The sequence below is a fragment of the Streptomyces sp. NPDC058619 genome (assembly GCF_042717785.1).
Classification (GTDB): Bacteria; Actinomycetota; Actinomycetes; order Streptomycetales; family Streptomycetaceae; genus Streptomyces.
In genome coordinates this window covers 1-110,335 of record NZ_JBHXQN010000001.1, presented here as the reverse complement: position 1 = coordinate 110,335, position 110,335 = coordinate 1, and the positions used below count along the sequence as shown (strand labels likewise).

At 73.1% G+C, this 110,335-nt stretch carries 106 protein-coding genes and 3 pseudogenes (1 of these 109 cut by a window edge); 55 read left to right on the top strand and 54 right to left on the bottom strand.

Annotation, left to right across the window (positions count from 1 at the left end; translation table 11 throughout):
- The 3 genes from ACFWTC_RS00545 to ACFWTC_RS00535 all read right to left on the bottom strand — a co-directional run.
- A protein-coding gene (locus ACFWTC_RS00545; protein ID WP_267723224.1) for a succinate dehydrogenase hydrophobic membrane anchor subunit crosses the window boundary here: on the bottom strand, nucleotides 1-93 show its 5' portion. 390 nt of this gene lie to the left of the window's left edge; only the first 93 of its 483 coding nucleotides appear in the window; its start codon is at nucleotides 91-93; the stop codon falls past the left edge of the window.
- Between the two features lie 5 nt (nucleotides 94-98).
- Nucleotides 99-479 carry a succinate dehydrogenase, cytochrome b556 subunit gene (gene sdhC, locus ACFWTC_RS00540; RefSeq protein ID WP_078892868.1) on the bottom strand — a complete coding sequence of 127 codons (381 nt, stop codon included), beginning with the start codon at nucleotides 477-479 and terminating at the stop codon, nucleotides 99-101.
- Nucleotides 480-631: 152 nt separating this feature from the next.
- On the bottom strand, nucleotides 632-1,237 hold the full coding sequence (locus ACFWTC_RS00535) for a 2-oxo-4-hydroxy-4-carboxy-5-ureidoimidazoline decarboxylase (protein ID WP_383929770.1): 606 nt from the start codon (nucleotides 1,235-1,237) through the stop codon (nucleotides 632-634).
- 387 nt (nucleotides 1,238-1,624) lie between these two features.
- Here ACFWTC_RS00535 and ACFWTC_RS00530 point away from each other — a divergent pair, with 387 nt between their 5' ends.
- Entirely contained in the window at nucleotides 1,625-2,389 is a 765-nt protein-coding gene (locus ACFWTC_RS00530) for an RNA polymerase sigma factor (protein WP_384026071.1), read from the top strand.
- On the top strand, nucleotides 2,389-3,486 hold the full coding sequence (locus ACFWTC_RS00525; protein ID WP_384025973.1) for a hypothetical protein: 1,098 nt from the start codon (nucleotides 2,389-2,391) through the stop codon (nucleotides 3,484-3,486). Before ACFWTC_RS00530 ends, ACFWTC_RS00525 begins: the two co-directional genes overlap by 1 nt.
- A gap of 214 nt (nucleotides 3,487-3,700) precedes the next feature.
- On the opposite strand, the gene ACFWTC_RS00520 is transcribed toward ACFWTC_RS00525, so the two are convergent.
- Nucleotides 3,701-4,555 (bottom strand): peptidoglycan-binding protein, encoded by an 855-nt coding sequence (locus ACFWTC_RS00520; RefSeq protein ID WP_383924364.1) that lies wholly within the window; start codon nucleotides 4,553-4,555, stop codon nucleotides 3,701-3,703.
- Between the two features lie 555 nt (nucleotides 4,556-5,110).
- On the opposite strand from ACFWTC_RS00520, the gene leuE reads away from it, so the two are divergent.
- Complete coding sequence (gene leuE / locus ACFWTC_RS00515; protein ID WP_384025976.1) at nucleotides 5,111-5,761, top strand: leucine efflux protein LeuE; 651 nt, start codon at nucleotides 5,111-5,113, stop codon at nucleotides 5,759-5,761.
- On the opposite strand, the gene ACFWTC_RS00510 is transcribed toward leuE, so the two are convergent.
- Both ACFWTC_RS00510 and ACFWTC_RS00505 read right to left on the bottom strand, forming a co-directional pair.
- Nucleotides 5,754-7,205 carry a polysialyltransferase family glycosyltransferase gene (locus ACFWTC_RS00510; RefSeq protein ID WP_384025979.1) on the bottom strand — a complete coding sequence of 484 codons (1,452 nt, stop codon included), beginning with the start codon at nucleotides 7,203-7,205 and terminating at the stop codon, nucleotides 5,754-5,756. The genes leuE and ACFWTC_RS00510 overlap by 8 nt on opposite strands.
- Nucleotides 7,205-8,200: a glycosyltransferase family 2 protein gene (locus ACFWTC_RS00505; RefSeq protein ID WP_384025983.1), complete on the bottom strand. Its 996-nt coding sequence runs from the start codon at nucleotides 8,198-8,200 to the stop codon at nucleotides 7,205-7,207. Before ACFWTC_RS00505 ends, ACFWTC_RS00510 begins: the two co-directional genes overlap by 1 nt.
- Before the next feature lie 176 nt (nucleotides 8,201-8,376).
- On the opposite strand from ACFWTC_RS00505, the gene ACFWTC_RS00500 reads away from it, so the two are divergent.
- The 13 genes and pseudogenes from ACFWTC_RS00500 (at nucleotide 8,377) to ACFWTC_RS00440 (ending at nucleotide 22,614) form a co-directional block, all read left to right on the top strand.
- Nucleotides 8,377-9,729: a DUF6716 putative glycosyltransferase gene (locus ACFWTC_RS00500; protein ID WP_383924352.1), complete on the top strand. Its 1,353-nt coding sequence runs from the start codon at nucleotides 8,377-8,379 to the stop codon at nucleotides 9,727-9,729.
- Nucleotides 9,726-10,127: pseudogene (locus tag ACFWTC_RS00495) on the top strand (cytidylyltransferase domain-containing protein); the annotation flags it as partial. The gene ACFWTC_RS00500 and the pseudogene ACFWTC_RS00495, both read left to right, overlap by 4 nt.
- 453 nt (nucleotides 10,128-10,580) lie before the next feature.
- Nucleotides 10,581-11,495 (top strand): N-acetylneuraminate synthase family protein, encoded by a 915-nt coding sequence (locus ACFWTC_RS00490; protein WP_383924387.1) that lies wholly within the window; start codon nucleotides 10,581-10,583, stop codon nucleotides 11,493-11,495.
- A gap of 70 nt (nucleotides 11,496-11,565) precedes the next feature.
- A complete protein-coding gene (locus ACFWTC_RS00485) occupies nucleotides 11,566-12,771 on the top strand; it encodes a hypothetical protein (RefSeq protein WP_383924384.1) in 1,206 nt (401 codons plus the stop codon).
- Nucleotides 12,772-12,908: 137 nt separating this feature from the next.
- On the top strand, nucleotides 12,909-14,153 hold the full coding sequence (locus ACFWTC_RS00480; protein WP_384026074.1) for an amidohydrolase: 1,245 nt from the start codon (nucleotides 12,909-12,911) through the stop codon (nucleotides 14,151-14,153).
- Nucleotides 14,154-14,382: 229 nt separating this feature from the next.
- Complete coding sequence (locus tag ACFWTC_RS00475) at nucleotides 14,383-15,453, top strand: BMP family protein (protein ID WP_383924349.1); 1,071 nt, start codon at nucleotides 14,383-14,385, stop codon at nucleotides 15,451-15,453.
- 221 nt (nucleotides 15,454-15,674) lie between these two features.
- Nucleotides 15,675-17,378, top strand: a complete 1,704-nt coding sequence (locus tag ACFWTC_RS00470; RefSeq protein WP_383924380.1) for an ABC transporter ATP-binding protein — start codon at nucleotides 15,675-15,677, stop codon at nucleotides 17,376-17,378.
- Nucleotides 17,375-18,490 (top strand): ABC transporter permease, encoded by a 1,116-nt coding sequence (locus ACFWTC_RS00465; protein WP_383924346.1) that lies wholly within the window; start codon nucleotides 17,375-17,377, stop codon nucleotides 18,488-18,490. The genes ACFWTC_RS00470 and ACFWTC_RS00465 overlap by 4 nt, the downstream gene beginning before the upstream one ends.
- Entirely contained in the window at nucleotides 18,487-19,749 is a 1,263-nt protein-coding gene (locus ACFWTC_RS00460; RefSeq protein ID WP_383924344.1) for an ABC transporter permease, read from the top strand. Before ACFWTC_RS00465 ends, ACFWTC_RS00460 begins: the two co-directional genes overlap by 4 nt.
- Nucleotides 19,746-20,153: a cytidine deaminase gene (locus tag ACFWTC_RS00455; protein ID WP_383924342.1), complete on the top strand. Its 408-nt coding sequence runs from the start codon at nucleotides 19,746-19,748 to the stop codon at nucleotides 20,151-20,153. Before ACFWTC_RS00460 ends, ACFWTC_RS00455 begins: the two co-directional genes overlap by 4 nt.
- 103 nt (nucleotides 20,154-20,256) lie before the next feature.
- Complete coding sequence (locus tag ACFWTC_RS00450) at nucleotides 20,257-21,534, top strand: thymidine phosphorylase (RefSeq protein ID WP_383924339.1); 1,278 nt, start codon at nucleotides 20,257-20,259, stop codon at nucleotides 21,532-21,534.
- Nucleotides 21,535-21,632: 98 nt separating this feature from the next.
- Entirely contained in the window at nucleotides 21,633-22,223 is a 591-nt protein-coding gene (locus ACFWTC_RS00445) for a Uma2 family endonuclease (RefSeq protein WP_384025986.1), read from the top strand.
- A gap of 52 nt (nucleotides 22,224-22,275) precedes the next feature.
- Complete coding sequence (locus ACFWTC_RS00440; protein ID WP_383924334.1) at nucleotides 22,276-22,614, top strand: STAS domain-containing protein; 339 nt, start codon at nucleotides 22,276-22,278, stop codon at nucleotides 22,612-22,614.
- On the opposite strand, the gene ACFWTC_RS00435 is transcribed toward ACFWTC_RS00440, so the two are convergent.
- From ACFWTC_RS00435 to ACFWTC_RS00425, 3 genes are all read right to left on the bottom strand, one after another.
- Entirely contained in the window at nucleotides 22,501-23,511 is a 1,011-nt protein-coding gene (locus tag ACFWTC_RS00435; protein WP_383924331.1) for a sigma-70 family RNA polymerase sigma factor, read from the bottom strand. The two genes, ACFWTC_RS00440 and ACFWTC_RS00435, sit on opposite strands and share 114 nt — an antisense overlap.
- Nucleotides 23,512-23,603: 92 nt before the next feature.
- Nucleotides 23,604-24,311: a L,D-transpeptidase family protein gene (locus tag ACFWTC_RS00430; RefSeq protein ID WP_383924329.1), complete on the bottom strand. Its 708-nt coding sequence runs from the start codon at nucleotides 24,309-24,311 to the stop codon at nucleotides 23,604-23,606.
- A gap of 111 nt (nucleotides 24,312-24,422) precedes the next feature.
- Complete coding sequence (locus ACFWTC_RS00425; RefSeq protein ID WP_384025989.1) at nucleotides 24,423-25,763, bottom strand: MFS transporter; 1,341 nt, start codon at nucleotides 25,761-25,763, stop codon at nucleotides 24,423-24,425.
- Nucleotides 25,764-25,861: 98 nt separating this feature from the next.
- On the opposite strand from ACFWTC_RS00425, the gene ACFWTC_RS00420 reads away from it, so the two are divergent.
- A complete protein-coding gene (locus tag ACFWTC_RS00420) occupies nucleotides 25,862-26,800 on the top strand; it encodes a LysR family transcriptional regulator (RefSeq protein ID WP_383924377.1) in 939 nt (312 codons plus the stop codon).
- Here the strand turns inward: ACFWTC_RS00420 and ACFWTC_RS00415 are convergent.
- Complete coding sequence (locus ACFWTC_RS00415; protein WP_383924322.1) at nucleotides 26,739-27,857, bottom strand: LuxR C-terminal-related transcriptional regulator; 1,119 nt, start codon at nucleotides 27,855-27,857, stop codon at nucleotides 26,739-26,741. The genes ACFWTC_RS00420 and ACFWTC_RS00415 overlap by 62 nt on opposite strands.
- A gap of 136 nt (nucleotides 27,858-27,993) precedes the next feature.
- On the opposite strand from ACFWTC_RS00415, the gene ACFWTC_RS00410 reads away from it, so the two are divergent.
- Nucleotides 27,994-29,238 carry an ATP-grasp domain-containing protein gene (locus ACFWTC_RS00410; RefSeq protein WP_384025992.1) on the top strand — a complete coding sequence of 415 codons (1,245 nt, stop codon included), beginning with the start codon at nucleotides 27,994-27,996 and terminating at the stop codon, nucleotides 29,236-29,238.
- On the opposite strand, the gene ACFWTC_RS00405 is transcribed toward ACFWTC_RS00410, so the two are convergent.
- Together ACFWTC_RS00405 and ACFWTC_RS00400 are read right to left on the bottom strand one after the other, a co-directional pair.
- Nucleotides 29,214-29,585, bottom strand: coding sequence for a cupin domain-containing protein (locus ACFWTC_RS00405; RefSeq protein WP_383903762.1), 372 nt, complete (start codon nucleotides 29,583-29,585; stop codon nucleotides 29,214-29,216). The two genes, ACFWTC_RS00410 and ACFWTC_RS00405, sit on opposite strands and share 25 nt — an antisense overlap.
- Nucleotides 29,586-29,728: 143 nt before the next feature.
- Nucleotides 29,729-30,454, bottom strand: coding sequence for an alpha/beta hydrolase (locus tag ACFWTC_RS00400; RefSeq protein WP_384025995.1), 726 nt, complete (start codon nucleotides 30,452-30,454; stop codon nucleotides 29,729-29,731).
- Nucleotides 30,455-30,567: 113 nt separating this feature from the next.
- On the opposite strand from ACFWTC_RS00400, the gene ACFWTC_RS00395 reads away from it, so the two are divergent.
- The 3 genes from ACFWTC_RS00395 to ACFWTC_RS00385 all read left to right on the top strand — a co-directional run bounded on the left by ACFWTC_RS00395 (nucleotide 30,568) and on the right by ACFWTC_RS00385 (nucleotide 33,020).
- Nucleotides 30,568-31,716: an adenosine deaminase gene (locus tag ACFWTC_RS00395; protein WP_383924314.1), complete on the top strand. Its 1,149-nt coding sequence runs from the start codon at nucleotides 30,568-30,570 to the stop codon at nucleotides 31,714-31,716.
- Between the two features lie 139 nt (nucleotides 31,717-31,855).
- A complete protein-coding gene (locus tag ACFWTC_RS00390; RefSeq protein ID WP_383924311.1) occupies nucleotides 31,856-32,122 on the top strand; it encodes a hypothetical protein in 267 nt (88 codons plus the stop codon).
- Nucleotides 32,123-32,255: 133 nt separating this feature from the next.
- Nucleotides 32,256-33,020, top strand: coding sequence for a hypothetical protein (locus ACFWTC_RS00385; protein ID WP_383924309.1), 765 nt, complete (start codon nucleotides 32,256-32,258; stop codon nucleotides 33,018-33,020).
- A 13-nt stretch (nucleotides 33,021-33,033) separates the two neighbouring features.
- Here ACFWTC_RS00385 and ACFWTC_RS00380 read toward each other — a convergent pair whose 3' ends face one another.
- The 3 genes from ACFWTC_RS00380 to ACFWTC_RS00370 all read right to left on the bottom strand — a co-directional run bounded on the left by ACFWTC_RS00380 (nucleotide 33,034) and on the right by ACFWTC_RS00370 (nucleotide 34,566).
- Complete coding sequence (locus ACFWTC_RS00380) at nucleotides 33,034-33,234, bottom strand: PspC domain-containing protein (protein WP_383924306.1); 201 nt, start codon at nucleotides 33,232-33,234, stop codon at nucleotides 33,034-33,036.
- A 38-nt stretch (nucleotides 33,235-33,272) separates the two neighbouring features.
- Nucleotides 33,273-33,845, bottom strand: a complete 573-nt coding sequence (locus ACFWTC_RS00375) for a VanZ family protein (protein ID WP_383924303.1) — start codon at nucleotides 33,843-33,845, stop codon at nucleotides 33,273-33,275.
- 76 nt (nucleotides 33,846-33,921) lie between these two features.
- Nucleotides 33,922-34,566 carry a PH domain-containing protein gene (locus tag ACFWTC_RS00370; protein WP_384025997.1) on the bottom strand — a complete coding sequence of 215 codons (645 nt, stop codon included), beginning with the start codon at nucleotides 34,564-34,566 and terminating at the stop codon, nucleotides 33,922-33,924.
- A 159-nt stretch (nucleotides 34,567-34,725) separates the two neighbouring features.
- Between ACFWTC_RS00370 and deoC the strand changes: the two genes are divergently transcribed.
- The 3 genes from deoC to ACFWTC_RS00355 are packed head-to-tail and all read left to right on the top strand — an operon-like array spanning nucleotide 34,726 to nucleotide 38,037.
- Nucleotides 34,726-35,688, top strand: a complete 963-nt coding sequence (gene deoC / locus ACFWTC_RS00365) for a deoxyribose-phosphate aldolase (protein ID WP_384026077.1) — start codon at nucleotides 34,726-34,728, stop codon at nucleotides 35,686-35,688.
- A 5-nt stretch (nucleotides 35,689-35,693) separates the two neighbouring features.
- The gene (locus ACFWTC_RS00360; RefSeq protein ID WP_383924297.1) at nucleotides 35,694-37,130 is read left to right on the top strand and encodes an aldehyde dehydrogenase family protein; all 1,437 of its coding nucleotides are present in this window, start codon (nucleotides 35,694-35,696) and stop codon (nucleotides 37,128-37,130) included.
- Nucleotides 37,123-38,037: an aldehyde dehydrogenase family protein gene (locus ACFWTC_RS00355; RefSeq protein ID WP_267723254.1), complete on the top strand. Its 915-nt coding sequence runs from the start codon at nucleotides 37,123-37,125 to the stop codon at nucleotides 38,035-38,037. Before ACFWTC_RS00360 ends, ACFWTC_RS00355 begins: the two co-directional genes overlap by 8 nt.
- Before the next feature lie 110 nt (nucleotides 38,038-38,147).
- Here ACFWTC_RS00355 and ACFWTC_RS00350 read toward each other — a convergent pair whose 3' ends face one another.
- Nucleotides 38,148-38,498, bottom strand: coding sequence for a hypothetical protein (locus tag ACFWTC_RS00350; protein ID WP_383924294.1), 351 nt, complete (start codon nucleotides 38,496-38,498; stop codon nucleotides 38,148-38,150).
- Nucleotides 38,499-38,618: 120 nt separating this feature from the next.
- On the opposite strand from ACFWTC_RS00350, the gene ACFWTC_RS00345 reads away from it, so the two are divergent.
- Entirely contained in the window at nucleotides 38,619-39,260 is a 642-nt protein-coding gene (locus tag ACFWTC_RS00345; RefSeq protein ID WP_384026000.1) for a uridine kinase, read from the top strand.
- Between the two features lie 524 nt (nucleotides 39,261-39,784).
- On the opposite strand, the gene ACFWTC_RS00340 is transcribed toward ACFWTC_RS00345, so the two are convergent.
- Complete coding sequence (locus ACFWTC_RS00340) at nucleotides 39,785-40,669, bottom strand: hypothetical protein (protein WP_384026003.1); 885 nt, start codon at nucleotides 40,667-40,669, stop codon at nucleotides 39,785-39,787.
- A gap of 435 nt (nucleotides 40,670-41,104) precedes the next feature.
- Here ACFWTC_RS00340 and ACFWTC_RS00335 point away from each other — a divergent pair, with 435 nt between their 5' ends.
- The 4 genes from ACFWTC_RS00335 to ACFWTC_RS00320 are packed head-to-tail and all read left to right on the top strand — an operon-like array spanning nucleotide 41,105 to nucleotide 46,549.
- Nucleotides 41,105-43,345, top strand: coding sequence for a HAMP domain-containing protein (locus ACFWTC_RS00335; RefSeq protein ID WP_384026080.1), 2,241 nt, complete (start codon nucleotides 41,105-41,107; stop codon nucleotides 43,343-43,345).
- A 6-nt stretch (nucleotides 43,346-43,351) separates the two neighbouring features.
- Nucleotides 43,352-44,953 (top strand): poly-gamma-glutamate synthase PgsB, encoded by a 1,602-nt coding sequence (gene pgsB / locus ACFWTC_RS00330; RefSeq protein ID WP_383924285.1) that lies wholly within the window; start codon nucleotides 43,352-43,354, stop codon nucleotides 44,951-44,953.
- Nucleotides 44,950-45,432 (top strand): poly-gamma-glutamate biosynthesis protein PgsC/CapC, encoded by a 483-nt coding sequence (locus tag ACFWTC_RS00325; protein WP_383924282.1) that lies wholly within the window; start codon nucleotides 44,950-44,952, stop codon nucleotides 45,430-45,432. Before pgsB ends, ACFWTC_RS00325 begins: the two co-directional genes overlap by 4 nt.
- Before the next feature lie 43 nt (nucleotides 45,433-45,475).
- Nucleotides 45,476-46,549: a C40 family peptidase gene (locus tag ACFWTC_RS00320; protein WP_383924279.1), complete on the top strand. Its 1,074-nt coding sequence runs from the start codon at nucleotides 45,476-45,478 to the stop codon at nucleotides 46,547-46,549.
- Nucleotides 46,550-46,685: 136 nt separating this feature from the next.
- On the opposite strand, the gene ACFWTC_RS00315 is transcribed toward ACFWTC_RS00320, so the two are convergent.
- Complete coding sequence (locus ACFWTC_RS00315) at nucleotides 46,686-47,393, bottom strand: SigE family RNA polymerase sigma factor (protein WP_383924276.1); 708 nt, start codon at nucleotides 47,391-47,393, stop codon at nucleotides 46,686-46,688.
- Nucleotides 47,394-47,570: 177 nt separating this feature from the next.
- On the opposite strand from ACFWTC_RS00315, the gene afsQ1 reads away from it, so the two are divergent.
- The 3 genes from afsQ1 to ACFWTC_RS00300 are packed head-to-tail and all read left to right on the top strand — an operon-like array spanning nucleotide 47,571 to nucleotide 50,393.
- On the top strand, nucleotides 47,571-48,248 hold the full coding sequence (gene afsQ1, locus ACFWTC_RS00310) for a two-component system response regulator AfsQ1 (protein WP_267723259.1): 678 nt from the start codon (nucleotides 47,571-47,573) through the stop codon (nucleotides 48,246-48,248).
- 53 nt (nucleotides 48,249-48,301) lie between these two features.
- Nucleotides 48,302-49,729: an ATP-binding protein gene (locus ACFWTC_RS00305; protein ID WP_384026083.1), complete on the top strand. Its 1,428-nt coding sequence runs from the start codon at nucleotides 48,302-48,304 to the stop codon at nucleotides 49,727-49,729.
- Nucleotides 49,730-49,751: 22 nt separating this feature from the next.
- Entirely contained in the window at nucleotides 49,752-50,393 is a 642-nt protein-coding gene (locus tag ACFWTC_RS00300; protein WP_384026009.1) for a hypothetical protein, read from the top strand.
- Nucleotides 50,394-50,639: 246 nt separating this feature from the next.
- On the opposite strand, the gene ACFWTC_RS00295 is transcribed toward ACFWTC_RS00300, so the two are convergent.
- The 3 genes from ACFWTC_RS00295 to ACFWTC_RS00285 all read right to left on the bottom strand — a co-directional run bounded on the left by ACFWTC_RS00295 (nucleotide 50,640) and on the right by ACFWTC_RS00285 (nucleotide 53,828).
- Nucleotides 50,640-52,295: a phospho-sugar mutase gene (locus ACFWTC_RS00295; RefSeq protein WP_384026013.1), complete on the bottom strand. Its 1,656-nt coding sequence runs from the start codon at nucleotides 52,293-52,295 to the stop codon at nucleotides 50,640-50,642.
- 55 nt (nucleotides 52,296-52,350) lie between these two features.
- Nucleotides 52,351-53,157 (bottom strand): purine-nucleoside phosphorylase, encoded by an 807-nt coding sequence (locus ACFWTC_RS00290; RefSeq protein WP_383924267.1) that lies wholly within the window; start codon nucleotides 53,155-53,157, stop codon nucleotides 52,351-52,353.
- Nucleotides 53,158-53,390: 233 nt separating this feature from the next.
- Nucleotides 53,391-53,828, bottom strand: a complete 438-nt coding sequence (locus ACFWTC_RS00285; protein WP_383924264.1) for a gamma-glutamylcyclotransferase — start codon at nucleotides 53,826-53,828, stop codon at nucleotides 53,391-53,393.
- 173 nt (nucleotides 53,829-54,001) lie between these two features.
- On the opposite strand from ACFWTC_RS00285, the gene ACFWTC_RS00280 reads away from it, so the two are divergent.
- Both ACFWTC_RS00280 and ACFWTC_RS00275 read left to right on the top strand, forming a co-directional pair.
- Entirely contained in the window at nucleotides 54,002-55,441 is a 1,440-nt protein-coding gene (locus ACFWTC_RS00280) for an NAD(P)H-quinone dehydrogenase (RefSeq protein ID WP_383924262.1), read from the top strand.
- 211 nt (nucleotides 55,442-55,652) lie between these two features.
- Nucleotides 55,653-56,573 (top strand): DeoR/GlpR family DNA-binding transcription regulator, encoded by a 921-nt coding sequence (locus ACFWTC_RS00275; protein WP_383924367.1) that lies wholly within the window; start codon nucleotides 55,653-55,655, stop codon nucleotides 56,571-56,573.
- A gap of 113 nt (nucleotides 56,574-56,686) precedes the next feature.
- Here the strand turns inward: ACFWTC_RS00275 and ACFWTC_RS00270 are convergent, their stop codons facing one another.
- The gene (locus ACFWTC_RS00270) at nucleotides 56,687-58,450 is read right to left on the bottom strand and encodes an acetyl/propionyl/methylcrotonyl-CoA carboxylase subunit alpha (RefSeq protein ID WP_383924259.1); all 1,764 of its coding nucleotides are present in this window, start codon (nucleotides 58,448-58,450) and stop codon (nucleotides 56,687-56,689) included.
- A gap of 358 nt (nucleotides 58,451-58,808) precedes the next feature.
- On the opposite strand from ACFWTC_RS00270, the gene ACFWTC_RS00265 reads away from it, so the two are divergent.
- Entirely contained in the window at nucleotides 58,809-59,291 is a 483-nt protein-coding gene (locus tag ACFWTC_RS00265; protein ID WP_383924256.1) for a hypothetical protein, read from the top strand.
- On the opposite strand, the gene ACFWTC_RS00260 is transcribed toward ACFWTC_RS00265, so the two are convergent.
- The 4 genes from ACFWTC_RS00260 to ACFWTC_RS00245 form a co-directional block, all read right to left on the bottom strand.
- Complete coding sequence (locus tag ACFWTC_RS00260) at nucleotides 59,272-59,886, bottom strand: Maf family protein (protein WP_383924254.1); 615 nt, start codon at nucleotides 59,884-59,886, stop codon at nucleotides 59,272-59,274. The two genes, ACFWTC_RS00265 and ACFWTC_RS00260, sit on opposite strands and share 20 nt — an antisense overlap.
- A gap of 92 nt (nucleotides 59,887-59,978) precedes the next feature.
- The gene (mmpB, locus tag ACFWTC_RS00255; protein WP_267718349.1) at nucleotides 59,979-60,110 is read right to left on the bottom strand and encodes a morphogenic membrane protein MmpB; all 132 of its coding nucleotides are present in this window, start codon (nucleotides 60,108-60,110) and stop codon (nucleotides 59,979-59,981) included.
- A gap of 89 nt (nucleotides 60,111-60,199) precedes the next feature.
- A complete protein-coding gene (locus ACFWTC_RS00250; RefSeq protein ID WP_383932221.1) occupies nucleotides 60,200-60,409 on the bottom strand; it encodes an acyl-CoA carboxylase epsilon subunit in 210 nt (69 codons plus the stop codon).
- A gap of 26 nt (nucleotides 60,410-60,435) precedes the next feature.
- Nucleotides 60,436-62,031 (bottom strand): acyl-CoA carboxylase subunit beta, encoded by a 1,596-nt coding sequence (locus tag ACFWTC_RS00245; protein ID WP_384026015.1) that lies wholly within the window; start codon nucleotides 62,029-62,031, stop codon nucleotides 60,436-60,438.
- 131 nt (nucleotides 62,032-62,162) lie between these two features.
- Here ACFWTC_RS00245 and ACFWTC_RS00240 point away from each other — a divergent pair, with 131 nt between their 5' ends.
- The 5 genes from ACFWTC_RS00240 to hutH all read left to right on the top strand — a co-directional run bounded on the left by ACFWTC_RS00240 (nucleotide 62,163) and on the right by hutH (nucleotide 69,131).
- Nucleotides 62,163-63,029 carry a biotin--[acetyl-CoA-carboxylase] ligase gene (locus ACFWTC_RS00240; RefSeq protein ID WP_383932225.1) on the top strand — a complete coding sequence of 289 codons (867 nt, stop codon included), beginning with the start codon at nucleotides 62,163-62,165 and terminating at the stop codon, nucleotides 63,027-63,029.
- Between the two features lie 255 nt (nucleotides 63,030-63,284).
- Nucleotides 63,285-64,442, top strand: coding sequence for an adenylate/guanylate cyclase domain-containing protein (locus ACFWTC_RS00235; protein ID WP_383932227.1), 1,158 nt, complete (start codon nucleotides 63,285-63,287; stop codon nucleotides 64,440-64,442).
- Between the two features lie 482 nt (nucleotides 64,443-64,924).
- Nucleotides 64,925-65,728, top strand: coding sequence for an enoyl-CoA hydratase/isomerase family protein (locus ACFWTC_RS00230; RefSeq protein WP_383932245.1), 804 nt, complete (start codon nucleotides 64,925-64,927; stop codon nucleotides 65,726-65,728).
- Between the two features lie 446 nt (nucleotides 65,729-66,174).
- Entirely contained in the window at nucleotides 66,175-67,287 is a 1,113-nt protein-coding gene (locus ACFWTC_RS00225) for a diguanylate cyclase domain-containing protein (protein WP_383932229.1), read from the top strand.
- A 302-nt stretch (nucleotides 67,288-67,589) separates the two neighbouring features.
- On the top strand, nucleotides 67,590-69,131 hold the full coding sequence (hutH, locus tag ACFWTC_RS00220) for a histidine ammonia-lyase (RefSeq protein WP_383932247.1): 1,542 nt from the start codon (nucleotides 67,590-67,592) through the stop codon (nucleotides 69,129-69,131).
- Between the two features lie 101 nt (nucleotides 69,132-69,232).
- On the opposite strand, the gene ACFWTC_RS00215 is transcribed toward hutH, so the two are convergent.
- Nucleotides 69,233-69,568 carry a hypothetical protein gene (locus ACFWTC_RS00215; RefSeq protein ID WP_383932231.1) on the bottom strand — a complete coding sequence of 112 codons (336 nt, stop codon included), beginning with the start codon at nucleotides 69,566-69,568 and terminating at the stop codon, nucleotides 69,233-69,235.
- 164 nt (nucleotides 69,569-69,732) lie between these two features.
- Between ACFWTC_RS00215 and ACFWTC_RS00210 the strand changes: the two genes are divergently transcribed.
- On the top strand, nucleotides 69,733-70,017 hold the full coding sequence (locus ACFWTC_RS00210; RefSeq protein ID WP_383932233.1) for a hypothetical protein: 285 nt from the start codon (nucleotides 69,733-69,735) through the stop codon (nucleotides 70,015-70,017).
- 146 nt (nucleotides 70,018-70,163) lie between these two features.
- Nucleotides 70,164-71,420: an Ig-like domain-containing protein gene (locus ACFWTC_RS00205; RefSeq protein ID WP_383932235.1), complete on the top strand. Its 1,257-nt coding sequence runs from the start codon at nucleotides 70,164-70,166 to the stop codon at nucleotides 71,418-71,420.
- Nucleotides 71,421-71,581: 161 nt separating this feature from the next.
- Here ACFWTC_RS00205 and ACFWTC_RS00200 read toward each other — a convergent pair whose 3' ends face one another.
- On the bottom strand, nucleotides 71,582-72,484 hold the full coding sequence (locus tag ACFWTC_RS00200) for a helix-turn-helix domain-containing protein (RefSeq protein ID WP_383932237.1): 903 nt from the start codon (nucleotides 72,482-72,484) through the stop codon (nucleotides 71,582-71,584).
- A gap of 236 nt (nucleotides 72,485-72,720) precedes the next feature.
- Between ACFWTC_RS00200 and ACFWTC_RS00195 the strand changes: the two genes are divergently transcribed.
- Complete coding sequence (locus ACFWTC_RS00195) at nucleotides 72,721-73,767, top strand: NAD(P)-dependent alcohol dehydrogenase (RefSeq protein ID WP_384026020.1); 1,047 nt, start codon at nucleotides 72,721-72,723, stop codon at nucleotides 73,765-73,767.
- A 149-nt stretch (nucleotides 73,768-73,916) separates the two neighbouring features.
- Here the strand turns inward: ACFWTC_RS00195 and ACFWTC_RS00190 are convergent.
- From ACFWTC_RS00190 to ACFWTC_RS00165, 6 genes and pseudogenes are all read right to left on the bottom strand, one after another.
- Nucleotides 73,917-74,286, bottom strand: a pseudogene (locus ACFWTC_RS00190) (hypothetical protein).
- 95 nt (nucleotides 74,287-74,381) lie between these two features.
- Nucleotides 74,382-75,044, bottom strand: a complete 663-nt coding sequence (msrA, locus tag ACFWTC_RS00185; protein ID WP_383932243.1) for a peptide-methionine (S)-S-oxide reductase MsrA — start codon at nucleotides 75,042-75,044, stop codon at nucleotides 74,382-74,384.
- Between the two features lie 202 nt (nucleotides 75,045-75,246).
- Nucleotides 75,247-76,332 (bottom strand): hypothetical protein, encoded by a 1,086-nt coding sequence (locus ACFWTC_RS00180; RefSeq protein ID WP_383920238.1) that lies wholly within the window; start codon nucleotides 76,330-76,332, stop codon nucleotides 75,247-75,249.
- Complete coding sequence (locus ACFWTC_RS00175) at nucleotides 76,329-77,930, bottom strand: M48 family metallopeptidase (RefSeq protein ID WP_383920235.1); 1,602 nt, start codon at nucleotides 77,928-77,930, stop codon at nucleotides 76,329-76,331. The genes ACFWTC_RS00180 and ACFWTC_RS00175 overlap by 4 nt, the downstream gene beginning before the upstream one ends.
- Before the next feature lie 113 nt (nucleotides 77,931-78,043).
- Nucleotides 78,044-78,226 carry a hypothetical protein gene (locus tag ACFWTC_RS00170; RefSeq protein WP_383920232.1) on the bottom strand — a complete coding sequence of 61 codons (183 nt, stop codon included), beginning with the start codon at nucleotides 78,224-78,226 and terminating at the stop codon, nucleotides 78,044-78,046.
- A 140-nt stretch (nucleotides 78,227-78,366) separates the two neighbouring features.
- On the bottom strand, nucleotides 78,367-79,473 hold the full coding sequence (locus ACFWTC_RS00165) for a hypothetical protein (RefSeq protein ID WP_383920229.1): 1,107 nt from the start codon (nucleotides 79,471-79,473) through the stop codon (nucleotides 78,367-78,369).
- 75 nt (nucleotides 79,474-79,548) lie between these two features.
- Here ACFWTC_RS00165 and ACFWTC_RS00160 point away from each other — a divergent pair, with 75 nt between their 5' ends.
- Nucleotides 79,549-80,706 carry a cystathionine gamma-synthase gene (locus ACFWTC_RS00160; RefSeq protein WP_383920227.1) on the top strand — a complete coding sequence of 386 codons (1,158 nt, stop codon included), beginning with the start codon at nucleotides 79,549-79,551 and terminating at the stop codon, nucleotides 80,704-80,706.
- A 261-nt stretch (nucleotides 80,707-80,967) separates the two neighbouring features.
- On the opposite strand, the gene ACFWTC_RS00155 is transcribed toward ACFWTC_RS00160, so the two are convergent.
- Genes ACFWTC_RS00155 through ACFWTC_RS00145 form a run of 3 tightly spaced genes read right to left on the bottom strand, consistent with a single transcriptional unit; the run spans nucleotide 80,968 to nucleotide 82,222 of the window.
- Nucleotides 80,968-81,222: a hypothetical protein gene (locus ACFWTC_RS00155; protein ID WP_384026023.1), complete on the bottom strand. Its 255-nt coding sequence runs from the start codon at nucleotides 81,220-81,222 to the stop codon at nucleotides 80,968-80,970.
- Nucleotides 81,219-81,641, bottom strand: coding sequence for a sigma factor-like helix-turn-helix DNA-binding protein (locus ACFWTC_RS00150; RefSeq protein ID WP_383920221.1), 423 nt, complete (start codon nucleotides 81,639-81,641; stop codon nucleotides 81,219-81,221). The genes ACFWTC_RS00155 and ACFWTC_RS00150 overlap by 4 nt, the downstream gene beginning before the upstream one ends.
- Nucleotides 81,642-81,700: 59 nt before the next feature.
- Entirely contained in the window at nucleotides 81,701-82,222 is a 522-nt protein-coding gene (locus ACFWTC_RS00145) for a MarR family winged helix-turn-helix transcriptional regulator (protein WP_384026026.1), read from the bottom strand.
- Between the two features lie 236 nt (nucleotides 82,223-82,458).
- Here ACFWTC_RS00145 and ilvA point away from each other — a divergent pair, with 236 nt between their 5' ends.
- From ilvA to ACFWTC_RS00130, 3 genes are all read left to right on the top strand, one after another.
- Nucleotides 82,459-83,691, top strand: coding sequence for a threonine ammonia-lyase (gene ilvA / locus ACFWTC_RS00140; RefSeq protein ID WP_383920216.1), 1,233 nt, complete (start codon nucleotides 82,459-82,461; stop codon nucleotides 83,689-83,691).
- Nucleotides 83,692-83,950: 259 nt separating this feature from the next.
- Nucleotides 83,951-84,982, top strand: a complete 1,032-nt coding sequence (locus ACFWTC_RS00135; protein WP_383920213.1) for an ATP-binding cassette domain-containing protein — start codon at nucleotides 83,951-83,953, stop codon at nucleotides 84,980-84,982.
- Nucleotides 84,979-85,848, top strand: coding sequence for an ABC transporter permease (locus ACFWTC_RS00130; RefSeq protein ID WP_383920210.1), 870 nt, complete (start codon nucleotides 84,979-84,981; stop codon nucleotides 85,846-85,848). The genes ACFWTC_RS00135 and ACFWTC_RS00130 overlap by 4 nt, the downstream gene beginning before the upstream one ends.
- Before the next feature lie 105 nt (nucleotides 85,849-85,953).
- Here the strand turns inward: ACFWTC_RS00130 and greA are convergent, their stop codons facing one another.
- Together greA and ACFWTC_RS00120 are read right to left on the bottom strand one after the other, a co-directional pair.
- Nucleotides 85,954-86,451, bottom strand: coding sequence for a transcription elongation factor GreA (gene greA / locus ACFWTC_RS00125; protein WP_383920207.1), 498 nt, complete (start codon nucleotides 86,449-86,451; stop codon nucleotides 85,954-85,956).
- A 259-nt stretch (nucleotides 86,452-86,710) separates the two neighbouring features.
- A complete protein-coding gene (locus tag ACFWTC_RS00120) occupies nucleotides 86,711-87,130 on the bottom strand; it encodes a DUF4307 domain-containing protein (RefSeq protein WP_383920204.1) in 420 nt (139 codons plus the stop codon).
- Between the two features lie 120 nt (nucleotides 87,131-87,250).
- On the opposite strand from ACFWTC_RS00120, the gene mca reads away from it, so the two are divergent.
- Both mca and ACFWTC_RS00110 read left to right on the top strand, forming a co-directional pair.
- Entirely contained in the window at nucleotides 87,251-88,132 is an 882-nt protein-coding gene (mca, locus tag ACFWTC_RS00115) for a mycothiol conjugate amidase Mca (RefSeq protein ID WP_383920202.1), read from the top strand.
- 2 nt (nucleotides 88,133-88,134) lie between these two features.
- Complete coding sequence (locus ACFWTC_RS00110) at nucleotides 88,135-88,365, top strand: hypothetical protein (RefSeq protein WP_383920199.1); 231 nt, start codon at nucleotides 88,135-88,137, stop codon at nucleotides 88,363-88,365.
- Between the two features lie 99 nt (nucleotides 88,366-88,464).
- Here ACFWTC_RS00110 and ACFWTC_RS00105 read toward each other — a convergent pair whose 3' ends face one another.
- Nucleotides 88,465-91,866, bottom strand: a complete 3,402-nt coding sequence (locus ACFWTC_RS00105) for a tetratricopeptide repeat protein (RefSeq protein WP_383920196.1) — start codon at nucleotides 91,864-91,866, stop codon at nucleotides 88,465-88,467.
- A gap of 157 nt (nucleotides 91,867-92,023) precedes the next feature.
- Between ACFWTC_RS00105 and ACFWTC_RS00100 the strand changes: the two genes are divergently transcribed.
- Nucleotides 92,024-92,806: a DUF4344 domain-containing metallopeptidase gene (locus ACFWTC_RS00100; RefSeq protein ID WP_383920194.1), complete on the top strand. Its 783-nt coding sequence runs from the start codon at nucleotides 92,024-92,026 to the stop codon at nucleotides 92,804-92,806.
- A gap of 31 nt (nucleotides 92,807-92,837) precedes the next feature.
- Here the strand turns inward: ACFWTC_RS00100 and ACFWTC_RS00095 are convergent.
- A pseudogene (locus ACFWTC_RS00095) lies at nucleotides 92,838-93,059 on the bottom strand (Uma2 family endonuclease); the annotation flags it as partial.
- 112 nt (nucleotides 93,060-93,171) lie between these two features.
- Here ACFWTC_RS00095 and ACFWTC_RS00090 point away from each other — a divergent pair.
- Complete coding sequence (locus tag ACFWTC_RS00090) at nucleotides 93,172-95,244, top strand: thioredoxin domain-containing protein (protein WP_384026029.1); 2,073 nt, start codon at nucleotides 93,172-93,174, stop codon at nucleotides 95,242-95,244.
- Between the two features lie 197 nt (nucleotides 95,245-95,441).
- Here the strand turns inward: ACFWTC_RS00090 and ACFWTC_RS00085 are convergent, their stop codons facing one another.
- Complete coding sequence (locus tag ACFWTC_RS00085) at nucleotides 95,442-96,203, bottom strand: hemolysin III family protein (RefSeq protein WP_383920188.1); 762 nt, start codon at nucleotides 96,201-96,203, stop codon at nucleotides 95,442-95,444.
- 220 nt (nucleotides 96,204-96,423) lie between these two features.
- Here ACFWTC_RS00085 and ACFWTC_RS00080 point away from each other — a divergent pair, with 220 nt between their 5' ends.
- A complete protein-coding gene (locus tag ACFWTC_RS00080) occupies nucleotides 96,424-98,259 on the top strand; it encodes a phosphoenolpyruvate carboxykinase (GTP) (RefSeq protein ID WP_383920185.1) in 1,836 nt (611 codons plus the stop codon).
- 75 nt (nucleotides 98,260-98,334) lie between these two features.
- On the opposite strand, the gene ACFWTC_RS00075 is transcribed toward ACFWTC_RS00080, so the two are convergent.
- The 4 genes from ACFWTC_RS00075 to ACFWTC_RS00060 are packed head-to-tail and all read right to left on the bottom strand — an operon-like array spanning nucleotide 98,335 to nucleotide 102,845.
- On the bottom strand, nucleotides 98,335-98,940 hold the full coding sequence (locus ACFWTC_RS00075; RefSeq protein ID WP_383920182.1) for a hypothetical protein: 606 nt from the start codon (nucleotides 98,938-98,940) through the stop codon (nucleotides 98,335-98,337).
- A complete protein-coding gene (locus tag ACFWTC_RS00070) occupies nucleotides 98,927-100,570 on the bottom strand; it encodes a substrate-binding domain-containing protein (protein WP_383920179.1) in 1,644 nt (547 codons plus the stop codon). The genes ACFWTC_RS00075 and ACFWTC_RS00070 overlap by 14 nt, the downstream gene beginning before the upstream one ends.
- Nucleotides 100,567-101,757: a toxic anion resistance protein gene (locus ACFWTC_RS00065; RefSeq protein WP_383920176.1), complete on the bottom strand. Its 1,191-nt coding sequence runs from the start codon at nucleotides 101,755-101,757 to the stop codon at nucleotides 100,567-100,569. Before ACFWTC_RS00065 ends, ACFWTC_RS00070 begins: the two co-directional genes overlap by 4 nt.
- Nucleotides 101,754-102,845, bottom strand: a complete 1,092-nt coding sequence (locus tag ACFWTC_RS00060) for a hypothetical protein (protein ID WP_383920173.1) — start codon at nucleotides 102,843-102,845, stop codon at nucleotides 101,754-101,756. Before ACFWTC_RS00060 ends, ACFWTC_RS00065 begins: the two co-directional genes overlap by 4 nt.
- A 143-nt stretch (nucleotides 102,846-102,988) precedes the next feature.
- Here ACFWTC_RS00060 and ACFWTC_RS00055 point away from each other — a divergent pair, with 143 nt between their 5' ends.
- Nucleotides 102,989-103,435, top strand: coding sequence for a hypothetical protein (locus ACFWTC_RS00055; protein WP_383920170.1), 447 nt, complete (start codon nucleotides 102,989-102,991; stop codon nucleotides 103,433-103,435).
- Nucleotides 103,436-103,527: 92 nt separating this feature from the next.
- Here the strand turns inward: ACFWTC_RS00055 and ACFWTC_RS00050 are convergent, their stop codons facing one another.
- From ACFWTC_RS00050 to ACFWTC_RS00035, 4 genes are all read right to left on the bottom strand, one after another.
- Nucleotides 103,528-103,920: a hypothetical protein gene (locus ACFWTC_RS00050; protein ID WP_384026032.1), complete on the bottom strand. Its 393-nt coding sequence runs from the start codon at nucleotides 103,918-103,920 to the stop codon at nucleotides 103,528-103,530.
- Nucleotides 103,921-104,055: 135 nt separating this feature from the next.
- Nucleotides 104,056-105,267, bottom strand: a complete 1,212-nt coding sequence (locus tag ACFWTC_RS00045; protein WP_383920164.1) for a pyridoxal phosphate-dependent aminotransferase — start codon at nucleotides 105,265-105,267, stop codon at nucleotides 104,056-104,058.
- 252 nt (nucleotides 105,268-105,519) lie between these two features.
- A complete protein-coding gene (locus ACFWTC_RS00040; protein WP_383920161.1) occupies nucleotides 105,520-106,080 on the bottom strand; it encodes a dihydrofolate reductase family protein in 561 nt (186 codons plus the stop codon).
- A complete protein-coding gene (locus ACFWTC_RS00035; protein WP_383920158.1) occupies nucleotides 106,077-106,676 on the bottom strand; it encodes a TetR/AcrR family transcriptional regulator in 600 nt (199 codons plus the stop codon). Before ACFWTC_RS00035 ends, ACFWTC_RS00040 begins: the two co-directional genes overlap by 4 nt.
- A 145-nt stretch (nucleotides 106,677-106,821) precedes the next feature.
- Here ACFWTC_RS00035 and ACFWTC_RS00030 point away from each other — a divergent pair, with 145 nt between their 5' ends.
- Complete coding sequence (locus ACFWTC_RS00030) at nucleotides 106,822-107,298, top strand: macro domain-containing protein (RefSeq protein WP_383920156.1); 477 nt, start codon at nucleotides 106,822-106,824, stop codon at nucleotides 107,296-107,298.
- Between the two features lie 287 nt (nucleotides 107,299-107,585).
- On the opposite strand, the gene ACFWTC_RS00025 is transcribed toward ACFWTC_RS00030, so the two are convergent.
- The 3 genes from ACFWTC_RS00025 to ACFWTC_RS00015 form a co-directional block, all read right to left on the bottom strand.
- Nucleotides 107,586-107,966, bottom strand: a complete 381-nt coding sequence (locus ACFWTC_RS00025) for a DUF6083 domain-containing protein (protein WP_383920153.1) — start codon at nucleotides 107,964-107,966, stop codon at nucleotides 107,586-107,588.
- A gap of 63 nt (nucleotides 107,967-108,029) precedes the next feature.
- Nucleotides 108,030-108,284 carry a DUF397 domain-containing protein gene (locus ACFWTC_RS00020; RefSeq protein WP_384026035.1) on the bottom strand — a complete coding sequence of 85 codons (255 nt, stop codon included), beginning with the start codon at nucleotides 108,282-108,284 and terminating at the stop codon, nucleotides 108,030-108,032.
- Nucleotides 108,281-109,075, bottom strand: a complete 795-nt coding sequence (locus ACFWTC_RS00015; RefSeq protein WP_384026038.1) for a Scr1 family TA system antitoxin-like transcriptional regulator — start codon at nucleotides 109,073-109,075, stop codon at nucleotides 108,281-108,283. Before ACFWTC_RS00015 ends, ACFWTC_RS00020 begins: the two co-directional genes overlap by 4 nt.
- Nucleotides 109,076-109,179: 104 nt before the next feature.
- Here ACFWTC_RS00015 and ACFWTC_RS00010 point away from each other — a divergent pair, with 104 nt between their 5' ends.
- The gene (locus ACFWTC_RS00010; protein ID WP_384026042.1) at nucleotides 109,180-109,596 is read left to right on the top strand and encodes an ATP-binding protein; all 417 of its coding nucleotides are present in this window, start codon (nucleotides 109,180-109,182) and stop codon (nucleotides 109,594-109,596) included.
- On the opposite strand, the gene ACFWTC_RS00005 is transcribed toward ACFWTC_RS00010, so the two are convergent.
- On the bottom strand, nucleotides 109,593-110,231 hold the full coding sequence (locus ACFWTC_RS00005; protein WP_383920142.1) for a hypothetical protein: 639 nt from the start codon (nucleotides 110,229-110,231) through the stop codon (nucleotides 109,593-109,595). The two genes, ACFWTC_RS00010 and ACFWTC_RS00005, sit on opposite strands and share 4 nt — an antisense overlap.
- Nucleotides 110,232-110,335 lie beyond the last annotated feature (104 nt).

The window sequence follows — 110,335 nt, the reverse complement described above, 5'->3', positions numbered from 1 at the left end:
GGCCTCGATGTACGGGGCCGGGTTGTCGACGTCGTAGAGGGACACGCCCTCGACGTCGCCGACGACCTTGGGGGAAGAAGTGTCAGAAGACATGCGTGTCACTTCCCGAACAGTTCAAGGTAGGCGTGGCCGAGTACGGGGTAGAGAGCCCCGACCATCAGCACGATCCAGATGCCCACGACGGTCCAGAGCATCTGCTTCTGGTAGCGCGGGCCCTTGGACCAGAAGTCCACGGCGATGACACGGAGACCGTTGAGCGCGTGGAACAGGATTGCGGCGACGAGGCCGTACTCCAGCAGCGCGACGATCGGCGTCTTGTAGGTAGCCACCACGTCGTCGTACGCCTCGGGGGAGACGCGGACGAGAGCGGTGTCGAGGACGTGTACGAACAGGAAGAAGAAAATGAGGACGCCGGTGACTCGATGAGCCACCCAGGACCACATTCCTTCCCGGCCGCGGTACAACGTTCCAGCCGGCACGGAAAACCCTCCGGAAGCGGGGCGGGGGCCAGCCGGCTTCTTTGTCGGTCGGGCCCGGCCGGGTACGGTCCTCCGGCCCCGGACATCGTAGCGACGCTTTGTCGGTTCCCTTGCGCGGGGGTCATCGGTGTGATCAAACAGGCACGGACGGACTATCCCACAGGGGCAAATAGCCCGAATTCGTCCGCAGTCAGCCCATCGGCCGACGTCAGCCAGCGTGTCAGGTCCAGGAGCCGGCCCTGCGCGACCCGGCGCAGCTCGTCCGCGGAGATCGAGCGCTCCTCGTCCACCTCGTGCGCCATCCGCCGCCGGATCGCCGCCAGCAGCTGGTCCGCCTGCTCCTCCGGCGGGTGCCCGTCCAGGCAGATCACGAAGGCGTGGCCGAACGTGCGTTCGTACTCCGCGTGGGCCGCGTCGAGGGCGAGCAGCGCGGCGTACGAGGCGCCGTGGTCCAGTTCCGCCGAGCTCTCGGCGGCCAGCGCCTCCGTCAGGTCCGCCTGGGAGAGGTCGTACGAGGCCTCGTCGGCCGCGGCGAGCAGTACGCCGGCGTCGGGGTACGGGCGGTGCACGGCCAGCCGGTGGGCCCAGCGGCGGCTTCCGCAGCAGTGCAGCAGGGCGGCGTGGGCCGCCTCGGGGGAGAGGGCGTTGAACCGCGTCAGCCCGGAGCCGTGTACGGGGTCGGAGCTGCCGCGGGCCTGTGCCGGAAGATGGCTGGACAGCGGGGGGCTCCTCGGGGCGCGGCGCGGGTGTACCGCCACGCTAGCGACGTGGGGTCGGGTGTGTCGTACTCCCGCGGGGAAATCACCCGGAAGAGAGCCGAAAGGATGACGTGGACGCCTGGTACGGAGTGTGGGGCAGCCGTTCGGGCGGCACGCGGGTCGTCCGCGGGGACCAGCGCGGCGGACGGGACGGGAGGGGGAAGACGACCGAGGCCGCCACCCCCCACAGGAGAGGCCCCGGTCGCCGTCCGTCACGGACTCGTGCGACAAGCCCGTACCCCTGTCAGCGCCCCGAGTGCGTTTTGTGTCACACCTCGCTCCGCGCAGGGTTGGTTGCTGGTTGTACAACTCGTGGACGAAGGTGCGTGAAAGCCGTAACGTGCTGATTTGCGCCAGAGGTACAGGACAGTGAACGGGTTGGGGACTTTGCTGGGGGACGACGCGGAGCTGACCGCCGCGGTGCTCGCGGCACAGGACGGCGACGAGAACGCGTTCCGTGCTGTGTACCGCGCCGTGCACCCACGCCTGCTCGGATACGTACGCACGCTCGTCGGGGACGGCGACGCGGAGGACGTGACGTCCGAGGCCTGGCTGCAGATCGCCCGCGACCTCGACTCCTTCACCGGCGACGCCGACCGCTTCCGCGGCTGGGCCGCCCGGATCGCCCGCAACCGCGCCCTGGACCACATCCGCATGCGCGGCCGCCGCCCCGCCATCGGCGGCGACGACACGGAGCTCTCCGGCTGGGCCGCCGAGTGCGACACCGCGGGCGCCGCAATGGAGTCCCTCGCCACCGGATCGACCATGGCCCTGATAGCCCAGCTGCCCCAGGACCAGGCGGAGGCCGTCGTCCTGCGCGTCGTCGTCGGACTCGACGCCAAGACCGCCGCCGAGACCCTCGGCAAGCGGCCCGGCGCGGTCCGCACCGCCGCGCACCGGGGCCTGAAGAAGCTGGCGGAGCTGCTGGGCGCGCAGGGCGTGACGGGCGAGTTCGCGCCGGGCCGGGAAGCGGAACCGGAACCGGACTCGGAAGAGCGGGCCCCCGTCGGCCATAATGCCGGTGGCCAGGCGCGGGACGCCGGGGGCGGGAGGGATCTCGACGCCGTACCCGCACAACGCGGCCGTGGCGGGGGCCTCGTAGAGCAAACCGGTGTGACGCATTCACGTTGGCGGACGCAGAAGGACATGTGATGGCCGACGAGCGCAACAGGTGGCTGGACAGAGCCGCGGCGGACAGACTGCTGCGCGGAGAACCGGCGGAACCTGTGGGACCGTCCGCCGATCCGCGCGCACGGGGCGAGGCCGCACGCCTGCGCGCGGCCCTCGACGCCCTGGCGGAGCGGCCGCCCGCCCGCGGGGAGCTGCCCGGCGAGGCCGCGGCGGTCGCCGCCTTCCGTACCGCGCAGGCGGCGCGCGGCGCCTGCGGCCCGGCCGCGGCCCGGCCGCCGGCCGCCGCCTCCCGGGACGCCCTGCTCGACCTCGGCCGCCTCGCGCCGGCCCCGGCGCCCCGCCCCCGGCGGCACGTCCGGTTCGGCCTCGCTGCCGCCCTGGCGAGCGTGGCCGTGGGCGGTCTGGCCGCCGCGGCGGGAGCCGGGCTGCTGGACCAGGACCGCTTCGACAGCGCGGGACCCGTACCGGCGTTGTCGGTCAGCGCCGACGACGACGCGGCCCCGGACTCCGACGGCACCCTGCCGACCCTCGCCCCGCAGCTGCCGCCCACCCCGCTCCGGGACGGCCCGACCGTCCAGCCCGGCCCGGGGGGCGCCACGGCGACGCCGGAACCGGACGGGCGTACGGAGCCCGACGCCGCGGCCACCACCGGAACCGGAACCTCCACCGGAGGGCTCGCCGTCGGCGGCACCGGCAAGGATTCCCGGGGCAGTGCCCAGGGCGGCGCCGCCGCGGGCAAGGACGACGCGGGCGACACCGAGGGCAACGGGAACACGTTCGCCAACGGCGGCAGCAAGGAACGCGACCACGACCGGGCGAAGCGCCGGGCGGCGACCCTCTGCGAGGACTACCGGGCGGGACACCTCGACAAGGACCGCCGCGAGAAGCTGTCGGACCTGGCCCGGGGGCTCTCCCGCATCCCGCGCTACTGCGAGGCGCTGCTGGACGGGGTCACCGACGCCGGCGGCCTGCCCGGCGACGCCCCCGGCGCACCCGGCCGCTCGGGCGGGACGAGCGCGTCCGGCGGTGCGGGCGGGGACGGCGACGACGGCGTCTTCCGGGCCCCGACCCTGTCCCCGGCGCTGCCGGGCGGAGCGGGCCTGCGCGACCGCCGCTGATCGGTGCGCTGACCTGCCTGTAACACTTTTCGAACCGGCGACGCAGTACGTATCGAGCCGACTGGTCATCGGCCGCGCATGAGCCGGGGTTCCCCCCGTACCCCTGGGCTCTGCGCAACCGGCGCGGGCGGGGCACGTTCCCCCGGCCCTGCCCGCGCCCTTTACTTCCCAACCACCACCGCGGCCGGCGGACCTCCACCGGCCGCCACGGGCGTCACCAGTAGACGACGACCTTGTCGCCGACCTGAACCTGGTCGAACAGCGCGGACAGCTTGCCCTTGTCCCGGACGTTGACGCAGCCGTGCGAGGCGCCGGCGTAGCCGCGGGCCGCGAAGTCAGCCGAGTAGTGCACCGCCTGGCCGCCGCTGAAGAACATCGCGTACGGCATCGGCGTGTGGTAGATCGTCGACGTCCACTCCTTGGCCTTCCAGCCCACGTTGAACACGCCCTCGCGGGTCGGGGTGTTCTCCGAACCGAAGCGCACGTCCATGGTCGAGACGACCTTGCCGTCGATCATCCAGGCGAGGGTGCGGCTCTCCTTGCTGATGCACATCACCCGGCCCTCCATACAGCGCGCGTCCGGGGCGTCCGGCTCGTTGACCGTCGGCGGGCGCAGCTCGTCGGCGGTGGGCTTCTTGGTGGCGGCCTGGATCTTCTTCCAGGTGGGCTCGTCGACCGACCCGGTCGGGGTCAGGCCGTTCTTCGACTGGAAGGACCTGACCGCCGAGGTCGTCTTCGATCCGTAGAAGCCGGTCGGCGCGACCGACATCAGCCCCAGCTGCTTCAGCCGGGCCTGGAGCTCGCGCACCTGCTCGCTGTCGTCGCCGTTGGCCATGACCTGCTTCACCGTCGGCGACGGCGAGGCGGAGGCGGAGGCGGACGGCGAAGCCGACTTCGACGGGGACGGCGACGCCGACGCGGAGGGCTCGCCCGGCTTGTCGTCGGTGGTCGGGGAGGCATCGGGGGAGGCGCCCGCCGTGGGCGAGGCGGAAACCGACGAAGGGGAGCCCGGGGACTCCGACTTCTGCGGTCCGCAGGCGGTCGCGGCGAGCGCGACGGCGGTGACCAACCCAAGCGTGCGGATTATGGCTCTCTGGCGCTGCATTGCTGTCCCCCGTTTTCTACGTCGTGTAAGTAGGTGATGCCTAGGGCGCGCGGACAGTTGCACTGAGTTCCGGGATGTTGCGCCATTGTGACCGGGGGCCGCCCGCAGCCGTTCGAAGGAGTGCACGGACGGGGCACACCCAGCGGTAGCCGGGGAAGGTTCTATCAGTCCAGGACCCGGTTGTTCCACGCGGGGATGCCCGACGTCGCGCGCGCCGCGGGTGGGATTCCGGTCGAACCGGTCGGCGGGGCCCGCTGCCTGACGGGACGGGACCCGGCGGGCCGGCCGGGTGATCCGAGGTGTTTTCCGTACGCCCAGGGCATTCACCCGGGTTTGCGAACGGCGTACCCGGGCCGCGCCCCGGACCGTGCGCAAGGCGTGCGGCGGTGCGCGGGCGGCTGGTTGACGGGCGCGGTCCCCGGTGTCGCGCGCGGCTCCGGGGGTGCTTCGGACGGGGCCGGTTCCAGTGGGCGAAACGGGGTGGCGCGACAGGTGCAACCCTGTGGGACACTCCTGCGCATGCTGGGTGTGACAGATCTTCCGACGTACCTCGCCGGCATGGTGCTGATGGTGCTGCTGCCGGGTCCCAACTCGCTCTACGTGCTGTCCGTGGCGGTGCGCGGCGGAGTGAAAGAGGGTTACAAGGCCGCCTCCGGGGTGTTCACCGGCGACGCGGTCCTGATGGTGCTGACCGCCGCCGGCGCGGGCGCGCTGCTCCAGGCGAGCCCGCTGCTCTTCGGCGTGGTGAGGTTCCTCGGCGCGGGCTACCTGGCGTGGCTGGCCGTGGGGATGATGCGGACCGCGCGGGCCATGTGGCGCGACCGCAGGGCCACGCAGGAGGAGTTGCTGACCGGCGCGGAGCCGGAGGGCGGCACCGGCCGGCCCTACCGGCGGGCACTGCTGGTGAGCCTGGTCAACCCGAAGGCCATCCTGTTCCTGCTGTCCTTCTTCGTGCAGTTCGTCGACCCCGGGTACGCCTACCCGGCGCTGTCGTTCCTGCTGCTCGGCACGGTGTCGCAGCTGGTGAGCTGCCTCTACCTGTCGACGCTGATCTTCACGGGGACCCGGCTGTCGGCCGCCTTCCGCCGCCGCAAGCGGTTGTCGGCGTGGGCGACTTCGGCTGCGGGCGTGCTGTTCCTGGGCTTCGCGGCCAAGCTCGCCGTCAGCTGAGCGGCCGGCCGGAGCGGCCCGTACGCCGCAGCCGCGCGAGCCGGCGCACGGCCCGGCGCACCCTCGGGCTGCGCGGCAGGAACGCGAGCCGGGCGGGAATGCCGCCCGGCAGCCCCAGCACGGTCAGCCGGCGCCGGGTGACGTACGGCAGGGCGCCGGGGTCGGGCCGCCCGGCGAGGTGGGCCTCCGCCTCCGCCCGGCGGGCCGCCAGGATCCGCGGCTGCATCGTGAACCCGACCGTGGTGAGGAGCCCGGCCAGCTCGGCCCGGACCCGCTCGGGGCCGGGGGGCGTCCAGGCGCGGACCGCGTCCGGGTCGGCCAGGTCGGGGAGCAGGGCGTCGACCAGGGCGAGCGGGACGCGGTTGCTGTTCGCGTACGGGGTCAGGCGGGCCAGCACCGCGCCCGTTCCGGTGCGGGCTACGGGGAGCCCGTACAGGGTGGCGGCGGTCAGCAGGCCCGTGGAGAAGCAGCCGACGACCAGCGCGGGGCGCAGCCGCTGGTAGAGCGTCTCGGCCAGCACCGGGGCGGCGGCGACGGTCAGCCGGACGCCGAGCCGGGCGGCCTCCCGCTCGGCTTCGCGGGAGTACGCGGCCGGGGCGCCGGGGTGCGGTTTGAAGACCAGCTCGCGGTGGCCGAGGGCGTGTGCGCCGCGGACCATGTCCCCGTGCAGCCGCTCCTCCTCGGCGGGGGTCATGAGGTCGAGCGCGGAGAGGTACTGGCCGAGGAGGAGCACCGGGCGGCCGGGACCGGAGCGGTCGGGGCCGGCGGGAGTGGGGTTGGAGCGGTCAGGGCCGGCGCTGTCGGGGTCGGTGCCGCGGGGGAGGCCTTCGAGGCCTTCGAGGTCGGCGGGGTACGGGAGTTCGGCGAGCTCCGCGAGGACCTTCAGGAGGGGCTCCGCGGGCAGCGGCTCCGCCCGTACCCCGAACTCCGTCAGCAGCAGCGGCTCCAGACCCGGCACCAGGTCCGGGTGGAGCACCCGCCGCACCCGCATCCCGAGCTGGGGGTCGAGCCGGAAGCGGGTGGGCCCGTAGCTCATCAGCCCGTCGGCGTAGACGTCCACGGCCGCGCCCGGGAAGAGCCGGCACAGGGTCTGGGCGGGCGGCACCTGGAGCGACTCCACGACCAGCTCGACGCGGTCGTCGCCGAGATCCCACAGGGTGCGCAACTGCCGTTCCCACAACGGGACGTCCTCCGGGCGCGGGGCCCAGGTGCTCGGGTGCTGCGGTGCGATGACGGCGTTCCAGTCGAGCACCTCGTCGAAGCGGCCGCGCAGCACGGCGAAGCCCGGCATGTCCGCGAGGCCGGGGGTGACCTCGGCGGTCACGGCGTGGTTGCTGGTCAGCAGGACGCGGCGGCCGGCGGGCGGGAAGACGCCCGCGTCGATGCCCGCCGCGAGGGTGGCGGCGCCGTAGAGGGTCGAGGCCAGGAAGATCTGGGTGGGCATCAGGCTGCCGCTCCCCGCGGGGTGGGGCGGCCGAGCGGGCGGTGCGCCCGGCGGACGCGGCGCAGCAGGGCGGAGCGATCCGGGTCCATCGAGTCCAGGGCGCCGTCCAGCACGTCCTGGGGCATGCGTCCGAGCGCGGCCGCGCTCATCGAGCGGAGTTTCCTGGCCACGGCCGGTTCGTACCTTTCGATGGATCCGAAATGGTGGGCGATGATTGCGCAATATGTTCGGACGGCTTTCGGCATCAGCCGGTCCGATTCGTGGTCCGCCGCGGTCTCCGAGAGAACTTGATCAAATGCGCGGATGAAATCGAGCTGCCGTTCGTCTCCGATTTGCGTCAGCGAGGTGGAAATCCCGCGACGGTAGAAGATTCCGGGCATTCCGACGGTCGCGAAGGAATCCGCCTCCCGGTGCAGCCGCCAGATCCACGGCCGGTCCTCCGCCGTCCGCAGCCCGTCGGTGAAGCGCAGCACCCCGCGGTCCAGCAGCCGCCGGTGGTACATGCCGGCCCAGGCGTACGGGTAGTCCACCGACGTGGCCCGGTCCGCGGGCAGGATCGCGGTGCGCGGACCGGCGACGAGCGACTGCGGCCCGTACGGGACGCGCTGCACGCTCCGCGCCCTGCCGGTGCACTGCACGTGATCGGTACGGACGAAGTCGCAGCCCAGGGCCTCGATGGCGGCCAGCGTCCGGGCCAGGTGGCCGGGGGCCAGCCAGTCGTCCCCGTCCAGGAAGGCGAGGTACTCGCCGCGGGCGGCGTCCAGGCCGGTGTTCCGCGCGGTGGCCAGGCCGCCGTTTCGCCCGTGCCCGAGGAGGACCGCGCCGGGCAGCGTGCGGGCCGCCCGCTCCAGCACCTCGCCCGTCCCGTCCGTCGAGCAGTCGTCGACGAGCAGGAATTCGAAATCGTCCCGGGCGTTGGCTTCGAGGCTCCTCAGGGCATCCGGTGCGTACGTCCGCACGTTGTAGAACGGCACGACAACAGAGAGCTTGGGCACCCACCGGACGGTAGGGGGCCGCCCGGCATTCACCGTGGCCCCCGAGCGTATTCCACGTGAACGGCGCGGGGCGGGCGCGTAAACCCGTACGCTTTCGCATTTCGTCGACTGGTTGTTAACCCGCTGTTGTGCGGTCGTTGGGCCGGTCGGCGGCGCCGCGGAATAGTTTCTGCCGCGTGCCAGAAAGCAAGCTGCGCGTCGCCGTGCTCGCCGATTCCGATACGCGATGGAAATGGGGCGCTCTCACCGCCCGCCGTCTCGTGCCCGACCACCAGCTCACCGGATACCTGCTGCGCGGCCGCGCCACGCCCACCGACCGCCAGCTCGGCGAGGTGGGGGTCGGCGCCGACCGGCTGACCGAGGTGTCCTGCGCGGAGTTCCTCGACGAACTCGGGCGCGAGCGCTACGACGTGGTCGTCCTCGCGCTCGTCGGCGGCGCCGTCCAGGCCGTCCTGCACGGGGCCCGCGCCCTGTGGCCCGCCCCGGCCGAGCGGCCCGTACTCGTCACGGGCTACGTGGGGGTCGTCTACGAGAAGCTCGCCGACGGACTGCTGCTGCGGCACGGGGCCGACCTCGTCCTCGCCAACTCCCGCCACGACGCCGAGCGGTTCCGCGCCGTGTACGAGGGGGTGGGTGCGGACGCCGGCGCGGTGACGGAGACGGCCCTGCCGTTCCTGGGCGGGGCGCGGTACGCCCCGCCGGCCGGTGCCGCCGGTACCGGCGGGTCCGCGCACCGGGTGGTCTTCGCCGTGCAGCCCTCCGTCCCCGAGAGCCGCGCGGACCGCGCGTACCTGCTGGAGCGGGCGGCGCGGCACGCGCGGCTGCACCCCGGCCGGGAGGTGCTGGTCAAGCTCCGCAGCCGGCCCGGAGAGCACACCACGCACCTGGAGGAGCACCCCTACCAGCGGCTCGCGCAGCGGCTGCCGGGCGGGCTCCCGCCCAACTGCCGCCTCGTGTACGGGAACATGGGCGAGGTACTGGACACCGCCGACCTTCTGGTCACCGTCTCGTCCACGGCCGCCCTGGAGTCCCTGCACCGCTCCGTGCCGACCGCGGTCCTCACCGACCTCGGCATCCGCGAGGCCCTCGGGAACCACCACTTCCTCGGCTCGGGCTGCCTGGCCTCCTGGGACCAGCTGGACGCCGGGCTGCTCCCGCAGGGCGACCCGGAGTGGCTGCGCGCCCAGGGGGTCCGCCCGGCGTCCCCCGACGGCGCCGCGGGCGCGTCCCCCGACGACGCCTACGCGGCCGCCCGGAAACGGGTCGCCGCGCTGGCGTCCGGGGAGCTGCTGCCCTCCCCGGACCCGTACTACACGCTCACCACCGCCCCCGGCTACCTGCCCGGCATCCTGGCCCGCCACCGCCTGGCCCCCGACGGCACCCCGCTGCCCGGCGCCGTGCGCGCGAGCGCGGGGGAGTCCCGGCTGCGCCGCCGCCTGCGCGCCCACCTGCGCGGGGCCGCCCGCGGGGCGTACCGCCACGGGGTCCAGCGCGTGGCCCCGGTGATCCGCCGCCTGGGGGAGCTGTGACCGCGCCGCGGCCCGGGGCGCCGCGGGTGCTGGCCGTCGTACCCGCCCGGGGCGGCTCCAAGGGGGTGCCCGGGAAGAACCTCACCGAGGTGGCCGGAGTGCCGCTCGTCGCCCGCGCCGTACGGGCCTGCCTGGCCGCGCCGACCGTCACCGACGTGGTGGTCTCCACCGACTCCGCCGCGATCGCCTCGGCCGCCCGCGACGCCGGCGCCGAGCCGGTCACCCGCCCCCGCGCGATCTCCGGCGACACGGCGAGCAGCGAGTCCGCGGTCCTGCACGCGCTGGCCGCCTTCGAGGAGCTGCACGGCGCCACCGTGGACGTGGTCCTCCTCGTCCAGTGCACGAGCCCGTTCCTCACCGCCTCCGACGTCGAGTCCGTCGCCGCCGCCGTCGCCTCGGGGGAGGCCGACTCGGCCCTGACCGCGGCCCCGTTCCACGGCTTCCTCTGGCGGGAGCGCCCCGACGGGTCCGCGGCCGGGGTCAACCACGACGAGGCGTACCGCCCGAGGCGCCAGGACCGCCCGCGGGACCTGCTGGAGACCGGCGCCGCCTACGCCATGGACGCCGCGGGCTTCCGTACCGCCGGCCACCGGTTCTTCGGCCGCGTCCTGCCCGTCGCCACCGACCCGGCGCGGGCGCTGGAGATCGACGACCCGCACGACCTGGCCCGGGCCCGCCTCCTCGCCCCCCTCCTCGACCCCCTGACCCCGCACCCCGGGCTCACGGCCCCCGCACCGCACTCCGCAGACCCCGTACCCGCACCGCACCCCGAGCTCCCCGCACCCGCCGTGCTCCCCGCACACCCCGCAGACCCCGCACACCCCGTACCCACGCGAAGGACGTCGCCCGCCATGACCGCCACCCCCCACGCCTCCGCCCGCCTGCGCACCTTCGGATCGCGCACCGCCGGACCCGGCCGCCCCGTCTACGTCGTCGGAGAGATCGGCATCAACCACAACGGCGACCTCGGCACCGCCTTCGCCCTCATCGACGCGGCAGCAGAAGCCGGCTGCGACGCCGTGAAGTTCCAGAAGCGCACCCCGGAGATCTGCACCCCGCGCGATCAGTGGGACATCGAGCGCGACACCCCCTGGGGCCGCATGACGTACATCGACTACCGCCACCGCGTCGAGTTCGGCGAGGACGAGTACCGCGCCATCGACACCCACTGCGCCCAGCGCGGCATCGACTGGTTCGCCTCCCCGTGGGACACCGAGGCCGTCGCCTTCCTGGAGAAGTTCGACGTCCCCGCCCACAAGGTGGCCTCCGCCTCGCTCACCGACGACGAGCTGCTGCGCGCCCTGCGCGCCACCGGCCGCACCGTCGTCCTCTCCACGGGCATGTCCACCCCGAAGCAGATCCGGCACGCGGTGGAGGTGCTCGGCAGCGACAACATCCTGCTCTGCCACGCGACCTCGACCTACCCGGCCAAGGCCGAGGAACTCAACCTGCGGGTGATCAACACCCTCCGGGAGGAGTACCCCAACGTCCCCATCGGCTACTCCGGCCACGAGACGGGCCTGCAGACCACCCTCGCCGCCGTCGCCCTCGGCGCCGCCTTCGTCGAGCGGCACATCACCCTCGACCGCGCGATGTGGGGCTCCGACCAGGCCGCCTCCGTCGAGCCGGGCGGCCTGACCCGCCTCGTCCGCGACATCCGCACCATCGAGACCGCCCTCGGCGACGGGGTCAAGCGGGTCTACGCCTCCGAGCTCGGCCCGATGAAGAAGCTCCGCCGGGTGCAGGGCACGCCGGTGGCCGTCTGACCGTCCGACCGTCCGACCCCAGGTCCGGCGCGTACGAGTTCCGCCCCCAGACGAGGAGTACGTGGTGTCCGTGGTGCCCCCTTCCGCCTCCGCCCTGGCGTTCGTAGAGAGCCCGGTCCAACTCCTGAACGTCCTGGAGTGGGCGTACGCCCGACCCGGCGGTCCCGACCCCGCCGGACCCGACCCGGCGGTCCCCGCCCCGCTGCTCGGCGGCATCCCGCGCCAGAGCCGCGACGCCGGCGCTCCCGTCCCGCCGCCCGCGTCCGAGTCCGCGTCCACACCCGAGGCCACGCCCGCCGCCGAGCCGCTGCGGATCGTCGTCCTGCCCCCCACCGACCCGATGTCCCGCGGCCAGCTGCGCCGCATGGCCGCCCTGGCACGTGACGAGGGTCACGACGTCCGCTGGCAGGAGGCGCGCGGCGGCGGGCTCGCGCCGCTGAAGGCCCTCGCGGCCCTCGTGGGCGACGTCCGGGCCGCCCGCACCGTGGTCGTGGGCGACCCGTTCTCCCGGTACGTGCAGCTGCTGCTCACCCTGGTGCGCGCCGACCGGCTCGTCGTGGTCGACGACGGAACGGCCACGATGGAGTTCGTCGCCCAGACCGCCCGCGGCGAGCGCCTCGTCCGCTGGCACCGGGTCGGCGCCGGGGGGCTGCCCGGCCGGGTCCGGGAGCTGGCGTACGCGCCGGTCTCGGCGACCGCCCGGCGCCGGTTCACGCCCGCCGGGACCCGCGCCGTGGAGCTGTTCAGCTCGATGCCGGTCACCGTCCACGGCGGTACCACCCTGCGGGTCAACGACTTCGCCTGGACCCGCGCCCGCTTCGGCCCGCCCCGTCTGACCAGGGGCACCGACCTGGTCGGGACCTCGCTCGTGGAGACCGGCGTGGTGGACCCGGCCCGCTACCTCGACGCGGTGCGCGCGCTGACCGCGGAGCACGGGGCGACCCGCTACTTCGCGCACCGCCGGGAGTCCCCCGAGAAGCTGCGCGCGCTGAGCGCGGCGACCGGGCTGGAGATCGTACGGCCGGACCTGCCGCTGGAGCTGATCGCCCGGCGCGGCCCGGTGGGGCACACCGTGGTCAGCTTCCCGTCCACGGTCGTCCACACCCTGCCGTACGCCCTGAGCGGTACCGGCGTCACCGTCGCCGTATGCGATGTCGACCCCGCCTGGCTCACCGGATCCGCGTCGCCGCGCGCCCGCGGTTTCCTCGCGGGGGTCACCGACAGCGCCCGTGATGTGCGCAGACTCCCTGCCCAGACGGCCGGGGCGGCCGGATGAGCGCGCGAGTTTACCCCCGAGCGCGCCCGGCCATGCCTCCAGAGGCCGGGTTTCTTTCCCCTAACGGCATGAACTTTTTGTGATCTCCAGCCAGTTGGCCGGTCAGTGCGCCTACCCTTCAACGGGTGAACCAGTTGATGTCCCGCGAATCCCAGACCGCCCAGCCCGCCGCGTCCGACCGGCCCGAGCTGCCCGGCAAGCTTCCGGACCACCTGCGTGCCGAACTGATCGCCTTCCGCCGGGACTTGCACATGCATCCCGAGCTCGGGCACCAGGAATTCCGTACCACGGCAGCGATCAAGGCCCGGCTGGAGCAGGCCGGCCTGCGACCACGGGTGCTGAAGTCGGGTACCGGTCTGATCTGTGACGTGGGCACCTGGGACGGCGTAGTGCCCATGCTGGCGCTGCGCGCGGACATCGACGCCCTGCCCATCCCGGACGCCAAGACGCACGTCGCGTACCGCTCGACGGTCCCGGACCGGGCACACGCCTGCGGCCACGACGTGCACACCACCGTGGTCCTCGGTGCAGGTCTGGTGCTCGCCGAGCTCGACCGCCAGGGCCTGCTGCCCCGTCCGGTGCGGCTGCTCTTCCAGCCGGCCGAGGAGGTGCTCCCCGGCGGGGCCACCGACGCCATCGAGGCCGGGGTCCTGGACGGGGTAGGCAAGATCATCGCCGTGCACTGCGACCCCCGGGTCGACTCGGGCCGCATCGGGCTGCGGGCCGGCGCCATCACCTCGGCCTGCGACCGGCTGGAGGTCAGCCTCTCCGGGCCCGGCGGGCACACCGCCCGGCCGCACCTCACCACCGACCTGGTGACGGCGGCCGCCCGGGTGGCGATCGACCTGCCCGCGGTGCTCTCCCGCCGGATGGACGCCCGCTCGGGCATGGCGGTCACCTGGGGCCGGATCGAGGCGGGCCACGCCTGCAACGTCATCCCGATGCACGCCGAGCTGTCCGGGACCGTGCGCTGCCTGGACCTGGCCGCCTGGCACGAGGCGCCCGACATGATCCACGCGGCGATCGACGAGATCGCGACGATGCACGGGGCCAAGTTCGAGATCAACCAGGTCCGCGGGGTCCCGCCGGTCGTCAACGACCCGGCGGTCACCGAACTGCTCCGTGAGGCGATGGGCGCGCGCTGCGGCGCCGAGTCGGTCGAGGACACCGAGCAGAGCCTGGGCGGGGAGGACTTCTCCTGGTACCTGGAGCACGTCCCGGGCGCCATGGCGCGGCTGGGCGTCCGCACCCCCGGCGACACCGCCAAGAGGGACCTGCACCGGGGCGACTTCGACGTCGACGAGTCCGCGATCGCGGTCGGCGTGGAGTTCTTCACGGCCGCCGCCCTGCTCGACGGCCGGCGTTCAGCCTCCCCCCAGTAGGGCCCGGGCAAACTTCCGTACAACATTCACGGTTCTTCCCGCGGAGCTGTCCAACCCTTGGTACACAAGGGTTGGACAGGTGCGCTGTCACCAACCGGTCACTGTCCGGTTCGCGACGATCCGATAACGACTCATGAACGGGCCTTTAACTGACATCTACGCGCGTTACGATCGCCGCGAAACCAGCGCCGGTCGTGGCGCTTCGGTCAGGTTTTGAAGGAGCCTCCCCTTGCGCCGGATCACCAGGATCGCCACCGTGGGCCTCGCGTCCGCTGCGCTGGCCCTCTCTGCCACCGCCTGTGGCGGAAAGAACTCGACGGACCCCTCGTCCTCGTCCTCCGCCTCGGGCGACGCGAAGACGGCCAGCGCCGCCATCGCGTACGACATCGGTGGCCGCGGCGACCAGTCGTTCAACGACGCCGCCTACGCGGGCCTCCAGAAGGCCGAGACGGACCTCAAGATCAAGGGCGCCGAGGCCGAGCCCACCGACGGTGAGGGCGAGGCCGACAAGGTCCAGCGCCTCACCGAGCTTGCCCGCAAGGGCAACAACCCGGTCATCGGCGTCGGTTTCGCCTACGCCCCGGCCATCAAGAAGGTCGCTCCGAAGTTCCCGGAGACCACCTTCGGCATCATCGACGACACCTCGGTGACCGGCCCGAACATCGCCAACCTCGTCTTCAACGAGGAGCAGGGTTCCTACCTGGCCGGCGTCGCCGCCGCCAAGGTGTCCAAGACCGGCACGGTCGGCTTCATCGGCGGTGTCGAGGTTCCGCTGATCAAGAAGTTCGAGGCCGGCTTCATCCAGGGCGTCAAGGACACCAACCCGAACGCCAAGGTGCTCTCCGCCTACCTGACGCAGCCGCCGAACTTCGACGGTTTCGCCAAGCCCGACCTCGGCAAGGCGGCCGCGCAGGGCCAGCTGAGCGCGGGCGGCGCCGACGTGGTCTACGCCGCGGCGGGCCTGGCCGGCTCCGGTGCCATCGAGGCGGCCCACGCGGCCGGCAAGTGGGCGATCGGTGTCGACTCCGACCAGTACAACCAGGCGGGTCTGTCCAAGTACAAGGACAAGATCCTGACCTCGGTCACCAAGGACGTCTCGGACTCCGTCTACAACCTGATCAAGTCGGTCAAGGACGGCAAGCCGGAGAACGGTGAGATCCGCTACGGCCTGGACAAGGACGGCGTCGGCCTCTCCGACTCCAACCCCGAGTACAAGAAGATGGCCGACGTCATCGCCGCGGTCGAGAAGGCCAAGGCCGACATCATCTCCAAGAAGATCACTGTCAAGACCGCGCCGTAAGGCCGAGTCCGACATGTAGTCGTGGTCTCCGGGGTCCGGGGAGCGGTCAGTGCCGCTCCCGGACCCCGAGCCGCGTCTTGTGAACCGTCCTCCCGTGATTCGTTGTGGCCACTCGGCCGCAAGTTTTCACTTTCGACAGTGCTACGCGCGTAGAGGCATCGTGGACGCGGTACCGTCCTGCTCCCGCCCACCCGCCCGGCCGAGTCCCGCCCTGTCTCCCCCTGCCTCCGCTCCTTCCGCGCCAAGGAGAGTGCGTCATCAACGCGTCCAGCCCGCCCCCCGCCGTGGAACTGCACGGCATCACCAAGCGCTTCCCCGGCGTCGTAGCCAACAAGGACATCGCGATCACCGTCCGCAAGGGCACGGTCCACGCCCTAGTCGGTGAGAACGGCGCCGGCAAGTCGACTCTGATGAAGATCCTCTACGGCATGCAGAAGCCGGACGAGGGCACCATCGCCATCGACGGGGAGCAGGTCTCCTTCACCAGCCCCGGCGACGCCATCGCCCGCGGCATCGGCATGGTGCACCAGCACTTCATGCTGGCCGACAACCTCACCGTCCTGGAGAACGTGGTTCTCGGCGGCGAGAAGCTGTACGGGATCGGCGCCAAGGCCCGCAAGAAGATCAGGGAGATCTCGGACGCGTACGGCCTCGGCGTGCGCCCCGACGCCCTGGTCGAGGACCTCGGTGTCGCCGACCGCCAGCGCGTGGAGATCCTCAAGGTCCTCTACCGCGGCGCCAGGATCCTCATCCTCGACGAGCCGACCGCAGTGCTCGTGCCGCAGGAGGTGGACGCCCTCTTCGACAACCTGCGCGAGCTCAAGTCCGAGGGCCTGACCGTCATCTTCATCTCGCACAAGCTGGGCGAGGTCCTGAAGGTCGCCGACGACATCACCGTCATCCGCCGCGGCACCACGGTCGGCACCGCCGACCCGCGCAACACCACGCCCAAGCAGCTCGCCGAGCTGATGGTCGGCGCGGAGCTGCCCTCGCCGGAGACCCGCGAGTCGACCGTGACGGACGTCCCGATGCTGCGGGTGGCGGGCCTGACCGTCGCCGAGGGCGGCCTCGCTCCCGTCGCCACCGAGGACACGGCGCGGACCCCGGGGTCCGCGGACTCCTTCGTGCACGAGCCGGCGGCGGGCGGCCGCCTGCTGCTGGACGACGTCAACTTCACGATCCACAAGGGCGAGATCCTCGGCATCGCGGGCGTCGAGGGCAACGGTCAGACCGAACTGATCGAGGCCCTGATGGGCATGAGCTCCGCCGACGCGGGCGTGATCACGCTGGACGGCAAGGACATCACCAAGGCGCCGGTCCGCGAGCGCCGCGAAGGCGGCATCGGGTACATCCCCGAGGACCGCCACCGCCACGGCCTGCTGCTGGAGTCCCCGCTGTGGGAGAACCGCATCCTGGGCCACGTCACCGAGGCGCCCAACTCCAAGCGCGGCATCCTCGACCTGAAGGCGGCCCGCAAGGACACCGAGCGGATCGTGCGCGAGTACGACGTCCGCACGCCCGGCATCGAGGTCACCGCGGCCTCGCTCTCCGGCGGCAACCAGCAGAAGCTGATCGTCGGCCGCGAGATGAGCCACAACCCGAAGTTCCTCATCGCCGCCCACCCCACCCGTGGTGTGGACGTCGGCGCGCAGGCGCAGATCTGGGACGCGATCCGCGAGGCCCGCCGCGAGGGCCTGGCCGTGCTCCTGATCTCCGCCGACCTGGACGAGCTGATCGGCCTGTCCGACACCCTGCGCGTGATCTACCGCGGCCGCCTGGTCGCGGACGCCGACCCCGCGACCGTCACCCCGGAGGAGCTCGGCACCGCCATGACGGGCGCCGCCTCCGGGCACCTGGAAGCCACCGACAACCACTCCGCCGGTACCGACGCTGGTGCCGATTCCCCGGAGGACGAGGCCCGATGAAGAAATTCGACAAGGACCGGCTGCTCCTCGCCTTCGCCGGGCCCGCGCTCGCGCTGGTCACCGCCTTCGTGCTGACCATGATCGTGCTGGCGGCGACGGGCGTGGACCCGATCGACCCGCTGCGGATCATGGTGGAGAACGCGGGCTACGAGGACGTCCAGGTCCTCATCGTGAACCAGGCCGGTACGTACTACCTGGCAGCCCTCGCCGTGGCCATCGGCTTCCGCATGAACCTCTTCAACATCGGCGTCGACGGCCAGTACCGCCTCGCGGCGATGGTGTCCGCGGTGGTCGGCACGGCCGTCACCCTGCCGGGCCCGCTGCACATCCTGCTGATCGTGCTCGTCGCGATGATGGTGGGCGCCTTCTGGTCCGGCATCGCCGGCGTCCTGAAGGCCAAGCGGGGCGTCAGCGAGGTCGTCTCCACGATCATGCTGAACGCGATCGCCACCAGCCTGATCGCCTACCTGATCCTCCCGAAGAACCTCGGTGTCCAGCCGGAGGGCTCCAACGACCTGAACACCGGCGAGATCGCCCAGTCGGGCTGGTTCCCGGCGGTCGACCTCGGCGACGGCCTGGAGATCTACGGCTTCACCTTCGTGGCCTTCGCCCTCGGCGTCGTCTACTGGTTCGTCCTCAACCGGACCCGCTTCGGCTTCGACCTGCGCGCCACCGGCGCCAGCGAGTCCGCGGCCCAGGCCTCCGGTGTGGACGCCAAGAAGATGATCATCACCTCGATGCTCATCTCCGGCGCCGTCGCCGGCCTCGCGGGCATGCCCGTGCTGCTCGGCGAGAGCCACACGTACAGCCTGTCCTTCCCGGTCGGCATCGGCTTCACGGGCATCACCATCGCCCTGCTCGGCCGCAACAGCCCGGTCGGCATCTTCTTCGCGGCACTGCTCATGGCCTTCATCGACAAGGCCTCGGCCTCGCTCGACACGGCCGGGTACGCCAAGGAGATCGGCACGATCATGAAGGGTCTGATCGTGATCGCGGTCGTCGTCTCCTATGAGCTCGTAGGCCGCTACGGCATCCGCCGCCAGCAGCAGAAGGTCGGCGAGGAACTCGCCGCCGGCGGCGCCATCAAGACCGACAAGGAGGTCGCGGCGTGAGCACCAGCACCGTCTCCGCGGCGAGCGCGGCCCCGAAGAAGTCGGACGGCCGCCGAAAGCTCACCCTGCCCTGGATCCTGCTGATCATCGCGGGCGGCCTCGCGCTGGTCTCGCTGGTCCGCCTGATCAGCGGGGCCAACGACCTGACCTCCGTCGGCCAGGTCTCCGGCGCGCTCCAGCTCGCCGTACCGATCGGCCTCGCCGGCCTCGGCGGCCTGTGGGCCGAGCGCGCGGGCGTCGTCAACATCGGTCTCGAAGGCATGCTGATCCTCGGCACCTGGTTCGGTGCCTGGGCCGGCTACCAGTGGGGTCCGTGGACCGGCGTCCTCGTCGGCATCCTCGGCGGCGCCCTCGGCGGCCTGCTGCACGCGATCATCACGGTCACGTTCAACGTGAACCACATCGTCTCCGGCGTGGCCATCAACATCCTGGCGCTGGGCTTCACCCAGTACCTGTCGAACTTCACGTTCTCCGAGGCGCCGGGCGGCTCCTCCAAGCAGTCCCCGCGCATCGAGGACATCCCACGGATCAACCTCGGCGGGCTCTCGGACGCGCTGGCGGACCTCCAGGGCAAGCACTGGTTCTTCATCTCGGACCTCGCGGGCGTCGTCGGCGGAGTGGTCACCAACCTCTCGCCGCTGACCCTCATCGCCCTGCTGCTGATCCCGGGCACCTGGTGGGTGCTGTGGCGGACCGCCTTCGGCCTGCGCCTGCGCTCCTGTGGCGAGAACCCGATCGCGGCGGAGTCCCTGGGCGTCAACGTCTACAAGTACAAGTACATCGCCGTGATCGTCTCGGGCGGGCTGGCCGGCTTCGGCGGTGCCTTCCTCGCGATCACCACCGGCATCTACCAGGAGGGCCAGACCGGCGGCCGCGGCTACATCGGTCTCGCCGCGATGATCTTCGGCAACTGGATGCCCGGTGGGACGGCGCTCGGTGCGGGCCTCTTCGGCTTCATCGACAGCCTGAAGCTGCGCGGCGGCGCCGAGAACGTCCACGCCATGCTGCTGCTGATCGCGATCCTGCTGGTCCTGGTCACCGCCTGGCAGCTGTACAAGAAGAAGTACGTCCAGGCCGGCGTCTCGGCACTCTTCGCCGTCCTGCTGTTCGTCTGGTACGCCCTGACCGACTCGGTGCCCAGCCAGTTCGTGGACGCGGCCCCGTACGTCACCACCCTGCTGGTCCTCGCGCTCTCCGCACAGCGGCTGCGGATGCCGAAGGCGGACGGCATGCCGTACCGCAAGGGCCAGGGCAAGTGACGAGCCCGGCAACGGCCGCGGCCGTCGACTGGGAAGCCCTGCGCGTCGCGGCCCGGGACGCCATGTCCCACGCGTACGCGCCCTACTCCGGCTTCCCGGTCGGGGTCGCCGCCCGCGTCGACGACGGCCGGGTCGTGACCGGCTGCAACGTCGAGAACGCGAGCTACGGACTCGGCCTGTGCGCCGAGTGCGGGCTGGTGTCCTCGCTCCAGGCCACCGGCGGCGGCCGGCTGACGCACTTCACGTGCGTGGACGGCAAGGGCGAGATCCTCGTCCCCTGCGGTCGCTGCCGGCAGCTGCTGTTCGAGTTCGGCGGCCCGGAACTGCTGGTGGAGACCCCGGACGGGATCCTCCCGCTGTCCGCGATGCTGCCCCAGGCCTTCGGGCCCGACCACCTGAGATAACCGTGCCGACGGCCCTCCGCCCCCTCCCGGGCGGAGGGCCGTCGTCTTCCTCCCTCCCCCTCCGTACAGCCCTCTCTCTATGCGCGTAGAAGGAAGTCACCCCATGGACGTCATCTCCGTCATCCGGACCAAGCGGGACCGCGGCGAGCTGAGCCCCGAGCAGATCGACTGGGTCATCGACGCGTACACGCGCGGTGTCGTCGCCGACGAGCAGATGTCGGCGCTGGCGATGGCCATCCTGCTGAACGGGATGAACCGCACCGAGATCGCCCGCTGGACCGCCGCGATGATCGCCTCCGGCGAGCGCATGAACTTCGACTCCCTCGCGCGGCCGACCGCCGACAAGCACTCCACCGGCGGCGTCGGCGACAAGATCACCCTCCCGCTGGCCCCGCTCGTCGCCGCCTGCGGCGCGGCCGTGCCGCAGCTGTCCGGCCGCGGCCTCGGCCACACCGGCGGCACGCTCGACAAGCTGGAGTCCATCCCGGGCTGGCGCGCGCTGCTCTCCAACGAGGAGATGCTGCACGTCCTGGACACCACCGGCGCGGTCATCTGCGCGGCGGGCGACGGCCTGGCCCCCGCCGACAAGAAGCTCTACGCCCTGCGCGACGTCACCGGCACCGTCGAGGCCATCCCGCTGATCGCCTCCTCGATCATGTCGAAGAAGATCGCCGAGGGCACGGGCTCCCTCGTCCTCGACGTGAAGGTCGGCTCCGGCGCCTTCATGAAGAACATCGAGGACGCGCGCGAGCTCGCCTCGACCATGGTCGCCCTCGGCACCGACAGCGGCGTCAAGACGATCGCCCTGCTCACCGACATGTCCACGCCGCTCGGCCTCACCGCCGGCAACGCGCTGGAGATCCGCGAGTCCGTCGAGGTCCTGGCCGGCGGCGGCCCCTCCGACGTGGTCGAGCTGACCCTGGCCCTGGCCCGCGAGATGCTGGACGCGGCGGGCATCAAGGACGCCGACCCGGAGAAGGCGCTGGCCGACGGCTCCGCGATGGACGTGTGGCGCCGGATGATCGCGGCCCAGGGCGGCGACCCGGACGCGGCCCTGCCGGTCGCCCGCGAGCAGCACATCGTCACCGCCCCGTCCTCGGGCGTCCTGACCCGCCTCGACGCGTACGGCGTCGGCGTCGGCGCCTGGCGCCTCGGCGCGGGCCGCGCGCGCAAGGAGGACCCGGTGCAGGCGGGCGCGGGCATCGAGCTGCACGCCAAGCCGGGCGACACCGTCACGGCGGGCCAGCCCCTGATGACGCTGCACACGGACACCCCCGAGAAGTTCGAGTACGCCCTCTCCGCGCTGGACGGCTCCTTCGACGTGGCCCCGGCGGGCACGTCCTTCTCCGCCACGCCGATCGTGCTGGACCGCATCGCGTAGTACCGCGCACTCCCTCGTACGGCTGAACGGGACCGGTGGACGCCCACCGGTCCCGTTCGGCATGCTGGGATCGGTGACGACCGATTGAGGAGCACATCGTGAGCGCACTCACCGTCCGGCACGAGCCCGTGGGTGGCGAGAACTGGGACGAGCTCGTCCGCCTCTGGGAAGGGACGGGCGCGCCGGAGGGCTGCAAGGTGGAGATCATCGAGGGGATCGTCACCGTGGCACCACCGCCCGTCAACCACCACAACTACATCGCCGAATTGGTGCAGGAGGTCCTGTACGCGGCGAAGCCCGCCGACTGCGGGATCTACCAAACGCTGAACGTCGCCGTCCCGTCCCGGGTCGGCCTCTACATTCCGGACCTCGCGGTCGTACCGCGCGATGTGGTGCAGAGCGAGGGCAACTCCGTTCCCGCGGATGCCGCCGAGCTCGTCGTCGAAATCACTTCGAAGTGGAACGCCTCCAACGGTCGGGTCGCCAAACTCGCCGGCTACGCGGCCGCTGGCGTCCCGCTGTACCTGCTCATCGACCCGCACATGTCCGGCAGCCCCACGGTCCACCTGTACGGCGAACCGCAGAACGGCACCTACCGCCTGCTGTCGGTGGTCAAGTTCGGCGACCCCGTGCGGCTTCCCGAGCCCTTCGGTCTCACGCTGGACACCTCCGCCTTCCCCCGTCCCTGACGGTAAACACCGGCCACCGATGAGTCCGGGGGCCCCCAGAAGTCACCCAGTCGTGACGATCACCCGACTGGTGCTGCCCGGACCCAGCCCCACCCCGCAGGACGCCGCGCGCCTGTGCGCCCGGCTCGTCCTGCTCTACGAGGCCGGGGCCGCCGCAGCCGTGTGCGACGCCCGCGCCGTCACCGCCCCCGATCTGGGCGCCGTCGAGGCCCTCGCCCGGCTGCGGCTGGCCGCGCGCGGCCGCGGGACCCTCACCGTCACCGGAGCCGGCCCCGCGCTACGGGACCTCCTGCACCTCGTCGGACTCGCCGAGCTCCTCGGGGAGGCCGAACAGCGGGAACCACCGGGCGGTGTCCAGGAAGGCGTTGAGCCCGACGATCTTCCCGTCTGAGATCTCCAGCACCTGGAGCGCCCACGGCACGTGCCCCTTCCCGGAGGGCGCCGGCCGGTACTGCCCGAAGGCCGGCATGCCGTTCGCCGTCGTCGGGACGAGCCGGGAGCCCTTGCAGCCGATGCCCTGGTTCAGGTGCCAGGCGGCGATGTCCTCGTGGCCGCGGAGCCACAGGTCGAACGGCGGCATCGACAGCACCGCGTCCTCGTGGAGCAGCGCGGTCAGGCGGGAGATGTCGTACGCCTCGAACGCCGCCAGGTAGCGCTCCAGCAGCTTCGCCTGCTCCGCGTCCAGCGGGTCCGCCGGGTCGCTCTCGCGCAGCGCGTGGCCCGCGAGCGTCGCCCGCGCCCGCTGGAGGGCGCTGTTGACCGAGGCCACCGTGGTGTCCAGGAGCGTGGCCACCTCGTCCGCCTTCCAGGCCAGCACCTCGCGCAGGATGAGCACCGCCCGCTGCTTCGCCGGCAGGTGCTGCAGCGCCGCGACGAACGCCAGCCGTACGGACTCCCGGGCCAGCGCCGTCTCGGCGGGGTCGGCGGTCTGCGGCAGCACCCGGCCGTCCGGTACCGGCTCCAGCCAGGTCACCTCCGAGCGCTCGTTCAGCACGGCGGAGGCCTGGTGCTGCGGGGCGCTCAGGTCCATCGGGCGGGCTCGCTTGTTGCCGGCCTTCAGCAGGTCCAGGCAGACGTTCGTGGCGATCCGGTACAGCCAGGAGCGCAGCGAGGAGCGGCCTTCGAACTTCTCCCGGCCGCGCCAGGCACGGATGTACGTCTCCTGCACCGCGTCCTCGGCGTCGAAGGCCGAGCCGAGCATCCGGTAGCAGTACCCGGTCAGCTCGACCCGGTACCGGTCCATCGCGGCATCCAGGTCGGATGGCGCCGTCGTCGCGAGGTCACTCATGGCCGTCGTTCCCCCAGGTAGATCCGATACCCCGGAAACTACCGGAGGGGTCCGACAACGGCAGCCGGAGCAGGTCAGGGCCCGTGTCGCCGCTACGTGCCGGGCTTGCGGCCGTAGACGTAGACGGCGTTCCCGTTGCCCAGCATGTTCCAGTAGGCCTTGGCGTCGGCGGGCCGCATGTTCACGCAGCCGCCCGAGCCGGGCGGGTTCCACATGCTCTTCGTCGTGGAGTGGAAGGCGATGCCGCCGTCGAAGAACTGCGAGTACGGCATCGCGACGTTGTAGATCGTCGACCAGTGGTTGATGCTGCGGTAGTAGATCTTCTTCAGGCCGGTCCGGGTCTCGGTGCCGTCCTTGCCGGTGCGGACCGGGACCGGGCCGTACCGCAGCGCGGCGCCGTCCTGGATCCAGCTGAGCTGCCGCGTCAGGTCGACGCAGGCGATCCGCCCCCGGTTCACCGGGCAGGCGCCCGCCCGGTTCGGGGTGCTGCCGGCGGCCCGCTGCGCCAGCATCGTGCTCATCGTCTGCCAGGTCAGCGGCCCGGCGTACCCCACCGTCGGGGTGATCCCGTGGGCCGCCTGGAAAGCCCTGATGGCGGCGCAGTCCGCCGCCGACTGCCGGCCGTCCACCGGCCGCCCCAGGAACTGCTCCACCTGCCGCTGGTACGGCCCGGTCGTGACGTTGCAGGCGGCGGCCTGAGCCGTGCCGCCCCCCGCCACCACCACCGGTACGGCCAGTACCGCCGCCACCCCGCACACCACCGCGGCCCGCCGCCTCGCGTACGCGCGCCTCGCCCCCATCAGGTCCTCCCCTGGTCGCCCTGTCGTCCTGCGGGATCAATGCCCGGAAAACGCGGGGTAGTTACCTGACGGGGGTGCGTAGATTCCGTCAGCGCGCGACTGTTGCGGCCGTCAGCGCGCGACCGCGGCCGCCGTCATCGTCCGGCGCTCGGCGCGGGCCGCGTGGGACCCGTACAGCGTGATCGACACGACGCCGAGCACGGCCAGCAGCGCGATGCCCACCGTGGCCGCCCACCCGGCGGAGTGGTAGGCGAGCGCGCCCAGCGTGCCGCCGGCGCTGGAGCCGAGGTAGTACGCCGACTGGTAGAGCGCGGAGGCCTGCGCGCGGCCCGTCTTGGCCGTACGGCTCACGGCGGCGGACGCCACCGCGTGGCCCGCGAAGAAGCCCGCCGTGATCAGCACCAGCCCGGCGAGGATCAGCGCCAGGGAGCCGGCCAGGGAGAACAGCAGCCCGAGTGCGGTGGTGGTCACCGCCAGGTACAGCGCGCCGCGCCGCCCCGCACGGGCCACGAGCCGGCCGGCGGCGGCCGAGGAGACCGTACCGACCAGGTAGACCAGGAAGATCGACCCGATCACGCCCTGGCCCAGCGAGAACGGCTCGTCGACGAGGCGGTAGCCGATCACGGTGTACACGGCGCCGAAGACGGTCATGAACAGCGCGCCGATCCCGTACAGCCGCAGCAGCAGCGGATCGCGCAGGTGCCCGGAGACCGTACGGCCCACCGCGCGCGGGTTCAGCGACGCCGGCCGGAAGAACCGGGCCCGGGGCAGCAGCACCAGGAAGGCCGCGGCGCAGACCAGCGACAGCAGGCCCACGGCCAGCAGGCCCACCCGCCAGCCGCCCAGCTGCGCCCCCCAGCCCGTGACGAGGCGGCCGCTCATGCCGCCGATGGAGTTGCCCGCGACGAACAGGCCGATCGCGCCGACGAGGGCCCCCGGCTTCACTTCCTCCGCGAGGTACGCCATCGCGGAGGCCGGGATCCCGGCGATCGCCGCGCCCTGGACGGTGCGCAGTACGACGAGCCACTCCAGGTTCGGCGCGAACGGCACCAGCAGGCCCACGGCCACGGCCACCACCATCGACCAGGTCATCATCCGGGTGCGCCCGAACCGCTCGGACAGCGCGCTCAGCGGCAGGACGAACAGCGCGAGCGCGCCGGTGGCCGCGGACACCGTCCAGCTGGCCTGACCCGCCGTCACGCCGAAGCCCCCGGAGATGGCGGGCAGCAGCGCCTGGGTGGAGTAGAGGAGGGCGAAGGTGGCGAGGCCGGCGGCGAAGAGCGCGAGGCTCATGCGGCGGTAGCCGGGGCGGCCGGGCTCGCGGCCCTCGGGGGCGGCGGCGGGCGGCGCGGACTTCGGCGCGACGGCGGGCGCGGACTTCGGTGCGGGTTCGGCGAACGACGAGGTGGAGGCACCCGGGATGACGGGTGCCCCGGTATGAGCGGGAGGCATACGTCGAAGGTAGGCCCGTGTTTTTCATGCGTCCAATGCACGGATTCGCGATAATCGTTCCACTCACGCATCAGCACAGCTCAGGACGGCGCATGTCGATGAACCGTTACGAAGAAGACATGGCGGTGACACGCCTGTTGGCCCCGCGCCTCGCGTATTTCGCGGCCGTGGCCCGGCACGAGCACGTCACCCGCGCCGCGCACGAGCTCGGCGTCCCCCAGTCGACCCTGTCGCGGGCCATGGTCAGGCTCGAACAGGACCTCGGCGTCACGCTGTTCGCCCGCAAGGGCCGTACGGTCGCCCTCACCACCGCGGGCCACACCTTCCTCGCCTCCGCCGAGCGGGCCCTCGACGGGATCGCCCGCGCCGCCGAATCCGTCCAGCAGGACGCCGACCCCACCGCCGGCAAGGTGGCCTTCGGCTTCCTGCACACCCTGGGCTCCGAGACCGTGCCCGGCCTGATCCGCGCCTTCCGCGCCGACCACCCCCGCATCCGCTTCTCCCTCGTCCAGAACTACGGCGAGGCCATGCTGGAGCGGCTGCGCGCCGGCGAGCTCGACCTCTGCCTGACCTCGCCCCTCCCCGAAGCCCCCGACCTCGTCGCCCGCCGCCTGGACGAGCAGCGGCTGCGCCTGGTCGTCCCCGACGACCACCGCCTCGCCGGGCGCAAGCGCATCCGCCTCGCCGAGGCCGCCGAGGAAACCTTCGTCACCCTGGAGCCCGGCTACGGCCTGCGCCGCATCACCGACGACCTGTGCGCCGAGGCCGGCTTCACGCCCCGGGTCGCCTTCGAGGGCGAGGAGGCCGAGACCCTGCGCGGCCTGGTCGCCGCCGGACTCGGCGTGGCCCTGCTGCCGCCCCCGGCCGTGGCCCGCCCGGGGGTCGTCGAGCTGACGGTCACCGCCCCGCGCGCGGTCCGCGAGATCGGCGTCGCCTGGCTCGACGGCCACCCCGACACCCCGCCGGTGGCCGAGTTCAAACGCTTCCTGCTGTCCCGCCGCGGCCGGCTGATCCCGGAGCTGGAGCCGCCCGCCTAGGCGGGTCCGGCGCCCGCTCCGGACCCGCCTCCTGCTCCTGCTCCGGATCCGGCATGGGCACCGGGTGCGCGGACAGCAGGAACCCCGCCTGGAAGCGGGACTTGGCCCCCACCGCCCGCATGATCTCCGCGATGTGCCGCTGGCACGTCCGCTCGGACACGCCGAGCCGCCGCGCGATCACCTTGTCCTCCAGCCCCTCCGACAGCAGCCGTACGATCGTCTGCCGCAGCTCGTCGGAGATCGACCGGGCCGCCTCCGGGCTCACCGTCACCGGGAACGGCTGGGCACCCAGCCAGGAGCGCTCGAACGCCGCCGTCATGAAGTGCACGACGCTCGGCTCCCGCACCACCAGCGCCGCCCCGCTGCGGTCCGGCACGGCCATCAGGCCCGTGTGCGCGTCGAAGACCAGCATCCGCATCAGCCCGTCGCCGAGCGTCCGCACCTGCGCGCCCAGCGCCGTCACCCGCTCCACGTACGCCGCCGTGGGCCGCGAGTAGCGCGCCGTGTGCTGGTAGACGGTCCGCATCCGGACCCCGCGCGCCAGCAGCGACTCGTCCCGCCCGATCGACTCCTCCAGCGTCTCCAGCGGCCGCCCGCCGCCCGGCTGGGAGGTCAGCAGCTCCCGCTCGCAGGAGGCGACCAGCTCCGCGATCAGACCCCGTACGGCGCCCAGGTCGGTGACCAGCTCCAGGCGCCCCGAACCGCCGCCCGGGTCCCGGTGCGCGGCCCCCGCCTCGTACGCCGGGACCAGGGTCTCCAGCCGCCCCCGCAGCCGGTCCATCTCGTCGTGGGTCTCCCGTACGAGCAGGGCCAGCGGGGCCAGCGCCCGGGCGGCCGCCGCCCGGGGCGCGACCGCGCTCCATCGGTCGGGCGCGCCGCCGGGTGCCCGCTGGAGCAGGTGCGCGGCGGCCAGCTCGGTGATCGCGGCGGCCGCGCGCACACCGAGGGCCTCGGTGGCCTCGGCGGCGCCGAAGGCGTGCCGCTCGACGGCGTACGCGTAGAGGCGCCGGGCCGCTGGGCTCAGCTCCTCGGGCTCTCCGGGTGGGTCGGCTGGCATATGCGTATTCGTCCCGGGCTGTGTCCGTTTGTAAACCCCTCGTGTTCCCGCAAGGCGGCAAGACGACGCGTGCCCGGCCGCCATCGGCATATGCCGAAGCGGCACAGTGGTCACACGGCGTGAGGGGGAGCGCGGTATGCGGCAGCGGACACCCATCGAGGGGCGGGAGCCCGTTGCCGTCCTGCTGAGCCCCCGACCCGCCGTGGTGGCGGCCGCCCGCCGTGCGGGCGCGCGCACCGTGGTGGTCGCGCCGGTTCCACCGGTGCCGTCCGACCGTGAGGGGGCGGAGCGGCGGGTACGGGCGGACTGGCGCGACCACCGCCGCCTCGTCGGCGCCGTCGGCCGCATGGAGGAGGTCCTCGAAGGCCGCGCCGCCGTCTTCGGCTTCGACGCGGCCTCGGCCCTGGCGGCCGCGCGGGCCAACGAGGAGCTGGGCCTGCCCGGCACCCCCACCGGCGCCGTCACCGCCCTCACGGACAAGGCCGCCCTGCGGGCCCGCTCCAACGCGCTGCCCCCCGCCCGGCCCGTCTCCTTCGCCCGCTGCGGCCGCGCCGCGACCCTCCCCTTCGTCGCCACCCTCATCGGCTACCCCTGCGTGGTGAAACCGCGGGCCGGCAGCGACGGCGAGGGAGTCCGCCTCGTCCGCGACGAGGCCGAGGCGTCGGCCGCCGCCCTCGCCTACCCGGAGGTCACCGACCTCCTCGTCGAGGAGTACCTGGACGGCCCCGAGCTCGCCGTCGAAGCCCTGTCCCGGGACGGCCGCCACCGCGTCCTCGGCTGGGCCCGCCGCCGGACGGGCCCGGGCCTGACCGCCACCGGCCACGAACTGCCCGTGCCCCTGGACCCCGGCACCGCCGAGGCCGTACGGGCCCTGGTACGCGGCGTCCTCCACCTCACCGGCCACCGCGACGGCCCCTCCCACACCGAGGTCCTCCTCACCCGGCACGGCCCCCGCCTGATCGAGGCCCACGCCCGCCCCGGCGGCGAGGAGTTCGCCCGGCTGCTCCGGCTCGCCCACGGCACCGACGTCCTCGGCCTCGCGCTCGCCTCCGGGCTGCGCCTGCCGGACCCGCCGCGCAGCCCCCGCGCCGCCTGCGCGGGACTGCGGTATGTGGACTTCCCGCCCGGCCGGCGCCTGGACGGGGTGCGCCCGGGGATCGCCGCGGCCCGCGCCGTGCCGGGGGTGGTGCGGGTCCAGCTGGAGATACCGCCGGGCGCCACCGTCCGCCGCGCCCCGACGGGGGCCCTGCACCACGCGTACGTCCTGGCGACCGCCGCGACCCCGGGCTCCCTGGCACGCACCCTGGACCGTGCCACGGGCCTGCTGGGCCAGGCCCCGCCCGCCCGCCGGATTCCTCAGCCGGAGGGCGGCCTGGCGTAGTCGCCGTACCCGGTCCAGTCCAGGAGGACGCAGGGCTCGTCGCCCAGGACCCAGGCGTCGTGCCCGGAAGCCACCTGGATGAAGTCGCCCGGACCTGCCTCGACGGCGTCCCCGGAGTCCATGACGATCCTGATGCGGCCGCTGACCACGTATCCCGTGTGCGCGGACTCGCAGCTCTCGGTGCCGGCCAGCGGCTTGATGTGCTCCGACCACTTCCAGCCCGGCTCGAACACCCCGCGGCCGACCTGTCCGCCGTCCGTCTCCAGCAGGTCCAGCCGGCCCTTGCCGGCCAGGAAGGGCCGCGTCTCGTCGGCCGCGTCGAAGTTCCTGCACACCAGATCGGCCATGATCATCGCCTCCGGGGGAGAAGTCCCCGAGTCCTTGATCCCACTGTACGCCCGGCAGCCCGGCAGCCCGGCAGCCCGGCCCGCTCCGGGCCTCCGGCGGGGTGCGCACCGGGGCGGCCGGCCGGGCGGGCCGGGCCGGTGCGTCACCGCCGCGGCGGCCTGCCGAAGCCGGAGGCGAGAGGCATCCGCAGGCCCAGCGGCGGGGGCGCCGCCAGGGCGTCCGTGACCGGGCGCGAGTACCGGCCCGAGAACACCGACCCGAGGGCGAAGTCCACGGCCAGCGCGACGACTTCCGCCTGGTGCTCGCGCAGCCCGTGCCCGTCCGAGTGCACCTCGAACCGGCACGTCGCCCGGTTCGCCTTCTTCGCCCGCGCCGCCAGCAGGAACGAGGCCTCAGGGTCGCTGCGCGCGTCGTCCGTGCCGTGCACGATCAGCACCCGCCGCCCCGCCAGGTGCTTCACCGGCTCGGGCGGCTGCGCGGCGGCGCCCGCGTCCGGGAGGCAGGGGGCCATCGCCAGCACGGAGTTGACGGCCTCGTGCCCCGCCGCCCGCAGCGCGGCCAGGCCGCCCGCGCCGTAGCCGGCCAGGCACACCGGCACGTCGCCGTAGCGCCGCACCACCTCGTCCACCGCCCACCGAGCCTGCTCCTCGCGGGGGGCGTCCCCGCCGTGCTGGACGGCGTGCGCGGCCAGCCCCTCCGTTCCGCCCGCCCGGGCCAGCGCCCGGGCGAGCGGGCGCAGGGGGCCGGGGGAGAATCGGGACGCTCCGGGAAGCAGGAGCACCACACCGCTGACCGTCGTGACCGAACCGTTCGCGCCGGCCGCCCGCCCCAAGCGGGCCCCGCGCGCCGGCGGCGCATGCTGTGCCATGGCGGAACAGTCTCAGACCCCGAGGTGTACGCCATCCGTCCGCGCGGTCTCTGTTACATATCGACCCCCGTCGCCGGGGCACGCTCTACGCGCGTAGGAGCTAGAGTGCCCAGATGACGAGCGAGACCCTCAACCTGCCGACCCCGGATCAGATCCGCCGCTCCCCGAAGGTGCTCCTGCACGATCACCTCGACGGTGGACTGCGCCCCGGGACCATCATCGAGCTGGCCCGCGAGGCCGGCTACGAGAACCTCCCCGAGACCGACGCCGACAAGCTCGGCATCTGGTTCCGGGAAGCCGCCGACTCCGGCTCCCTCCCGCGCTACCTCGAGACGTTCGCGCACACCTGCGCGGTCATGCAGACGAAGGAGGCCCTCTTCCGGGTCGCCGCCGAGTGCGCCGAGGACCTGGCCGAGGACGGCGTCGTGTACGCCGAGATCCGGTACGCGCCCGAGCAGCACCTGGAAGCCGGCCTGACCCTCGAAGAGGTCGTCGAGGCCGTGAACGACGGCTTCCGCGAGGGCGAGCGCCGCGCCAAGGCCAACGGCCACCGCATCCGCGTCGGCGCCCTGCTGACCGCCATGCGCCACGCGGCCCGCGCCCTGGAGATCGCCGAGCTGGCGAACCGCTACCGCGACAACGGCGTGGTCGGATTCGACATCGCCGGCGCCGAGGCCGGGTTCCCCCCCACCCGCCACCTCGACGCCTTCGAGTACCTCAAGCGCGAGAACAACCACTTCACCATCCATGCGGGCGAGGCCTTCGGCCTGCCGTCGATCTGGCAGGCCCTGCAGTGGTGCGGCGCCGACCGCCTCGGCCACGGCGTGAAGATCATCGACGACATCGAGGTCGCCGCCGACGGCACGGTGAAGCTCGGCCGCCTGGCCTCGTACGTACGGGACAAGCGCATCCCCCTGGAGATGTGCCCGACCTCGAACCTGCAGACGGCCGCGGCCGCCTCCTACGCCGAGCACCCGATCGGCCTGCTGCGCAAGCTGCACTTCCGGCTGACCGTCAACACCGACAACCGGCTGATGAGCGGCACCAGCATGAGCCGCGAGTTCGAGCACCTGGTCGACACCTTCGGCTACTCGCTGGACGACATGCAGTGGTTCACCGTCAATGCGATGAAGTCCGCGTTCATTCCTTTCGATGAACGACTGGCCATGATCAACGAGGTCATCAAGCCCGGATACGCGGAGCTGAAGTCGGAGTGGCTGTTCCAGCAGACCGCTTCCACCAGGGGTTCCGTCTCGGCATAGGCCACGGCATGACGTACTGAAAGCGCCCGGGAGGAGCAATTCCCGGGCGCTTTCTCGTATTTACGTATGTTTGCGGGCGGGGGTTTGAAGTGACTAGTTTGCGGAGCCGCTCAATTCCCCGTCGCAAGGACGATCTTTCATGAAGAAGTCAGCTGCCAAGACCCTCGGTGTCGCCGCTCTCGGCGCCGCCTTCGCCGTCGTCGCCGCCGGTACCGCCTCGGCCGCCGTCCCCGCCGTCGGCCTCACCGACGCACTGACCAGCGCCACCGGCGCCCTCCAGGGAGCCACCAGCCAGCAGAGCGTCGGAGGCCAGCAGGGCGAGTCCTCCGACCCCGCCGCGCCGATCACCGGCCTCCTCGGCGGCCTGGCCCCGGCCACCGGCGCCCTGAACGGCCTCGGCGGCTGACGCTGCCGCGACCCGAACGCGCGCACGGTGGGCGCACGCCTCTTTGACGAGGTGTGTGCCCCGCCGTGCCGTGTGTCACGATCACCACCAACTGCCCGCCGAAGCAATCGGTATGAGGTGTTTGGTCATGCGAATGAAGGCACGAGCGACCCTGGTCGCGCTGGTCCCCGCCCTGCTCGTCGCAGCGGTCGGATGCAGCAGTACGGACACTCCCGCCAAGGGCGAGGCCCCGGACCCCAAGGGCTCCTCCCGCCCCGCCTCCGGCGCGCCCGGCGCCCCGGCTCCGTCCGCGTCCGCCCCCGCCGGAACCGGCGCGCCGAAGACCGGCGGCACGAAGGCGGAGCGGGCCGCGCTGGAACAGGGCGACCTGCCCGGCTACCAGATCTCCGCCCAGGGCAAGAACCCGAACGCCCCCGACGGCCAACCGCAGGCCGACCGCAAGGCCTGCCAGCCGCTGGCGGACGTCATGGGCGACAAGCCGGACCCGGCCGCCCGCGAGACGGTCAACCGCGGCGTCGGCTCCCAGAAGCAGATCGGCCTCGCCGTCTCCGCCTCCGTCAGCTCGTACACGCAGGCCGACGCCAAGGCCCTGATCAGCCGTCTCAAGGCCGCCGTCGCCGCCTGCGCCACGGGCTTCTCCGCCACCGTCGAGAAGCAGACCGGCAGCTACCGCGACGTGCGGGCCGCCGCGTACGCGACGTCCGGCGACGAGAGCGTCAGCTGGACCACGACCGCGGCCGCCCAGGGCGTCTCGGCCCAGGTCCACCTGGTCGTCGTGCGCGAGGGCGACACCGTCGTACGGCTGATGGCCCTCAACGTGGCGGCCGCGCAGCAGAAGGCGCTGGTGCCGCAGGAAGTGGCGGACAAGCAGCTGGAGAAGGTCCGGCGCGCCGGCTGATCCGCGGCGAGGTCTACCAGGCGGTGGAGGCGGCCTTGTCGTTCGGCAGCAGCAGCCACAGCGCCAGGTAGACCAGGAACTGCGGGCCGGGCAGCAGGCACGAGACGACGAAGATGACGCGCATCGTGTTCGCGGACGTTCCGAAACGGCGCGCCAGTGCGGCGCAGACGCCGCCGATCCATCGTCCGTCACGGGGGCGGGCCAGGGCGCTCATGGTTTCTCCTTCGTTGGGATCGCTCGTCTTGCGATGCCTCAATACTCCCGCTGGACCGCCGAGACGACCTCGGTCCAGGGGCCGACCCCGACCCTGGTAATTCTCGGGGTCGCCCCCTGACAAGCGGCTCGCGCACGCCGCATCCGGGCCCGCATTGCCGGTACGACGGCCGCGTGGGCGAGGAGTACGCCCACCGTGTTCAGCAGCACCGCGTCCACGTCGACGACCCGTCCCGGGACGGCGGTCTGGAGCAGCTCGATGCACACCGAGACCAGCGCGCCCGCGGCGGCGGTCCGGGTCAGCGAGGACCACGCGGACAGCCGCGAGGGCGCGAGCCGCCCGCTGACCAGTGGCAGCAGCACCCCCAGCGGGGCCAGCAGGGCCAGACCCTCCCCGATCCGCCGGGCGGCCTCCAGCGGCCCCTGCGCCAGGTCCGCCCTGATCCCCTCCAGCGGGGCCAGATTGGCGGCCGCCGCCCAGGGCACGTCCAGCGGCCGCAGGGTGAGCCAGCCGACGACCAGGAGATGAGCGGCGAGCAGGGCGCCGGACGCGAGCCGGAGCCGGAGATGGATGGCGGTGGCGGCGTTTCCGCCGTCCTCATGACGCTGCACACCTGCGAGGACGCGTCACCGGTAGCGCCGGTTCCGCACGGGCGGGGGTGTGGCGCGGGCCACGCCGGCCGGGGTGTCAGCCGACGACGAGCAGGACGATCAGCAGCACGGCCCCGGCCACAGCGGGGGCGATGACCTCGTACGACCAGTGCACGCGCACGCCGCCCTGGGCGCCCGCCCGCGAGGCGCCGCGCTCGGCCAGCTCGCGCAGCTCGTCCACGACCCGGTCCGCGCCCGCCCGCTGCGGCTCGGCGGGCTCGGCGGCGGCGCCGTTCTGCGCCGGGGCGGCCGGGCTGCGGCCGGTCAGTCCGTCGCGGCGGCTGAGCCGGCGCCGGTTCGCCTTCTTGCGCTCCCGCAGGGAGACGGGCACCGACCAGAGCTGGTACGTGGACCCCTCGGCCAGCACCTCGGCCGAGTACCCGGCGCGCACGGTGTCCACGGCCGCCCAGGGCAGCTCGACGACCCGGAAGGGGTTGCGCACGCGCATCCGGTCGTCGTTGGCGAAGACGGCCGGGCGGATGGTGAACGCCACGATCAGCGGGACAGCGCACAGTGCCAGGGCCAGCGCGATCCACGGGGTGTTCCCCGAGCCCCGCACCACGGCGTCCCCGCAGAGCCAGGCGGTCAGCCCGAGCAGCAGCACCCCGGTGACGACGGCCATGGCGGAGCGGTAGACCCGGTCGTCATAGACGGGCTCGTCGGTCGGCTGCTGGCTGCTCATGCGGTCGATTCTGCCCCACGCCGTCTCAGCGGACGAGATCGGCGCCGCTGCCGCCCCCGGGCCGGCGTGCGGGCGTGAGCGGAGGTGTCGATTCCGCACCGGAATCGGGGGAGGGGGGTGACAGGCCGCTACGCGCGTAGATATGCTCATGTGGTGACCATGCCCACCACCCTCACCGCATTCGCTGACGTGACGACGTCCGACAGTGCGCTGCGCCGCTTCCTGCACGGGCTGCCCGGCGTCGACGCTGTCGGCCTGGAGGCCCGCGCGGCCGCCCTCGGCACCCGTTCGATCAAGACGACGGCCAAGGCGTACGCCATCGACCTGGCCATCTCGATGATCGACCTGACGACCCTGGAAGGCGCGGACACCCCGGGCAAGGTCCGGGCGCTCTCCGCCAAGGCCGTCCTCCCCGATCCGACCGACCGCACCACCCCGACGACGGCCGCCGTCTGCGTGTACCCCGACATGGTGGCCACCGCCAAGGCGGCGCTGAACGGCGCCGACGTCAAGGTGGCCTCCGTCGCCACGGCGTTCCCCGCCGGCCGGGCCGCCCTGCCCGTCAAGCTCGCGGACACCGCGGACGCCGTGGCCGCCGGCGCCGACGAGATCGACATGGTCATCGACCGTGGCGCCTTCCTCGCCGGTCGCTACCTGGACACGTACGAGCTGATCAAGGCCGTCAAGGAGGCCTGCGTCCGCTCCGACGGCACCGCGGCCCGCCTCAAGGTCATCTTCGAGACCGGTGAGCTGTCGACGTACGACAACATCCGCCGTGCCTCCTGGATCGGCATGATGGCCGGCGCCGACTTCATCAAGACGTCGACCGGCAAGGTCGGGGTGAACGCCACCCCCGCCAACACCCTGCTGATGCTCGAAGCCGTACGCGACTTCCGCGCGCAGACCGGCATCCAGATCGGCGTGAAGCCGGCCGGCGGCATCCGCACCACCAAGGACGCGATCAAGTTCCTGGTCCTGGTCAACGAGACCGTGGGCGAGGACTGGCTGAGCAACCACTGGTTCCGCTTCGGCGCCTCCAGCCTGCTCAACGACCTGTTGATGCAGCGCCAGAAGCTGAGCACCGGGCGTTACTCCGGTCCCGACTACGTGACGGTGGACTGATCACCATGGCATCCCTCTTCGAGTACGCACCGGCCCCCGAGTCCCGCTCGGTCGTCGACATCGCCCCCTCCTACGGGCTCTTCATCGACGGAGAGTTCACCGAGGCCGCCGACGGCAAGGTCTTCAAGACGGTCTCCCCGTCGTCCGAGGAAGTCCTCGCCGAAGTCGCCCAGGCGGGCGCCGCCGACGTGGACCGCGCCGTCAAGGCCGCCCGCAGGGCCTTCGAGAAGTGGTCCGCGCTGCCGGGCTCCGAGCGCGCCAAGTACCTCTTCCGCATCGCCCGGATCATCCAGGAGCGCAGCCGCGAGCTGGCCGTCCTGGAGACCCTGGACAACGGCAAGCCGATCAAGGAGACCCGCGACGCGGACCTCCCGCTGGTCGCCGCGCACTTCTTCTACTACGCGGGCTGGGCCGACAAGCTCGACCACGCGGGCTACGGCGCGAACCCCCGCCCGCTCGGCGTGGCCGGCCAGGTCATCCCGTGGAACTTCCCGCTCCTCATGCTCGCGTGGAAGATCGCCCCGGCGCTCGCCACCGGCAACACGGTCGTCCTCAAGCCCGCCGAGACCACGCCCCTGTCGGCGCTGTTCTTCGCGGACATCTGCCGCCAGGCGGGCCTGCCCAAGGGCGTCGTCAACATCCTCACCGGCTACGGCGACGCGGGCGCGGCCCTCGTCGAGCACCCGGACGTCAACAAGGTCGCCTTCACCGGCTCCACGGCCGTCGGCAAGCGCATCGCCCGCACGGTCGCCGGCACCGACAAGAAGGTCACCCTGGAGCTGGGCGGCAAGGGCGCCAACATCGTCTTCGACGACGCCCCGATCGACCAGGCCGTCGAGGGCATCGTCACCGGCATCTTCTTCAACCAGGGCCAGGTCTGCTGCGCGGGCTCGCGCCTGCTGGTCCAGGAGTCGATCCACGACGAGCTGCTGGACTCCCTCAAGCGCCGCCTCTCCTCGCTGCGCCTGGGCGACCCGCTCGACAAGAACACCGACATCGGCGCGATCAACTCCGCCGAGCAGCTCGCCCGGATCACCGCGCTCGCCGAGACCGGCGAGGCCGAGGGCGCCGAGCGCTGGTCCCCGGAGTGCGAGCTGCCGTCCGCCGGCTACTGGTTCGCCCCGACGCTCTTCACGAACGTCACCCAGGCGCACACCGTCGCCCGCGACGAGATCTTCGGCCCGGTGCTGTCCGTGCTGACCTTCCGCACCCCCGACGAGGCGGTCGCGAAGGCCAACAACAGCCAGTACGGCCTCTCCGCAGGCATCTGGACGGAGAAGGGCTCGCGCATCCTGGCGGTCGCGAACAAGCTCCGCGCGGGCGTCGTCTGGGCCAACACGTTCAACAAGTTCGACCCGACCTCGCCGTTCGGCGGCTACAAGGAGTCGGGCTTCGGGCGCGAAGGCGGCCGTCACGGCCTGGAGGGGTACCTCGATGTCTGAGTCGTCGTCGACGCGTCTGAGTGTCTTCAAGACCTACAAGCTGTACGTCGGGGGCAAGTTCCCCCGCTCCGAGAGCGGCCGGGTGTACGAAGTGACCGCCAAAACATCGTCGGGCGGCAAGGGCAAGTGGCTGGCCAACGCCCCGCTGTCCTCCCGCAAGGACGCCCGTGACGCGGTCGTCGCCGCCCGCAAGGCCTTCGGCGGCTGGTCGGGCGCCACCGCGTACAACCGGGGCCAGATCCTCTACCGCGTCGCCGAGATGCTGGAGGGCCGTCGCGAGCAGTTCGTCCGCGAGGTCGGCGAGGCCGAGGGCCTGTCCAAGTCCAAGGCGGCCGCCGTCGTGGACGCGGCCATCGACCGCTGGGTCTGGTACGCGGGCTGGACCGACAAGATCGGCCAGCTCGTCGGAGGAGCCAACCCCGTCGCGGGCCCGTATCTCAACCTCTCCACCCCGGAGCCGACCGGTGTGGTCACGGTCGTGGCCCCGCAGGACTCCTCGTTCCTGGGCCTGGTCTCCGTGATCGCCCCGGTGATCGCGACGGGCAACACGGCCGTCGTCATCGCCAGCGAGAAGTCCCCGCTCCCCGCCCTCTCGCTGGGCGAGGTGCTGGCCACCTCCGACCTGCCGGGCGGCGTGGTCAACATCCTGTCCGGCAAGGCCGCCGAGATGGGCCCGCACCTGGCCTCCCACCAGGACGTCAACGCGATCGACCTGGCCGGTGCCGGTGCGGAGCTCGCCAAGGAGCTGGAGATCGCCGCGGCCGACAACCTCAAGCGCGTCCTGCGTCCACAGCCTGTGGACGACTGGACCGCCGACCCGGGCACCGCGCGCATGACGCCGTTCCTGGAGACCAAGACCGTCTGGCACCCCACGGGTTCGCTGGGCGCGGGCGGCTCCTCGTACTAGCGGGCGGCTCCCGCGGGCCGTCCCCGTACGGCCCGTACGGGAGGGCCCCACACGAACCGGCCCCGGCAGCGTCCCCCGCGCTGCCGGGGCCTTCCCGTACCTCCGGCCCGCTACTTCTGCGGGAGGGCCGGTCCGAGCAGCGAGGTCACGGCCGCGGTGGGCAGCTCGCCGACCGACGGCCCCTGCGTCAGGATGCCGGTGACCATGCCGGTGCCGACGGCCGGGAAGTCCGCGACCTTGGTGGCCACGCCGTTGTCGAGCGGGTCCACGCCGGTGTGCGCGAGCGGGTTCACCTTGAGGTTCGAGATCGGGTCGGCGACCCCGGCCAGGGCCGCCGGTACGGACAGCTCACCGGCCTGGGCGCCCCCGGCGGCCATGGCCAGCGCCGCGCCTGCCATGGAGACGGTCAGGCCCGCGGCGCGGAGCCGGTTCGGGGTGGAGGGGGCTGCGTGACGTGCCATGGGATTCCCGCCTGAGGTCGTAGTCGCGTGCGCACGCAGCGTAGTTGAGGTGTGATCCTCGATACCAACCGGCCACCGTGAGGGTCCCCTGCCCGGGGGAATGGTTCAGACTGGTGTCCCGTGAGCTCCTCCTCTCCTTCGCCGACCCGAGTCGTCCTGCTGACCGGTCCGTCGGGCTCCGGTAAATCCTCGCTGGCCGCCCGCTCGGGGCTGCCCGTGCTGCGCCTCGACGACTTCTACAAGGAGGGCGACGACCCCACCCTCCCGCTGGTCGACGGCAGCTCCGACATCGACTGGGACTCCCCGGGCTCCTGGGACGCGGACGCGGCGGTCGCCGCGATCGCCGCGCTCTGCGCGACGGGCCGCACCCACGTCCCGGTCTACGACATCGCGACCAGCGCCCGCACGGGCATCGAGACGCTGGACATCGCCCGCTCCCCGCGGACCCCGCTGTTCATCGCGGAGGGCATCTTCGCCGCCGACATCGTGAACCGCTGCCAGGACCTGGGCCTGCTGGCGGACGCCATATGCCTGCGCGGGCGCCCCTCGACGACCTTCCGGCGGCGCCTCGCCCGCGACCTGCGCGAGGGCCGCAAGTCGGTGCCGTTCCTGCTGCGCAGGGGCTGGCGGCTGATGCGGGCCGAGCGGGGCATCGTGGCCCGGCACACCGCGCTCGGCGCGCACGCCTGCGCCCGGGACGAGGCCCTGGGCCGGCTGGCCGCCGCGGCGGCGGGGCGCCACCGCACGACGGCGCCCGCATAGTCGTCGGACATTTTTTCGGCTTCTTCCGCCCGGAGCCGTTTACGCCGGCCGTTTCCGGAAACGAGCGTCCCAGCGGGCCAGTACGACGCCCCCCCTGTCGGAGGAGCCCGCCCGGTGGCGAGCCGTACGCATGCACCACCCCCCCCGGGGCATGCGTGCGGCCCACCTTTCCCCACTCCCGCCCGGTCCGGGCGGCAGTCGAGTGGGTCTCGACTCCCGCCGACGGCGGACAGGTGTCACGCCGCCCGCGCCGTCGCGCTTCGTGTGCACATTCAGCCCCGTTTCACCCCTTCCTGCGCCCGGTCGGTCCGTCGCACGTCCTGCCCCTCGTCGACTCGACTCACCCGCAGCGCCCTTGACGTCGTGTCCGTCCGGTGGGGCAACGGCGAGACAGCCTGTACCGGGACACCCGCGGGCACCCTCGGCGCCGAGCGGACGTCTCCCCGCCGGCCTGACCCGGATCGCCCGGCCCCGTGCCGGGCGGTCCGGTGGCCCGGCACGCGGGGCCGCACGCGGGGCCGCCTTCAGCGGCGGGACCAGCGGTCCGTCAGGGTGGTGATCGCGGCCGCTGCCCGGTCGAGGCCTTCGTCGTCGCCCCGGAGCTTCTTGTTCAGCTCGACGTGCAGGAAGGCGGACCGCCGGTCGGCGGCGGTCCGGCCCTGTTCGTTCTCCCGGCCGGCGAGCTTGCACCGCGCGGAGTACGCCGTGCAGACGTCCAGGCCGTCGCGCCGCAGCGCGGCGGTCAGCTGCTCCGCGTCCGCCAGGGCGCTGTCGCCGGCGCCCGTGGAGACCACCGCGTCGCGCCCGCGGAACGACTCGTCGGCGAATCCGTGCAGCTGGACCCCCGGCAGTTTCCGCCGGGCCAGCTCCTCCACCACGCCGTGGAAGACCGAGTCCTCGCGGTGCGCCACGTCCGCGGCGCCGTCCTCGCCCGCGTCGCGGTGGGCACCGGCGAGCACCAGTACCCCGCCCGGCGCGCCGCGCAGCACCCGTACGCCCAGGAGTTCGGTGCGGGCGTCGGCGACGGGGTGGGGGACCTGCACCGACCAGCGCACGGGCCGGTCGAGATCGACGTAGACCCGGCCCCAGCCGCGGTTGGTGTGGCCCGATTCACTCGCCCCGTCCGCCACCTCGGCGTACCGGCGTCCGCCGGCGGCGTCCGTGACGGTGCGGAGGGTGAAGTCGATCTCGGCCAGGCCGGCCCGCGCCGCTTCCGTGTCGCCGTCGAGCAGGTGGGCGAAGGCCCGGGTGAACGCCTGTCGTTCGCGTTCCGTGGGGGTGCGGTACCCGCCGCGCCCGCCGAAGCCCGCGGTGAAGCGGGCGATCCGCTGCTCCAGGTCGGTGCCCGCGGACGGCTGGGGGACGGGGCCGGCCGGGCGGGCCTGCGACGCGCCTCCCGGGCCCGTCATCCAAAGCGCCAAAACGGCACAAACCGCAAGGAAAGCGCAGCACAGAACTGCAATCGTTATTCGCCTGGTCCGTGAAGCGCTCATAGTCATATGAAAATATCGGAGTGACGCGCTCCGGTACCTCTCCCCTCGCTCTTCGGCTCGGCCCGCCCGCCCCCGCCCCCGCGCCCGGATTCCCGGCCGGCCGCGGCGCGTTCCGGCTCGGCAGAGGCGTGCCGGCCGCCGGGAATGCCCTCGCGACCCCGGCCTGCCGCGAGAACGGGCCCGCTCCGACCTGACGCGCCGAGGCCCCGCGGAACCCCCGCGCGCCCTGCCCCCGTACCCCCAGATCAGCACACTCCCTCGGCCGCACCGGCTCCAGGACAAAACGAAGAGGAGCCCGCGTTGGCCGCGTCGCGATCGGAGCGGCGGCACCGGACCCGCCGTCGGGCCGACATGTCGCTGTTGGGCGGCATCCGGCCGCCCATCGCCGCCCTGTCCGCCCTGCTGCTGGCCCTCGCCGCCCTCACCGCGTTCCAGCTCGGCCACGTGGGCAAGGAGACCGTACCGCCAGCCGTCCTCACCTCACAGCAGTACTTCGCGGAGGACGGCGCCATCGCCCTGCGCGCCTCCCTGGACGAGAGCATCACGGACATCGGCAGGACCGCCTCCCTGTTCAGCTCCGGCGAACCGGTCTCCCCCGACTCCGTCCTCGACAAGCTCGGCAGCGTCTACCAGAAGTGGCGCGGCACGGCCGTGATCGAGATCAAGTCGGGGCGCCTGCAGGCGCAGCGCGGGGAGAACCTACCGCTGACCGCCCTCGACCTGACGCAGCTGAACGGCGCGTCCGGCCTCGCCCCCCGCATGGTCCGGCTGGAGAACGGCGAGACCCGCCTCCTCACCCTCGCCCTGCTGTCCTGGCCCGACCGCCCCCAGCAGCTCCTGGTCGCCTCCAGCAGCATGAATGTCCCGGGCGTCAGCCTGGGCAAGTCCCGTGCCATCGCCGTCCTCGACGCATCCGGCCAGGTCCTCGGCAGCGATGGCATCGGCGGCTCCGAGCAGGAGAGGAAGCAGCTCGGGAAGTTCGCGAAGACCGTCGCGCAGAAGTCCGCGCAACACCCCCTCCAGGCCAAGGAGCCCGGCTCCGGCGGCTTCGCCGGCGTCAGCGGCAGCCTGCTCGGCGACTCCAGGTCCGGCCACCGCTCCGTGGCCGGATACGCGAAGCTCACCGGCGCACAGCCCGGTGTGGGCACCGACGCGACCGCCCTCGGCCTCGCCGTCGTCTCGTTCGTCCCCGTCGCCGAGGAGCGCTCCGCCGCCGTCGACTCCTTCTTCTGGATCGCCGCCGCGGGCGCCCTGCTGGTCCTCGGCGCGCTCGCCGTGGCCCTGCTCGTGGTCACCGTGCAGCGCCCGCTGCTCCAGCTGTTCCTGGAGAGCCGCCGCATCGGCCGCGGCGACCTGCACCGGCCCGTCACCGTGCCCAAGTACGGCGAAACCGCCCGCATCGGCGCCGCCCTCGACCGGTTGCGCCGCCAGCTCCTCGGCGAGCCCGGAGCGGACGGCGCGGGCCCCCGCGCCGGCCGCCGCGCGCGCATCGGGGCCCGCGCGCTCATCGCGGTGTGCGGGATCCTGCTCCTGGTGTGGTCGGCGCCGCTCCTGCTGGCGCTCAACCGCGCGGGGACCGCCGTAGCGGTGCCGCAGACCATCCTCGACGACCAGCGCGAACGCACCGACACGCTGGCCGACCGGGTGCGCCGCTCCCTCAACGAGGGACACGCCGACCTCACCTCCGTCGCCTCCGTCCTCAACGACAAGACGACCCCCGCCGAGATGACGAAGGTGCTGGAACGCACCCGGGCACAGCACGGGCGCTACGAATCGCTCTACGTCCTGAAGGCCGACGGCACGGTCATGGCCCGCGCCGGCGGCAAGCCCCGCCACACCACCGGCCAGGGCCCGTCGCGGCAGCCCGTGACACTGGTCGCCATCGGCAACCAGCCGGTCATCACCGAATACGCGGAGGCACCGGGCCTGGGCGGCGCGGCCGTGGTCGGCGAGCTGCGCATCGACTTCCTCAACGCCCTGCTCAAGCGGCCGGGACTGGGCGAGGTCCGCGCCGTCGACGCCAAGCACCGGGTGATCGGCGGCAACAACGGCTACCTTGCCTTCCAGGCGCTGTCGGACGCCAAGCTCGACGCCCTGGTGACCCGCGCGAACGAGAAGGGCGGAGCGGATGGGAAGGCCGACAAGGGCCCGGGCCCCCGCAGCGCCCTGCTGCGCGACGGCGGCGTCTCCATCGCCGCGGCGGCGCCGATGACCGGAGGGGGGGTGGCCCAGTCCCTGGACTGGACCGTCGTCACCTGGCAGCCGGCCAAGGGCCTGGAGATCCCCGCGTACACCGCACAGAACCGCACCGTGCTGGCCGGCCTGCTCGGCCTCACGGGCGCCGCGGCCTGCCTCGGCTGGATGCACATCGTCGTGGTGCGGCCGCTGCGCGACCTCGCCCGGCGTGCGGAGGCCCTCGCCGACGGCGACCGCCGCACCGTCGTCTACCCGACCAACCACGACGAGGTGGGCGCCGTCACCCGCAGTCTGGAAGTCATCCGTCAGCAGCTGCTGGAGCAGCGCAAGCGGGACGCCGCCGGCGGTGGCGCCGGCCGGACCCCCGGCCGCACCACCCCGGCCGGAAGGAACTGATCCACCGTGCTCTTCCTCTACTGCGTGCTGCTCCTCTGCTGCCTGGTCATGCTCGTCGCGGGCATCGTCGAGCAGCGTCGGCACTACGCCAACCTCGTGCAGATACCCAACCGGGTGCTGGTCAACGGCATCCGCGGCAAGAGCTCCATCACCCGGCTGTGCGCGGGAGCGCTGCGCGGCGGCGGACTGCTGACGGTCGCCAAGACCACCGGCACCGCGGCCCGCTTCATCCACCCCGACGCCACCGAGGAGCCCGTCTACCGGAAGTTCGGCATCGCCAACGTCGTCGAACAGATCGGTATCGTCCGGCGCGCCGCCGCCTACCGGCCGCACGTGCTGGTCATGGAGTGCATGGCCGTCATGCCCGCCCTCCAGGAGATCAACCAGTCGAAGCTGATCCAGTCGACCATCGGCGTGCTGTGCAACGTCCGCGAGGACCACGTCGCCGAGATGGGCCCCACCCTCGACGACATCGCACGCTCCCTGTCGCGCTCGATGCCGCACGGCGGAATCTGCGTCACCGCCGAGAAGGAGCGCTTCCACGTCCTCCAGGAGGAGGCCGACGCGAGGAACTGCACGCTCGTCTACGCCGACCCCGACACCGTCAGCGACGAGGAGCTGCGGGGCTTCAGCTGGTTCACCTTCAAGGAGAACGTCGCCATCGCCCTCACCGTCGCCGACCTCCTCGGCGTCGACCGCGAGACCGCCCTCCAGGGGATGTACGACGCCCCGCCGGACCCCGGCGTGCTCTCCGTGGAGAGGTACGTGGCCCCCGGCGGCAAGCGGGTGCGCTTCGCCAACGTCTTCGCCGCCAACGACCCCGAGTCGACGCTGATGAACATCAACCAGCTCCTCGACCTCGGCGCCGTCGACCGCCCCCTCAACGTGGTGATCAACTGCCGCCCCGACCGCGTCGAGCGCAACGGCCAGATGGGCTCGATCATCCCCGACCTGATGCCCGACAAGGTCTTCGTGATCGGGCATCCGGCCAAGAGCGCCATCGACGCGATCCCGGCCGACTGGCGCGGACGCGCCGTCGACCTCGGCGGCGACCAGCGCGACGGCGAGGAGTTCATGAACGAGCTGCTCGGCCACCTCGGCGAGAGCTCCTCGCTCGTGGCCATCGGCAACATCCACGGCCAGGGCGAGATCCTCCTGGAGCACCTGGCGGAACTGCCCGGCTTCGAGGAGGAGCCCGACGAGGCGGCCCCGGCCCACGAGCCCGCCGCATCCGGACAGGCCGCGCCCGCGCAGCCGCTGTACGCCGCGCCCCTCGACCCGTACGCCGACCTCACCGCGGCGCAGGAGGCCCGCTTCGCGCAGCCCCCCGTACCGCGGCAGTACGTCCACCCGCCGCAGCAGGCGCAGGACCCGTACCCGCAGCCGCACGGGCAGCGGCCCCAGGACCCGTACCCGCAGCAGCCGCAGGCCCGGCAGCCCCAGGACCCGTACCCGTACCCGCAGCAGCCGCAGCCGCAGGCCCGGCAGCCCCAGGACCCGTACCCGTACCCGCAGCAGCCGCAGACGTCCTACGAGCAGCCCTGGCCGCCCCACCCGAACGCGCCCCACCCGAACCCGCAGTGGCAGAGTCCAGGAGAGCCCCGTTGATCCCCGCAGTCCTCACCCCCGAGATCGCCGCGATCGGCATCGCGCTGGGCCTGCTGTTCTCCCTGCTCTGCTACCTCACGACGAACCTCTCGCCCGGCGGCATGATCACCCCCGGCTGGCTCGCGCTCACCCTCATCGAGGACCTCCAGCGCGCGGCGCTCGTCGTCGGCATCACCGCCCTGACCTATGCGCTCACCCTGGTCACCCAGAAGTTCGTGATCCTCTACGGCAAGCGCCTGTTCGCCGCCGTCGTCCTCATCGGAGTGCTCCTCCAGGCCACGGTGGTCATCGTGCTGCAGATGAAGTTCCCCCTGCTGTACGCCAACCAGACCCTCGGGTTCATCGTGCCCGGGCTGATCGCCTACCAGCTCGTCCGCCAGCCCAAGGGCGCCACCATGCTCGCCACCGGGTCAGCGACCCTCACGACGTACGTCGTCCTGACCGCGGGCATCCTGCTCGGCTTCATGCCGCACGCCTGACCGACGCCATGCACCGATCACCCGCACCGCCCGGAGCACACTGATGACCGCCAAGCCCGCCCGCCGCAACCGCCCCGTCCTGCACGCCGCCGTCGTCGCACTCCTGGTGGCCGCCAGCGCGTACTTCACCTTCGAGCTGCGCAAGGAGGAGCAGGCCAAGGCCCCCGAGGTGCTGCGCGTCACCGACCGGGCGCAGAAGGGCGGCGGCGACGAGGGCGGCGCCCAGAAGTGGGACCGGCTGAAGAACCCCGAGCGCTCGGTCCTGCGAAGCGCGGACGGAGCCGTCCTCGCCACCTTCACGGACGGCGCGCGCACCGCGTCGCTCACCGGCAAGGGCCGCACCTTCACCGAGCCGGCCACCACGCAGACCCGCGTCGTCACCGACGACTGGGTCCGCCTCCTGCCGGAGAGCTGGCGCAACGGCGCGGAGCGCGAGCAGTGGTTCCAGGACTGGTTCAAGAAGTACTACGGCAGCGAGGAGGACGACCTCTTCGCGATCGCCTTCCAGTACGGAGACCAGGCGCCGGCCAAGAAGGACGCGGCCGGCGTCCAGTACGCGGGCGACGCCGTCTTCGGCCCGCTCAACCCGAACGGGTCCCCGGGCAACGACCTCCGCCTGGAGCAGTCGGACTTCTACGACTACCTCGGCATCCCGTACACCTTCCGCAACGGCACCACGGAGCAGCCGGAGAAGAACAAGCGCGGGGCCCTGGACTGCTCCGGTTTCATCCGCACCGTCTTCGGCTACCGCGCCCGCTTCCCGCTGATGGCCTCCGACACGGGCGGCACCGGACTGCCGCGCACGGCCAACGGGATGGCCCGCTCGAAGACCGGCGTGGAGATCCTGCCCCTCAAGGGCGTCGGCCCGCAGGACCGGCCGGCCTCCGTCGATGTCCTCCAGCCGGGCGACCTGGTGTTCTTCAAGCTCGACGCCCGCTCCGGCGACCGGCTGGACCACGCCGGCATGTACCTCGGTAACGACACCGAAGGGCACAAGATCTTCATATCGAGCCGCGAAGAGGCCAACGGCCCCACCATCGGCGACAAGGGCGGCGCCTCCCGCCTCGACGGCAACGGCTACTACGCCGCCGCCCTGCGCAGCGCCAAGCGCCTCTGACCCCGCACCGCCCCGGACATGCGAGAAGGCGGGATCATGCGGACCCCCGGCCGCATGATCCCGCCCTTCTCCCCCCGTTCCCCGTCCCACCCCCGCAGGACGGCCCCCCCGGCCCGATGGTCCGTACGGCGGCGCGTTACGCCACCAGCTCCTCGAAGGACTCCGCCTCGTCGTTGCCGAAGCTGAGCGCCTCGTCGTCCCGCAGCCGCCGCAGCGACCGCCAGATGCTCGACTTCACCGTGCCGACGCTGATCCCGAGGATCTCCGCGATCTCCGGGTCCGTGCGGCCCTCGTAGTAACGCAGCACCAGCATCGTGCGCTGCGGCTCGGGGATCCGGGCCAGCGCCTGCCACAGCACCGCGCGCAGCTCCGTGCCGCGCATCGCGTCCGTGTCCGAGGCCGTCTCCGGCAGCTCCTCCGTCGGGTACTCGTTGAGCTTCCGCCGGCGCCAGGCGCTGATGTGCAGGTTCGTCATCGTGCGGCGCAGGTACCCGCCGACGGCTGCCTTGTCGCTGATGCGGTCCCAGGCCCGGTACGTGGAGAACAGCGCGCTCTGCAGCAGGTCCTCGGCCTCGTGCCGGTCACCGGTGAGGTGGAAGGCCGTCGCGTAGAGGGCGGACCGGCGCTCCTGGACGTACGCCGTGAACTCGGCCTCCGCGGCGGCGGACGGCTGCGCCGCCGGCGCCGGGACGGCCTTGGAAGGCTGGTACGTGATCGCGTCGATGGCCACCACGTGCGACTGCCGGGGGCGGGCGACCGCGACCGCACGGACACCCGCCCGGCGGTTCACATCGTGCAGCCGCGTGACAACCGCGCTGGTGTTGATGCTGTGCAGCGTGTTCATCTCGCGCCCCCCGTCGTGGAGTCTGCTCCGGTCCGTGCTTCGTTCGATGACTGAAGCCTGCACGGCCGACTTAACCGGGGTGTCCGTCGACTGTCACAGGCCTGTCACAGCGGCCCCGTCGAGATCGCCCGCCCCCGACGGTCGAACTCCCGACGGCCGATGGGACAGAATGAGCCCGTGCCCTTCCTGTTGCTGATCGAGGACGACGACGCCATCCGCACGGCCCTCGAACTCTCCCTGTCACGCCAGGGCCACCGAGTGGCCACCGCGGCGACGGGCGAGGACGGCCTGAAACTGCTGCGCGAGCAGCGGCCGGATCTCATCGTGCTGGACGTGATGCTGCCCGGGATCGACGGCTTCGAGGTGTGCCGGCGCATCCGCCGCACCGACCAGCTGCCGATCATCCTGCTCACCGCGCGCAGCGACGACATCGACGTGGTCGTCGGCCTGGAGTCCGGCGCCGACGACTACGTGGTCAAACCCGTCCAGGGCCGGGTCCTCGACGCCCGCATCCGGGCCGTGCTGCGCCGCGGCGAGCGCGAGTCCACCGACTCGGCGAGCTTCGGCTCGCTGGTCATCGACCGCGCGGCCATGACCGTCACGAAGAACGGCGAGGACCTCCAGCTCACCCCGACCGAACTGCGGCTGCTCCTCGAACTCAGCCGCCGCCCCGGGCAGGCGCTGTCCCGCCAGCAGTTGCTGCGCCTCGTCTGGGAGCACGACTACCTCGGCGACTCCCGGCTCGTCGACGCCTGCGTGCAGCGGCTGCGCGCCAAGGTCGAGGACGTGCCGTCCTCACCCACGCTGATCCGTACCGTCCGCGGCGTCGGTTACCGCCTGGACTCCCCGCAGTGATCCGGGCGCTGCTCGCGGGCCGGCGCTGGACCAGCCTGCGGCTGCGGCTCCTGATGGTCTTCGCGCTGGTCGCGCTGACCGCCGCCGTCTCCGCCTCCGGGATCGCGTACTGGCTCAACCGCGAGGCGGTCCTGACCCGTACGCAGGACGCCGCCCTCGGCGACTTCCGGCAGGAGATGCAGAACCGGGCAGCCGCGCTCCCCGCGGACCCGACGGCCGAGGAGATGCAGCGGACCGCCGAGCTGATGGCGGGGAGCAGCCCCGGGTACAGCGTGCTCCTGGTCAACGAGGGCCAGGACGGCCGCGAGGTGTTCGGCGCGGCCGGCCCCGACTCCTTCGGGCTGGACGACGTACCGCAGTCCCTGCGGCACGCGGTCGACGACCGGCAGAAGACGACGTCGGCCAACGGCTCCGAGTACCACGTGTACTGGCAGCGGACGAAGCCGCAGGGCAAGCCGTACCTGGTCGGCGGGACGCGGATCGTGGGCGGCGGGCCGACCGGCTACATGTACAAGTCCCTCGCCCAGGAGCGCGACGACCTGAACGCCCTGGGCTGGTCGCTGACGATCGCGACCGGACTGGCCCTGCTCTGCTCGGCGCTGCTCGCGCAGGCCGCGGCGCGGACCGTGCTCAAGCCCGTGCAGCGCCTCGGCGACGCGGCGCGGCGGCTCGGCGAGGGCGAACTCGACCACCGGCTGGCCGTGTCGGGCACGGACGAACTCGCGGACCTCTCGCACACCTTCAACAAGACGGCTGAGGCGCTGGAGAAGAAGGTCGCCGACATGAGCGCGCGCGAGGAGTCCAGCCGGCGCTTCGTCGCGGACATGTCGCACGAGCTGCGCACCCCGCTGACGGCCCTGACGGCGGTCGCCGAGGTGCTGGAGGAGGAGGTCGACCACCTCGACCCGATGATCGCGCCGGCGGTGGCGCTGGTAGTGAGCGAGACGCGGCGCCTCAACGACCTGGTGGAGAACCTGATGGAGGTCACCCGCTTCGACGCGGGAACGGCCCGGCTGGTGCTCGACGACGTGAACGTCGCCGACCAGGTCACCGCCTGCATCGACGCCCGGGCCTGGCTGGACGCGGTCGAACTCGACGCGGAGCGGGGCATCGTGGCGCGGCTCGACCCGCGTCGTCTCGACGTCATCCTCGCCAACCTGATCGGCAACGCGCTCAAGCACGGCGGCTCGCCGGTGCGGGTGTCGCTGGCCGTGGAGGGGGAGTGGCTGGTGATCGCGGTGCGCGACAACGGGCCGGGCATCCCCGAGGAGGTGCTGCCGCACGTCTTCGACCGCTTCTACAAGGCGAGCGCGTCGCGGCCGAAGTCGGACGGCAGCGGGCTCGGCCTGTCGATCGCCGTGGAGAACGCGCACATCCACGGCGGTGACATCACCGCGGCCAACGCGGCGGGGGGCGGTGCGCTGTTCACGCTGCGGCTGCCGGTGGACGTGGGGAAGGTGAGCGGGGATGACGAGGCGTAGGCGGGCGGTGCGGAGACCGGCGGTGCTGAGGCCGTTGGTCCTGAGGCCGGCGGTGCTGGTCCTGCCGTGTCTGGCGGTCGTGGCGGGCCTGGTCTCCGGGTGCGGGATCCGGGCGACGACCGTGCCGGTGGACGTGGGGCCGGCGCCCTCGCGGGTGTCGTGCGACACCCCGGACCAGGCCTCGGGCCAGGGCGGGGTGCAGGGCTTCCGGGCGTCGGTGGAACTGGTCTGCGGGTCGCAGCTTGTGGGCGTGGAGCGGATCGTCCCGGTGCCGGAGAAGAGGGTCGTACGGGATCCCGTGGCGCTGGTCGCGCAGGCGCTGCTGGAGGCGCTGGAGAAGTCGCCCTCGGCCCAGGAGCGGGACGCCGGCTTCACCACCGGGGTGCCCGCGGGGCTGACCGCGGGCGCGCCGAGGCCGGGCGATCCGGCGGGCACGGTGCGGCTCAGCCGCAAGCCGGAGGACCTGCCGCCGGTGGCGCTGTCACAGATCGTCTGCACGCTGGCGGGCAACGAGGCGGTGTCGGCGGGCCAGGGGCCGGTGGTCCTGGGCGGTCCCGACGCGGATCCGCCGCGGGAGTGGGAGTGCACGGAGGCGGTGCGTTCGCGGCCCGAGTCGGTGCCGACGCTGGGCGAGCTCGTACGGCCGTCGTCGACGCCGTCCTGACGCCCCGCTCGCACGGCCCGGCGCCGGGGCGGGCGGTACGACCGCCGGTACGAGCCAGGGCGGGTCGCCGGCGCCGGCCGCGGGCGGGGCGCCGGCCTCAGGCGGGGCGCCTGCGCCGGATCCGACGCGGTCCTGAGCCGGGGCGGGGCCGGCGGCCGGGTGGCCCTGGCTGCGGTCCTGCGGTGCGACGACGGCCCCCGGAGCCTGGGCTCCGGGGGCCGTCGGGTGACGGGCGCGTCGAGAGGGCTAGATTCCGGCAGCCGCCGCGAGGTCCTTCTTGACCGCGTCGAGGATCTCCTGGCCGCGGGTGCGGGCCGCGGCGAGGCCGGAGGCCCCGGCGACCGGGACCACCACCTCCAGGTAGCACTTCAGCTTCGGCTCGGTGCCGGAGGGGCGCACGATCACCCGGGCCTTGTAGCCGCCGTCCAGGTAATAGCGCAGGCCGTCCGTGGGCGGCAGCGCCGCCGTACCGACGGACAGGTCCTCCGCCGAGACGACCCGCAGACCGGCGAGGGACACCGGGGGCTCGGCCCGCAGCGCGGCCATCGCCGAGGCGATCACCGACAGGTCCGAGACGCGGACCGACAGCTGGTCGGTGGCGTGCAGGCCGTGGGCCAGCGCCAGGTCGTCCAGCAGGTCGGTCAGGGTGCGGCCCTGCTCCTTCAGCTCCGAGGCCAGCTCCGCCACCAGCAGGGCGGCGGTGACGCCGTCCTTGTCGCGGACGCCCTCGGGGTCCACGCAGTAGCCGAGCGCCTCCTCGTAGCCGTAGCGCAGGCCCTCGACGCGGGCGATCCACTTGAAGCCCGTCAGGGTCTCCTCGTAGCCGACGCCCGCCGCCTCGGCGATCCGGCCCAGCAGGCTGGACGAGACGATCGACTCGGCGAACACGCCCCGAGCGCCCTTGCGCACCAGGTGCGCCGCCAGCAGCGCGCCGACCTCGTCGCCGCGCAGCATCCGCCAGCCGGTGGCCGACGCGCCGTCCGGGACCGCCACCGCGCAGCGGTCCGCGTCCGGGTCGTTGGCGATCACGATGTCGGGGTTCACCTCGGCGGCCTTCGCGAAGGACAGGTCCATCGCGCCCGGCTCCTCCGGGTTGGGGAACGCCACGGTCGGGAAGGCCGGGTCGGGCTCCGCCTGCTCGGCGACCAGGACCGGCTCCGGGAACCCGGCGCGGGCGAAGGCCGCCAGGACGACGTCCTTGCCGACGCCGTGCATGGCCGTGTAGACGGTCCGTACGCCCCGGGCGGACCCGGGGGTCAGGACGGCGTCCGTGCGGGCCAGGTAGGCCTCCAGGACCTCGTCGCCGAGGTCCTCCCAGCCGGATTCCGGGCGGGGGACCGAGGCGAGGGTGTCCACGCGCGCGATCTCCGACGCGATCCCGGCGTCCGCCGGGGAGACGATCTGCGAGCCGTCGCCGAGGTAGACCTTGTAGCCGTTGTCCCGGGGCGGGTTGTGGCTCGCGGTCACCTCGACGCCGGCGACGGCGCCCAGGTGCCTTATGGCGTACGCCAGGACCGGCGTCGGCAGCGGGCGGGGCAGGACGGCCGCGCGCAGCCCGGCGCCCGTCATGACCGCCGCGGTGTCGCGGGCGAAGTCCGCCGACTTGTAGCGGGCGTCGTAGCCGACGACGACGAGGCCGTCGGCGTGGCCCTCGGCCTTCAGGTAGGCCGCGAGGCCCGCCGCCGCCCGGATGACCACGGCGCGGTTCATCCGCATCGGGCCCGCGCCCAGCTCGCCGCGCAGTCCGGCGGTGCCGAACTGGAGCGTGCCGGCGAAGCGGTCCGCGAGCCCGGCGGTGTCGCCGGCGTCGAGGAGCGCGGCGAGCTCGGCCGCCGTCTCGGGGTCCGGGTCCTCCGCCAGCCAGGCCCGCGCCCGGGTGATCAGGTCGTCCTGTTCCTGCACTGCTTCCGCCTTACCTCTCGTACCTCTGGGTGCCTGCGGCCCCTCGCGTGCCCGCTCAGATGCGCGCGAGGACCTGGGTCAGCAGCTTGCCCATGCGCGAAGCCGAGTCGCGGCCTGCCTGGAGCACCTCTTCGTGGTTCAGCGGCTCGCCCGACAGGCCCGCCGCCAGGTTGGTGACCAGGGAGATGCCCAGCACCTCGGCGCCGGCCTCGCGGGCGGCGATGGCCTCCAGCACGGTGGACATGCCGACCAGGTCGGCGCCCATCACGCGGATCATGTTGATCTCGGCCGGGGTCTCGTAGTGCGGGCCGGGGAACTGCACGTAGACGCCCTCTTCGAGGGTCTCGTCGATCTCCTTGCACAGCGCGCGCAGGCGCGGCGAGTAGAGGTCGGTGAGGTCCACGAAGTTCGCGCCGACGATCGGCGAGGTGGCCGTGAGGTTCAGGTGGTCGCTGATCAGGACCGGCTGGCCGGGCTTCATGCCCTCGCGCAGACCGCCGCAGCCGTTGGTCAGCACGATGGTCTTGCAGCCGGCGGCGACCGCGGTGCGCACGCCGTGGGCGACGGCGGCGACGCCGCGGCCCTCGTAGTAGTGGGTCCGGCCGAGGAAGAGCAGCGCGCGCTTGTCGCCGATCTTGTACGAGCGGATCTTGCCGCCGTGGCCCTCGACGGCGGGGGGCGGGAAGCCGGGCAGCTCGGTGACCGGGAACTCGGCCTCGGGCGCACCGAGCGCCTCTGCGGCGGGGGCCCAGCCGGAGCCCATCACGAGGGCGACATCGTGGGTCTCGGCGCCGGTCAGCTCGCGCAGACGGGCGGCTGCGGCGTCGGCGGCGGCGAAGGGGTCGGTAACAGATGCGTTCACGCGGACGAGCGTAACCGCTCAATCCCTACGCGCGTAGATGGCGCAGCTCACGGTGTTCGGATCGTTGCCTTGTCGTTTCCGCCGAATCGTCCCCGACGAGCCGTACGGGGGCCGGGGACCGGAGGGGGGAGCGCCCGGGGCGCGGGCTGGGCGCGGGGGGCGCGGACGGGGCTACAGGGGCGCGCGAGGGGGCGCGGGGAGCGTGAGGGGCGCGCGTGGGCGGGCCCCGGGGCTCAGCAGGGCCGCTTGCGCAGTTCCATCACGTAGTCGTGCGGGGCGCCGGCGGACTCGGCGGCGTCGGCCAGCTCGCCCAGGTAGCGCGCGGAGGGCAGACCGCCCTCGTAGCCGTTCAGGACGTACACCCAGGCCGCCTCCTCGCCTTCGAGGGTGTGGACGCGCACCCGCATGCGGCGGTAGATGTCGAGCCCGACGCCCTCCCAGCGGTCCATCGAGTCCTCGTCGAGCGGCGCGATGTCGTAGAGGGCGACGAAGATCTGGTGGCGCGGGGCTTCCACGATCGTCGCGAGCGCGCCCTCCCAGCCCATCTGCTCGCCGCCGAAGGTCAGCCGCCAGTCGTTGATCCAGCCCGTGCCGCGCAGCGGCGAATGGGGAGCGCGGCGCGTCATCAGCCGCGGGTCGAGGTTGCCGGCGTACGCGGCGTAGAGCGACATGTGGTCGAGGGTACGGGAGGGGCGGCGGTGGCCGCGTTCCCGGATGGAGGGACCGGGCGCGAAGCACCTTGATGCGTGCGGGACAATGGGGCACGGAATGCATCCCCCGGGGAGACCCCCCGGAACACCGGCCGGGGCGGCAGCCGACCGGGTAGACGTGAGGCGGACTTTTCGTGACCCGGATCGTGATCATCGGCGGTGGACCCGGCGGGTATGAGGCAGCCCTGGTGGGGGCCCAGCTCGGCGCGGAGGTGACCGTCGTCGACTGCGACGGTCTGGGCGGAGCGTCGGTCCTGACCGACTGCGTCCCCTCGAAGACGCTCATCGCGACGGCCGAGGTCATGACGACCTTCGACTCGTCGTACGAGGAGCTCGGCATCGTCGTCGCGGACGACACCCCGCACATCGAGCAGGCCGCGCGCGTCGTCGGCGTGGACCTCGGCAAGGTGAACCGGCGCGTCAAGCGCCTGGCGCTCGCCCAGTCCCACGACATCACCGCCTCCGTCACCCGGGCCGGCGCCCGCGTGCTGCGCGGCCGCGGCAAGCTCGGCGGCCCGCAGGGCATCGACGGCACCCGGGACGTCATCGTCACGGCCGCCGACGGTTCGGAGACGATCCTCACGGCCGACGCCGTACTGATCGCGACCGGCGGGCACCCCCGCGAGATCCCGGACGCGATGCCCGACGGCGAGCGCATCCTGAACTGGACCCAGGTCTACGACCTGGAGGAGCTCCCCGAGGAGCTCATCGTGGTCGGCTCCGGCGTGACGGGCGCCGAGTTCGCCGGCGCGTACCAGGCCCTCGGCTCCCGGGTGACGCTCGTCTCCTCCCGCGACCGGGTGCTGCCGGGCGAGGACCCGGACGCCGCGGCCGTACTGGAGGACGTCTTCCGGCGCCGCGGCATGAACGTCGTCGGGCGCTCGCGCGCCGAGTCCGCGAAGCGGGTCGGCGACCGGGTCGAGGTCACCCTCTCCGACGGCCGCGTGCTGACCGGCACGCACTGCCTGATGGCGGTCGGCGCGGTGCCGAACACCCAGGGCATGAACCTGGAGGAGTCCGGGGTCCGGCTCAAGGACTCCGGCCACATCTGGACCGACAAGGTCTCCCGCACCTCCTCGCCGGGCGTGTACGCGGCCGGCGACGTGACGGGCGTGTTCGCGCTGGCCTCCGTGGCCGCCATGCAGGGCCGCATCGCGATGTACCACTTCCTCGGCGACGCGGTGGCCCCGCTGAACCTCAAGACGGTGTCCTCCAACGTCTTCACCGACCCCGAGATCGCCACCGTCGGCTACACCCAGGCCGACGTGGACTCCGGCAGGATCGACGCCCGCGTGGTGAAGCTCCCGCTGCTGCGCAACGCGCGCGCCAAGATGCAGGGCATCCGGGACGGCTTCGTGAAGCTGTTCTGCCGCCCGGGCACCGGGATCATCGTCGGCGGCGTGGTCGTATCGCCGCGAGCGAGCGAGCTCATCCACCCCATCTCGATCGCGGTCGACAACAATCTGACGGTCGAGCAGATCGCAAACGCGTTCACGGTGTACCCCTCGTTGTCCGGTTCCATCGCCGAGGTGGCACGCCAGCTGCACACGCGCAAGGTCTCCGGCGAGGGCTGATCCGCCTCAACCGCCCCAGGCCGTACGGGGTTTGGGGCGGTACCCCGGGGCGTGGCCCGAGGTTCACCCAACCCTCGTGGCGCGTATACCACTAGTTGCCCCGCCATACGGACAACTTCGGTATTCCGGCGCAAGGAGCTGAAAGCAGACGGTCGTTGGGGTTACTGTCAGTTTCGTGTTCGCTGCAGAACGTCGCCAATTGATCCTCGAAATGGTGCGGGCCAACGGAGCGGTATCGCTCCGGGAGCTCGCCCGCGTCGTCCAGACCTCCGAAGTGACCGTACGGCGGGACGTGCGGGCGCTGGAGGCAGAAGGACTCCTCGACCGCCGGCACGGCGGTGCGGTCTTGCCGGGCGGTTTCACGCGGGAGTCCGGCTTTCCGCAAAAGTCCCATCTCGCGACGGCGGAGAAGACCGCCATCGCCGACGTCGCGGCCTCCCTCGTGGAAGAGGGCGAGGCCATCGTCGTCGGCGCGGGCACCACGACCCAGGAGCTGGCCCGCCGGCTCGCCCGGGTGCCCGGACTGACCGTCGTCACCAACTCGCTGCTCGTCGCCCAGGCCCTGGCCCATGCCAACCGGGTGGAAGTGGTGATGACCGGCGGCACCCTCCGCGGGTCCAACTACGCGCTGGTCGGCAGCGGGGCCGAGCAGTCCCTCCAGGGGCTGCGTGTCTCCCGGGCCTTCCTCTCGGGCAGCGGCCTGACCGCGGAACGCGGCCTGTCCACGTCCAACATGCTCAGCGCGAGCGTGGACCGGGCGCTGGTCCAGGCGGCGGCGGAAGTGGTGGTCCTGGCCGATCACACCAAGCTCGGCATGGACACCATGTTCCAGACGGTGCCGACCGACGTCATGACCCGCCTGGTCACGGACGAGCCGCCGCCGCACGACGACCGCGCGGCCACGGAACTCCAGGCCCTCGCCGACCAGGGCGTACAGATCACGGTGGCGGGCTCGACCCACCCGGGCGCGGCGGGCGACCCGATGCAGGGCCGCCGCCCCCGCCGCGACTCCCCCCTCCCGGTCCAGCGCCGGTCCGCCCCGCCGTCGCAACTGCGCAGCGCGTCGGCCCTCCCGGACCCGGGCGACCGGGAGCGCGAACGCGCAAGGGTGGCGGACATGCGGCGGCGGTGACGACACCACGGTGACGGCTCGGCTGCATCCCGCAGCGGCCCTTCGCATATGACATCGGCCCCCAGGACCCGAACGGGTCCTGGGGGCCGATGTCGTCTGACGACCTGACGAGATCAGTCCTTGATCTCGCAGATGAGGGCGCCGGAGGTGAGGGAGGCGCCGACTTCGGCGATGAGGCCGGTGATGGTGCCGGAGCGGTGGGCGTTGAGGGGTTGTTCCATTTTCATGGCTTCGAGGACGACGATGAGTTCGCCTTCCTCGACTTTCTGGCCCTCTTCGACGGCGACTTTGACGATGGTGCCCTGCATGGGGGAGGCGAGGGTGTCGCCGGAGGCGGCGGGGCCGGACTTCTTGGCGGCGCGGCGTTTGGGCTTGGCTCCGCCGGCGGCGGCGGTGCGGGCCAGGGTCATGCCCAGCGACGACGGGAGGGAGACTTCCAGGCGCTTGCCGCCGACCTCGACGACGACGGTTTCGCGGCCGGGTTCGTCCTCGGTGTCCTCGACTGCGGGGGCGGTGAAGGCGGGGATGGTGTTGACGAACTCGGTTTCGATCCAGCGGGTGTGGACGGTGAAGGGGTTCGTGCCGGCGGGGTTGAAGGCGGGGTCGGCGACGACGGCGCGGTGGAAGGGGACGGCGGTGGCCATGCCCTCGATCTCGAACTCGGCGAGCGCGCGGGCGGCGCGCTGGAGGGCCTGTTCGCGGGTGGCGCCGGTGACGATGAGTTTGGCGAGGAGGGAGTCCCAGGCGGGTCCGATGACGGAGCCGGATTCGACGCCGGCGTCGAGGCGGACGCCGGGGCCCGAGGGCGGGGCGAACTTGGTGACGGTGCCGGGGGCGGGGAGGAAGCCGCGGCCGGGGTCTTCGCCGTTGATGCGGAACTCGATGGAGTGGCCGCGCAGGACGGGGTCGTCGTAGCCGAGGGCTTCGCCGTCGGCGATGCGGAACATCTCGCGGACGAGGTCGATGCCGGAGACCTCTTCGGTGACGGGGTGTTCGACCTGGAGGCGGGTGTTGACCTCGAGGAAGGAGATGAGGCCGTCGGCGGAGACGAGGAACTCCACGGTGCCGGCGCCGACGTAGCCGGCTTCCTTCAGGATGGCTTTGGACGCGGCGTACAGCTCGGCGTTCTGGGCGTCGGTGAGGAACGGTGCGGGGGCCTCCTCCACCAGCTTCTGGTGGCGTCGCTGGAGGGAGCAGTCGCGGGTGGAGACGACGACGACGTTGCCGTGGGTGTCGGCGAGGCACTGGGTTTCGACGTGGCGGGGCTGGTCGAGGTAGCGCTCGACGAAGCATTCGCCGCGGCCGAAGGCGGCGACGGCCTCGCGGACGGCGGAGTCGTAGAGTTCGGGGACTTCTTCGAGGGTGCGGGCGACTTTGAGGCCGCGGCCGCCGCCGCCGAAGGCCGCCTTGATGGCGATGGGCAGTCCGTGTTCCCTGGCGAACGCGACGACTTCGTCGGAGCCGGAGACGGGGTCGGGGGTGCCGGCGACCAGGGGGGCTCCGGCGCGTTGGGCGATGTGGCGGGCGGCGACCTTGTCGCCGAGGTCGCGGATGGCCTGGGGCGGGGGTCCGATCCAGGTCAGGCCCGCGTCGAGGACGGCCTGGGCGAAGTCGGCGTTCTCGGATAGGAAGCCGTATCCGGGATGGATGGCGTCCGCTCCGGAGTCGGCGGCGGCCTGGAGGACTTTGCCGATGTCCAGGTAGCTGCCGGCCGGGGTGTCACCGCCCAGCGCGAACGCTTCGTCGGCCGCGCGGACGTGCAGGGCGTCCCGGTCCGGATCGGCGTAGACGGCTACGCTCGCGATCCCGGCGTCCCGGCAGGCCCGGGCAACGCGGACAGCGATTTCGCCACGGTTGGCGATGAGCACCTTGCGCACGATGGCTCCCTCCTTGAAAACAAGCTGAGTTTAGGGACAGCCCACACGGCCTTTCGACCCTTTCCCGGTGGTGACCTTGCCCACACGGAATGTGACGTGTGGTCCGATCCAGCGGAAAACCCTTGTGGCGCCCCAGGTCAGGGGGATCCCCGACTGCACAGTAACCCTGTCGTGTGGCCGGGGTCTCTGTCCGGCCGGTCAGCGGGCCCGGGTGATTCTTTGTGGGTTCCCTACGAACGGCCCGCGTTTTCTTTGCTTGATCGCCACGCTAGGGGGTCCTCCCGCAACGAAGGGGGCCCGACCCCTTGTCCGCACGTTTACCCGTTAGTAGCCTCCAGGCGTCGAACACGCTTGTGACGTGTGGGGGGTGGACGTCGTGCTGCGCAGACTCGTGGCCGTACTGGCCGCGATCGTGCTGGTCGCGGAAGCGGCGGTGCTCGTGCTCGTGCACGTCGTGCTGGGCCGCACGACGCAGAACCAGTCGATGTCCATCGCGGGGAGCGACCCGGACCTCATGTCCAAGGCGACGTACGGACTCGGCGCCGGCATGGGCGCCTTCCTCGTGCTGTGCGCCGTGCTCGTCGCCGTCGCCGCCGTGCGCGACCGGGCCCCCGGCCGTTTCGCCCGCATCGTCCTGTTCACCGCCGCCGTCACTCACGGAGTGCTCGGCATCCTCGCCGTCGCACTCGTCGGCTGGGCCGCCTTCGTGGCGATGATGCTGATCCTGTGTCTGCTCGTCCTGGTCCTGATGCTCCACGCCCCGGTGGCCGAGGGCCGCGCGGCGGCCCGGGACACGCCGCCGCCACCGCCGTTCGGGGAACTCAGGCCCACAAATCCGTGATGGATACACCCAGTTCGCCGAGCAGGGAGCGCAGCAGCGGGAGCGACAGGCCGATCACGTTCCCGGGGTCCCCGTCGATGCCGTCGATGAACGGCGCCGACAGCCCGTCCAGGGTGAACGCGCCCGCCACGTGCAGCGGCTCGCCGCTGGCCACGTACGCCGCGACCTCCGCGTCCGTCGGCTCGCCGAACCGGACCGTCGTGGACGCCGTGGCCGACACCCGGCGGCCGTTCGCCGTGTCGATCACGCAGTGCCCGGTGCGCAGTACGCCCGCCCGCCCGCGCATCGACTTCCAGCGCGCGGTGGCCTCCTCGGCGTCCGCCGGCTTGCCCAGGGCCTCGCCGTCCAGCTCCAGCACGGAGTCGCAGCCGATGACCAGGGCGCCCGCGGCTTTCTCCAGGCCCGCCACGACGTCGGCCTTGGCCTCGGCGAGGGCCAGGGCCAGCTCGGACGGGGAGTCGGCCTGGAGCGCGTCCTCGTCGAAGCCGCTGACGATCACGTGCGGGGCGAGGCCGGCCTGCCGCAGCAGGTTCAGCCGGGCGGGGGAGGCGGAGGCGAGGACGAGCGAGCGCGGTTCGGCAGTCATGAGGGCCATCGTAGGGGCGCGGACGGGGCCCCCGGAGGGCGGTCCGGGACGACTCGGAGGGCGCCCCGGAGGACGGCCCGGAGCGGGGCCCGGGACGCGGTCTAGAAGCCGACGCCCAGGACGTAGACCACCACGAGCATCGCGAGCCCCAGCACCAGGGTCAGCCGCCTGATCATCGCCTGGGCGTCGCGCATGTCCTTCGGGGGCTCGTTCTTCGGATCGGACCAGAGCATGCCCCGATCCTGTCCCCCGGCACAGGTGTGGCGCCTGAGTACCCGTACTCAGGCGCCACCCCCCGTTCACACCATCTTTCGCGGCCGGGCTAGCCCGGCCAGTACGTACGGCCCCACGCGGCCGGCCCCGGCTGCGGCAGCCGGTGCGCCGCCAGCCGGGACGGCGCGGACCACGCGTCGGGCACCCGCGGCGCGTCCGACGGCGCCGACGCCAGCGCCGCCGCGCGCGCCCGGACCACCGCCAGTGCGGCGGCCAGCTCCTCCGGGGTCGGATTGCCCTTGACGACCTTGATCACCACTGTGCGCTCCTCGCGGTCCAGACGGTCTAGAGGGGGATGTTGCCGTGCTTCTTCGGCGGCAGGGACTCCCGCTTGGTGCGCAGCTGGCGCAGGCCCTTCACCACGTGTGCGCGCGTCTCGGACGGCATCACCACCGCGTCGACGTACCCGCGCTCGGCGGCCGAGTACGGGTTGAGCAGCGCGTCCTCGTACTCGGTGATGAGCCGCGCCCGGGTCTCCTCGCCCTCGCCGGCGGCCTCCGCCTCGGCGATGGTCCGCCGGTGCAGGATGTTGACCGCGCCCTGCGCGCCCATGACGGCGATCTGGGCGGTCGGCCAGGCCAGGTTGAGGTCCGCGCCGAGGTGCTTGGACCCCATGACGTCGTAGGCGCCGCCGAAGGCCTTGCGGGTGATGACGGTGATCAGGGGGACGGTGGCCTCGGCGTACGCGTAGATCAGCTTCGCGCCGCGCCGGATGATCCCGTTGTACTCCTGGTCGGTGCCCGGGAGGAAGCCCGGTACGTCCACGAACGTCAGCACCGGGACGTTGAACGCGTCGCAGGTCCGGACGAAGCGGGCCGCCTTCTCGGAGGCGTCGATGTCCAGACAGCCGGCGAACTGCATCGGCTGGTTGGCGACGATGCCGACCGGGTGGCCCTCGACCCGGCCGAAGCCGGTGAGGATGTTCGGGGCGAACAGGGACTGCGTCTCCAGGAACTCCGCGTCGTCCAGCACGTGCTCGATCACGGTGTGCATGTCGTACGGCTGGTTCGCGCTGTCCGGGATGAGGACGTCGAGCTCGCGGTCGGTGTCCGAGACCTCGGTGTCGGCCTCCTCGGGGAAGGCCGGGGCCTCGGAGAGGTTGTTCGACGGCAGGTAGGAGAGCAGCGACTTGACGTACTCGATCGCGTCCTTCTCGTCCCCGGCCATGTGGTGGGCCACGCCGGAGGTTGCGTTGTGCGTCCGGGCGCCGCCCAGCTCCTCGAAGCCCACGTCCTCGCCGGTGACGGTCTTGATGACGTCCGGGCCGGTGATGAACATGTGCGAGGTCTGGTCGACCATGACCGTGAAGTCGGTGATGGCGGGGGAGTACACGGCGCCGCCGGCGCACGGCCCGACGACGAGGCTGATCTGCGGGATCACGCCGGAGGCGTGCACGTTGCGGCGGAAGATCTCGCCGTACATGCCGAGCGCGCTGACGCCCTCCTGGATGCGGGCGCCGCCGGAGTCGTTGATGCCGACGAGTGGACAGCCGGTCTTCAGCGCGAAGTCCATGACCTTCATGATCTTCTGGCCGTAGACCTCGCCCAGGGCCCCGCCGAAGACGGTGAAGTCCTGCGAGAACACGGCGACGGGCCGCCCGTCCACGGTGCCGTAGCCGGTGACGACGCCGTCGCCGTACGGCCGCGTCTTCTCCAGCCCGAAGTTGGTGGAACGGTGCCGGGCGAACTCGTCGAGCTCGACGAAGGACCCCTCGTCCAGCAGCAGGGCTACCCGCTCACGCGCCGTCAGCTTCCCCTTGGCGTGCTGCTTCTCCACGGCCCGCGCGGACCCGGCGTGGGTGGCTTCGTCGACGCGGCGCTGCAGATCCGCGATCTTGCCCGCGGTGGTGTGCATGTCGATCGGCTCTGACGGTTGTGGCATCGGGGTCGCGGCTCCCTGCGTGGTGTCAACGGCCTGGTCAATTGATTGACTACTGCTGGCTACTGGTGCGTAGCGTATCGGCGGGCATGGCGCTCGGCAGTGCGGCGTTTGACACACCTACATTGGGTTGCATGACGCCTTCAGATGCATCAGCCGGAGCTTCCGCCGGACGCTGGTCGAGCCTGGACCGGCCGCCGCTCAACGCCGCGGGCCTGCAGCGGGCCCTCGTCACCGAGGGAGGGCTGTGGACCTCCCTTGAGGTGGTCCCCGCCACCGGGTCCACCAACAGCGACCTCGCCGCCCGGGCCGCGAAGCTCCCCGAGGGGGCCGTTCTCGTCGCCGAGGAGCAGACCGCCGGACGCGGGCGGCTCGACCGCAGCTGGGTCGCGCCGCCCCGGTCCGGCCTGTTCTTCTCCGTCCTGCTCAAGCCGGGCGACGCGGTGCCGCAGGAGCGCTGGGGCTGGCTGACCCTGCTGGCGGGGGTGGCCACCGCGACCGGGCTGTCCCGGGCGGCGGGCGTGGACACCGCCCTCAAGTGGCCCAACGACCTGCTGGTCACCGTGGACGGCGAGGAGCGCAAGACCGGCGGGATCCTCGCCGAGCGGGTCGTGGACGGGGTGGTCCTCGGGATCGGGCTCAACGTCACCCTCACCGAGGACGAGCTGCCGGTGCCCGCCGCCGGGTCCCTCGCCCTGGCCCAGGCGTCCGTGACCGACCGGGACCCGCTGCTGCGGGCCGTGCTGCGCTCCCTGGAGCAGTGGTACGGGAACTGGCGCGCGGCCGGCGGCGACCCCGCCGCCAGCGGCCTCCAGGAGACCTACGCGGCGGGCTGCGCCACCCTCGGCCGGCACGTGCGCGCGGAGCTCCCGGGCGGGCGCACCCTCACCGGAACGGCCGAAGCGGTGGACGCCGAAGGCCGCCTGGTGATCCGTACGGCCGAGGACCGGCACGAGGCGGTCGGCGCGGGCGACGTGATCCACCTGCGGTCCGTCCACTGAGCGCCGCCCCCACCCGCCCGCCCGCCCGGTTCCCGCCCCTCCCCGCCGTCCGCGCGGTCCCGGGCGGGTCTCCGTCGGCTTCCCCCGTACGGCCCAGGGGCCCGGCCGGGCAGGGCGCGGGCGGGGGAGTGCTCAAAGAACGAGCAGGGGGAGTGAGCTACGGCACACCTGCCGTATGGTTTAGGCGATCCCAGTGCTCGTGGTGATCAACCGGTTCGGCAGGGCATTGCGCACGGAATGGACAGGAGGCGGCCCTTGACCGTCGACGACCCTTCGCCCAGCGCCTCCTCCAACGGGCCCGGGACCGGTCCCGGCACCCCCATCGGGCGTGACCAGCACACCTCCCACCACGAGGTCGACTACACGGCGCAGCCGACGGCGGATCCGCTCGCCATCCGGCTGGAGCAGCTGATCCTCGGCGCCGAGCGCCGCTACACCCCCTTCCAGGCCGCCCGCAGCGCCGGTGTCTCGATGGAGCTGGCCTCGCGCTTCTGGCGGGCCATGGGCTTCGCCGACATCGGCCAGGCCAAGGCGCTGACGGAGGCGGACGTACTGGCGCTGCGCCGGCTCGCGGGCCTGGTGGAGGCCGGACTGCTGTCCGAGCCGATGGCGGTGCAGGTGGCGCGGTCCACCGGGCAGACCACGGCACGGCTGGCGGAATGGCAGATCGACTCGTTCCTGGAGGGGCTGACGGAGCCGCCGGAGCCGGGGATGACCCGTACGGAGGTCACGTACCCGCTGGTCGAGCTGCTGCTGCCGGAGCTGGAGGAGTTCCTCGTCTACGTGTGGCGCCGCCAGCTGGCGGCCGCGACCGGGCGGGTGGTGCAGGTGGCGGACGACGAGGAGATGGTCGACCGGCGCCTCGCGGTGGGCTTCGCGGACCTGGTGGGCTTCACCCGGCTGACGCGGCGGCTGGAGGAGGAGGAGCTCGGCGAGCTGGTCGAGGCCTTCGAGACGACGGCTGCGGACCTGGTGGCCGCGCACGGCGGCCGGCTGATCAAGACGCTGGGCGACGAGGTGCTGTACTGCGCCGATGAGGCGGCGACGGCGGCGGAGATCGCGCTGCGGCTCATCGAGACGATGGAGGCGGACCCGCAGATGCCCGAGCTGCGGGTCGGGATCGCCTTCGGCACGGTGACGACCCGGATGGGTGACGTCTTCGGGACCACGGTGAACCTGGCGAGCAGGCTGACCTCGATAGCGCCGAAGGACGCGGTGCTGGTGGACGGCGCGATGGCCGAGGAACTGGGCCGGACCGGGGCCGCACCGGTGTCGGAGAAGGAAGCCGAGTCGGAGGAGGGCGGCGGCGGGTACCGCTTCGCGCTCCAGCCGATGTGGCAGCGGCCCGTGCGCGGGCTCGGCGTGGTGGAACCGTGGTCGCTGACGCGGCGGAAGCGGGCGGGCTCGGCGTAGGCCGTCCCGGCCGCGGGGTGCGGGCGGGTGCCGGTGCGGTGGGGCCCGTGCGGCGGGAGCGCGCCATGGCTGCCGGCCGGTCGGGCGGGTGCCGGGCGCTGTGCGGGCTTCAAGCCGGTGCCGGATGCGCTGCGGGCGGCCGGTGTGCGCTGCTGGGCGGGGCGGGTGCGACCCGGGGCGGTGGGGGCGGTGGGGCGCCGCGCGGGCGGGGGGCCGGACGTGGGGGCGGTGGGGCGTGGGCCCGGTCCGGTGCGGGGTTGCCTCCGAGGGTGTCGTCACAGTCGGTCCGTACGCCCGGAGGGCGGGCCACGCGGTGTCCGGTGCGTGCGCTCGCAAGGCGGGGGGCGCCCGTGTACCGGATGTACCCGGGTGATCCGACAACGCGGCGAGCGTGCGGGCCGGGCGCCGCGGGGCAGGGGCGAGCTTGACGACACCCCCTAGGATCCCTCGGTAACGTTCGTTAACCGGGAGGGCCTGTGCCAGTGGAACCGTCGGCTGTCGAGTCGGAATTCGTATCGGTGCGCCGCCACGGCGATGACGGGGTCGTGGAGCTGGTCCTGGACCGCCCGAAGGCCATGAACGCGGTCTCGACCGAGATGGCCCGCGCCATCGGGGCGGCCTGCGCCGGCCTCGCCGCCGATCCCTCCGTGCGGGTGGTCGTCGTCTCCTCGGCCGCGGAGCGGGCCTTCTGCGTCGGGGCGGACCTCAAGGAGCGGAACTCGCTCTCGGATGCCGAGCTGGTACGGCAGCGGCCGACCACGCGAGGGGCGTACGGGGGCGTGCTGGAGCTGCCGATGCCCACGATCGCGGCGGTCCACGGCTACGCCCTGGGCGGCGGTTTCGAGCTGGCGCTGGCCTGTGACGTGATCGTCGCCGACGACACGGCGGTGGTCGGCCTGCCCGAGGTGTCCGTGGGCGTCATCCCCGGCGGCGGGGGCACGCAGCTGCTGCCGCGCCGGGTGGGCGCGGCCCGGGCCGCCGAGCTGATCTTCACGGCGCGCCGGGTCGAGGCCGCCGAGGCGCTGTCCCTGGGGCTGGTGGACTCCGTGGTCGCGGCCGGTACGGACACGGCGGAGGCGCTGGCGCTGGCGGGCCGGATGGCGGCGAACTCCCCGGTGGGGCTGCGGGCGGCCAAGCGGGCGCTGCGGCTGGGGCACGGGATGGACCTCCAGGCCGGTCTGGAGATCGAGGACGCGGCCTGGCGCACGGTGGCCTTCTCGGGGGACCGGGCGGAGGGCGTGGCGGCGTTCAACGAGAAGCGGAAGCCGAACTGGCCCGGGCAGTAGCCCCTGCCCTGCCCTGCCCTGCCCCGGCCAAGGCATGGCCGGCTTGGGGCGCCCGGCCGGTAGCCCGGCCCGCCGTCGCACGTACGGGTGGCCGTACGAGGGGTCGCGCAGCGGCGCCGTGCCGGCGCCCGCCCGTTGTCGCCGCACGGTCCGGCCTGGCGCGGCGCGGTCCGGTCGGTTGCCCGGCCCGCGGGTGGTCGCAGGGGCGGGCGTGTGGCGCCGCCTGATGCCGGTGCGGCCGGGCCGTCGGCGGGCCGGGGGTGGGCGCGGGGCGGGCCGACGGAGCCGTACCGGACCGGGGTCGCCGGCGTCGGCGCCCCTGGCTTCGGCGGCGGCCGCGCGCCGGTCGGCCGAGCCGGGGGCCGGGCTGGTGTTGCCGGGGCTTGGGGTGGCGGAACGTCGCGCCGAATTGTCACTAAATCAGACAAACCCCCTAACCTGGAGTGATGGGCGTTGACGCACGGCTGCGGGCCGTGGTGGGACTCGCGCAGGCGATGGCCGCGGCGTGCGCGCCGCAGGACAGCGTGCGAGCGGCCGCGCGGGGGGCGCGGGTGGCGATGGACGGGTCGTTCGCCGCGATCTCCGCCTGGGAGCGGGAGCGGGGCCGCCTGCGGGTGCTCGTGAACGAGGGGGAGCGGCGGGCCGGCGAGGAGGAGTTCCCCGAGGACGAGTCCTACCCCGTGCACGACTTCCCCGAGATCGCCGAGTTCCTGCACGAGCGCTGGGCCGGGGGTGGCGGGCCGCACGCCTGGGTCGAGAGCGCCGTGGGCAACCGCCCCGGACGGCGCGGGGAGGCCCTGCGCCGTCGCGGGCGCGGTACGTGCGTGGTCGCGCCGATCGTGCTCAGCGGGCGGGCCTGGGGGGAGCTGTACGTGGCCCGGGACGAGGGCCTCCCGGACTTCGGCGAGGACGACGCGGAGTTCGCGACCGTACTGGCGGCGGTGGTCGCGGCGGGGCTCGCGCAGAACGAACGGCTGGCGGAGGCCCGGCGCCTCGCCTTCACCGACCCGCTGACCGGGCTCGCCAACCGGCGGGCCGTGGACATGCGGCTCGACGAGGCGCTGGAGGAGCACCGGCGCACCGGGGCGGTGGTGAGCCTGGCCGTCTGCGACCTCAACGGGCTCAAGAAGGTCAACGACACCCTGGGCCACGCGATGGGCGACCGGCTGCTGGAGCGGTTCGGGTCGGTGCTGAGCCTGTGCGGGGCCATGCTGCCGGGTGCGCTGGTGGCGCGGCTGGGCGGGGACGAGTTCTGCCTGGTGAGCGTGGGTCCGACGGCGGACGAGGTGGTCCGGGTCACCGAGGAGCTGTGCGCCCGGGCGGCCGAGCTGGAGCTGGGCGAGGGCGTGGCCTGCGGGGTGGCCTCCACCGGGGATCCGATCGGGCTGGTGAAGTCCTCCCGGCGGCTGTTCCGGCTGGCGGACGCGGCCCAGTACAAGGCGAAGGCCGCGCGCTCCCCGAAACCGGTGGTCGCGGGCCGGGACACGGCCGTGGTCCGCCTCGCGGACGCCCCGCCGCAAGGGCCCGGCGACCGCCGCCGCTTCCGCGGCCGCGAGTGACCCCCGGGCCCCGTAGGCGGGAGTGCGGCCCCCCGGGGGGTCCGCGCCGCCCGCGCCGCTGCCGCCTCCCGCGCCCGCGACGTCCCCGCCCCCCGCGCCGCCCCCGCCCCGCCGGGTCGCCCGCCCCCGCCGGATCACCCGCCCGGGCGGAGCACTCCCGTCGAGCCGTCCGGCCGGGCGGCACGCCGTGGGGAGCGCCCCGTCGGCGGCCCCCGCGGCGGGTGCCCGCGCCGCGCAAGGGGCCCTCGTAGGCGCCGCTAGTGACATGAAGGGATTCAGTCCGTAGGGTGCTGAATATGGATATGCACACTGTCGTGGTGGGGACGTCCGGGGTCACCGCCGAGGACGTCATCGCCGTCGCCCGCGGCAACGCCCGGATCGAGCTGTCCGGCGAGGCGCTCGACGCGCTCGCCCGCGCCCGCGAGATCGTCGACGCCCTCGCCGCCAAGCCCGAGCCCGTCTACGGGGTGTCCACCGGGTTCGGCGCCCTCGCCTCCCGGCACATCAGCCCCGAGCTGCGCGCCCAGCTCCAGCGCAACATCGTCCGCTCGCACGCCGCCGGCATGGGCCCGCGCGTCGAGCGGGAGGTCGTCCGCGCCCTGATGTTCCTGCGGCTGAAGACGGTCGCCTCCGGATACACCGGAGTCCGCCCCTCCGTCGCCCAGACCATGGCCGACGTGCTGAACGCGGGCATCACCCCCGTCGTCCACGAGTACGGCTCCCTCGGCTGCTCCGGCGACCTCGCGCCCCTCTCCCACTGCGCGCTCGCGCTCATGGGCGAGGGCGACGCGGAGGGCCCGGACGGGACCGTCCGCCCCGCCGGCGAGCTGCTCGCCGAGGCCGGCATCGAGCCCGTCGAGCTCCGCGAGAAGGAGGGCCTGGCCCTCCTCAACGGCACCGACGGCATGCTCGGCATGCTGGTGATGGCCCTTGCCGACCTCGGCAAGCTGTACACCTCCGCAGACATCACCGCCGCGCTCACCCTGGAGGCGCTGCTCGGCACCGAGAAGGTCCTCGCGCCCGAGCTGCACGCCATCCGCCCGCACCCCGGCCAGGGCGCGTCCGCGGCGAACATGGCCGCCGTGCTGGAGGGCTCCGGGCTCACCGGGCACTTCCAGGAGGAGTCCGCCCCGCGCGTCCAGGACGCCTACTCCGTGCGCTGCGCCCCCCAGGTGGCCGGCGCGGGCCGCGACACCATGGCGCACGCCGCCCTCGTGGCCTCTCGCGAGCTGGCCGCCGCGGTCGACAACCCGGTGGTCCTGCCCGACGGGCGCGTGGAGTCCAACGGCAACTTCCACGGCGCCCCCGTCGCCTACGTACTGGACTTCCTCGCCATCGCCGCCGCCGACCTCGGCTCCATCGCCGAGCGCCGCACCGACCGGCTGCTCGACAAGAACCGCAGCCACGGCCTGCCGCCGTTCCTCGCGGACGACGCCGGCGTGGACTCCGGTCTGATGATCGCCCAGTACACGCAGGCCGCCCTGGTCAGCGAGATGAAGCGGCTCGCGGTCCCGGCCTCCGCCGACTCCATCCCCTCCTCCGCCATGCAGGAGGACCACGTCTCCATGGGGTGGTCGGCGGCGCGCAAGCTCCGTACCGCCATCGACAGCCTGACCCGGATCATCGCGATCGAGCTGTACGCGGCCACCCGCGCCATCGAGCTGCGCCACGGGCTCACCCCGGCCCCGGCCAGCCGCGCCGCGATCGCCGCCGCCCGGGCGGCGGGCGTGCAGGGTCCCGGGCCGGATCGTTTCCTCGCCCCTGACCTGGCCGCCGCCGACGCGTTCATCCGTACGGGTGCGCTCCTCGCCGCCGTGGAACCGGTGACGGGCCCGCTGGCCTGACCCGGCCGGCGACGCGCAGCGGAAGGGGCCGCCTCCTGACGGGGCGGCCCCTTCCGTTTCCGTTTCCGGGGTCGGCGCCCCCGTGCCCGCAGGCCCCGGGTCTAGGGCGTCCGGGAGCGGCGTACCGAGAAGACCACGAACCCCGCCCCGAGGCCCAGGCAGGCGGTGCCGCCCAGCAGGTACGGGGTGGTGTCCACGGAGCCGGTGTCCGCGAGCAGGAGCGGCGCGGGCTTCCCGGCCGCGTGCGGGACGGCCCCGCCCGTGATGGTTCCGGTCGTCGCCGTGGCGGCGGGACCCGAGCCGTTCGCGGCGTCGGGCGCACCGGAACGGCCCGTGCCGGGACCCGGCGCGGTGGCACCCGCCGAGGGCACGAACCACAGGGCGGCGAGCAGGGTGGTCGCTCCGAGAGCGGTGAGCAGCGGTCGGCGTGCGGACACGGTGCGATCCCCCTTGTGGCAGCAGCGAATTGGCCGTGTGCGGTGATGCTACGGAAAGGGGCGGGTCGTGGGAAAGCCGGGGGTTCCCCGGGCTTACTCTCCGTCGTATGGAACCTTCTGAGACATCACGTTACGTACGGCTTCGGGTTGATTTGGTACTGGAGGTGCCCGATCCGGATGCACTCACCGGAGCCGCCCTCGCGCACATCAAGGCCGACGAGTTCATGCCGGACGAGGAGCGCGGCCACGCCGAGTCCGCCGTCCGCGAGGACGAGTCGGAGGCCCTCGCGTACCTCGTCGACCCCACCGACCTGGTCGTGGACATCCCCGGGGTGGAGCTCGCCCAGGCCTCCTGGAGCAGCGAGCCCGTCGAATACGACCCCGAGTCCATGGAGTGGGACCTGGACGAGGAAGATGGGGACTTCGACCAAGAAACCGACAACGCCTGACCGTGGGGTTGCCCACATCCCAACGGATGGTGGAACCGAACTCCGACGTTAACGCGTTGTCAGGGACGAGGCAGGGGGCTGTGCCCCCTGCCCGGCCAACCCCGCGACGGCAGCCGCGGGGTATCCGGCGACGATGGAGTGACGTGTTGAGGACGGACAGCAAGCGGCGGAGAAGGTCCCTGGTGGCCGTATCCGCCGTGCTCGGCGGCGTACTGATGCTCTCGGCCTGCAGCGACGGGGGCGGTGACAAGCCGAGCGCGAGCGAGACCAGCAAGTCCCAGGCGGACGTCGACGCGGCGGCAGCCAAGGACGCCTCCAAGGCCCGAATAACCATCACTCCCAAGGACGGCGCCACCAACGTCGGCCTCAACGACGCCACCAACGTGGCCGTTACCGACGGCACCCTGACGAAGGTGGAGCTGAAGAGCTCCGAGGGCGCGGCCGTGGCGGGCAAGATCGCTGCCGACGGCAAGAGCTGGAAGCCCGACGGCGCCCTGAAGCGCTCCACGAAGTACGCCCTCGCGGCGACCGCGAAGGACGCCGACGGGCGCGAGGCGCACGAGAACGCCTCCTTCACGACCATCTCCCCGGAGAACAGCTTCGTCGGCTCGTTCATCCCGGACGAGGGCCAGACCGTCGGCGTGGGCATGCCGGTCTCGATCACCTTCAACAAGCCGATCAAGGACCAGAAGGCCGTCCAGGCCGCCATCAACGTCAGCTCCAGCAGCGGCCAGGAGGTCGTCGGCCACTGGTTCGGGTCGCAGCGCCTCGACTTCCGCCCGGAGCAGTACTGGCAGGCGAACTCCACCGTCACGCTGAAGCTGGCGCTGGAGGGCGTCCAGGGCGCTCCCGGAGTCCAGGGCGTCCAGAGCAAGACCGTCACCTTCAAGATCGGCCGCAGCCAGGTCTCCACGGTCGACGCGAAGACGAAGAAGATGACGGTCACCCGGGACGGCGCGGTCCTCAAGACCATCCCGATCTCGGCGGGCTCCCCGGAGAACCCGACGTACAACGGCCAGATGGTGATCTCCGAGAAGTTCAAGGAAACCCGGATGAACGGCGCCACCGTCGGCTTCACGGACGACGACGGCAAGGGCGAGTACGACATCAAGGACGTCCCGCACGCGATGCGGCTGTCGAACTCCGGCACCTTCATCCACGGCAACTACTGGGGATCGGACTCGATCTTCGGCAGCGTCAACACCAGCCACGGCTGTGTCGGCCTGAACGACGCCAAGGGCGCCAACGACCCGAACCAGCCCGGCGCCTGGTTCTTCGACAACTCGCTGATCGGCGACGTGGTCACCGTGGTCAACTCCCCGGACAAGACCATCAAGCCCGACAACGGCCTCAACGGCTGGAACATGGGCTGGGCCGAGTGGAAGGCCGGCGCGGCCGCCTGACCTCCCGGTACGCATCAGAGAACCCCGGCGGACGGCGGGGCCCGACCGGGCCCCGCCGTCCGCTTCTTGCGTACGTTCACCGGGGCGCCCGTCCGGCCGTCCAGCCGCAGGGCCCCGCCCGGGCCCAGGCGGGCGTACGGCGACCTCACAGGGCAGTACACCTAGCTCTGGGTGCGGGCCTGCGGCGGGGCGGGGGAGGGCTCCGGGGCGGCCGACGGCGTCGACCACGACGACAGCATCCGCAGGGCGTCGGACGACGGGGAGCCGGGCGCCGGGTGGAAGAGCACCAGTGCCTGCTCCGCGTCGTCGGGCAGCCGCAGGGTCTCGAACGCCAGGCTCAGCTCGCCCACCAGCGGATGCCGCAGCTGCTTCACCCCGTGGGTCTTGTCCGCGGCGACCGTGTGCGCCGCCCACAGCTGCCGGAACTCCTCGTTCTTCACCGACAGCTCACCGACCAGCGCGGAGAGCTGCTCGTCCTCGGGGTGCCGGCCCGCGTACGTCCGCAGGTTGCTCACCACCTCGCAGGCCCGGCACTCCCAGTCCGCGTACAGCTCCGCCGTCGCCGCGTCGAGGAACACCAGCCGCACCAGGTTCCGCTCCTGCGCGGGTAGCGCCCCGAAGTCCCCGAAGACCGCCGCGGCCAGCCGGTTCCAGGCGATGACGTCCTGCCGCCGCCCCACCAGGTACGCCGGTACGCCGTCCATCGCGTCCATCAGCGTGCGCAGTTCGGGCCGCACCTGCTGTGGGCGGTGCGCCCGGCTGCGCTGCTTGCGGGTCCGGGGGCGGGCCAGGTGGGTCAGGTGCGTGTACTCCGTGTCGTCGAGCCTCAGGGCCCGCGCGATGGCGTCCAGCACCTCCGCCGACACGTTGTGCCCGTTGCCCTGCTCCAGCCGCGTGTAGTACGCGACCGACACCCCCGCCAGCTGGGCCAGCTCCTCCCGGCGCAGCCCGGGGACGCGCCGGTGGCGCCCGTAGTCGGGCAGGCCCACGTCCTCGGGGCGCAGACGGGCCCGGCGGGAGCGCAGGAACTCGCCGAGTTCGGCTCGCTGATCAAGCTGGTCCATACCGTCAGTATCTCCGCGCTGCGGCCCGGGCGCGGGCCCCAGCCTGACCCCGCCAGTGGTAGGTCCGGCAGTCCTAGGCAGGGCAGGGGGCTGGGTGAGGGCGGCCGGGCGGGGCACGCTGGAACGCGTACCGCGGCGCAGACGCCGCCCCGGTACGAGCGGGCGCCGCCACCGGTACGCACGGCGCGTCGGCGCCGCACCGCACACCCCCCGCGTCACCGCTGAGGAGCCCCACCATGTCCGTCACCCAGGTCTCCGCCTACGCGGCCCCCGCCGCCAAGGCCCCGCTGGAGCGCACCACCGTCCCGCGCCGCCCGGTCGGCGAACACGACGTCCTCATCGACATCAAGTACGCCGGCATCTGCCACTCCGACATCCACCAGGCCCGCGAGGGCTGGGGCGAGGCGATCTTCCCGATGGTCCCCGGCCACGAGATCGCCGGCGTCGTCGCCGAGGTCGGTCCGGGCGTGACCCGGCACGCGGTGGGCGACCGCGTCGGCGTCGGCTGCTTCGTCGACTCCTGCCGCGCGTGCGAATACTGCCTGCGCGGCCAGGAGCAGTACTGCGTCAAGGGCATGACCGGCACGTACAACGCCCTCGACAAGAACGGCGAGCCCACCTACGGCGGCTACTCCACGCACATCGTCGTCGACGAGAACTACACCCTCCGGATCCCGGAGGGCATCGCCCTCGACGTCGCCGCCCCGCTGCTGTGCGCCGGCATCACCCTGTACTCGCCGCTGAAGCACTGGGGCGCCGGTCCCGGCAAGAAGGTCGCCATCGTCGGCCTCGGCGGTCTCGGCCACATGGGCGTGAAGATCGCGAACGCGCTGGGCGCCGAGGTCACCGTGCTGTCGCAGTCCCTGCGCAAGAAGGACGACGGGCTGAGGCTGGGCGCCTCGCACTACTACGCCAGCAGCGACGAGACCACCTTCGAGAAGCTGGCCGGGAGCTTCGACCTGATCGTCTCCACCGTCTCCGCGCCGCTCCCCCTCGACGCCTACCTGGCGCTGCTGAAGGTCGACGGGGCGTTCGTGAACGTCGGCGCCCCGGAGGAGCCGGTGTCGCTGAACCTGTTCTCCGTCATCGGCGGCCGCAAGACCCTCGCCGGGTCGATGATCGGCGGCATCGCCGAGACGCAGGAGATGCTGGACTTCTGCGCCGAGCACGGGCTGGGGGCGGAGATCGAGCTGATCGGCGGCGACCAGATCAACGAGGCGTACGACCGGGTCGTGGCGAGCGACGTGCGCTACCGCTTCGTGATCGACACCTCGACCATCTGAGGGCCGGCGCCGCGGGACGCGCGCGGCGCGTCGCGCGGGAGCGGGTGACGGTCCGGGCGCGCGGCGGCCGGGCCGTTTGCCGTGGGGCCGTCGGGTGTCGGGTCGTTCGTCGCGCGGGCTGTTCGGGTACTCCCAGCGCCAGCCGTTGCTCACGGGCGGACGCCGGTGAGCGCGGTGTGCGCCTCGTCCAGGATCCTGCCGATCACGGAGGTGGCGCGCAGGGCCTGCGCTGCGTCGCCGGTCGCCGCCGCCCCCTCCCAACGGCGGAGCTCACCGGCCAGGCGCGGCTGGCGCTGGATGTGGACGTACGCCGCCCACTGGGCGGTGAAACCCTGCAGCGGGCCGAGGTCCGCCCCTTGCCGGGCCTGGTCGGCCGCCTGATCCAGCTCTCGGGTGAATGCGGGCAGAGCCGCGGGGGCGATCTGCGCGACGGCCTGCCGCAACGCGGTCACGGGTGGCCGGTGGCTGCGGGACCAGCGGCTGCCCGGCGGCGGAGGTGGTGGTCACGGTTGCTCCCATGAGCGAGATCCCGCACCCCGGCGCCGGCGTACCCGGCGGAACGCCCGCGCCCCACCCGAACGGGTGGGGCGCGGGAACCGGGGCCTGTCCGCGGCTTACGGGGCGCCGGTCACGCCGATCGGGCAGGAGACGCCCGTGCCGCCGATGCCGCAGTAGCCGCCGGGGTTCTTGTCCAGGTACTGCTGGTGTCCCGCCTCCGCAGGCCAGAAGGGGCGCTCCGACGCGGGGAGGACCGCCGTGGAGATCTGGCCGTGGCCCGAGGCCGTCAGGACCTGCTGGTAGGCCGTGCGGGAGGCCTCGGCCGCCGCCTGATGGGCGGGGGAGTGGGTGTAGACGGCGGAGCGGTACTGGGTGCCGACGTCGTTGCCCTGGCGGAAGCCCTGGGTGGGATCGTGGGACTCCCAGAACAGCCTCAGGAGCGCCTCGTAGGAGACGGCAGAGGGGTCGAAGACCACCCGGACGACCTCCGTGTGGCCCGTGCGGCCCGAGCAGACCTCCTCGTACGTGGGGTTCTCGGTGAAGCCGCCCTGGTATCCGGCGAGCGTGGTCCACACCCCCGGGGTCTGCCAGAACTTGCGCTCCGCGCCCCAGAAGCAGCCCAGCCCGAAGTCGGCGACCTCCAGGCCGGCGGGGTAGGGCCCGGAGAGCGGGTTGCCGAGGACGGTGTGGCGGTCGGGGACGGCGAACAGCGGCTCCGGGCGGCCCGTGAGGGCCTCCTCGCGGGTGGGGAGCTCGGGCGTGCGGCGGTACGAGAACATGGATTCCCTCCTTGTTGCCAGTGTCAACGGCCGGGGGCGGGCCGGGATTCCCGGCCCGCTCCCGGCCCCGCCCGCTCCCCGGCCCGCTCCCGGCCCCGCCCGCTCCCCGGCCCGCTCCCGGCCCCGCCCGCTCCCCGGCGCGTGCCCGCGGCCCGCGCCGGTCAGGCCGCCGTCACACCGCCGTCAGGCCGCCAGGCCGCCGTCACGCTCCCTGCGTCGCCTTCCGCACGCTGAAGTCCCGCGCCTGCAGGTAGCGGCCCCGGCTGTCGGAGGAGTACGTCCACGGCGTCGCGCCGATGTACCCGTCGATCACCCGGAACTGCTCCACCGCCTCCGGGTAGCGGTCCTGCCAGTACAGGACCCACGCCAGCATGTGCCGCAGCCGCCCGGACCGCTGGTCGTCCGGCCGGACCGCCGCCACGTCGGCCAGCGCCGCGTCGGCCGCCGCGACGATCTCCGGCTGCTTGTAGAAGACGTCCGGGTCCGCGTCGTCCTCGGACATCTCGCGCTCCAGGTACGCGTACAGCGGCAGCAGCGACAGCAGGTCGCCCGGCCCGCCCGCGGCCGCCGACGCCCGGGCGAAGGCCAGCGCCTCCTCGTGGGAGCCGCGCCACTTGGCGCACCAGTACTGGAGGGCGCCCACGTGCGCCGCCAGCACCTTCGGGTCGCGCTCCACGATCTCGGCCCACAGCTCCCGGTACCGCTCGTGCGAGTACCCCAGCGCCATGGCGATCGGCTGCTCGACCATGTACGGGACCGGGTCCGCCGGGTCGGCGACGCGCTGGGCCTCGTGCGCGGCCTCCTGTGCCTTCGCGATCAGCTGGTGGAAGACGCGGAACTGCTCCTGCGTCGTGTGCCGCGCGCCCAGCGAGCCCCGGACGTTCCAGGCCACCTGTACGGACGCGTCCGCGTGCACCGTCGCCGCCGTCGCGTCGCCGGGCCGGGCCTTGCGCCAGGCCAGCAGCCAGTCGTCCTCCTGCGCCGCGAGCTCCGACAGGACCTGGACCCGCCGGACGCGCTCGTCCCAGTCCTTGCCGGCCGCCTCGATCCAGGCCGCAGAGGACTCCCAGTCGCCCGCCTTCGCGGCGTCCACGGCCGCCGTCTGGTCGGCGGACACCGGGGCCCGGTGGTCCGTGTCCAGCCGGTCGCCGGGGACGAAGCCCGCCGCGACGGCCGCGGCGGCGGATCCGCCGCCGCCGTTCCCGTGCTTGCGGCGCTGCCGGGCCGCGCGGAAGAACTTGTACGCGCCGCCCAGCAGCAGGACGCCGAGGATGATGAGGCCGATCACGGGGCAAGCACCAGCTTTCGCAGGGGTTCGGTGTCGGGCTGGTCGGCGACGGCCGCGTCCAGCGCCGGGGGGAGCTGGTCCTCGAAGCCGTCGGCCGGGTAGAGCAGGGTGGCCGAGTCGGACCAGGACAGCTGCCAGCGGGCGGCGCCGCGCGCCGTGAGCTCGGCGGTGACCAGCTGGTTCAGGGCCCGCCGCAGCACCGGGCGGGCGAACTCGCGGGCCGTTCGGCCGGTGGCGGCCGCCGCCTGCTCCGACTTCGGGAAGCGGTCGGCGATGCGCCAGCGCACCGCCTGGTCGGCGTCGATCGCGTCCAGCAGGGCGGCGAGCCCGGGGCCCGCGCCTTCGGCGGCCGCGGCCTCGCGGATGTCGTCCGCGCCCTGGCCGACGTACACGGTCATGGACTCGTTGACGAGGTCCTCCCAGTCCAGCCGCTTCAGTGCGAGGGCCTGCGGGGTCAGGACGGCCTGCTCCAGCGCGGCCAGCGACGCGTCCGCGTCGGACAGCAGCTCCAGCGCGGGGCGGGCGGACCGGCCGGCGCGGCCGTCGTCCGGCAGGGCCTCGATCCGGGCGACGCGCTCGGCGAGCGGGGGGTGGGAGTCGTACGGGGAGGTGGGCTCGTCCGACAGGTCGCGGCGCATCTCGTCGAGGTCGCCGGAGCGGGCGTCGAGGAGCCGGCGCAGTCCGCCGAAGACCTCGCCGACGGGGGGCAGCGCCCCGGCGCCGACGCCGAGGGTGGCGTACGAGTCCATGTAGAACGAGTGGGCCGGGCCCAGGGCGTTCACCTCGCGCAGGGCGGACGCGGCGGAGTCGCGGCCGGCGACCCGCACCGAGGCGAGGTCGGCGGCGAGCTCCTGGCGGCGCGCGGAGGAACGGGTGACGCGCAGGTAGAACGCTCCGTACGCCTTGTAGATCTTGGCCATGGCGCGGTACATCGCGCCGTCGCCGGTGGTGTCGACCGCCTTGGCGTTCTTGCCCTTGGCGATGCGCTTGCCGGCCCGCTTCTCCTGCTTCGCGCGCTCCTTGGCGACCTTGGCGTCGGCCCGCTCGTGGAAGTGCCCGATGGTGCGGATCAGCTGGGCGCGGCCGCGGGCGATCAGCGGGGTGAGGCGGGTGTCGAGGTTGGCGTAGTGGCCCATCTCGTGGGCGAGGACGGCGCGCAGCTGCATCTCGTCCAGGCCGGTCATCAGGGGCATGCCGAGGTACAGGCGGCGGGTGCCGGGCCGCAGCCCCAGCAGCCGGGAGTCCTCGCCGACGGCGGCGTTGACGTCGCCGATCAGCACGATCTCGTCGGGGGCGCGGGTGCCGACCTCCCGGGCGACCTCGCGGACGGCCTGCCACAGGGCGGGTTCCGCGGCCTCGGTGACGGGAACGCCGGCCGGCGGCTCGCCCTTGGGGGTGCGCAGCATGAACATGCCGCGCACGATCGGGATCGCGAGCACGACGGAGACGATGAAGACCTTGAGCGCGACCGGGCCGCCGTGGCCCGAGGAGATGATCGCGTAGTCGGCGGCCGCGAGGGCGGCCAGCAGGATGACGCCGAGCAGGTAGAAGCCGGCGAGCAGGACGAGGGCGCGCAAGGCGCGCAGTGAAGCGCCCATATGGACAGATCCCCCCACGGGATGGAATTGGTGCGGTTCTTCGAGATTCGAGTGCACGCGCGAGTGCGTGCGTGCGCGTGTGCGCCGGGCGGTCCGGCCCGGTGCGCGCGGTGTCAGGCGCGGGCCGGGGCGGCCCTGCGCGCGCCGTGCGCCGCGAGGCCCCGTGCGGGGGCGAAGGCCGCGACCGGGCCCGCCCGGTCGGTGTTCCACGGGGCGGCCCCGCAGGAGGGGCCGAACCGGGTGCGTGCCCATCGGGTGGCGGGGGTGCCGCCGGGCCGGTTCCGCAGGAAGATCACCGCCGCATCATGCGGCCCGGTGGTGACGTACGGCAACTCTATTGACCAGGGGTTTGTGCTGGTGGGGGGACGGATCGGGACGGGACGGGGCATGCCGGGGAACCGCCCCGCACAGCCCCGGACCCGTCCCGGTAGACCGGTCAGCGCGGCAGGGTCGCCGGGGAGCCGCCGTTCGCCTCGTAGCCCGCCACGGCCAGGGCGCGGTGCACCGCGTACGACGCCGCCGGGTCGGGCGTCGCCGACCACGGCAGCGCGCCCACGTACCCGTCCACGTGCCGCACCTGCTCCATCGCCTCCGCCCAGCGCTCCATGCTGACCAGGAACGACAGCAGCAGGTGCCGCACGTGCGCCAGCATCGGGTCGTCCTGCCGCGCCGTGTGCACCGCGTACAGCGCGCCCTCCACCGCCCGCGTCACGACCGCGCTCTGCCAGAAGCTCCCGACCAGGACCACGTCCGGCAGGTTCTCGTACAGCGCGAACAGCGGCAGCGCCGCCAGCAGCGAGCCCTTCGGGGCGCGAGCCGCGGCCGCGTGCGAGAACGCGTCGGCCGTCTCCCGCGAGCCGTGCCACTTCTCGCCCCAGTAGTGCAGCGCCGCGATGTGCGCGCCCATGTGGTCCGGCGCGCGGTCGATGACCTTCGCCCACAGCGCGTCGAACTCCGCCTCCGGGTAGGCCAGTCCGCGCGCGATCGCCAGCTCCGTGATGTACGGGACCGGGTCGCCCGGCGCCAGCAGCGCCGCCTTGCGGCAGGCCTCCCGCGCCTCTTCCAGGATGATGCGGTGGTCCTCGGAACCGACCCCGCCCGAGTGCCGCCACGCCTGCTGCACCAGCAGCTCGGCGTGCACCTGCGCGCCGCCCGCGTCCTTCTCCGCCTCCAGCCGCCAGGCCTTCAGCCACTGCGCGCCCGCCCCCGGCTGCTGTACGAGCTCCAGCGCCGCCGCGCCGCCGAAGGCCTGCACGCGCTGCCAGCGCCGCTCGCCCTCCTTCGGGGTGCCGGCCAGCAGCCCCGAGGCCGCCTGCCACGTTCCGCTGCGCTGCACGTTGCCGAGGGCGTCCATCAGGTCCTGGTCGGGCCCGGGCACGCGGATGTCGAGCTGCTCCTGCCGCGCGAACCCGTAGTTCTCGGGGTCGGCGGCGTCGGGGCTGCCGGGCGCGGCCAGGCGGATGCCGCCGCGCTTGCGCCGTATGTACGGGCCGACGATGGCCACGAGCAGGCCGATCGAGAACAGCAACCACAAAATCTCCATGTCCCAAGCGAACCAGACCGGGGGGTGCACAGGCCAATAGAGGGGGCGCCCCCGGGCGGGGCATAGCATCGGACCATGAGCGACCACAGCCACGAGCACCAGAGCTTCGAGACCCGCGCCATCCATGCGGGCAATACGGCGGACCCCCTGACCGGTGCGGTCGTACCACCGATCTACCAGGTATCCACGTACAAGCAGGACGGCGTCGGCGGACTGCGCGGCGGCTACGAGTACAGCCGCAGCGGCAACCCGACCCGCACCGCGCTGGAGGAGAACCTCGCGGCGCTCGAAGGCGGCCGGCGCGGCCTCGCCTTCGCGTCCGGGCTCGCCGCCGAGGACTGCCTGCTCCGTACGCTGCTCTCCCCGGGCGACCACGTGGTCATCCCGAACGACGCGTACGGCGGAACCTTTCGCCTCTTCGCGAAGGTCGTCTCCCGCTGGGGCGTGGAGTGGTCGGTGGCCGACACCTCCGACCCGGACTCGGTGCGGGCGGCCCTGACCCCGAAGACCAAGGTCATCTGGGTCGAGACCCCCTCCAACCCGCTGCTCGGGATCACCGACATCTCCGTGGTCGCGGACATCGCGCGTACGGCCGGTGCCAAGCTGGTCGTCGACAACACCTTCGCCTCGCCCTACCTCCAGCAGCCGCTGGCCCTGGGCGCCGACGTCGTCGTGCACTCGCTGACCAAATACATGGGCGGACACTCCGACGTGGTCGGCGGCGCCCTGGTCACCGCCGACGCGGCGCTCGGCGAGGAGCTCGCCTACCACCAGAACGCCATGGGCGCGGTGGCCGGCCCCTTCGACTCGTGGATCGTGCTGCGCGGCATCAAGACGCTGGCCGTCCGCATGGACCGGCACGCCGAGAACGCGGGCAAGGTCGTCGAGATGCTGACCCGCCACCCCAAGGTCACCCAGGTCCTCTACCCGGGCCTGCCCGAGCACCCGGGCCACGAGGTCGCCGCCAAGCAGATGCGGAACTTCGGCGGGATGATCTCCTTCCGGGTCGCCGGCGGCGAGGAGGCGGCGGTCGAGGTCTGCAACCGCGCGAAGCTGTTCACGCTGGGCGAGTCGCTGGGCGGCGTCGAGTCGCTGATCGAGCACCCGGGCCGGATGACGCACGCGTCGGTGGCGGGTTCGGCGCTGGAGGTGCCGGCGGACCTGGTGCGGCTGTCGGTGGGCATCGAGAACGCCGATGACCTCGTGGCGGACCTGGTGCAGGCGCTGGGCTAGCCGTGCCCCCGGCGGGGGGGCTGCCGGTGTTCGTGCCGGTGCCCTCCGCCGGTCCCGCTGCGCGGTGGCCCCCTGTGCGGCGGTGCGTGCCGCGCCGTTGCCGGGGCTCCGCCCCGGACCCCGCGCCTCAAACGCCGGCGGGGCTGGAGGTGCCGTTGCCGGGGCTCCGCCCCGGACCCCGGGCCTCAAACGCCGGCGGGGCTGGATTTTCCCCGGCCGGGATGGATTGCCCCGGCAGGGGGGGTGGGCCGCCGGATCGGGTCACCAGCCTTCCAGGGGTGGGGAGATGCCGCTCGGGGGGACCGTCCAGGGGCGGGTCAGGGAGGCCCAGACCGTGAAGGCCGCCGCCGCCGCGAGGAGCAGGGCCCAGCCGAGCCGTTGCAGCGCCCGCCGCCGCCGCCTGATCCGGTGGCCGCGGGCCGCCGCGCCCGCCGCCAGACCGGCCGGCACCACCGGGTACGGGGCCTCCAGCGCCTGCCTGACCTCGGCTTCCTTCCGGTCCGGGAACCCGCTCACGCCGCCTCCCGGGACCGCATCACGGCCACCGCCCGGTTGCACAGCACCCGGACCCGTTCCACCGGCAGCCCCAGCTGCGCCGCCGCGACCTCGTCGGCGACCCCCTCGTACACCCGCAGCACGAGCACGAGCCGCTCCAGCGGGCTCAGCCGGGCCAGCAGGCCCGTGCCGCCGTGGTGGCGCCAGCCCGTGCGGGCGAAGGCGGCGCACAGCTCCTGGCGGGTGAAGTCGTACGGGTCGTCCCCGCGCAGCCGGCGCCAGTCCGCGTACGTACGGGCCAGCGCGCCCGCCAGCAGCCGCCGGGCCGACTCGGCGTCGCCGGTCAGCAGGATCGCGACGTGCAGGAGCCGCCCCGCCGCGCCCGCGACGAAGGCCTCGAACTCCGCGTAGGGGCCTGCCCGGTGGTCCACCGCCCGCATAGCGACATAGTGCGGGCACCGGGACCGCCCCGGTCAAGAGGTCGGACGCACCGGGCCGTTCAGGACGCCGGGCCGGCGTCCGACACGGCCGCCATCAGCTCCGACAGGGACAGGTTGAACCGGGTCAGCAGCCCGGTGAAGGACTCGCGCTCGTCCTCGCTCCAGCCCTCCGTCACGCGCGCCATCAACTCGCGCCGCGAGGAGCGGACCTCCTCCAGCCGCGTCAGCCCGCGCGCGGAAAGCGCCAGCACCACGGCCCGCCCGTCCTCGGGGTGCGAGGTCCGCTTGACCAGGCCGCTGTCGACCAGCGGCGCGACCTGCCGGGTGACGGTCGAGGAGTCGATGCCCATCCCGCCGGCGAGCGCCTTGACGCCCATCGGGCCCTCCAGGTCGAGCCGGTTCAGCAACAGGTACGCGGCGCGGTCCATCGAGTTGCGCGCCTGGCCGACGCCGCCCAGACGGGTCTGCTCGGCGCGGCGCGCGAAGACCGCCACCTGGTGCTGGAGCGCGTCGAGGAGACCGCCTCCGGCGGGCGCTTCGGCCGCCACGGGCAGGTCGGAATTGGCCGGGGTGGAAGGCATGGCCGTGGGCTCTCTTCGCGTGGTCCGACAAGGTTGGGGGACAGAGTACGCGGCCGTACGGCGCCTCGTACGCCTCGTACGAGAACTCGTGCGGCCCGTGCGCGTGCCCGCTCCGCGCCCGTCCCGGATGGCGGGATATCGCCTCTGGCGGCGGTCCGTGCCCGGGGTGGATCCGGCCCGCGTCTCAGCGGTTGGCGTCCCGAGCCGGGCCGGTCGGGGGCTGCGAGACTGGCGGCATGAACTACCGCGTGCCCCAGCCCGTCCCCCAGGTCATCCTCGACGACATCCGGGGGGCGCAGAAGATGCTGTCCGGCGTCTCGCGGGTCACCGCGATGGAGGGCAGCCGGCATCTCTCCGCGCTCACCGGGTCCCCGGTCCACCTCAAGTGCGAGAACCTCCAGCGGACCGGCTCCTTCAAGCTGCGCGGGGCGTACGTGCGCATCGCGGGCCTGCGCCCCGAGCAGCGCGCGGCCGGCGTCGTGGCGGCCAGCGCGGGCAACCACGCGCAGGGCGTGGCGCTGGCCTCCTCCCTGCTCGGGGTCCGCTCGACGGTGTTCATGCCGGTCGGGGCGCCGCTGCCGAAGGTGGCCGCGACCCAGGAGTACGGCGCCGAGGTGCGCATGTACGGCGAGGTGGTGGACGAGACCCTGGCCGCCGCACAGGAGTACGCGGACCGAACCGGGGCCGTGTTCATCCACCCCTTCGACCACCGCGACATCATCGCGGGCCAGGGCACGGTGGGCCTGGAGATCCTGGAGCAGTGCCCCGAGGTGCGCACGATCCTCGTCGGGATCGGCGGCGGCGGCCTCGCCGCCGGCATCGCGGTCGCGGTGAAGGCGCTGCGGCCGGACGTACGGGTCATCGGGGTGCAGGCGGCCGGGGCGGCGGCGTACCCGCCCTCGCTCAAGGTCGGGCACCCGGTGTCGATCGACGCCCCCAGCACGATGGCGGACGGCATCAGGGTCGGCCGCCCCGGCGACGTTCCCTTCAAGATCATCGGCGAACTCCTCGACGACGTGCGGACGGTCTCCGAGGACGCGCTCTCCAGCGCCCTGCTGCTCTGCCTGGAGCGGGCCAAGCTCGTGGTGGAGCCGGCGGGGTGCAGCCCGGTCGCCGCGCTGCTGAGCGAGCCGGAACGGTACGGCGGCGGACCGGTGGTGGCGGTCCTGTCCGGCGGCAACGTGGACCCGCTGCTGCTCCAGCGGATCCTGCGCCACGGCATGGCGGCGGCGGGCCGCTACCTGTCGCTGCGGTTGCGCGTGACCGACCGGCCGGGGGCCCTGGCCGGGCTGCTGGGCGTGCTGTCGGGGTCCGACGCGAACGTGCTGGACGTGAGCCACGTACGGACCGACCCGAGGCTTGGGCTCACCGAGGTGGAGGTGGAGCTGCACCTGGAGACGAAGGGCCCGGAGCACTGCGCGGAGGTCGCCCGGGCGCTGCACGGCGCGGGGTACAAGGTGATGGGCTGACCCCGCCCGGAACGGGTGAGGAGCCGGGCGGGGAAGCGGGCTAGGGGAGCGGGCGGGGAGCGGGCGGGGCAGCGCGCGGGGAAGCGGGTTGGGAAAAGGCGTGGCCGTACGCGATATGACGCGATAGGGTCCGCCCGGACGGTACGGCCCCGGCCGCGTCCGGATCCCCCGAAACACCGGGCGGCCCGCGCCCGGCACCCCTAGGATTTGCCTAGGAAAAACCCGATTCGAACACCCGATTCGCACTGGGAGCATCCCTATGCCAGGCGCCATATACGCCGAAGGACTGGTCAAGACCTTCGGTGACGTGCGGGCTCTGGACGGCGTGGACCTCGATGTCCCGGAAGGCACCGTACTGGGTCTGCTCGGCCCCAACGGCGCGGGCAAGACCACGGCCGTGCGCGTCCTCACCACCCTCCTGCAGCCCGACAGCGGCAAGGCCGTCGTTGCCGGGATCGACGTCCTCAAGCACCCCAACGAGGTCCGGCGGGCGATCGGCCTCTCCGGCCAGTTCGCCGCCGTCGACGAGTACCTCACGGGCCGCGAGAACCTCCAGATGGTCGGGCAGCTCTACCAGATGAAGGCCAGGGCGGCGAAGGCCCGGGCCGCCGAACTGCTGGAGCGCTTCAACCTCGCCGACGCCGCCGACCGCACCGCCAAGACGTACTCCGGCGGCATGCGCCGGCGCCTCGACCTCGCGGCCGCCCTCGTCGTCAGCCCGCCCGTGATGTTCATGGACGAGCCGACCACCGGACTCGACCCGCGCAACCGCCAGCAGCTGTGGGGGATCATCCAGGAACTGGTCGCCGGCGGCACCACCCTCCTGCTCACCACCCAGTACCTGGAGGAGGCCGACCACCTCGCCCACGACATCTGCGTGGTCGACCACGGCAAGGTGATCGCCCGCGGCACCTCCGACGAGCTCAAGGCCCGTACCGGCGGCGAGCGCGTGGAGGTCGTCGTCCACGACCGGCAGCACATCGGCACGGCCCGCGAGGTCCTCGCCGGGTTCGGCAAGGGCGAGACCACCGTCGAGGAGCACACCCGCAAGCTGACGGTGCCGGTCTCCGGCGGCGCCAAGCTGCTCGCCGAGGTCATCCGCGAACTCGACGGCAGGGGCATCGAGATCGACGACATCGGCCTGCGCCGCCCCACCCTCGACGACGTGTTCATCTCCCTGACCGGTCACGCGGCCGAACGGGACACCGGGGAGGACGGCGGCCCCGCGGGCGCGTCGGACGCGCCGGCCGCCCAGGGCCGCACGGCGGCCCGGAAGGAGACGGCGAAGTGACCCTCACCTCCCCGACCCCGAGCGCCTCCCCGAGCAGGGAGCTCGCGGCGCCCCGCCCGCGCGGCGGCCTCGTCCAGAGCGCCAACGACTCCCTCGTGATCGCCAAGCGAAACCTCATCCGGATGTCCCGCATCCCCGAGATGGTCATCTTCGGACTGATCCAGCCGATCATGTTCGTCGTGCTGTTCAGCTACGTGTTCGGCGGCTCGATGATGATCGGCGGGTCGACCAGCGCCGTCGACTACCGGAACTTCCTGATGGCCGGCATCTTCGCGCAGACCGTCACCTTCGCCACGGCCGGCGCGGGCGCCGGCATCGCGGACGACATGCACAAGGGCCTCATCGACCGCTTCCGCTCGCTGCCGATGGCCCGCGGCGCGGTCCTCACCGGCCGGACCCTCGCCGACCTCGTACAGACCGCTCTGACCCTGGTGGTCCTCGCGATCGTGGCGCTCCTCGTCGGCTGGCGCATCCACGAGGGCATCCCCAAGGCCCTCGCCGGATTCGCCCTGCTGCTGCTGCTCGGGTACGCCTTCTCCTGGATCGGAGCGCTGATCGGCCTGTCGGTGCGGACCCCGGAGGCGGCCACCTCGGGCGGCCTGATCTGGCTCTTCCCCGTCACGTTCATCTCCAACGCCTTCGTGCCCACCGAGAACATGGCGAGCTGGCTGCAGCCCATCGCCGAATGGAACCCGTTCAGCGCCACCGTGCAGGCATGCCGCGTGCTCTTCGGCAACCCCGGCGTGTCCCCGTCCGACGCCTGGCCCATGGTCCACCCGGTCTGGGCCTCGCTGATCTGGTCGGTGCTGATCATCGTGGTCTTCCGGACGCTCGCGGTCCGCAAGTACCGCTCGGCGAGCGCGTAGCGCCCGGCGCCCAGTGCGCAGGGCTTTACGCCCGGCGCTTCACGCGACGATGCCCGGCCGGGAGGACCCGGCCGGGCATCGTCGCGTACGAAGGGGGTGGGGCGGTCAGCCGGTGAACGGCTTGACGTCCAGGATCTTGACCGAGGCCTTCTTGCCGTTCGGCAGCTCGTACTCGCCGTCCTCGCCGATCGCCTTGCCCATCACGCCGGTACCCAGCGGGGACTGCGGGGAGTACGTCTCGAAGTCGGAGGAGGCGTACTCGCGCGAGGCGAGCAGGAACTCCATGGTGTCGTCCTCGTCGCCGTCGAAAGCGATCTTGACGAGCGTGCCGGGGGCGACCACGCCGTCCGAGGCGGGCGCCGTGCCGACCTTGGCGTTCTCCAGGAGCTGCGTGAGCTGGCGCACGCGGAGCTCCTGCTTGCCCTGCTCCTCCTTGGCCGCGTGGTAACCGCCGTTCTCGCGCAGGTCGCCCTCCTCGCGGGCGGCTGCGATCTTCGTCGCGATCTCCGTGCGGGCGGGACCAGAGAGGTAGTCCAGCTCCGCCTTCAGCTGGTCGTACGCCGCCTGGGTCAGCCAGGTGACGCTCTCGCTCGTCTGGGTCACGGGTGCTCCTCGTCGGTACAGGGGACTACAAGGCCGCCAGCGGCGGGCGAAACCACGAGCCTAACAATTCGGGAAGAAAAGGGGGAGGACCCAGGGGGTTCATTGCCCGCCCGGGGCGCCCGCGACACCACCCGCGCAGGAGTACGAATCCTGCCGCCCGGAGCCCGGCGCACCGCGCCCCGCAAGCCCTCCGGCGGGTACCGCGCCGCTCCTGACGGCCTCCGTGCGACGCCCGGTGACCCCGGGCGCGGCGGCGGCGTCAGCCCGTGGGGCCGGAGGCCGCCGGCCGGCACGCGACCAGCTCGATCATCGTGGCGCGGCTGGTCGTCCTCAACGAGACCACCTCGTCCACGCGCCCCGACGGCTGGGCGAAGGTGAAGTCGGCCCGGCCGACCTCGCCGTGCCCCTCGTCCTGGGAGCTCAGCGTGCAGACCCCGGTGACCGAGGCCTCCTTGCGCACCTCCAGGTGGACCTTCACCTCGGTGTCGGAGACCACCTGGAACTTGATCACCTCGGCGCTGACGCTCTTGCCCGCGACGTAGCCCCAGCCGATCCATCCGACGACGCCCAGCAGGGCCACGCCCAGCACCGACCCGATGATCTTGAGCTTGCGGTCCGCGCGCTCGTCCGCCGACCGGCCGTACCGGCCCTCGGGCAGCCCCTGGCGCACCGTGCTCATCGATCGTCCCTTCAGCGAGGCCCGCAGGCTCGGCCCCTGCGGGCCACCCCCGGAATTTTCCATCCCCCGATTCAGTCACTATAGAGACGTCGTCATCACCGAATTGCAGAGGATCCCGTCTTGACCGAGCAGCTTCGACTGATGGCCGTGCACGCCCACCCCGACGACGAGTCGAGCAAGGGCGCGGCCACCATGGCCAAGTACGTGTCCGAGGGGGTGCCCGTCCTGGTCGTGACCTGCACCGGCGGCGAGCGGGGCTCGGTCCTGAACCCCAAGCTCCAGGGCGACAAGTACATCGAGGAGAACATCCACGAGGTCCGCGCCAAGGAGATGGACGAGGCGCGCGAGATCCTCGGGATCGAGCAGGAGTGGCTCGGCTACGTCGACTCCGGGCTCCCCGAGGGCGACCCGCTGCCCCCGCTCCCCGAGGGCTGCTTCGCCCTGGCGGACGTGGACGAGGCGGCCGGGCGCCTGGTGAAGAAGATCCGCGCCTTCCAGCCGCAGGTCGTCACCACGTACGACGAGAACGGCGGCTACCCGCACCCCGACCACATCATGACCCACAAGATCACGATGGTGGCGTTCGACGGCGCGACCGACACCGTGAAGTACCCGGAGGCCGAGTTCGGCCCCGCCTACCAGCCGCAGAAGCTCTACTACAACCAGGGCTTCAACAAGCCGCGGACCATCGCCCTGCACGAGGCCCTCCTGGCCCGCGGCATGGAGTCCCCGTACGGGGAGTGGCTGGAGCGCTGGAAGGAGTTCGAGCGCACGGAGCGGACCCTGACCACCCACGTCCCCTGCGCCGACTTCTTCGAGATCCGCGACAAGGCCCTCATCGCGCACGCCACGCAGATCGACCCCGACGGCGGCTGGTTCCGCGTTCCGATGGACGTCCAGAAGGAGATCTGGCCGACGGAGGAGTACGAGCTGGCGAAGTCGCTCGTCGACACTTCCCTCCCCGAGTCCGACCTCTTCGCGGGCATCCGGGAGAATGCGTAGCTATGAGCGCTACGCAGGCAGCACTGAACGAGCTCCTTCCGCTGGCCGGGGACACCTTCGACAAGAACAAGGTGACCCCCGGGATCCTCGGATTCCTCGTGTTCGCGGCCCTCGCCCTCGGCGTGTGGGGCCTGATGAAGTCGATGAGCCGGCACATGGGCCGGGTCGACTTCCAGGAGGCCCCCGACCCGGCCGCCCCGGCGGCGTCCGCCGAGGGCACCCGGGCCCCGTAGGCCGACCCCGGTCCCGCCGCCCCGCCGAAACCGCTGGGCGGCCGGGGGCCCGCCGTGCGCATGATCCTCGGCATGAGCCGGGACGAGGTGTACGAGCGCTCAACGCGGCGCGGACGGGACCGGGACGCCCATGATCTCCCGCGCGTGCAGGTTCGGGACCAGGCCCAGGCGCCACGCCTGCCAGCCCTCCGCCGGGTCCACCCCCCGCCCCAGGACCACCCCGTACGTCTCCAGGCAGTCCTCCAGGCGCCGGTCCCGCGCCGGGTGCGGGGCCGCCGACAGCCGGGACAGCTCCGCCCGCGCCTCCTCCGGGGCGCCCGGCACCGCGTACGGCAGCAGCGTGCACCGCAGGAAGCGGGCCCAGTCCTCCCCGCGCCGGTCCCCGTACGAGACGAACAGCCGCACCGCCTCCTCGCACAGCCCCAGCGCCTGAGAGACCCGCCCGTTCCCCGCGTCCACCACCGCCAGCTCCAGGCAGGTCCACGCCTCCCCGTGCGCCAGCCCGATCCGCCGGAAGTCCGCCCGCGCGTCCACCAGCAGCTGACGGGCGAAGCCGGAGTTCTTCAGGTTGCCCGTCTGCGCCGCCCGCTGGTCCCGCGTCACGCGCCCCGAGTGGTGGCGGGCGTGCGCCAGCCCGTACACGTCCCGCATCCGCGAGAACATCGTCCGGGCCCGCTCCAGCTCGCGCACCGCCCGGTCGCGCTCCCCGCCCTCCTCCAGCGCCTGCCCCAGGTAGTACAGCGTCCACGCCTCGCCGCGCGCGTCCTCCGCGTCCCGGTGCCGGGCCAGCGCCTCGGTCAGCCGCTCCACGGCCGGCCCCGGATCGCCGTCCACCACCCGGGCACGGCCCAGCTGGGTCAGCGCCCACGCCTCGCCGCGGTCGTCGCGCGTGCGCCCGTACAGGCCCAGGGCCAGGCGCAGCTCCGCCTCCGCCCGCGGCACGTCGCCGAGCCGCAGGTGCACCTGGCCGAGCTGGAAGTGCGCCCACGCCTCACCGTGCACGCTCTCGCTCTCCCGGTGCAGGACCAGCGACCGCTCCAGCAGGGACAGCGCCTCGCCCAGGTGGGCCAGGTCGCGCTCGACGGCCGCCAGCGCGTGCAGCCCCCACGCCCGGTCGCCCGCCAGCTCCGCCGGTTCCTGGAGCACGAGGGCCTCCCTGATGCGGACCGCCGCCTCCGGGAGGTTGCCCTGGTGGTGCAGGGTGATCCCGAGCGAGACCAGCGCCATCGCGGCGCCCGCCTCCTGGTGGGCCTCCATGTACTGGTCCACCACCGAGGTCAGCGTGGTCTTGGCCTTGTCCAGCTCGCCGAGCTGGCGCGCGGCGATGCCCGTACGCCACTGCACCGACCGGACCAGCCGCCCCGGCTGCTCCCCGGAGCCGCCGGAGTGGCCCGCGGCCACCGCCCGCGTCAGCTCGTCGATCTCCCCGAGCCGGTACAGGTCACCGCGCAGCAGGCAGAAGTCGCACAGTGCGCCCAGCAGGTCCAGCACCGCCTGCTGGTCCACGCCCTCCGTGTGCCGCAGGGCCGCCGTGATCACGCTCGACTCGTCGTCCAGCCAGCGCAGCGCCGCGTCCAGCGAGGTGAATCCGTGCCCGCCGAAGTGGTTCGCCCGCGTCGACATCTTGCCGTCGACCATCCGGATCACCGAGTCCGCGAGCTGCGCGTAGTTGCGGATCAGCCGCTCGTGGGCCGCCGAGGCCCGCGCCCGCTCCTCGTCCGAGGCCGGCCGGGCCGCCGCGTACGCCCGTACCGCGTCGTGCATCCGGAACCGCTGGCCGCGCACCCGCTCGATCAGCCCCGCCTCCCACAGCTCCTCCAGCGTGCGCAGCGCCGCCTGCTCCGGTACGTCCGCCAGCGCGGCGGCCGCGGCCCCGCCCAGGGAGGCCCGCCCGGCCAGCGGCAGCAGCCGCAGCAACTGCCGGGCCGGTTCGGCGAGGCGGGCGTCGGCGGCCCGCAGGGCGCGCTCCACCGGATGCCCGCCGTCCGGCGCGCCGGGGCCCTCGGCGGCCGGCACCCGGCCGGCGCGGGCCAGCGGGGCCAGCATGCGCAGGGCCAGCGGGAGCCCGCCGCCCAGCCGCACCGCGGCGGCGGCGGCCGCCGGGTCGACGGTGTGGGTGTGGGCGGGGGCGGGGGTGGGGGTGGGCGCGGGGCTCGTCGTGCCGGAGGCCGTCGTGCTGCCGGGGCTCGTCGTGCCGGAGCCCGTCGTGCTGCCGGAGCCGGGTGGGCGGCCGTTGACCCGGCCGGGCTCCGGGGACCGTGCGGGCCGCGCGGGCCCCGGCTCCGCGGCCGCGGACCGGACCAGCTCCTGCGCCTCCGCCTCCGCCAGCCGCTCCACCGGCAGCTGGTGCACCCACGCCGACAGCCCGGCCGGCAGCGCCAGCGGCTCCCGCGCCGTCACCAGCACCAGGCTCTCCGACCGCTCCGGCACCAGCAGCCGTACCTGCTCCGCGTCCACGGCGTCGTCCAGCACCACCGTCACCGGCAGCCCCCGCAGGTACTGGTGGTACAGCTCGGCGAGCCGCCGCACCTGCTGCTCCGCCGAAGCCCCCTCGCGGAACAGGAGCTGCTCCCGGGGCGCGCCCAGCCGGTTCAGCAGGTGCAGCAGCGCCTCCCGCGTCGACAGCGGAACCTCCGATCCGCCGCCCCGCAGGTCCACCACGCACGCACCGCGGAACTGGTCCCGCAGTGCGTGCGCCGCCCGCAGCGCCAGCGCCGTACGCCCCACCCCCGGCTCGCCGTGCAGCACCACGACCACCGGCCGGGTCTCCGTACTGGCCCGCGCCGCCCGCACCCACTGCGCGACGCGCGTCAGCTCCGCCCGCCGCCCCGCGAACAGCCCCGCCGGCTCCGGGAGCTGCCCGAACGACTGCTCCAGCACGCTGCGCCGCCGGGCCTCCGCGCTGCGGTCCGTCCCGCGCAGCGGCGCCGGCGCCGGGCGCGGGGCCGTCCGGGGCGCGCGCGCCGCCGCGGTCACCGCGCGCTGCTGCTCCAGGAACGGCCGTATCCCGCGCACCTCCAACGCCCTCAGCCACTGCAGCCGCAGCTGCTCGGCGCCACCCGGCCGGCCCAGCTCCCCGGCCCGCCGGTTCGCGGCCGGCACGTGCACCGCCGTCACCCTGGCCACGGTGGCCGCCGCCCCGGCGACGCCCACGACGGCCCCCGCGGTCAGCGAGGCGCCGACCGCGACCCCGAGCGCGAGATCGGTCCCGACCGCGGCGGCCGCCGCAACGGCCACCGCCAGCAGCGCCGTCGACGCGTTGCCCCGCCGGAAGGCCTGCCCCAGGGACTCGTCCCCGGCCGCCGCCTCGTCCAGGGCCCGTACGTACGCCTCGTACTCCGGCGCCGCGCTCGCGGACAACGCGTCCAGCGTCTCCCTGCCGCGGGCCAGCAGCGCGGTCCTGTCGACCGGCGCGCCCGCCGCTCCCGAGCCCCGCCGGACCTCCTCGTCCACGGCCCGTCCCAACAGCAGCTCGGCCTCACCGCGATGGCTGTCCCGCATCGGCGTCCCCCTCCGAGAGTTCCGGTCGAGTCGATTCCCAAGTGTCGTGGGTGAGGAACGCCAACGCGAGGAAATCTGAGCGAGATCAGAGCCAATCGGCACGTTCAGGAGTGGAACTGACGGCCCGTCGCCCGCCCCGGCGGCCTACCCTGACCCCATGAGCCGACGGTGGGGGACCCTGGCGCTGTGCGCCGCGGCGCTACTGCCGGCGGCGTCCGGATGCGCCGGCCCGGCGCCGCAACAGACGGCTACGGGTTTCACGCTGCGCTACGGGGAACCGGCCGCCGCCGACCGCGCGCACCACCTCTTCCTCCGAAACGGGCGGATCGTCGAACCGGCCCTCGCCGACCTCAACGCCTACCTCGCCCTGCCCCACGAGGTCGCCGTCGTCGCCCGCTCCTGCGACGGCGAGGGCAGCGGCTACGACCCGAAGACCCGCCGCATCGAGCTCTGCTACGACGACCTGACCGAGGAACGCGCCCTCCTCGCGGCCGCCGACGCCCCACACCCGAACGGGAACTCGGACAAGAACCGGGACGCGGAACTCGCCGAGATCGTCCGCGAGACGGTCCACCACGAAGCCGGCCACGCCCTCCTGGACGCACTGGGCCTCCCCGCCGAAGGGGACCGCGCCGAGGAGGACGCCGCCGACCGCTTCGCCCGCCTGATGCTGCTCCGCGGCGGCCGGGCGGGCGCGGACACCCTCCTGACGGCGGCCCGCGCCTACGACCTCGCCGCCGCGGCCGGCCCCGCCCCCGACCCGGACGACGAACACGCCCCGCCCGCCGAGCGCGCGGAGTCCCACCGCTGCGCCGTCTACGGCGAGGCCCCCGCCCGGCACACCGACCTCGCGACCCCGGCCCGCGCGACCTGCCCCACGACCTGGCCCGAAGCCCGAGCCACCTGGACCCGCGCCCTGACCCCATTGCTGCGCCCCTGACCGGGCGCCCCTCGACGGGCTTCCGGCGCGGTCAGACGGTTCCCAGGTCCACGGTGACGGAGAAGGGCGCGGCGGTCCTGATCGCGCCGGTGAACAGTTCCCCGTCCCGGTAGGCCTTGGTGGCGGGGTCGAGGACGTGGGTGTAGACGATCGGCACGCCGGTGGCGGCCTGCTCGACCCGCCAGTAGAAGGGGATGCCGGCCTTGGCGTACTGGTCCACCTCCACGATCCGGTCCGTGGCGCCCGATTTCGGGCGGGCGAGGCAGGGCCCGTGCGGGCCTCGCCGACAGCGCCGGGCCTGGCGGGAGGCTGGGCCGGCCGTGCCGCGGACAGCTCCCGTCGCCCGTGTGAGCGAGGATGAGCCCATGTCGAACCGCCTTGCTGACGAGACGTCCCCCTACCTCCTCCAGCACGCCGACAATCCGGTTGACTGGTGGCCCTGGTCCCCCGAGGCCTTCGCGGAGGCCCGCGAGCGCGGGGTGCCCGTGCTGCTGAGCGTCGGATATTCGAGCTGTCACTGGTGCCACGTCATGGCGCACGAGTCCTTCGAGGACGAGCTGACCGCCGCCTACATGAACGAGCACTTCGTCAACGTCAAGGTGGACCGCGAGGAGCGGCCCGACGTCGACGCCGTCTACATGGAGGCCGTCCAGGCCGCCACCGGGCAGGGCGGCTGGCCCATGACGGTGTTCCTGACCGCCGACGCCGAGCCGTTCTACTTCGGGACCTACTTCCCGCCCGAGCCCCGCCACGGGATGCCCTCCTTCACGCAGGTCCTCGAAGGCGTGCGGGCCGCCTGGGTAGGGCGGCCCGAGGAGGTCGCGGAGGTCGCGCGGCGGATCGTACGGGACCTGGCCGGGCGGCAGTTGGACTACGGCAAGGCCGGGACCCCGGGGGCCGGGGAGCTGGCGCAGGCGCTGCTCGGGCTGACGCGGGAGTACGACTCAGTGCACGGCGGGTTCGGCGGGGCGCCGAAGTTCCCGCCGTCCATGGTGCTGGAGTTCCTGCTGCGCCACCACGCGCGCACCGGGGCCGAGGGCGCGCTGCAGATGGCCGCCGACACGTGCGAGGCGATGGCCCGGGGCGGCATCTACGACCAGCTCGGCGGCGGGTTCGCGCGGTACGCGGTGGACCGGGAGTGGGTCGTCCCGCACTTCGAGAAGATGCTGTACGACAACGCCCTGCTGTGCCGGGTGTACGCGCACCTGTGGCGGGCCACCGGGTCCGACCTCGCGCGGCGGGTGGCCCTGGAGACCGCCGACTTCATGGTCCGGGAGCTGCGCACCGAGCACGGCGGGTTCGCCTCCGCGCTCGACGCCGACAGCGCGGACCCGCTGACCGGCGAGCACGTCGAGGGTGCGTACTACGCGTGGACGCCCGCCCAGTTGCGGGAGGTGCTCGGGGAGGACGACGCGGACCTGGCCGCCGCCTGCTTCGGGGTGACCGAGGAGGGCACCTTCGAGCACGGCGCCTCCGTGCTCCAGCTGCCCCAGGACGGTCCCGCGGCGCAGGCCCGGCGGATCGCCTCCATCCGGGAGCGGCTGCTCGCCGCGCGGTCGCAACGCCCGGCGCCCGGGCGGGACGACAAGGTCGTGGCGGCCTGGAACGGGCTGGCCGTCGCCGCGCTCGCCGAGTGCGGGGCCTACTTCGACCGGCCCGACCTGGTGGAGCGGGCGACGGAGGCCGCCGACCTGCTGGTGCGGGTCCACTTCGACGTGAGCTCGGGCCGCGCCCGGCTGGCGCGGACCAGCAAGGACGGCCGCGTCGGCGCGAACGCCGGGGTGCTGGAGGACTACGGCGACGTCGCGGAGGGGTTCCTCGCGCTGGCCTCGGTGACCGGCGAGGGGGTGTGGCTGGAGTTCGCGGGCTTCCTCGTCGACCTGGTGCTGGACCTGTTCGCCGCCGAGGACGGGTCGCTGTACGACACCGCGCACGACGCGGAGCAGCTGATCAGGCGGCCGCAGGACCCCACCGACACGGCGACGCCGTCGGGATGGACGGCGGCGGCCGGGGCGTTGCTCTCGTACGCCGCGCACACCGGTTCGCAGGCGCACCGGACGGCGGCCGAGAGGGCGCTCGGGGTGGTGCACGCGCTCGGTCCGCGCGCCCCGCGCTTCATCGGGCACGGGCTGGCGGTGGCCGAGGCGCTGCTCGACGGGCCGCGCGAGGTGGCGGTGGTCGGCCCCCTGGAGGACCCGGCGCGGGCGGAGCTGCACCGGGTCGCGCTGCTGGGGACGGCTCCCGGGGCGGTCGTGGCGACGGGCATGCCGCGCGCGGCGGACGGCAGCGGCGGGGAGTTTCCCCTGCTGGCCGAGCGCACGCTCGTGGGGGGCCTGCCCACCGCGTACGTGTGCCGGCACTTCGTCTGCGCGCTGCCCACGACGGATCCGGACGAACTCGCCGAGCAGGTGGGGGCGGAGGCCTCCCGGGGCGTGTGACGGCACCGAGCCCACCGGCCCCGAGCCCACCAGCACCGAGCCCACCAGCACCGAGCCCACCAGCACCGAGCCCACCGGCCCCGAGCCCACCCGTACCGCGCCGGCCGCGCCCGCCCGGCCGGCCGTACGGGAACGGCTCCGCCCCCGGCACGGGTGCCGGGGGCGGAGCCGGGAACCGCCGCTGTCGCAGGCGGCCGTCAGTGCTGGTAGGCGGCCAACGAGATGCCGACGTAGTGGGCCACGAAGGCCGCCAGCGTCAGCGAGTGGAAGACCTCGTGGAAGCCGAAGAAGCGCGGTGAGGGGTTGGGGCGCTTCATGCCGTAGATGACCCCGCCCACGCTGTACAGCAGGCCGCCGACGATCACCAGGACGAGCACGGCGATGCCGCCGGTGCGCATGAAGTCGGGCAGGAAGAAGACCGCCGCCCAGCCCATGGCGATGTAGCAGGGGGTGTAGAGCCAGCGCGGGGCGCCGACCCAGAAGACCCGGAAGGCGATGCCGGCGGCGGCCGCGATCCACACCGCCCACAGCAGGGTCCGCCCGGTGGAGGGCGGGAGCAGCAGGACGGTCAGGGGGGTGTAGGTGCCCGCGATGATCAGGAAGATGTTGGCGTGGTCGAGGCGCCGCAGGATGGCCTCGCCGCGCGGCCCCCACGTACCGCGGTGGTAGACGGCGCTGACGCCGAAGAGCAGGCAGGCCGTGAGGACGTAGACGCCGCAGGCCACGCGCGCCTCGGTCGAGTCCGTGAACGCCATCAGCACCAGACCGGCGACCACCACGGCCGGGAACATCCCGGTGTGCAGCCAGCCGCGCATCAGCGGCTTGGCCTCCAGGGCGGCTTCGGCGGTTTCCAGGGCCTGGACGATCGGGGAGGGTTCGGCGGCCCGGGGGGAGGGCTCGGCGGCCCGGGAGGCCTGGACGGCCTCGGCGGCCGGTCCGGCGGCGGCGTCAGAAGTCATGGTCCACATGTTACCTACGGGTCCGTAGGTTTCCGTCAGTCCTCTTTACGGAAGATTGACGGACGTGGCGATGCTCACGTGAGAGGCCCTCTGGACATATGCGCACATCCACCGGATGATCAGATGAGTGCGGTCGGCACCGGATGAGCGGAGCGCGAAGCGTCCGGGTCGCAGCCCCCACGGGGCAAACACCAAACAAACCCCTCAACAAGGAGCAATCGTGGCGCGCGACAACGCGGCTCCCACCATCCCGACGACCCACCAAGGACTGATCTCCTGGGTGGACGAGATCGCTGCCCTCACCCAGCCGGACCGCGTCGTCTGGTGCGACGGCTCCGAGGCCGAGTACGAGCGCCTGTGCGGGGAGCTCGTCACGCAGGGCACGTTCAAGAAGCTCGACGAGACGAAGCGCCCGAACTCCTACTACGCCGCCTCCGACCCCTCCGACGTCGCGCGCGTCGAGGACCGGACCTTCATCTGCTCCGAGAAGGAGGAGGACGCGGGCCCCACGAACCACTGGAAGGCCCCGGCCGAGATGAAGGCCGTCTTCTCGGGCGAGCAGGGGATCTTCCGCGGCTCCATGAAGGGCCGGACGCTGTACGTCGTCCCCTTCTGCATGGGCCCCCTCGGCTCCGAGCTCTCCGCGATCGGCGTCGAGATCACCGACTCCGCCTACGTCGCGGTCGCCATGCGCACCATGACCCGCATGGGCAAGGCCGTCCTGGACGAGCTCGGCACCGACGGCTTCTTCGTCAAGGCCGTGCACACCCTGGGCGCCCCGCTCGCCGAGGGCCAGGCCGACGTCCCGTGGCCGTGCAACACCACCAAGTACATCTCGCACTTCCCGGAGACCCGCGAGATCTGGTCCTACGGTTCCGGCTACGGCGGCAACGCCCTGCTCGGCAAGAAGTGCTACGCCCTGCGCATCGCGTCCGTCATGGCCCGCGACGAGGGCTGGCTCGCCGAGCACATGCTGATCCTCAAGCTGACCCCGCCGCCCTCCGCCTCCGGCCAGGTCGAGGCCAAGTACATCGCCGCCGCCTTCCCCTCCGCCTGCGGCAAGACCAACCTCGCCATGCTGGAGCCCACGATCCCCGGCTGGACCGTCGAGACCGTCGGTGACGACATCGCCTGGATGCGCTTCGGCGAGGACGGCCGCCTCTACGCGATCAACCCCGAGGCCGGCTTCTTCGGCGTCGCGCCCGGCACCGGCGAGCACACCAACGCCAACGCCATGAAGACGATGTACGCGAACACCGTCTTCACCAACGTCGCGCTCACCGACGACGGCGACGTCTGGTGGGAGGGCATGACCGAGGACACGCCCGCCCACCTGACCGACTGGAAGGGCAACGACTGGACCCCGGAGTCGCAGACCCCGGCGGCCCACCCGAACGCCCGCTTCGCCGTCCCGGCCTCCCAGTGCCCGACGATCGCCCCCGAGTGGGAGGACCCCAAGGGCGTCCCGATCTCCGCGATCCTCTTCGGCGGCCGCCGCGCCTCCGCCGTCCCGCTGGTCACCGAGTCCTTCGACTGGAACCACGGCGTCTTCATCGGCTCGAACATCGCCTCCGAGAAGACCGCCGCCGCCGAGGGCAAGGTCGGCGAGCTGCGCCGCGACCCCTTCGCCATGCTGCCGTTCTGCGGCTACAACATGGGCGACTACATGGGCCACTGGGTCAAGGTCGGCGCTGACAAGGACCAGTCCAAGCTCCCGAAGATCTACTACGTGAACTGGTTCCGCAAGAACGACGCGGGCAAGTTCGTGTGGCCCGGCTTCGGCGAGAACAGCCGCGTCCTGAAGTGGATCGTCGAGCGCCTCGACGGCACCGCCGAGGGCGTCGAGACGCCCATCGGCATCCTGCCGACGGTCGCGTCCCTCGACACCGACGGCCTGGACCTGCCCGCCGCCGACCTGGAGTTCCTCCTCACGGTCGACAAGGAGATCTGGCGCGACGAGGCCGCCCTGGTCCCCGAGCACCTCAACACCTACGGCGACCACACCCCCAAGGAACTGTGGGACCAGTACCACGCGCTCGTCGAGCGCCTGGGCTGACCCGCCCGCCCCGATCCCGGGGCCGATGAACGTGGGAACCCCCGACCAAGCGGTTCCCGCCGCCGCACCCGCCGATCAGGAGCGACCCCGGTCCTCCAGGTACGTCGTGTGCGTTTGCTGACGGCGGACCTCCATCTCGTGGAGGTCCGCCGTTACGCGTTCCGCCTCCGCGACGAGCACCGCCAGCTGCCGCTCCAGGTGCAGTTCGGGGGACTCGCCGCCCGGTGACAGCCGCGTCCACCACCGCGTCCGGTGGTAGGTGTCCACGCACTCCGGGACGTCCGTGCGGACCGCCCGCGCCAGCGCGTGCGCCGCCTCCGGGTCGGCGGCCAGCACGTCGGCCGCCCACCGCGGGTCGAGCAGCGCCGCGTACAGCTCCAGCAGCCCGGCCAGCGCCCCGTCCGCAGCCTGCGGCAGCTCCACCTCCGCCAGGTACTCCCGCAGCCGCCCCAGGTCCTCCCGTACGACGCCCAGCTGCTCGGCCGGGTCCGGGACCGCCGGCGGGGCGACCCGCTCGGGCGGGGCGATCAGCGCGCCCGCCCCGTACAGCCCGGCGACGACCAGCGGCCAGTACGCGCCGGCCGCGCCGGCCAGGGCGAGGCCCACCCCGGCGACACCGCAGGCGGAGCCCGCCAGGTTCTTCTTCGACTCCAGGAAGCGGAGCGCCCTACTGATAGCCACGGATCTCCTCGAAGGCCCCGTCCAGCGAGCCGTTGCCGTCGGTGGCGTCGAAGAGCCGCCCGCCGGTCAGCTCGGTGATGTGGGCGAGCTCCGCGCGGTCCGAGTCGCCGAACAGCACCGCGAAGACCGGCGTGCGCTTGCCGGCCTCGGGCAGCGAGGCGTAGAAGGCGTCGAAGTCCTTCGCCTTGTCCCCGCTGCGCCCGTCCGTCATCAGCACGATCGAGGTGAACGCGTCCGCGTTCTCCCGCCCCAGGTGCTGGTAGGCCGCCTTCAGGCTGCCGTACACGGCCGTGCCCCCCGCCGGCTCCAAGGCCCGTACGTCCGCCCTGATCGCGTCCAGGGAGGCTCCCGGGTCGCCCGGCTCCACGACGTGCGTCAGCACCTTCTTCACCTTGTCGCCGAAGGGCAGCAGCGTCACCTCCTCGCGGTCCCGGAACCGTTGTCCGGGCGCCGAACTCCCGCTGCCCGTCAGCTCCGTGAGCGCCGCCTTCAGCTGCCCGATCCGGTCCTCCTCGGCCATCGAACCCGAGGTGTCCAGCACGTACACCGTCCGCGAGGGCCGCCGCAGCTCGTTCTCGTAACTCGCCAGCAGCCCGTCGGCCACCGACCGCGACCCGGGGAACGGCAGCTCCCGCCGCTTCTCCGCGTCCAGGCCCGCCGCCGGCGCCACCCCGGCCGCCACCGGCCGCCGCAACGTCCGCTCGGTGATCGCCTGCTGCGCCTCGGGGCCGCGCAGCCACTCCGTCAGTGCCCGCCCCGACTCGCGGGCCCCGGCGGGGGCCGCGGTCAGCAGCGTCAGCGGGTAGTGGGCGGTGACCACGCCGTCGCGCGGCCGGATCACCGTCAGACCTGCCTGCGCGTCCCGGTTCGCGGACAGCAGCACGGACTCGTAGTTGACCAGCGCGTCCACGTCCCCGCGCTTCGCGTAGGCCGTGGCGAGCCAGCCGGAGGAGCCCGAGGTCAGCTTCTGCCCGGCGAAGAACTCCTTCAGCCGGGGCGCGGCCGCCTTCACGTCCGCGTCGGTCAGCGCGGCCTGCGCCCCCGACAGGCCGGAGGCCACCGACACCAGCGCGGAGAAGCCGGAGTTGGAGCGCACCGGGTCGGTCATCCCGTACGTCAGCTTCCCCGCGGCCACCGCCTCGTGGACCGCCGACCACGTGACGTCGCCGGGCTGCCAGCCGAGCCGGGCCAGCGCCTGCGGCTTCACGCCGAGGGCGACGGGCGAGGACATCACGGGGGTCTCGTTGGCGAGCTTCCCGGCCGCCTCGGGGCGCAGCCGCAGGTAGTCGTTGGAGGAGAGCCAGATGGCGTCGTACGCGGCGTCCGCCTTCCCAGAGGCGACCTGCTCGGCGGCGTCGAGCGTCCCGGACCAGGTCAGCTTCACCGTGACCCCGGTGGCCTTCTTCGCCCGGTCGAGCACCGGCTGCATGTCGGCCAGCTCGCTGGAGGCCAGGACCCGCAGGGTGCCCTCCTTGTACGCGGTGGGCTTCGAGCCGCCGGGCCCCTCCGGTCCGGCGGGCCCGGCGGGGGAGGAGGGGGTGCAGGCGCTCGCCGCCACGAGGGCGACCAGCGCGAGGACGCGGGCCAGCGGGGCCCGGCGGAGCCGGCCGCCCGGCCGGAGCGGGTTCATCGCGCACCGCCGTCGAGGGCGTCCGCGGTGCGGGTGCGCGCGATGCGGGCGGAGGCCTGCTGCAGTTCGCCCGCCAGGGACTCCACGGTGGCCGCCATGTTCTCGGTGGCCTGCACCTTGAAGGAGTCAATCGCGTCGAGCGTCGTGTAGATCTGGGCGAACGCCGCGCGCAGCGTCTGGGCCCCCACCGCCGGGTCGGCCGCGATCCGCTGGATCTCGCCGCTCTGCGTCGACAGCATCTCGGCATTGCCCCGGATCAGGTCCTCGGTGGTGCCCTTCAGCGCGTTGACCTGGTCGATCACCTGGCGCTGGCGGTCGAGCGCCGAGGCCAGCATCACCGCGATCCGCAGCGCGGACACGGTGGTCGTCGCGGCCCGGTCGACGCCCTTGACCAGCTCCTCGTTGGTGCGGCGGACCAGGTCCATCGCGAGGTAGCCCTGCGCGCAGACCGCCAGCTGCGTCAGCAGGTCCTGGTGCTTCTGCCGGACCGGGAAGAGGACGTCCGCGCGCAGCGCGTCGGCCTGCCGCGGGTCGGTCGCCTCCGCCTCGGCGATCCGCTGGACGACGGCCGCGTCCAGGGCCTCGGTGAGGACCGCGTACTCCTGGAGCCGGCCCATGGTCTCCCACAGGCGGGCCCGTTCGGTGTGCAGGGCGGCGTTGTCGCGGCGCAGTTCGTCCTGGCCGCTGCGGAGCGCGCCCACGATCGCGTGGAGGGTGGCCTGCGAGGAGGCGTACCGGGCGACGTGGTCGCGGAACCGGTTGCCGCCGGGCAGCTTCGCGAGGAGCCCCCGCACCCCCTTGGCGGGCGTGTCCCGCGGGTCGAGGTCCTCGACGGTGCGCCGCAGTTCGACGAGGGAGCCGGCCACGCGGGCCTGGGCGTCGCCGCCCGCCCCGGAGGAGCCGAGGGAGCGTACGGTGCGCTCCAGCATCCGGTTGGACTGCTGGGCGGCAGAGCGGACGTCGGCGGATCCGAGCCCGGCGATCTCGGCGATCCGCTCCGCGAACTCGGGGGAGCGGGCGTCGATCCCGGCGAGCGAGCCGACGTACTCCCCGGCCCTGCGGGCCATCTCCTCGCGGACGCCGTCCTGGAGCGGGACGAGGCCGGCGGCCTGTTCCCGGCGGACGGGGGCGACGGGCTCGGGTGCGGTGAGGAGCAGCGGGGCGTCCTCGGGCGGTGTCAGTGTCACGGTGTGTCCCCCTGGCCCTTGGCGCGCGCGGCCAGCGCCATCAGGTTCTTGACGGTCGGGGTGCCGACCTGGCGGATGCCGGTCAGTCCCGGGTTGAGGTAGTCGGTGTGCTGTGCGGTGGCCGCGGTGAACGCGGGCACGCCGTCCTGGGGGCGGAACCCGTGGCGCAGGGCCAGGTCGCGCAGGCCGGGATCGGTGGCGAGGAGGGTGCCGAGGTCCCGGGCGGCGTCGCTGATCGGCACGAAGGTGTGCGCGGTGTTGACGGTGGTGTCCGGGTAGAGCACGACCATGTCCTGGGGCTGCTGCCCTTGCAGGAGCATGGCCGCGACCTGGGACTCGTACACGAGGATGAGCGGTTCGCCGCTGCCGCTGATGAAGGCACGGAACGGGGCGTCGGTGCTGGGCTCCAGGGCGCCCTGGACGGAGATCAGCTTGTGCATCAGGGGCGCGGTGCGGTCGATGGCGGCGTCGTCGGCGACGAGGTTGCCGCCGTTCGCCACGGTGGACGCGGCGGCCAGGAAGAGCGCGCCGGAGTTCGACGTGGCCGGGTCGGTGGTCTTGACGAACACCGTGCCGGTCAGCTCGGCGTGGGCGGCGGCGCCGGTCAGCTGCTGCCAGGTGCGGTCCTCGCCGGCGGCCTTGAGGAAGGGACCCATGAGGAGAGTCCCGGAGTTCTTGCCGGTCCGCTTGGCGAGGCCGCCCGCGGTGAGGACCTCGGCGGCGTTGGCGCGGGCGATGACGACGAGCGGCGAGTAGAAGGGCTTCGCCTCCTGGGCGCCCTTCACGCCCGCCGCGGCCGCGATCTCCTTGGCCGGCTCGCTGCTGCTGGGGAAGGCGAAGTCGTATTCCTTGAGGGCGAGTTGGTCCATCGCCCAGGAGCCGGAGGTTTCGGCCTTCACGGTGTAGCCCTGTGCGGCGAGGGCTTTGACGACGCCGGGGTCGCGGAAGAACTCGGACTTCTCCGACCCGATGACGCCGCGCACGGTCTTCGTTGCCGTGGGTTCTGGGTCCTGCCCCTTGGCGAGGACGACGGCTGCCACGCCGCCGATCAGGAGGAGGCCCAGGAGGATTCCTAGGATGCGTCTCACGGGTGCAGCGTGCTCGCGGAAACCCACATTCCACGGCGGGTCGAATGAACGTCAGGTGTCCAGGCGGTCCCACTTCGAAATGCTGTGTGGGCCCGCGGGTGCTGGTGGGAGGGGCGGCGGCCCGGGAGGATCGTCGCATGGGCGTGAGCGCGTTGAAGTGGCAGGGCTGGCTGGTCGGGCTGGTGACGCTGGCCGGGCTGCTGGTGTTCGCCCCGCTGGCGCTGTACGTGTGGGCCAGCGGCGGAGGACCGCCCGCGGCGTCGCCGCCGCGGGCCGCCCTGGAGGACGTACGGGTCACCGGGTGCCGAATCGATCCGGCAAGCCGGCGGGTGGTGGCAGCGGTGGACGCGGCGGGCCGTCCCGGAGGGCCGGGGGCGTACGTGGTGACGGTGGAGTTCCGCGACTCCGCGCAGGCCCGGCCGGGCGGGCGCACGGCCCGGTCCCTGGTCCGGATCCCGGGGGTGGCACCGGCGGCGACGGAACACGCGGAGGCCCTGGGCCCGGTCTGGCCCCCGGAGTCGGTCCCGTGGTGCGGGGCGGCGGAGGCGACGTTCACCCCGGACGCGCCAGCGACCCCGGCCGGCCCCTGAGCGGGGGCGAGGGTGTGTGCGGGATACCGCGAAGCGGCCCCGCAAGGTTATGGCGCCCGGTCCGGAGCCTCCGCGGCCCCGGACCGGGGCCGTCAGTGGGCGCCGGCCAGGTCCAGGGACTCCAGGGCGGCGGCGTGGGCGTCTATGCGCTCGGCGGCGAGGATCGCGACCGTGGTGTCGGCGCGGGACGCGGCGACGAGCAGGGCGCGGGCGGCGAGGTCGTGGGCGCGCTGGTGCAGGGCGGCGGCGGTGTCCGGGGTCCCGGGCAGGGCGGCGCGGGCCGACTGGGCTCCGCGCAGCCGCTCCACCTGGCCGGCGATGCGGGCGGCGGCCTCGTCGAGGCCGAGCTCGTCCGTCACGGCCAGGAGGGCGGAGAGGTGGCCGGCGAGCTGGATGTCCAGCGCCTCGCCACGGCTGCTCCGCGGGTATCCGGCGCGGTTGCCGCCCATGCGGACGACCGACTTGGTGCGGCTCGGTTCGTACATGAGGACGCCTCCTGCGTGAGTCAGGGGACCATCCTACATTGGAACGCGTCTAAAGTTGAGTTCGATCCTGACATGTGGGCACGCCCCGTGCGGGACCGGCCGGACCGGGCTCCTGCCCGGCCCCGCCGGGTCCTCCTACGGCTGGCTGTAGCCGTCCAGGAAGTTCCCGATGCGCGTCACGGCGTCCGCCAGGTCCTTCGCGTTCGGCAGCGTCACGATCCGGAAGTGGTCCGGGTCGGGCCAGTTGAAGCCCGTACCGTGCACGACCATGATCTTCTCGGCCCGCAGCAGGTCCAGGACCATCTGCCGGTCGTCCTTGATCTTGTAGACGGACGGGTCCAGGCGCGGGAACGCGTACAGCGCGCCCTTCGGCTTCACGCAGGTGACGCCCGGGATCTGCGTCAGCAGGTCGTACGCGACGTTGCGCTGCTCCAGGATGCGGCCGCCCGGCAGGACCAGGTCCTCGATCGACTGCCGGCCGCCCAGTGCGGTGGCCACGGCGTGCTGCGAGGGCATGTTCGCGCACAGCCGCATGTTCGCCAGGATCGTGAGGCCCTCGATGTACGAGGCCGCGTGCTTCTTCGGGCCGCAGACCGCCATCCAGCCGGACCGGAACCCGGCGACGCGGTAGTTCTTGGAGAGCCCGTTGAAGGTGAGCGTCAGCAGGTCGGGCGCGATCGCGGCCGTGTTCGTGTGGGTGGTGCCGTCGTACAGGATCCGGTCGTAGATCTCGTCCGAGCAGACGATCAGGTTGTGGCGGCGGGCGATGTCCGTGAGCCCGCGCAGCATCTCGTCGTCGTAGACGGCGCCGGTCGGGTTGTTCGGGTTGATGATCACGATCGCGCGCGTGCGGTCGGTGATCTTGCGCTCGATGTCGGCGAGGTCCGGCATCCAGTCGGACTGCTCGTCGCAGCGGTAGTGCACGGCCGTACCGCCCGCGAGGGAGACCGAGGCCGTCCACAGCGGGTAGTCCGGCGCCGGAACCAGTACCTCGTCGCCGTCGTCGAGCAGCGCCTGCATCGACATCTGGATCAGCTCGGAGACGCCGTTGCCGAGGTAGACGTCCTCGACGTCCAGTGCGATGCCCTTGGTCTGGTAGTGCTGCATGACCGCGCGGCGCGCGGAGAGCAGCCCCTTCGCGTCCCCGTACCCGTGGGCCGTGCCCAGGTTGCGGAGCATGTCCTCAAGGATCTCCGGCGGGCACTCGAAGCCGAAGGCCGCGGGGTTGCCGGTGTTGAGCTTGAGGATGCGATGACCTGCCGCTTCGAGCCGCATCGCCTCTTCGAGGACGGGTCCGCGGATCTCGTAGCAGACATTGGCGAGTTTCGTTGACTGGATCACCTGCATGACGGGAGCTTACGGGCCCCCGGTGCGGCCTGTCCCCGGCATTCCGAGGGAAGGCCGGAGGGTGAAATATCCCGTTTCGGGCAATGGGTGGGTCGGGGTGAGGTCCACCCTTGGAATCCGGGGCCGGGTCCGCGCTCCGGCCTGCGGAACGGGTGGGGCGGGGCGGCGCGCCGCGAAGCGTGTTGCGCTCGTCACCTCCGCCGCTCGACACCCCCTTCGGGTCCGCCCCGCGCCCCCTCGGGTCCGACCGGCTCAGAGTGCGTACGTGGCCTGGGTGAAGCCCGCGCCCAGGGCCCGCGTGGAACGCAGCGTGAGGGCGACGTCCCGGCCGCCGAGTTCGCCGAACAGCGGAATTCCGGAGCCGATCAGGACGGGCGCGGTGGTGATCATCAGCTCGTCCAGCAGGCCCTCCCGCAGGAAGGTCCGTACGAGCCGGCCGCCGTCCACGTAGACGCTGCGGGCGCCCGCGGCGGTCAGCGCGTCCAGCAGTGCGTCCAGGGAGCGGTGGACGGTGACCCGCGGGTCACCGTCGGTCAGCGTCGTGCTCAGGACAAGCACCCGCTTGCCTTCGAACGGCCAGAACCCGAAGGTCAGCACCTTCTCATAGGTCTTGCGGCCCATGGCCAGCGTGTCGATCCCGGCCATGAACGCGTCGTAGCCGGTGTCCCCGGCCTCCTCGCCGCGGGTGGTGAGCCAGTCGATGTCGCCGTCCTCGCGGGCGATGAAGCCGTCCAGGCTGACGCCGATGGTGACGGCCGTACGGAAGGCGCGCCGCCGGACGTTCGGCGGGTGCGCGGTGCTTGTGGCGGTCACGGTGTTTCCTCTCGTCGGTGCGGGGCGAGGGCCGCGTCGAGCGCGGCGCGCCGGCGCCCCGCGAAGGTGCCCTCGCGGTCCACGGCCCACAGCAGCCCGGCCCCGGTGACGGCCGCCCGGACCGCAGGGGCCAGCCGGGCCGGATCGGTGCCCGGGCGCAGCTCGCCGGCGGCCGCGGCCTCGTCCAGCAGGGTGCGTACGGCCGCCTCCTCGGCCTGCTGGGAGGCGAGGGCGAGGCGCCGGAACTCCGGGTCGGCGAGGTCGGCGCACAGGAACGCCAGGTGGTGCGCGTACTCCTCCGCGGTCGTCACCCCGTCCCAGGCCCCGGCGGTCAGGGCCGCCAATGCGGCCAGTGGCGAAGGGTGCTCGGCCCGGACCCGCGCGGGCAGCTCGGCGAGCTCCCGTACGCCGTGCTCGGCGACGGCCAGCAGCAGGCCACGCTTGGACCCGAACCGCTGTGAGAGCGTCCCGGGCACCAGCCCGACCTCGTCCGCGACCGCGCCGAGCGTCAGGCGCGCGGGCCCGGTCCGGCCCATGACGCGCACGGCTGCGCGCAGGATCGCCGTGTCGTCGATGCCGCGGGGGCGTCCGGCCATGGGTCCGTACCTCCAGTGCCGCCGACGAGGCGCCGTGGCGGATTAATAAATGACTGCTCATTCATTAAAGCGGTCCGGGCGTCCTGGCGCAACGGACCCGGCCCGCAAGCGCCGCTGTCGGTCCTCCCGCCTACGGTTGCACCCCATGAAGCCGCTCAAGATCATCGCTGGGGACGCGACGAGCCCCCAGGCCAAGGGCCCCAAGGTCATCGCCCACGTCTGCAACGACCTCGGCGGCTGGGGCAAGGGCTTCGTGCTCGCCGTCTCGCGGCGCTGGCCCGAGCCGGAGGCCGCGTACCGGGCCTGGCACCGGTCCCGCAGCGACAACGACTTCGGGCTGGGCGCCGTGCAGGTGGTGCGGGTCAGGCCCGACGTCTGGGTGGCGAACATGGTCGGCCAGCGCGGCATGCGCACCGGCAGCGGCGGCCCCCCGATCCGCTACGACGCGCTGGAGCGCTGCCTCACCGCGCTCGCCGGCCACGCCGAGGAGCTCGGCGCGAGCGTCCACATGCCACGCATCGGCACCGGTCTGGCCGGCGGCACCTGGGCGTGCGTCGAGCCCCTCGTCACCGGCGCGCTGTGCGCGCGCGACGTGGGCGTCACCGTCTACGACCACCGGTGAGCTCGGCCCGCGTGCGGCTAGATCAGTAGGTGCGCGAACAATGCGCGCCGGTGTCCCTTTAGGTCGGTTGGCCGGAGTTTGCAGGGAGGCGCCTCAGCAAACCTCTGGCGGGGCGCAGTGTCAGCCGCATGCGCTACCGACACGCCACCGAAGCCGACGCGCCGGCCATGACCGTGCGCCGAGGCCGTCGTCGCCTTCATCGAGGCGGACAACGCGCCGTCCTGGCGGGTCCACGTCGACGGCTTCGGCATGACCCCGCTCGGCGACTACGAGGCCGGGGGCCGCACCTACAGCGCCGTCGCGGCCCCCGCCCGGGAGGCGACGGCCTGAGCGCACACGTCGAAGTGGCTGACCCGGCAGGTGTCCGAGGGGATCGCCCGGCCCAGGTTGAGGGCGGTGCCGTCCCCCGCGATGCGCCAGCGCTTGCCCTCCGGGACGAGATGGCAGGGCGCCTCGCCGGGCTCGATCAGGACCCACCGGCCGTGCACGGTCCGGTGCCAGTACGCGGCCTCGCCGCAGCGCCGGCACACGGCCGGGCGGCCCTCGCGCGCATCGGACTGCCGCTGCCGGCCGATGGTCACGAGGGTGTCCGCCAGTACCTGCGCGAGCAGGAACGGCCCGTTCTCACTGCGCCGGACCCGGTCCCGCTCGTGGGTGTTCGTGTTCAACCGTCCCCCTTCCCCGCTCTGTTGGTAGCGGTTCAGGGAGCTGTCAGGCCACCGTTACGGTAATCAATCCCCCGAACGGGTGGCGACCCCGCCGAGGAACACGCCCCAGGCGTCCGCCGGCACGGAAAACCGGGGACCGGCCGCACCGAGCTTCGAGTCCCGGACGTGGACGGTGTGGGGGCAGGCGGCGACCTCGACGCAGTTGGCGCCCTGGCTGTCGCTGTACGTGGACTTGCGCCAGTCCAGGGCGACTTCGATGCAGGCGCTGCCCTGGTCGTCGCTGTAACTGGACTTGAACCACGCTAGATCGCTGCTCATAGTTCCTCCGCGAGCTTCTTGATGCACTCCGCCGAATCAGCCGCGCCGAGGGCGTTCATCCGGATCATGCCATGTGTCTGCGTGAGGGCGCTGACCTTGTCCCGGTGGGAGTACATCGCCGTCGTTTCCTGGCCGTCCGCCCAGGCCCACAGCTGATGTTCAGGGGTCTCCATCAGCACGAGCGGCCCCAGAAGGGCCGCTCCACAGGCCCGCCCGATGGGGAGGACTTGAATGAAGACGTTGCGAAGCTCGCTGAGCTTCAACAGGTGGTGCAGTTGGCGTCGCATGACCTCCGTGCCGCCGACTTCCGTGCGCATGGCGGCCTCGCCGATGATGAAACCGTAGATCGTCCGGATCCGATGGGCCATGACCTCCTGGCGTTTGAGACGCTTGCCGACGCGCTCTTCTATCGTCTCCGTGTCCATCGGCGGGGAGCTGTCTCCCATCAGCGCCTCCATGTACTCCTGGCTCTGGAGCAGGCCCGGGATGAGCAGCGGTTCGTAGTTGTTGAAGGCGAAGCACTCCGCCTCCGCCGCCATGAACTCCTCGGACCGTTTCGGGAACGGCTCCGGCTTCATGTACTCGGCGACCGCCACCAGCTTCCCGCCCGCGCCGAACATCTGGTCCGCCGTCTGGAGCAGCTGCATCGTCGGCCGCCTGCGGCCCAGTTCCATCGACTTGACCGTCTCCGGGTCGTAGTTCGACTCGGCCGCCAGTTCCTCCCGGCTCCTGCCCGCCTCCGTGCGCCACAGCCTGACCTGGTTGCCGCCGTATCGCCATGCCTCGGTCATCGGTCCCTCCCCCCTCTTGCCGCCGGTACCGCGCGTGTACAAACAACCCCCGTCTACGCGCTGTTGCTCGCCCGGCCCCTACCCCGGCCGCCACCGTATGGACCATGGATCACCCCATCGAGTGGCGCTACCCCCGCGCGCCCATCAGCGTCCCCCGCGCCCGTGCCCGTCTCGCCGCCCAGGCCCGGGAGTGGAAGCTGCCGGACGAGACCGCCGAGACGGCCGTCCTGCTCCTCAGCGAGCTGATGGCCAACGCCTGCTGGCACGCCCGCGTCCCCGGCCGGGAGATCTGGGTGCGGTGCCGGTTCGACGGGGAGCGGCTGCGGGTGGAGGTGCTCGACGCCGGGCGGGAGCTGCCCGTCCCGCGGGAGCCCCGGCCGCTGGCGGAGTCCGGGCGGGGTCTGGGGATCGTGGCGGCGCTGGCGGGGAGCTGGGGGGCGTACCCGAGGGAGTGCGGGATCGGGAAGGCGGTGTGGTTCGAGCTCGCCACGCCGCCGGTCGGTGACGTGAGCCCCCCCTAGGACCGGCCCCGGCCGGCCGGGCGGCGCCAGGCCGTTCCCGTCGCCGAGGCCGCGAGGGTCACCAGCAGGACCGTGATCAGCACGGGCAGCCAGCCGGGGACCAGGTCCCGCGTGCCGAGCGCGCCCGAGCAGGTCGTCTGCGGCGGGAACGCCGTCCGCGCGGCGGTCTCGGAGAGCCGGCAGGACAGGACCGGCGGGGAGGCCAGCGCGTACGCCACCACCAGCAGCGCGCCCGAGACGGCGGTCAGGACGCCGAAGCGGCGCCGGGAGCCCGGGCGGCGCAGGTGCGCGAACTCCAGGGCGAACGCGCCGATCAGCAGCAGGAGCAGGACGGCCTGGAAGAACCACCACGCGTACGCCAGGGCGCCGATCGCCGACAGCTCCGTACCGTCCGGGTAGACGCACGTGTCGTCGTACGGGAAGACCGTGCCCTCCACGCGGAAGGCGCCGCCGGGGCCGATCATGCCGTGCGAGCAGCGTTCCACGTGCTCCGAGACCTCGGTGACCAGGACGGTCAGCAGCCACAGAGGGACCATGACCGCGAGGACCGTGCCGAAGGCGAGCCATGCCCCGCTGGGGGACGGGAGCGCGGTCCAGACCCGTATGCGGCCGCGGGCCGTTTCGGTGGCGTACATGCCAGGAGACTAGATGAGTGAGTCCAAGGGATGGCCTGCGGACATAGGACGAGGGCGTCCAATGTCAGTGTGTGAAGACGGACCTGGACACCCTCGCGACAGCA

Excerpts from the sequence above, each read along its gene's own strand:
- ACFWTC_RS00525 (WP_384025973.1), top strand. The coding sequence starts at position 2,389 with ATGGCCGACGAGCGCAACAGGTGGCTGGACAGAGCCGCGGCGGACAGA.
- leuE (WP_384025976.1), top strand. The coding sequence starts at position 5,111 with ATGCTGGGTGTGACAGATCTTCCGACGTACCTCGCCGGCATGGTGCTG.
- ACFWTC_RS00510 (WP_384025979.1), bottom strand. The coding sequence starts at position 7,205 with ATGCCCACCCAGATCTTCCTGGCCTCGACCCTCTACGGCGCCGCCACC.
- ACFWTC_RS00490 (WP_383924387.1), top strand. The coding sequence starts at position 10,581 with ATGACCGCCACCCCCCACGCCTCCGCCCGCCTGCGCACCTTCGGATCG.
- ACFWTC_RS00480 (WP_384026074.1), top strand. The coding sequence starts at position 12,909 with ATGTCCCGCGAATCCCAGACCGCCCAGCCCGCCGCGTCCGACCGGCCC.
- ACFWTC_RS00465 (WP_383924346.1), top strand. The coding sequence starts at position 17,375 with ATGAAGAAATTCGACAAGGACCGGCTGCTCCTCGCCTTCGCCGGGCCC.
- ACFWTC_RS00450 (WP_383924339.1), top strand. The coding sequence starts at position 20,257 with ATGGACGTCATCTCCGTCATCCGGACCAAGCGGGACCGCGGCGAGCTG.
- ACFWTC_RS00435 (WP_383924331.1), bottom strand. The coding sequence starts at position 23,511 with ATGAGTGACCTCGCGACGACGGCGCCATCCGACCTGGATGCCGCGATG.
- ACFWTC_RS00430 (WP_383924329.1), bottom strand. The coding sequence starts at position 24,311 with ATGGGGGCGAGGCGCGCGTACGCGAGGCGGCGGGCCGCGGTGGTGTGC.
- ACFWTC_RS00425 (WP_384025989.1), bottom strand. The coding sequence starts at position 25,763 with ATGCCTCCCGCTCATACCGGGGCACCCGTCATCCCGGGTGCCTCCACC.
- ACFWTC_RS00420 (WP_383924377.1), top strand. The coding sequence starts at position 25,862 with ATGAACCGTTACGAAGAAGACATGGCGGTGACACGCCTGTTGGCCCCG.
- ACFWTC_RS00415 (WP_383924322.1), bottom strand. The coding sequence starts at position 27,857 with ATGCCAGCCGACCCACCCGGAGAGCCCGAGGAGCTGAGCCCAGCGGCC.
- ACFWTC_RS00410 (WP_384025992.1), top strand. The coding sequence starts at position 27,994 with ATGCGGCAGCGGACACCCATCGAGGGGCGGGAGCCCGTTGCCGTCCTG.
- ACFWTC_RS00405 (WP_383903762.1), bottom strand. The coding sequence starts at position 29,585 with ATGGCCGATCTGGTGTGCAGGAACTTCGACGCGGCCGACGAGACGCGG.
- ACFWTC_RS00400 (WP_384025995.1), bottom strand. The coding sequence starts at position 30,454 with ATGGCACAGCATGCGCCGCCGGCGCGCGGGGCCCGCTTGGGGCGGGCG.
- ACFWTC_RS00395 (WP_383924314.1), top strand. The coding sequence starts at position 30,568 with ATGACGAGCGAGACCCTCAACCTGCCGACCCCGGATCAGATCCGCCGC.
- ACFWTC_RS00390 (WP_383924311.1), top strand. The coding sequence starts at position 31,856 with ATGAAGAAGTCAGCTGCCAAGACCCTCGGTGTCGCCGCTCTCGGCGCC.
- ACFWTC_RS00385 (WP_383924309.1), top strand. The coding sequence starts at position 32,256 with ATGAAGGCACGAGCGACCCTGGTCGCGCTGGTCCCCGCCCTGCTCGTC.
- ACFWTC_RS00380 (WP_383924306.1), bottom strand. The coding sequence starts at position 33,234 with ATGAGCGCCCTGGCCCGCCCCCGTGACGGACGATGGATCGGCGGCGTC.
- ACFWTC_RS00370 (WP_384025997.1), bottom strand. The coding sequence starts at position 34,566 with ATGAGCAGCCAGCAGCCGACCGACGAGCCCGTCTATGACGACCGGGTC.
- deoC (WP_384026077.1), top strand. The coding sequence starts at position 34,726 with ATGCCCACCACCCTCACCGCATTCGCTGACGTGACGACGTCCGACAGT.
- ACFWTC_RS00360 (WP_383924297.1), top strand. The coding sequence starts at position 35,694 with ATGGCATCCCTCTTCGAGTACGCACCGGCCCCCGAGTCCCGCTCGGTC.
- ACFWTC_RS00355 (WP_267723254.1), top strand. The coding sequence starts at position 37,123 with ATGTCTGAGTCGTCGTCGACGCGTCTGAGTGTCTTCAAGACCTACAAG.
- ACFWTC_RS00350 (WP_383924294.1), bottom strand. The coding sequence starts at position 38,498 with ATGGCACGTCACGCAGCCCCCTCCACCCCGAACCGGCTCCGCGCCGCG.
- ACFWTC_RS00340 (WP_384026003.1), bottom strand. The coding sequence starts at position 40,669 with ATGACGGGCCCGGGAGGCGCGTCGCAGGCCCGCCCGGCCGGCCCCGTC.
- ACFWTC_RS00335 (WP_384026080.1), top strand. The coding sequence starts at position 41,105 with ATGTCGCTGTTGGGCGGCATCCGGCCGCCCATCGCCGCCCTGTCCGCC.
- ACFWTC_RS00320 (WP_383924279.1), top strand. The coding sequence starts at position 45,476 with ATGACCGCCAAGCCCGCCCGCCGCAACCGCCCCGTCCTGCACGCCGCC.
- ACFWTC_RS00315 (WP_383924276.1), bottom strand. The coding sequence starts at position 47,393 with ATGAACACGCTGCACAGCATCAACACCAGCGCGGTTGTCACGCGGCTG.
- ACFWTC_RS00305 (WP_384026083.1), top strand. The coding sequence starts at position 48,302 with ATGGTCTTCGCGCTGGTCGCGCTGACCGCCGCCGTCTCCGCCTCCGGG.
- ACFWTC_RS00285 (WP_383924264.1), bottom strand. The coding sequence starts at position 53,828 with ATGTCGCTCTACGCCGCGTACGCCGGCAACCTCGACCCGCGGCTGATG.
- ACFWTC_RS00275 (WP_383924367.1), top strand. The coding sequence starts at position 55,653 with ATGGTGCGGGCCAACGGAGCGGTATCGCTCCGGGAGCTCGCCCGCGTC.
- ACFWTC_RS00260 (WP_383924254.1), bottom strand. The coding sequence starts at position 59,886 with ATGGCCCTCATGACTGCCGAACCGCGCTCGCTCGTCCTCGCCTCCGCC.
- mmpB (WP_267718349.1), bottom strand. The coding sequence starts at position 60,110 with ATGCTCTGGTCCGATCCGAAGAACGAGCCCCCGAAGGACATGCGCGAC.
- ACFWTC_RS00245 (WP_384026015.1), bottom strand. The coding sequence starts at position 62,031 with ATGCCACAACCGTCAGAGCCGATCGACATGCACACCACCGCGGGCAAG.
- ACFWTC_RS00240 (WP_383932225.1), top strand. The coding sequence starts at position 62,163 with ATGACGCCTTCAGATGCATCAGCCGGAGCTTCCGCCGGACGCTGGTCG.
- ACFWTC_RS00225 (WP_383932229.1), top strand. The coding sequence starts at position 66,175 with ATGGGCGTTGACGCACGGCTGCGGGCCGTGGTGGGACTCGCGCAGGCG.
- hutH (WP_383932247.1), top strand. The coding sequence starts at position 67,590 with ATGCACACTGTCGTGGTGGGGACGTCCGGGGTCACCGCCGAGGACGTC.
- ACFWTC_RS00200 (WP_383932237.1), bottom strand. The coding sequence starts at position 72,484 with ATGGACCAGCTTGATCAGCGAGCCGAACTCGGCGAGTTCCTGCGCTCC.
- ACFWTC_RS00195 (WP_384026020.1), top strand. The coding sequence starts at position 72,721 with ATGTCCGTCACCCAGGTCTCCGCCTACGCGGCCCCCGCCGCCAAGGCC.
- msrA (WP_383932243.1), bottom strand. The coding sequence starts at position 75,044 with ATGTTCTCGTACCGCCGCACGCCCGAGCTCCCCACCCGCGAGGAGGCC.
- ACFWTC_RS00175 (WP_383920235.1), bottom strand. The coding sequence starts at position 77,930 with ATGGGCGCTTCACTGCGCGCCTTGCGCGCCCTCGTCCTGCTCGCCGGC.
- ACFWTC_RS00165 (WP_383920229.1), bottom strand. The coding sequence starts at position 79,473 with ATGGAGATTTTGTGGTTGCTGTTCTCGATCGGCCTGCTCGTGGCCATC.
- ACFWTC_RS00160 (WP_383920227.1), top strand. The coding sequence starts at position 79,549 with ATGAGCGACCACAGCCACGAGCACCAGAGCTTCGAGACCCGCGCCATC.
- ACFWTC_RS00150 (WP_383920221.1), bottom strand. The coding sequence starts at position 81,641 with ATGCGGGCGGTGGACCACCGGGCAGGCCCCTACGCGGAGTTCGAGGCC.
- ACFWTC_RS00145 (WP_384026026.1), bottom strand. The coding sequence starts at position 82,222 with ATGCCTTCCACCCCGGCCAATTCCGACCTGCCCGTGGCGGCCGAAGCG.
- ilvA (WP_383920216.1), top strand. The coding sequence starts at position 82,459 with ATGAACTACCGCGTGCCCCAGCCCGTCCCCCAGGTCATCCTCGACGAC.
- ACFWTC_RS00135 (WP_383920213.1), top strand. The coding sequence starts at position 83,951 with ATGCCAGGCGCCATATACGCCGAAGGACTGGTCAAGACCTTCGGTGAC.
- ACFWTC_RS00120 (WP_383920204.1), bottom strand. The coding sequence starts at position 87,130 with ATGAGCACGGTGCGCCAGGGGCTGCCCGAGGGCCGGTACGGCCGGTCG.
- ACFWTC_RS00110 (WP_383920199.1), top strand. The coding sequence starts at position 88,135 with ATGAGCGCTACGCAGGCAGCACTGAACGAGCTCCTTCCGCTGGCCGGG.
- ACFWTC_RS00105 (WP_383920196.1), bottom strand. The coding sequence starts at position 91,866 with ATGCGGGACAGCCATCGCGGTGAGGCCGAGCTGCTGTTGGGACGGGCC.
- ACFWTC_RS00100 (WP_383920194.1), top strand. The coding sequence starts at position 92,024 with ATGAGCCGACGGTGGGGGACCCTGGCGCTGTGCGCCGCGGCGCTACTG.
- ACFWTC_RS00090 (WP_384026029.1), top strand. The coding sequence starts at position 93,172 with ATGTCGAACCGCCTTGCTGACGAGACGTCCCCCTACCTCCTCCAGCAC.
- ACFWTC_RS00085 (WP_383920188.1), bottom strand. The coding sequence starts at position 96,203 with ATGACTTCTGACGCCGCCGCCGGACCGGCCGCCGAGGCCGTCCAGGCC.
- ACFWTC_RS00070 (WP_383920179.1), bottom strand. The coding sequence starts at position 100,570 with ATGAACCCGCTCCGGCCGGGCGGCCGGCTCCGCCGGGCCCCGCTGGCC.
- ACFWTC_RS00050 (WP_384026032.1), bottom strand. The coding sequence starts at position 103,920 with ATGTACGAACCGAGCCGCACCAAGTCGGTCGTCCGCATGGGCGGCAAC.
- ACFWTC_RS00045 (WP_383920164.1), bottom strand. The coding sequence starts at position 105,267 with ATGCAGGTGATCCAGTCAACGAAACTCGCCAATGTCTGCTACGAGATC.
- ACFWTC_RS00035 (WP_383920158.1), bottom strand. The coding sequence starts at position 106,676 with ATGGCCGGACGCCCCCGCGGCATCGACGACACGGCGATCCTGCGCGCA.
- ACFWTC_RS00030 (WP_383920156.1), top strand. The coding sequence starts at position 106,822 with ATGAAGCCGCTCAAGATCATCGCTGGGGACGCGACGAGCCCCCAGGCC.
- ACFWTC_RS00020 (WP_384026035.1), bottom strand. The coding sequence starts at position 108,284 with ATGAGCAGCGATCTAGCGTGGTTCAAGTCCAGTTACAGCGACGACCAG.
- ACFWTC_RS00015 (WP_384026038.1), bottom strand. The coding sequence starts at position 109,075 with ATGACCGAGGCATGGCGATACGGCGGCAACCAGGTCAGGCTGTGGCGC.
- ACFWTC_RS00010 (WP_384026042.1), top strand. The coding sequence starts at position 109,180 with ATGGATCACCCCATCGAGTGGCGCTACCCCCGCGCGCCCATCAGCGTC.
- ACFWTC_RS00005 (WP_383920142.1), bottom strand. The coding sequence starts at position 110,231 with ATGTACGCCACCGAAACGGCCCGCGGCCGCATACGGGTCTGGACCGCG.